100 protein-coding genes, 4 tRNA genes and 2 riboswitches (2 of these 106 cut by a window edge) are annotated in these 111661 nt (G+C 72.3%); of the genes, 40 read left to right on the forward strand and 64 right to left on the reverse strand.

What is annotated here, in order from left to right; translation table 11 throughout:
• The 5 genes from ACIQKA_RS21625 to ACIQKA_RS21645 all read left to right on the forward strand — a co-directional run.
• A protein-coding gene (locus tag ACIQKA_RS21625) for a hypothetical protein (protein ID WP_383428959.1) crosses the window boundary here: on the forward strand, positions 1-243 show its 3' portion. 1347 nt of this gene lie to the left of the window's left edge; only the last 243 of its 1590 coding nucleotides appear in the window; its start codon lies beyond the left edge, outside the window; its stop codon occupies positions 241-243.
• Positions 244-277: 34 nt separating this feature from the next.
• Complete coding sequence (locus tag ACIQKA_RS21630; protein WP_383155224.1) at positions 278-1609, forward strand: AAA domain-containing protein; 1332 nt, start codon at positions 278-280, stop codon at positions 1607-1609.
• 190 nt (positions 1610-1799) lie between these two features.
• Positions 1800-2156, forward strand: coding sequence for a hypothetical protein (locus ACIQKA_RS21635; RefSeq protein ID WP_376231506.1), 357 nt, complete (start codon positions 1800-1802; stop codon positions 2154-2156).
• A gap of 221 nt (positions 2157-2377) precedes the next feature.
• Positions 2378-3034, forward strand: coding sequence for a hypothetical protein (locus ACIQKA_RS21640; protein WP_402541994.1), 657 nt, complete (start codon positions 2378-2380; stop codon positions 3032-3034).
• Positions 3025-3098 (forward strand) — tRNA-Lys (locus ACIQKA_RS21645). The genes ACIQKA_RS21640 and ACIQKA_RS21645 overlap by 10 nt, the downstream gene beginning before the upstream one ends.
• Positions 3099-3178: 80 nt before the next feature.
• On the opposite strand, the gene ACIQKA_RS21650 is transcribed toward ACIQKA_RS21645, so the two are convergent.
• Positions 3179-4462 carry a M6 family metalloprotease domain-containing protein gene (locus ACIQKA_RS21650; protein WP_383155231.1) on the reverse strand — a complete coding sequence of 428 codons (1284 nt, stop codon included), beginning with the start codon at positions 4460-4462 and terminating at the stop codon, positions 3179-3181.
• A gap of 326 nt (positions 4463-4788) precedes the next feature.
• On the opposite strand from ACIQKA_RS21650, the gene ACIQKA_RS21655 reads away from it, so the two are divergent.
• Positions 4789-6663: an EAL domain-containing protein gene (locus ACIQKA_RS21655; RefSeq protein WP_391092639.1), complete on the forward strand. Its 1875-nt coding sequence runs from the start codon at positions 4789-4791 to the stop codon at positions 6661-6663.
• A gap of 190 nt (positions 6664-6853) precedes the next feature.
• Here the strand turns inward: ACIQKA_RS21655 and ACIQKA_RS21660 are convergent, their stop codons facing one another.
• Together ACIQKA_RS21660 and ACIQKA_RS21665 are read right to left on the reverse strand one after the other, a co-directional pair.
• A complete protein-coding gene (locus ACIQKA_RS21660) occupies positions 6854-8551 on the reverse strand; it encodes a glycosyl hydrolase family 18 protein (RefSeq protein ID WP_383428968.1) in 1698 nt (565 codons plus the stop codon).
• Between the two features lie 309 nt (positions 8552-8860).
• The gene (locus ACIQKA_RS21665) at positions 8861-9931 is read right to left on the reverse strand and encodes an LLM class flavin-dependent oxidoreductase (protein WP_383155237.1); all 1071 of its coding nucleotides are present in this window, start codon (positions 9929-9931) and stop codon (positions 8861-8863) included.
• A gap of 586 nt (positions 9932-10517) precedes the next feature.
• On the opposite strand from ACIQKA_RS21665, the gene ACIQKA_RS21670 reads away from it, so the two are divergent.
• Entirely contained in the window at positions 10518-11276 is a 759-nt protein-coding gene (locus ACIQKA_RS21670) for an IclR family transcriptional regulator (protein ID WP_383155240.1), read from the forward strand.
• 86 nt (positions 11277-11362) lie between these two features.
• Positions 11363-11436: transfer RNA gene (locus ACIQKA_RS21675), tRNA-Lys, on the forward strand.
• Positions 11437-11486: 50 nt separating this feature from the next.
• Here ACIQKA_RS21675 and ACIQKA_RS21680 read toward each other — a convergent pair.
• From ACIQKA_RS21680 to ACIQKA_RS21700, 5 genes are all read right to left on the reverse strand, one after another.
• On the reverse strand, positions 11487-12161 hold the full coding sequence (locus tag ACIQKA_RS21680; protein WP_383428970.1) for a response regulator: 675 nt from the start codon (positions 12159-12161) through the stop codon (positions 11487-11489).
• Positions 12080-13390 (reverse strand): sensor domain-containing protein, encoded by a 1311-nt coding sequence (locus tag ACIQKA_RS21685; protein ID WP_391092635.1) that lies wholly within the window; start codon positions 13388-13390, stop codon positions 12080-12082. Before ACIQKA_RS21685 ends, ACIQKA_RS21680 begins: the two co-directional genes overlap by 82 nt.
• A 294-nt stretch (positions 13391-13684) precedes the next feature.
• Positions 13685-14278 carry a lytic polysaccharide monooxygenase gene (locus tag ACIQKA_RS21690; RefSeq protein ID WP_366374977.1) on the reverse strand — a complete coding sequence of 198 codons (594 nt, stop codon included), beginning with the start codon at positions 14276-14278 and terminating at the stop codon, positions 13685-13687.
• Positions 14279-14444: 166 nt separating this feature from the next.
• Complete coding sequence (locus tag ACIQKA_RS21695) at positions 14445-16469, reverse strand: SPFH domain-containing protein (RefSeq protein WP_402541997.1); 2025 nt, start codon at positions 16467-16469, stop codon at positions 14445-14447.
• A gap of 634 nt (positions 16470-17103) precedes the next feature.
• Entirely contained in the window at positions 17104-18519 is a 1416-nt protein-coding gene (locus ACIQKA_RS21700; protein ID WP_402541998.1) for a peptidoglycan-binding protein, read from the reverse strand.
• Positions 18520-18702: 183 nt separating this feature from the next.
• Between ACIQKA_RS21700 and ACIQKA_RS21705 the strand changes: the two genes are divergently transcribed.
• Positions 18703-18776, forward strand: a tRNA-Lys gene (locus tag ACIQKA_RS21705).
• Positions 18777-18844: 68 nt separating this feature from the next.
• Here the strand turns inward: ACIQKA_RS21705 and ACIQKA_RS21710 are convergent.
• The 13 genes from ACIQKA_RS21710 to ACIQKA_RS21770 all read right to left on the reverse strand — a co-directional run bounded on the left by ACIQKA_RS21710 (position 18845) and on the right by ACIQKA_RS21770 (position 32306).
• Entirely contained in the window at positions 18845-19510 is a 666-nt protein-coding gene (locus ACIQKA_RS21710) for a class F sortase (RefSeq protein ID WP_402541999.1), read from the reverse strand.
• Entirely contained in the window at positions 19507-20136 is a 630-nt protein-coding gene (locus tag ACIQKA_RS21715; RefSeq protein ID WP_383434251.1) for a hypothetical protein, read from the reverse strand. Before ACIQKA_RS21715 ends, ACIQKA_RS21710 begins: the two co-directional genes overlap by 4 nt.
• A 95-nt stretch (positions 20137-20231) precedes the next feature.
• On the reverse strand, positions 20232-21011 hold the full coding sequence (locus ACIQKA_RS21720; protein ID WP_053640831.1) for an HAD-IIA family hydrolase: 780 nt from the start codon (positions 21009-21011) through the stop codon (positions 20232-20234).
• 109 nt (positions 21012-21120) lie between these two features.
• Complete coding sequence (locus ACIQKA_RS21725) at positions 21121-22665, reverse strand: alkaline phosphatase family protein (RefSeq protein WP_383155260.1); 1545 nt, start codon at positions 22663-22665, stop codon at positions 21121-21123.
• A gap of 135 nt (positions 22666-22800) precedes the next feature.
• Positions 22801-23859, reverse strand: a complete 1059-nt coding sequence (locus tag ACIQKA_RS21730) for a 2-aminoethylphosphonate ABC transporter substrate-binding protein (RefSeq protein ID WP_402542002.1) — start codon at positions 23857-23859, stop codon at positions 22801-22803.
• Between the two features lie 59 nt (positions 23860-23918).
• Entirely contained in the window at positions 23919-24716 is a 798-nt protein-coding gene (locus ACIQKA_RS21735; RefSeq protein WP_383155263.1) for an ABC transporter permease, read from the reverse strand.
• Positions 24703-25560 carry a 2-aminoethylphosphonate ABC transporter permease subunit gene (locus tag ACIQKA_RS21740; RefSeq protein WP_390105453.1) on the reverse strand — a complete coding sequence of 286 codons (858 nt, stop codon included), beginning with the start codon at positions 25558-25560 and terminating at the stop codon, positions 24703-24705. The genes ACIQKA_RS21735 and ACIQKA_RS21740 overlap by 14 nt, the downstream gene beginning before the upstream one ends.
• The gene (locus tag ACIQKA_RS21745; protein WP_390105451.1) at positions 25553-26626 is read right to left on the reverse strand and encodes an ABC transporter ATP-binding protein; all 1074 of its coding nucleotides are present in this window, start codon (positions 26624-26626) and stop codon (positions 25553-25555) included. The genes ACIQKA_RS21740 and ACIQKA_RS21745 overlap by 8 nt, the downstream gene beginning before the upstream one ends.
• Entirely contained in the window at positions 26623-27306 is a 684-nt protein-coding gene (locus tag ACIQKA_RS21750; RefSeq protein WP_383155271.1) for a phosphonatase-like hydrolase, read from the reverse strand. Before ACIQKA_RS21750 ends, ACIQKA_RS21745 begins: the two co-directional genes overlap by 4 nt.
• A 5-nt stretch (positions 27307-27311) precedes the next feature.
• The gene (locus ACIQKA_RS21755) at positions 27312-28433 is read right to left on the reverse strand and encodes a TIGR03364 family FAD-dependent oxidoreductase (RefSeq protein ID WP_402542004.1); all 1122 of its coding nucleotides are present in this window, start codon (positions 28431-28433) and stop codon (positions 27312-27314) included.
• A 136-nt stretch (positions 28434-28569) separates the two neighbouring features.
• On the reverse strand, positions 28570-29328 hold the full coding sequence (locus ACIQKA_RS21760) for a GntR family transcriptional regulator (RefSeq protein ID WP_386368871.1): 759 nt from the start codon (positions 29326-29328) through the stop codon (positions 28570-28572).
• A 376-nt stretch (positions 29329-29704) separates the two neighbouring features.
• Positions 29705-30847: a hypothetical protein gene (locus ACIQKA_RS21765; protein ID WP_402542005.1), complete on the reverse strand. Its 1143-nt coding sequence runs from the start codon at positions 30845-30847 to the stop codon at positions 29705-29707.
• Positions 30848-31235: 388 nt separating this feature from the next.
• The gene (locus ACIQKA_RS21770) at positions 31236-32306 is read right to left on the reverse strand and encodes an ROK family protein (RefSeq protein WP_383434235.1); all 1071 of its coding nucleotides are present in this window, start codon (positions 32304-32306) and stop codon (positions 31236-31238) included.
• Between the two features lie 56 nt (positions 32307-32362).
• On the opposite strand from ACIQKA_RS21770, the gene ACIQKA_RS21775 reads away from it, so the two are divergent.
• Together ACIQKA_RS21775 and ACIQKA_RS21780 are read left to right on the forward strand one after the other, a co-directional pair.
• Positions 32363-33457 (forward strand): Gfo/Idh/MocA family oxidoreductase, encoded by a 1095-nt coding sequence (locus ACIQKA_RS21775; RefSeq protein ID WP_402542007.1) that lies wholly within the window; start codon positions 32363-32365, stop codon positions 33455-33457.
• The gene (locus tag ACIQKA_RS21780; RefSeq protein WP_402542009.1) at positions 33454-33948 is read left to right on the forward strand and encodes a heme-degrading domain-containing protein; all 495 of its coding nucleotides are present in this window, start codon (positions 33454-33456) and stop codon (positions 33946-33948) included. Before ACIQKA_RS21775 ends, ACIQKA_RS21780 begins: the two co-directional genes overlap by 4 nt.
• Here ACIQKA_RS21780 and ACIQKA_RS21785 read toward each other — a convergent pair.
• The 5 genes from ACIQKA_RS21785 to ACIQKA_RS21805 all read right to left on the reverse strand — a co-directional run bounded on the left by ACIQKA_RS21785 (position 33920) and on the right by ACIQKA_RS21805 (position 38892).
• A complete protein-coding gene (locus tag ACIQKA_RS21785; protein ID WP_402542011.1) occupies positions 33920-35884 on the reverse strand; it encodes a choice-of-anchor A family protein in 1965 nt (654 codons plus the stop codon). The two genes, ACIQKA_RS21780 and ACIQKA_RS21785, sit on opposite strands and share 29 nt — an antisense overlap.
• Positions 35885-36135: 251 nt before the next feature.
• On the reverse strand, positions 36136-36993 hold the full coding sequence (locus ACIQKA_RS21790) for a fumarylacetoacetate hydrolase family protein (protein WP_383152255.1): 858 nt from the start codon (positions 36991-36993) through the stop codon (positions 36136-36138).
• Positions 36994-37129: 136 nt separating this feature from the next.
• The gene (locus ACIQKA_RS21795; RefSeq protein WP_402542013.1) at positions 37130-37870 is read right to left on the reverse strand and encodes a YidC/Oxa1 family membrane protein insertase; all 741 of its coding nucleotides are present in this window, start codon (positions 37868-37870) and stop codon (positions 37130-37132) included.
• A 98-nt stretch (positions 37871-37968) separates the two neighbouring features.
• Complete coding sequence (locus tag ACIQKA_RS21800) at positions 37969-38283, reverse strand: DUF6412 domain-containing protein (RefSeq protein WP_391092622.1); 315 nt, start codon at positions 38281-38283, stop codon at positions 37969-37971.
• 84 nt (positions 38284-38367) lie between these two features.
• Positions 38368-38892 (reverse strand): winged helix-turn-helix transcriptional regulator, encoded by a 525-nt coding sequence (locus ACIQKA_RS21805; protein ID WP_402542014.1) that lies wholly within the window; start codon positions 38890-38892, stop codon positions 38368-38370.
• Positions 38893-38991: 99 nt separating this feature from the next.
• Here ACIQKA_RS21805 and ACIQKA_RS21810 point away from each other — a divergent pair, with 99 nt between their 5' ends.
• The 5 genes from ACIQKA_RS21810 to ACIQKA_RS21830 all read left to right on the forward strand — a co-directional run bounded on the left by ACIQKA_RS21810 (position 38992) and on the right by ACIQKA_RS21830 (position 44466).
• A complete protein-coding gene (locus ACIQKA_RS21810) occupies positions 38992-40491 on the forward strand; it encodes an MFS transporter (RefSeq protein WP_402542016.1) in 1500 nt (499 codons plus the stop codon).
• 264 nt (positions 40492-40755) lie between these two features.
• A complete protein-coding gene (locus tag ACIQKA_RS21815) occupies positions 40756-41754 on the forward strand; it encodes an SEC-C metal-binding domain-containing protein (RefSeq protein ID WP_402542017.1) in 999 nt (332 codons plus the stop codon).
• Between the two features lie 70 nt (positions 41755-41824).
• Positions 41825-42226: a very short patch repair endonuclease gene (locus tag ACIQKA_RS21820; RefSeq protein WP_402542065.1), complete on the forward strand. Its 402-nt coding sequence runs from the start codon at positions 41825-41827 to the stop codon at positions 42224-42226.
• On the forward strand, positions 42223-43194 hold the full coding sequence (locus ACIQKA_RS21825; protein ID WP_402542019.1) for a DNA cytosine methyltransferase: 972 nt from the start codon (positions 42223-42225) through the stop codon (positions 43192-43194). Before ACIQKA_RS21820 ends, ACIQKA_RS21825 begins: the two co-directional genes overlap by 4 nt.
• Positions 43195-43233: 39 nt before the next feature.
• Complete coding sequence (locus ACIQKA_RS21830; RefSeq protein ID WP_402542021.1) at positions 43234-44466, forward strand: DNA cytosine methyltransferase; 1233 nt, start codon at positions 43234-43236, stop codon at positions 44464-44466.
• Between the two features lie 9 nt (positions 44467-44475).
• Here the strand turns inward: ACIQKA_RS21830 and ACIQKA_RS21835 are convergent, their stop codons facing one another.
• From ACIQKA_RS21835 to ACIQKA_RS21845, 3 genes are read right to left on the reverse strand one after another with little or no spacing between them, the layout of a single operon-like run.
• Positions 44476-45348 carry a DUF6339 family protein gene (locus ACIQKA_RS21835; RefSeq protein ID WP_402542022.1) on the reverse strand — a complete coding sequence of 291 codons (873 nt, stop codon included), beginning with the start codon at positions 45346-45348 and terminating at the stop codon, positions 44476-44478.
• Entirely contained in the window at positions 45345-46337 is a 993-nt protein-coding gene (locus ACIQKA_RS21840) for a hypothetical protein (RefSeq protein WP_402542023.1), read from the reverse strand. Before ACIQKA_RS21840 ends, ACIQKA_RS21835 begins: the two co-directional genes overlap by 4 nt.
• Positions 46334-48442, reverse strand: a complete 2109-nt coding sequence (locus ACIQKA_RS21845) for a helix-turn-helix transcriptional regulator (RefSeq protein WP_402542067.1) — start codon at positions 48440-48442, stop codon at positions 46334-46336. The genes ACIQKA_RS21840 and ACIQKA_RS21845 overlap by 4 nt, the downstream gene beginning before the upstream one ends.
• A gap of 551 nt (positions 48443-48993) precedes the next feature.
• Between ACIQKA_RS21845 and ACIQKA_RS21850 the strand changes: the two genes are divergently transcribed.
• From ACIQKA_RS21850 to drmB, 4 genes are read left to right on the forward strand one after another with little or no spacing between them, the layout of a single operon-like run.
• Positions 48994-53754 carry a DEAD/DEAH box helicase gene (locus tag ACIQKA_RS21850; protein ID WP_402542069.1) on the forward strand — a complete coding sequence of 1587 codons (4761 nt, stop codon included), beginning with the start codon at positions 48994-48996 and terminating at the stop codon, positions 53752-53754.
• A complete protein-coding gene (locus ACIQKA_RS21855; RefSeq protein ID WP_402542024.1) occupies positions 53751-55658 on the forward strand; it encodes a UvrD-helicase domain-containing protein in 1908 nt (635 codons plus the stop codon). Before ACIQKA_RS21850 ends, ACIQKA_RS21855 begins: the two co-directional genes overlap by 4 nt.
• Positions 55655-58906 carry a helicase-related protein gene (locus tag ACIQKA_RS21860; RefSeq protein WP_402542025.1) on the forward strand — a complete coding sequence of 1084 codons (3252 nt, stop codon included), beginning with the start codon at positions 55655-55657 and terminating at the stop codon, positions 58904-58906. The genes ACIQKA_RS21855 and ACIQKA_RS21860 overlap by 4 nt, the downstream gene beginning before the upstream one ends.
• Positions 58903-60756, forward strand: coding sequence for a DrmB family protein (drmB, locus tag ACIQKA_RS21865; protein ID WP_402542026.1), 1854 nt, complete (start codon positions 58903-58905; stop codon positions 60754-60756). The genes ACIQKA_RS21860 and drmB overlap by 4 nt, the downstream gene beginning before the upstream one ends.
• Here the strand turns inward: drmB and ACIQKA_RS21870 are convergent.
• Positions 60720-61493: an ATP-binding protein gene (locus tag ACIQKA_RS21870; RefSeq protein WP_402542028.1), complete on the reverse strand. Its 774-nt coding sequence runs from the start codon at positions 61491-61493 to the stop codon at positions 60720-60722. The two genes, drmB and ACIQKA_RS21870, sit on opposite strands and share 37 nt — an antisense overlap.
• 395 nt (positions 61494-61888) lie before the next feature.
• On the opposite strand from ACIQKA_RS21870, the gene ACIQKA_RS21875 reads away from it, so the two are divergent.
• The 4 genes from ACIQKA_RS21875 (at position 61889) to ACIQKA_RS21890 (ending at position 65015) form a co-directional block, all read left to right on the forward strand.
• A complete protein-coding gene (locus tag ACIQKA_RS21875; RefSeq protein ID WP_402542029.1) occupies positions 61889-62944 on the forward strand; it encodes a Tat pathway signal protein in 1056 nt (351 codons plus the stop codon).
• A 29-nt stretch (positions 62945-62973) separates the two neighbouring features.
• Positions 62974-63480: a TrmO family methyltransferase gene (locus tag ACIQKA_RS21880; RefSeq protein ID WP_402542030.1), complete on the forward strand. Its 507-nt coding sequence runs from the start codon at positions 62974-62976 to the stop codon at positions 63478-63480.
• A gap of 85 nt (positions 63481-63565) precedes the next feature.
• Positions 63566-64630 carry a hypothetical protein gene (locus ACIQKA_RS21885; protein WP_402542032.1) on the forward strand — a complete coding sequence of 355 codons (1065 nt, stop codon included), beginning with the start codon at positions 63566-63568 and terminating at the stop codon, positions 64628-64630.
• An 82-nt stretch (positions 64631-64712) separates the two neighbouring features.
• Positions 64713-65015, forward strand: a complete 303-nt coding sequence (locus ACIQKA_RS21890) for a hypothetical protein (protein WP_366375037.1) — start codon at positions 64713-64715, stop codon at positions 65013-65015.
• Positions 65016-65133: 118 nt separating this feature from the next.
• Here ACIQKA_RS21890 and ACIQKA_RS21895 read toward each other — a convergent pair whose 3' ends face one another.
• From ACIQKA_RS21895 to ACIQKA_RS21910, 4 genes are read right to left on the reverse strand one after another with little or no spacing between them, the layout of a single operon-like run.
• Positions 65134-66402, reverse strand: coding sequence for a DUF445 domain-containing protein (locus tag ACIQKA_RS21895; protein WP_383152268.1), 1269 nt, complete (start codon positions 66400-66402; stop codon positions 65134-65136).
• Positions 66403-66413: 11 nt separating this feature from the next.
• Positions 66414-67403 (reverse strand): ATP-binding cassette domain-containing protein, encoded by a 990-nt coding sequence (locus ACIQKA_RS21900; protein ID WP_402542034.1) that lies wholly within the window; start codon positions 67401-67403, stop codon positions 66414-66416.
• 10 nt (positions 67404-67413) lie between these two features.
• Positions 67414-68316, reverse strand: a complete 903-nt coding sequence (locus ACIQKA_RS21905) for an ABC transporter permease (RefSeq protein WP_383152270.1) — start codon at positions 68314-68316, stop codon at positions 67414-67416.
• Entirely contained in the window at positions 68309-69109 is an 801-nt protein-coding gene (locus tag ACIQKA_RS21910) for an ABC transporter permease (protein ID WP_383152336.1), read from the reverse strand. The genes ACIQKA_RS21905 and ACIQKA_RS21910 overlap by 8 nt, the downstream gene beginning before the upstream one ends.
• 158 nt (positions 69110-69267) lie before the next feature.
• Between ACIQKA_RS21910 and ACIQKA_RS21915 the strand changes: the two genes are divergently transcribed.
• Positions 69268-71640 carry a transglycosylase domain-containing protein gene (locus ACIQKA_RS21915; RefSeq protein WP_383434193.1) on the forward strand — a complete coding sequence of 791 codons (2373 nt, stop codon included), beginning with the start codon at positions 69268-69270 and terminating at the stop codon, positions 71638-71640.
• Here ACIQKA_RS21915 and ACIQKA_RS21920 read toward each other — a convergent pair.
• From ACIQKA_RS21920 to ACIQKA_RS21930, 3 genes are all read right to left on the reverse strand, one after another.
• A complete protein-coding gene (locus ACIQKA_RS21920) occupies positions 71634-71954 on the reverse strand; it encodes a multidrug efflux SMR transporter (RefSeq protein WP_366375043.1) in 321 nt (106 codons plus the stop codon). The genes ACIQKA_RS21915 and ACIQKA_RS21920 overlap by 7 nt on opposite strands.
• A gap of 30 nt (positions 71955-71984) precedes the next feature.
• A riboswitch (guanidine-III (ykkC-III) riboswitch) is annotated at positions 71985-72059 on the reverse strand.
• 83 nt (positions 72060-72142) lie between these two features.
• On the reverse strand, positions 72143-72481 hold the full coding sequence (locus ACIQKA_RS21925) for a co-chaperone GroES (protein ID WP_030210124.1): 339 nt from the start codon (positions 72479-72481) through the stop codon (positions 72143-72145).
• Positions 72482-72583: 102 nt separating this feature from the next.
• Entirely contained in the window at positions 72584-72904 is a 321-nt protein-coding gene (locus ACIQKA_RS21930) for a DUF3618 domain-containing protein (protein ID WP_376231390.1), read from the reverse strand.
• A 141-nt stretch (positions 72905-73045) separates the two neighbouring features.
• Here ACIQKA_RS21930 and bcp point away from each other — a divergent pair, with 141 nt between their 5' ends.
• The 3 genes from bcp to ACIQKA_RS21945 all read left to right on the forward strand — a co-directional run bounded on the left by bcp (position 73046) and on the right by ACIQKA_RS21945 (position 75260).
• Positions 73046-73519, forward strand: coding sequence for a thioredoxin-dependent thiol peroxidase (bcp, locus tag ACIQKA_RS21935; protein WP_121829874.1), 474 nt, complete (start codon positions 73046-73048; stop codon positions 73517-73519).
• Positions 73520-73633: 114 nt separating this feature from the next.
• A complete protein-coding gene (gene proP / locus ACIQKA_RS21940; RefSeq protein WP_402542036.1) occupies positions 73634-75130 on the forward strand; it encodes a glycine betaine/L-proline transporter ProP in 1497 nt (498 codons plus the stop codon).
• Positions 75131-75176: 46 nt separating this feature from the next.
• Positions 75177-75260 (forward strand) — tRNA-Leu (locus tag ACIQKA_RS21945).
• 56 nt (positions 75261-75316) lie between these two features.
• On the opposite strand, the gene rdgB is transcribed toward ACIQKA_RS21945, so the two are convergent.
• The 4 genes from rdgB to ACIQKA_RS21965 form a co-directional block, all read right to left on the reverse strand.
• Positions 75317-75919 (reverse strand): RdgB/HAM1 family non-canonical purine NTP pyrophosphatase, encoded by a 603-nt coding sequence (rdgB, locus tag ACIQKA_RS21950; RefSeq protein ID WP_383152273.1) that lies wholly within the window; start codon positions 75917-75919, stop codon positions 75317-75319.
• A 35-nt stretch (positions 75920-75954) separates the two neighbouring features.
• Positions 75955-76335, reverse strand: coding sequence for a hypothetical protein (locus ACIQKA_RS21955; RefSeq protein WP_383152274.1), 381 nt, complete (start codon positions 76333-76335; stop codon positions 75955-75957).
• 122 nt (positions 76336-76457) lie between these two features.
• Positions 76458-77189 (reverse strand): ribonuclease PH, encoded by a 732-nt coding sequence (gene rph / locus ACIQKA_RS21960; protein WP_383152275.1) that lies wholly within the window; start codon positions 77187-77189, stop codon positions 76458-76460.
• 177 nt (positions 77190-77366) lie between these two features.
• Positions 77367-77600, reverse strand: coding sequence for a glucose PTS transporter subunit EIIB (locus ACIQKA_RS21965; RefSeq protein ID WP_383152276.1), 234 nt, complete (start codon positions 77598-77600; stop codon positions 77367-77369).
• Positions 77601-77835: 235 nt separating this feature from the next.
• Here ACIQKA_RS21965 and ACIQKA_RS21970 point away from each other — a divergent pair, with 235 nt between their 5' ends.
• Both ACIQKA_RS21970 and ACIQKA_RS21975 read left to right on the forward strand, forming a co-directional pair.
• Positions 77836-79134, forward strand: coding sequence for a PTS transporter subunit EIIC (locus ACIQKA_RS21970; protein ID WP_383152277.1), 1299 nt, complete (start codon positions 77836-77838; stop codon positions 79132-79134).
• A 313-nt stretch (positions 79135-79447) separates the two neighbouring features.
• Positions 79448-80713 carry a PTS transporter subunit EIIC gene (locus tag ACIQKA_RS21975; RefSeq protein ID WP_383152278.1) on the forward strand — a complete coding sequence of 422 codons (1266 nt, stop codon included), beginning with the start codon at positions 79448-79450 and terminating at the stop codon, positions 80711-80713.
• A gap of 66 nt (positions 80714-80779) precedes the next feature.
• On the opposite strand, the gene ACIQKA_RS21980 is transcribed toward ACIQKA_RS21975, so the two are convergent.
• Entirely contained in the window at positions 80780-81532 is a 753-nt protein-coding gene (locus ACIQKA_RS21980) for an MBL fold metallo-hydrolase (protein ID WP_383152279.1), read from the reverse strand.
• A gap of 200 nt (positions 81533-81732) precedes the next feature.
• On the opposite strand from ACIQKA_RS21980, the gene ACIQKA_RS21985 reads away from it, so the two are divergent.
• Positions 81733-82236 (forward strand): type II toxin-antitoxin system PemK/MazF family toxin, encoded by a 504-nt coding sequence (locus tag ACIQKA_RS21985; protein ID WP_383152280.1) that lies wholly within the window; start codon positions 81733-81735, stop codon positions 82234-82236.
• A 16-nt stretch (positions 82237-82252) separates the two neighbouring features.
• Here ACIQKA_RS21985 and ACIQKA_RS21990 read toward each other — a convergent pair whose 3' ends face one another.
• From ACIQKA_RS21990 to clpS, 10 genes are all read right to left on the reverse strand, one after another.
• Positions 82253-83203: a PLP-dependent cysteine synthase family protein gene (locus ACIQKA_RS21990; protein ID WP_383152281.1), complete on the reverse strand. Its 951-nt coding sequence runs from the start codon at positions 83201-83203 to the stop codon at positions 82253-82255.
• A gap of 5 nt (positions 83204-83208) precedes the next feature.
• On the reverse strand, positions 83209-83487 hold the full coding sequence (locus ACIQKA_RS21995) for a MoaD/ThiS family protein (RefSeq protein WP_383152282.1): 279 nt from the start codon (positions 83485-83487) through the stop codon (positions 83209-83211).
• A gap of 92 nt (positions 83488-83579) precedes the next feature.
• Entirely contained in the window at positions 83580-83717 is a 138-nt protein-coding gene (locus tag ACIQKA_RS22000) for a putative leader peptide (RefSeq protein ID WP_366375066.1), read from the reverse strand.
• Positions 83718-83761: 44 nt separating this feature from the next.
• Complete coding sequence (locus ACIQKA_RS22005; RefSeq protein ID WP_402542040.1) at positions 83762-84547, reverse strand: ABC transporter ATP-binding protein; 786 nt, start codon at positions 84545-84547, stop codon at positions 83762-83764.
• Between the two features lie 46 nt (positions 84548-84593).
• Positions 84594-85688 carry a FecCD family ABC transporter permease gene (locus tag ACIQKA_RS22010; RefSeq protein ID WP_383152284.1) on the reverse strand — a complete coding sequence of 365 codons (1095 nt, stop codon included), beginning with the start codon at positions 85686-85688 and terminating at the stop codon, positions 84594-84596.
• On the reverse strand, positions 85685-86677 hold the full coding sequence (locus tag ACIQKA_RS22015) for an ABC transporter substrate-binding protein (protein ID WP_390105400.1): 993 nt from the start codon (positions 86675-86677) through the stop codon (positions 85685-85687). Before ACIQKA_RS22015 ends, ACIQKA_RS22010 begins: the two co-directional genes overlap by 4 nt.
• 62 nt (positions 86678-86739) lie before the next feature.
• A riboswitch (cobalamin riboswitch) is annotated at positions 86740-86811 on the reverse strand.
• 62 nt (positions 86812-86873) lie between these two features.
• Entirely contained in the window at positions 86874-87299 is a 426-nt protein-coding gene (locus tag ACIQKA_RS22020) for a Mov34/MPN/PAD-1 family protein (RefSeq protein WP_383152286.1), read from the reverse strand.
• An 89-nt stretch (positions 87300-87388) separates the two neighbouring features.
• Positions 87389-88816: an amino acid permease gene (locus ACIQKA_RS22025; protein WP_383152287.1), complete on the reverse strand. Its 1428-nt coding sequence runs from the start codon at positions 88814-88816 to the stop codon at positions 87389-87391.
• Between the two features lie 331 nt (positions 88817-89147).
• On the reverse strand, positions 89148-89735 hold the full coding sequence (locus tag ACIQKA_RS22030; protein WP_383152288.1) for a DUF2017 domain-containing protein: 588 nt from the start codon (positions 89733-89735) through the stop codon (positions 89148-89150).
• Positions 89735-90040: an ATP-dependent Clp protease adapter ClpS gene (clpS, locus tag ACIQKA_RS22035; RefSeq protein WP_079131186.1), complete on the reverse strand. Its 306-nt coding sequence runs from the start codon at positions 90038-90040 to the stop codon at positions 89735-89737. Before clpS ends, ACIQKA_RS22030 begins: the two co-directional genes overlap by 1 nt.
• Before the next feature lie 123 nt (positions 90041-90163).
• Here clpS and ACIQKA_RS22040 point away from each other — a divergent pair, with 123 nt between their 5' ends.
• Positions 90164-91492 carry a nicotinate phosphoribosyltransferase gene (locus ACIQKA_RS22040; protein WP_383152289.1) on the forward strand — a complete coding sequence of 443 codons (1329 nt, stop codon included), beginning with the start codon at positions 90164-90166 and terminating at the stop codon, positions 91490-91492.
• Between the two features lie 168 nt (positions 91493-91660).
• Complete coding sequence (locus ACIQKA_RS22045; RefSeq protein WP_383152290.1) at positions 91661-92257, forward strand: isochorismatase family protein; 597 nt, start codon at positions 91661-91663, stop codon at positions 92255-92257.
• A gap of 37 nt (positions 92258-92294) precedes the next feature.
• On the opposite strand, the gene ACIQKA_RS22050 is transcribed toward ACIQKA_RS22045, so the two are convergent.
• Positions 92295-92648 carry a hypothetical protein gene (locus tag ACIQKA_RS22050; RefSeq protein ID WP_383152291.1) on the reverse strand — a complete coding sequence of 118 codons (354 nt, stop codon included), beginning with the start codon at positions 92646-92648 and terminating at the stop codon, positions 92295-92297.
• A gap of 120 nt (positions 92649-92768) precedes the next feature.
• Entirely contained in the window at positions 92769-95213 is a 2445-nt protein-coding gene (locus tag ACIQKA_RS22055; protein WP_383152292.1) for an immune inhibitor A domain-containing protein, read from the reverse strand.
• 325 nt (positions 95214-95538) lie between these two features.
• On the opposite strand from ACIQKA_RS22055, the gene ACIQKA_RS22060 reads away from it, so the two are divergent.
• Complete coding sequence (locus tag ACIQKA_RS22060; protein ID WP_391092596.1) at positions 95539-95844, forward strand: hypothetical protein; 306 nt, start codon at positions 95539-95541, stop codon at positions 95842-95844.
• 30 nt (positions 95845-95874) lie between these two features.
• Here ACIQKA_RS22060 and ACIQKA_RS22065 read toward each other — a convergent pair whose 3' ends face one another.
• Entirely contained in the window at positions 95875-96630 is a 756-nt protein-coding gene (locus ACIQKA_RS22065) for an RDD family protein (protein ID WP_383434172.1), read from the reverse strand.
• Between the two features lie 82 nt (positions 96631-96712).
• The gene (locus ACIQKA_RS22070) at positions 96713-98200 is read right to left on the reverse strand and encodes an RDD family protein (protein WP_402542041.1); all 1488 of its coding nucleotides are present in this window, start codon (positions 98198-98200) and stop codon (positions 96713-96715) included.
• 343 nt (positions 98201-98543) lie between these two features.
• On the opposite strand from ACIQKA_RS22070, the gene ACIQKA_RS22075 reads away from it, so the two are divergent.
• Complete coding sequence (locus tag ACIQKA_RS22075; RefSeq protein ID WP_383152296.1) at positions 98544-99035, forward strand: SsgA family sporulation/cell division regulator; 492 nt, start codon at positions 98544-98546, stop codon at positions 99033-99035.
• 28 nt (positions 99036-99063) lie between these two features.
• On the opposite strand, the gene ACIQKA_RS22080 is transcribed toward ACIQKA_RS22075, so the two are convergent.
• Complete coding sequence (locus ACIQKA_RS22080; protein WP_383152297.1) at positions 99064-100467, reverse strand: FAD-binding oxidoreductase; 1404 nt, start codon at positions 100465-100467, stop codon at positions 99064-99066.
• A gap of 98 nt (positions 100468-100565) precedes the next feature.
• Here ACIQKA_RS22080 and ACIQKA_RS22085 point away from each other — a divergent pair, with 98 nt between their 5' ends.
• A complete protein-coding gene (locus ACIQKA_RS22085) occupies positions 100566-101984 on the forward strand; it encodes a hypothetical protein (RefSeq protein WP_402542042.1) in 1419 nt (472 codons plus the stop codon).
• Positions 101985-102230: 246 nt separating this feature from the next.
• Here the strand turns inward: ACIQKA_RS22085 and hppD are convergent, their stop codons facing one another.
• On the reverse strand, positions 102231-103376 hold the full coding sequence (hppD, locus tag ACIQKA_RS22090; protein ID WP_383433541.1) for a 4-hydroxyphenylpyruvate dioxygenase: 1146 nt from the start codon (positions 103374-103376) through the stop codon (positions 102231-102233).
• Between the two features lie 121 nt (positions 103377-103497).
• Here hppD and ACIQKA_RS22095 point away from each other — a divergent pair, with 121 nt between their 5' ends.
• The 4 genes from ACIQKA_RS22095 (at position 103498) to ACIQKA_RS22110 (ending at position 106284) form a co-directional block, all read left to right on the forward strand.
• Positions 103498-103977 (forward strand): Lrp/AsnC family transcriptional regulator, encoded by a 480-nt coding sequence (locus ACIQKA_RS22095; RefSeq protein WP_390112482.1) that lies wholly within the window; start codon positions 103498-103500, stop codon positions 103975-103977.
• A 149-nt stretch (positions 103978-104126) separates the two neighbouring features.
• Positions 104127-104732: an ArsR/SmtB family transcription factor gene (locus ACIQKA_RS22100; protein WP_383433535.1), complete on the forward strand. Its 606-nt coding sequence runs from the start codon at positions 104127-104129 to the stop codon at positions 104730-104732.
• A gap of 50 nt (positions 104733-104782) precedes the next feature.
• Complete coding sequence (locus tag ACIQKA_RS22105; protein WP_383152302.1) at positions 104783-104965, forward strand: hypothetical protein; 183 nt, start codon at positions 104783-104785, stop codon at positions 104963-104965.
• On the forward strand, positions 104962-106284 hold the full coding sequence (locus ACIQKA_RS22110) for an MFS transporter (protein WP_402542044.1): 1323 nt from the start codon (positions 104962-104964) through the stop codon (positions 106282-106284). The genes ACIQKA_RS22105 and ACIQKA_RS22110 overlap by 4 nt, the downstream gene beginning before the upstream one ends.
• Here the strand turns inward: ACIQKA_RS22110 and ACIQKA_RS22115 are convergent.
• From ACIQKA_RS22115 to ACIQKA_RS22140, 6 genes are all read right to left on the reverse strand, one after another.
• Entirely contained in the window at positions 106238-107032 is a 795-nt protein-coding gene (locus tag ACIQKA_RS22115; protein WP_383152304.1) for a S16 family serine protease, read from the reverse strand. The genes ACIQKA_RS22110 and ACIQKA_RS22115 overlap by 47 nt on opposite strands.
• A gap of 626 nt (positions 107033-107658) precedes the next feature.
• Positions 107659-108300: an IclR family transcriptional regulator gene (locus ACIQKA_RS22120; protein ID WP_053648453.1), complete on the reverse strand. Its 642-nt coding sequence runs from the start codon at positions 108298-108300 to the stop codon at positions 107659-107661.
• 440 nt (positions 108301-108740) lie between these two features.
• A complete protein-coding gene (locus ACIQKA_RS22125; protein WP_383433526.1) occupies positions 108741-110534 on the reverse strand; it encodes a DEAD/DEAH box helicase in 1794 nt (597 codons plus the stop codon).
• Between the two features lie 122 nt (positions 110535-110656).
• Positions 110657-111028 (reverse strand): type II toxin-antitoxin system death-on-curing family toxin, encoded by a 372-nt coding sequence (locus ACIQKA_RS22130; RefSeq protein ID WP_383152306.1) that lies wholly within the window; start codon positions 111026-111028, stop codon positions 110657-110659.
• A complete protein-coding gene (locus ACIQKA_RS22135) occupies positions 111025-111222 on the reverse strand; it encodes an Arc family DNA-binding protein (protein ID WP_402542046.1) in 198 nt (65 codons plus the stop codon). The genes ACIQKA_RS22130 and ACIQKA_RS22135 overlap by 4 nt, the downstream gene beginning before the upstream one ends.
• Before the next feature lie 32 nt (positions 111223-111254).
• On the reverse strand, positions 111255-111661 hold the 3' portion of the coding sequence (locus ACIQKA_RS22140) for an MFS transporter (protein WP_402542048.1). It continues 1117 nt past the right edge of the window; 407 of the gene's 1524 nt are visible here — the last part of the coding sequence; its start codon lies beyond the right edge, outside the window; its stop codon occupies positions 111255-111257.

Here is a 111661-nt window from a genome sequence, read left to right on the forward strand (position 1 = left end):
CGGTACGAGGAGGACGGCTCGCTGGTGCTCCGGGTCCTGGACCGGATGGGCCGCTCGAAGGAGCCGGCGGAGGGTTCGGTGCCGGAGAAGGGCGAGCGGATCGCCTGGACGCTCTTCGAGCACGAGCAGCGGACCGGGCCGAAGCTGCCGGACCCGGAGGAGACGCCCTGGACGCACGGCGGTCCGCCCCGGGCGGACGCCGTGGAACCGCCCGACCCCGTGACCCCCGAGGACGTGCTGTGACCGTGTTCGACCCCGTGATCCCCGAGGACGTGCCGTGACCGTGTTCGACCCCTCCGCCGAGGCCGGGCGGGCGACGGCCGCCATCCTGGCGGACACCCTGCGCGGCACCGCGCGGGGCGTGGTGGTGGACTCCCCGCCGGGCGCCGGCAAGTCGACGCTCGTGGTGCGGGCCGCCCTCGAACTGGCCGCCGCCGGACGCCCCCTGATGGTGGTCGCGCAGACGAACGCGCAGGTGGACGACCTGGTGCTGCGGCTCGCCGAGAAGGAGCCGGACCTGGAGGTGGGCCGGCTGCACTCCAGCGACTCCGATCCGTACGACAAGGCGCTCGACGACCTGGAGAACGTGCGGAAGTCGGCGAAGGCGGGCGATCTGGCCGGGCTTCCGGTGGTGATCTCGACGGCCGCCAAGTGGGGGCACGTGAAGAACGTCGAGCCGTGGGCGCACGCGATCGTGGACGAGGCGTACCAGATGCGCTCGGACGCGCTGCTCGCGGTGGCGGGGCTCTTCGAGCGGGCGCTGTTCGTGGGCGACCCGGGACAGCTGGACCCGTTCTCGGTGGTGGGCGCGGAGCAGTGGGCGGGGCTGGCGTACGACCCGTCGGCGAGCGCGGTCTCGACCCTGCTCGCGCACAACCCGGAGCTGCCGCAGCACCGGCTTCCGGTGTCGTGGCGGCTGCCCGCGTCGGCGGCGCCGCTGGTGTCGGACGCGTTCTACCCGTACACGCCGTTCCGCAGCGGCACCGGGCACGGGGACCGGAGGCTGTCCTTCGGGGTGCCGTCGGACGGGTCGGGTCCGGACCGGGTCCTGGACGAGGCGGCCGCGTCGGGCTGGGGCCTGCTGGAGCTCCCGGCCCGGCACACCCCGCGCACCGACCCGGAGGCGGTGGGCGCGATCGCCCTGGTGGTGCGGCGGCTCCTGGACCGGGGCGGGGTCGCGGTCTCGGAGCGCGCGGAGGCCCCCGTGCCCCTGACGCCCGACCGGATCGCGGTCGGCACCGCCCACCGCGACCAGGCGGCGGCGGTGCGGGCGGCGCTCGCGGCCCTGGGCGTGTCGGGGGTGACGGTGGACACCGCGAACCGGCTCCAGGGGCGCGAGTACGACGTGACGGTGGTCCTCCACCCGCTGTCCGGCCGCCCGGACGCGACCGCCTTCCACCTGGAGACGGGCCGCCTGTGCGTCCTGGCCTCGCGGCACCGGCACGCGTGCGTGGTGGTGTGCCGGGCGGGCGTGGCGGACCTCCTCGACGAACACCCGTCGACGGAGCCGGTCCAGCTGGGCGTGGCGGTCTCGTTCCCCGACGGCTGGGAGGCGAACCACGCGGTCCTCTCCCACCTGGAGGAGCACCGGGTGACCTGGGCGCCGTGACCCCGGGGCACGACCGGCGGTCCCGGCTCCGGGTCGCCGGGCGGGGCCGGGGGCGTGCGGTTCGGAGTTCGCGCTCTTGCGGGGCGCGGGACAATGGAGGGCGGCCCGGGGTTCCGGGCCGTGTCCGTGTGCGGTCGGGTCCGGGTGCGGGCACGCCCGTGCGAGATCTGTGCGAAGAAGGAGAACGGCGATGGCGGAATCCGCGGAGCGGGGCGGGCAGCGGCGGCTTCGGCCGGCGCCGCTGATCTTCGAGCCTGCCGAGGCGTCCGCCGATCCGGAGCACTTCTTCGACCTGGAGTCGCTGGAGGACCCGCGGGAGCTGCTGTCCCGGGCGACGGAGCTGACGCTCGCGTTCCGGGCGGCGACGGACCGGGCGATCGAGTTCCAGGCGATCGCGGCGGCGCAGCTGGCCGATCCGCGCCGGTTCGACCGGCTGACGGTGGCCGACGTCGCCGAGCGGGCCCAGTGGACCGAGGACTACGCCCGCAAGATGATCGAGTTCGGCCGCGACCTCATCCGGGCGGGCGGGCGGCCGGCGGAGGACTGAGCCGGGGGGCCGGCCTCCCGCACGGCGCGGGGGGCGCGCGATCGTCGTTCTGGAGCGCGGGGGCGCGATACGGGGGCGCGCGTGGCCGGAGCCGTACGGGGTGACTGAAAAACCACCCCTGGCATATGCCGAGGGCGCACGATACTCCTCCGCCGCCCCTCCTGTCCGGGATTCCGAGAACTCTCGGAAACCGTCTCGTCACTCCCGGTACATCTGGACGCATGACGACGTGGCTGCGCGACGAGACCCCGCACGACATCTTCCGGTTCCTCCGGGAGGGCGACGAGGGGCGGCACCAGGCCGCCCGGGTGACCGCCGACGGGGCCTCCTGGCTGGCCTCGGCCGCCGGCGGGCGGGGGACCGCGCTCGCCCGCTGGGAGTCCCGGCCGACCTCGCCCGCCGCGCTGCCCTGCGGGACGGTCTTCGACGTCGTCAACGTGGACCTGGTCTTCGGGCGCCGGATGCTGGACCAGCTGTGGACGCAGGGCCCGGGGTCGGGTCCGGTCGCGGTCCACCGGGGCCGGATGATGCTGTTCGCCGCGCCCGGCACGGCCCAGCGGCTCCCCGCCCTGCTCGACTGGGAGGTGGGGGTCCCCCCCGAACGAAGTTCTCGGAGGAGGGGCGACGAGGTGCCCCGGCCGCTCTGCCACGGCCTCGGGGACGCGGTGACCGTGCCGCCGCTCGCCCCCTCCGACTCCGCCGGGCCCCGCTGGCTGGTGGCCCCCGACACCCGGCACCCGTGGCTGCCCGGCCCCGAGGTCGTCCTCTGGGCCTGTGTGCGGGCCGTCCGGGCGGCTTCCGCCACCGACGTGCGGGTATCGATTTTTCCTCCCGCCGATCCGGGTGCTAATGTCTACGACGTCAGCAGGCGCCGCTAGCTCAGTTGGTTAGAGCAGCTGACTCTTAATCAGCGGGTCCGGGGTTCGAGTCCCTGGCGGCGCACCGACGGAAGAGGCCCCTCGCGGAAGCGGGGGGCCTCTTCGTGTGCCGGGACGGTCGCGTCCCGCGCCGGATCCCGGGCGTCAGTCCCGGCCCGTCGGGGTGATCCTGACCGTCCAGACGTCCGACCCCGACCGGTCCATGACCTCGATCCGGACCCCGGACCCGGGGACGGTGAGGGTCTCGCCCTCCTCCAGCGGGGCGTCCGCGAGCGGCGGGTAGACCGAGCGCTCCCAGCAGGCCTCGGTGCGCGGGTGCGCGTCCACGACCTCGACCGGGCCGTCCCCGGAGGCCGTGGTGCCCCGCACCCGGTAGACGAGCACGCCCTCCGTGCAGGTCTCGGTGTTGTTCCCGGCGTCGCTCCTGGCCTCGATCGCGAGGACGTCGTCGGGCCCGGTGCGGACGACCGCGAGCCGGGTGCCGAGCGCGCCGCCGTCCCCGGCCGGGGCGTCGGTCGGCTCCAGGCCGACCACCCGGGGCTCCGAGCCCTGGACGCAGGTCACCTGCGTCCGGGAGAGCCAGCCGAGCTTCCACTTGTGCCAGCCGAAGAGGTCCGGCGAGAGTCCGAACTGGCTGCCCATGACGTCCCAGTCGCCCACGTGGGTGTCCCAGTCGCCCTTGCCGTCCTCCGGCCGGTGGTAGAGGTCCGGCAGGTCGAAGACGTGGCCGGTCTCGTGGGCCAGGACGTTGCGGTCGGGCGGGTGGCGCTCGAAGACCGTGACGACCCGCCGGATCTCGGTGCCGTCGACCTCCAGCGGGCGGTCCAGGTTGACGACCTTGGTCGCGTCGGAGTCCACGCCCGGCGCGTCCGGGTCCGCGACCAGGTAGACGACGTCGTACCGCGAGAAGTCCACGTCCGCGTCGGCGGCGGCGACCGCGTCGCGGAGGTACTCGGTCCGCTTCCCGGCGTCCCAGTCCCGCCGTATGGCGTACGCGCCCGACTCCTTCGGCATCGGGGTCCACGTCGTGCGGGCGTGCGGGGTCAGGGTGAAGCGGCCGTAGGAGGCGCGCTCGAAGAAGTCGGCGGTGCCGGGGAAGTGGTCGGCGGCGAGCTCGGCCGGGGTGGTGAGCGGCTCGGAGTCCGGGAAGGACAGGAAGACCATGACCGCGTCGAGGTCCCGGTCCGGGCGCGGGTAGGAGCCGTTCCAGGTGTCGAGCCCGAGCGAGTGGTGGGCCTGGGTGCGGGGCAGGGCGCAGGGGTTCGCGGCGGGCACGCCGACGGCGGGGCCCGCGACGAGCCCGGTGGCGGCCAGGGCGGCGAGCGAGGTGAAGGCGGCCGCGCCGGCGCGCAGCCGCGGGCGCCGCTCCCCTCCTCCGGGTGGCTGCTGACCCCTCACGTCGACCTCCGGATCACGAATGCGGGACACCTCACCCACCTTGTGATGATTTGCTTAATTTCGCACGTTTCCACTGCCCCGGTCGGGTGAGTGCGCGTCACCGTGTCGACGCGACACGGACACGATTCAGCTCACGGAAAGTCACATTCGATCGCCCCTCCGACGACCCGTGTCAGAGCCGGGCAGAAACGATCGGGCAGGGTGGTCCGGTGGGGATCCTCACAGCTCCGGACGGCCTCCGGAGGCCCCCCGGAGCTGGAACGGCCGCCCGGCCTGGCCCTATGATCGGCTCACTCTTCCTCGGCCGACCGTCCCGTCCCCGTACGACCGGCCCGACTGCACTACGGGAGCGAGCGGTGAGCGGAACCCCCGAAGGACCGGTGCACCAGGACCCGGCGGAGACACGCACGGCCGAGCCCGCCCTCACGGAGCGTGACGCCGGACGACGGGAGGCCGAACTCCGCGACTACCGCGCCGCCTTCCGGGTCGCCCGGCTCGCCATGGCCCTCGTCGACCGGGACGGCGTGGTCGTCGCGGCCAACGACTCCCTCGGCGCCCTCCTCGGCACCGAGCCCGGAACGCTCCGCGAGCAGGCCGCCGCCGACCTCGTCGACCTCGCCTCCGACGGGCGCACCTGGCACGCGTACCGCGAGGTGCTGCGGGGCCGCCGCTCCCGCTTCCGCTGCACCCGCCGCCTCAAGCACCCCGACGGGCGCTCGATGTGGGCCGAGGTCACCGTCGCCCCCGTGCCCGGCGGCCGGCGGGTCCTGCTGTCGATCGCGGACATCAGCGACCGGCGCGAGCTCCAGGCCCGCCTGCGCCACCTCCAGATGCACGACCCGGTGACCCGGCTGCCCAACCGCGCCCTCTTCTTCGAGCGCCTCTCGGCCGCCCTGGACGCCGACCGGCAGGAGGACGGGGCGCGGCCCGGGTCGTACGCGCCGCACCGGCCCTACGCGTCGTACGAATCGCACGGGTATGGCAGAACAGGGCGGATCGGTCTCTGCTACATCGACCTCGACGGCTTCAAGGCGGTCAACGACACCCTCGGCCACCGGGTCGGCGACCGGCTCCTGGCCGCCGTCGCCGGGCGGCTGACCGAGTGCGCGGACAGCGACGGCTACACCCGCAGCGGCGGCCACCTGGTGGCGCGGCTCGGCGGGGACGAGTTCGCGATCCTGGTCGAGGACTCCACCGGGACGGAACAGGTGGCCGACCTGGCCCGCTCGGTGCTCGACGCGCTCCAGGAACCCTTCGACCTGGCCGGGCAGCGGCTCTCGGTCTCCGCCTCCATCGGCGTGGTCGAGCGCTCCGGCCGGGGGACGACGGCGACCGCCCTGATGCAGGCCGCCGACACCACGCTGTACTGGGCGAAGGCGGACGGCAAGGCCCGCTGGACCCTCTTCGATCCCGAGCGCAACGCCCACCGGATGACCCGGCAGGCGCTCTCCTCCACCCTGCGGCCGGCCGTGGCGGGCGGGGAGTTCGCCCTGGAGTACCAGCCGCTCGTGGACCTGTCCGACGGGGCCGTGCGCGGGGTGGAGGCGCTGGTGCGCTGGCACCACCCGCAGTTCGGGCCGCTCGCGCCGAATCGGTTCATCGGGATCGCCGAGGAGGACGGCTCCATCGTGGAGCTGGGCCGCTGGATCCTGCGCACCGCCTGCCACCAGGCCCGGCAGTGGCAGAAGGACCATCCGCGCGAGCGCCCGCTCTTCGTGAGCGTGAACGTGGCGGTGCGCCAGGTCTGGGACTCCGACCTGGTCGCGGACGTGGCCGGGATCCTCGCGGAGACCGGGCTCGCCCCGCACCTGCTCCAGCTGGAGCTGACCGAGTCCGCGGTGATGGGCTCGGCGGGCCGTCCGCTCCAGGCGCTCCAGGCGCTGAGCGACATGGGGGTGCGGATCGCGATCGACGACTTCGGCACCGGCTACTCGAACCTCGCCTATCTGAGCCGGCTGCCGGTCTCCGTGCTCAAGCTGGACGGCTCCTTCGTGCGCGGCTTCCAGGACGAGGAGCACGCCAACCCGGCCGACGAGCTGATCGTCGAGGCGCTCGTCCAGCTCGCGCACCGGCTCGGGCTCACGGTCACCGCCGAGTGCGTCGAGACCGCCGGGCAGGCCAGCCGGCTGCGGCGGATCGGCTGCGACACGGGGCAGGGCTGGCTGTACTCGCGGGCGGTGGCCCCGGACCGGATCGCGGAGCTGATCGGCGCGGAGCCGCTGCCGGCCTGAGCGGCGCTCCGGCCCCGTACGGCCGCGCCCGGTCCCGTACGGGCCGTGCCCGGGAACCGTACGGCAGCGCCCGGGACCGTACGCGCCCGCGTGCGTGCGCGAAACCGCCCCCGCCCATGGGAACTGCCCCCGGCCGGAGGGACATTCCGGGCGGGGGCAGTGGTCATGAGGGGTTCGGCGGGTCAGGCGTTCAGCAGGCGCCGAGGTCCTGCCAGACGCCCCACTCACCGGTGGTGCCGGGGGCCTCGTTCTGGGTCCACCACTTGGCCTTGTACTTGCGGCCGTTGTGGGAGACCTCGTTGCCGGAGTTGTAGACCGTGCCGGCCACGTAGGCCGGGACCGAGCCGCAGCCGGTGGCCGGCGGGGTGGTCGGCGGCGTGGTGGGCGGGGTGGTCGGCGGCGTCGTGGGAGGCGTCGTCGGCGGGGTGGTCGGCGGCGTGGTGGTGGCGCCGAGCGCGGTGTTGATCTGGGTCAGCAGCGTGGCGTTGTTGTCCAGGCCGAGCAGGGAGTACATCATCGCGCCGGCCAGGCCGCGCTGCTTGCCGTAGTCCACCCGGGCCTGGATGGACTTCTGGTTGAGGCCGGTGAAGAACTCGCCGTCCTTGTAGAAGTACGAGGACTTCGACTGGTCGTCCCAGAAGGTGGTCGACGGGTTGTCGACGATGCCGCCGAGCTCCTTGTAGTGCGCGATGCCGGCCTGCTGGCTGAGCGGGCGGGCGCCGGAGCCGCCGGTGGCGGTCTGCGCGAGGCCGTTGGTGGTCCCGGCCGGGACGCCCTTCCAGCCGCGGTAGTAGAACTCGTAGCCCAGGGTCAGCTTGTTGGCGGGGAAGCCGCCCGCGATGCCGTAGGTCGGGTTGCCGTCGATCCAGGAGTCGATGGCCGCGTCGACGCTGTACTTCTCGGTGCCCGGCGCGATCACGTCGGTCGGGTCGTTCGGGGAGGGGTACAGCGGGGACTGGTGGTACGTCGGCCCGTCGCCGTCCCAGGCGCCGTGCATGTCGTACGTCATGATGTTCGCGTAGTCGAGGTACGCGCCGATCTTGTCCGTCTCGATGTACTTGATCTTGTCCTGGCCGGCCGGGAGGGCGGCGGTCAGGAGGTACTTCTTGCCGCCGTTGGCCGCGCCGTACTCGTCGAGCTGCTTGCGGAACTCGGCGAGCAGGAGGGTGAAGTTCTGCTTGTCCTCGGGGCCGTAGTGGTTGCCGAGGTGGCCGCCGGAGGAGCCGGGGTACTCCCAGTCGACGTCGATGCCGTCGAAGATGCCGGCCGCCGTGCCCGGACCGCCGTAGCCGCCCTCGACCGGCAGGTTGCCCTTGAGGTACTGGTCGATGCAGGAGGAGACGAGCTTCTTGCGGCTCGCGTCCGTCTTCGCCGCGTCGTGGAAGTACTTGGAGTAGGTCCAGCCGCCCAGCGAGATGTTGATCTTCAGGTGGGGGTACTTCGCCTTCAGCTCCTTGAACTGGTTGAAGACGCCCACGATCGGCTGGTCCCACTTGTCGGCGACGCCGTCGACGCTGTCCGCCGCGCTGAAGGACTTCTGGTAGTCGGCGTACGAGTCGCCCGCGCCGTCACCCGCGTTGGGGTTGTTGTCGTCCCCCGCGGCCTTGTTGGCCTGGAAACAGGTGAGGTTGGTGGGGTGGATGTTGCCGAACGAGTAGTTGATGACGTCCAGCTGGCTCGCGATGCCCCGGGTGTCGAGGTGCTTGGGGTAGAACGCGTTGCCGTAGACGCTCCACTGGTCGTAGTACGCGATGCGCACGTTGCCGGCGGAAGCGGTGGTCGAGGTGGGGGCCGCCTGGGCGGAGCCGAGTCCGGCGGTCGCCGCGAGCGCGCCGGCGGCGAGGGCCGAGCTCAGGAGCGCGGCGATCAATGACTTACGGGGGTGCACGTGCGGCCTCCGGATGGGGGTACTGGGTGGTGCCGTACAGGAGCTGGAGCAGTGATAACCGGCGCGTGAACGGTGAGTCAATGGTCTGAACCAGATTGAGGACTAGACCAATTGGCGGGAGAAAGCCCTTGTCAGAGGCGTGCAGCACAAAACGGAACCGCCCGCCACCATCGGTGACGAGCGGTTTAAGGTTCCTTTAGGGAAGGCCCGGGGTTCGTTCGACGCTGAACCAACCGGCCTCGGAAATCCGGGTTCCGCCCGACGGCCTCCGGTCCGGAACGGGAGGGCGGGACGAACGGACGGCCCGGACTACTCGGAGAGTTCGGGCATTTCGTACGCGTCCGCGATGAGCTCGTAGCTCCGCAGCCGCGCCTCCCCGCCGTGCGCGTTGGCCGTGATCATCAGCTCGTCGGCGCCCGTCCGCTTCCGCAGGTCGTCCAGGCCCGTGCGGACCTCGTCCGGGGTGCCGTGCACGACGTTCGCGAGCCAGCCGTCCACGAACTCCCGCTCGGCCGGGCCGAAGGCGTACGCCTCCGCCTCCTCCGGCGTCGGCACCAGACCGGGCCGTCCGGTGCGCAGCCGCAGCATGGCGAGCGCCCCGGAGAGGACCTGCCGGCGGGCCTGCGCCGCCTCGTCGGCGGCCAGCGCCGAGACCCCGATCAGGGCGTACGGGGCGTCGAGCGCCTCCGAGGGGCGGAAGGAGTCCCGGTAGAGGTCGAGCGCCGGGATCGTGTTCCGGGCCGAGAAGTGGTGGGCGAAGGCGAAGGGCAGCCCGAGCACGCCGGCGAGCCGGGCGCTGAAGCCGGAGGAGCCGAGCAGCCAGATCGGCGGGCGCCCCTTCGGCCCCTGCACCGGGCCGGGCACGGCGTGGATGCGGGCGTACGGGTGCCCGTCCGGGAAGTCGTCGTCCAGGAACCGGGTCAGCTCCGCGAGCTGCTCGGGAAAGTCGTCGGCGCCCTCGTTCAGCCGGTCGGTGCGGCGCAGGGCGGCGGCCGTGGCGCCGTCGGTGCCGGGGGCGCGGCCGAGGCCGAGGTCGACCCGGCCCGGGGCGAGGGCCTCCAGGGTGCCGAACTGCTCGGCGACGACGAGCGGGGCGTGGTTGGGCAGCATGACGCCGCCCGAACCGAGCCGGACGCGCCGGGTGTGGGCGGCGAGGTGGGCGAGGATGACCGCCGGGGAGGAGGAGGCGACCCCGGGCATGGAGTGGTGCTCGGCCACCCAGTGCCGGTGGAAGCCGCGCCGCTCGGCCAGCCGGGACAGCTCGACGCTGGTGGCGAGGGCCTGGGACGCGGTCCGCCCGCTGCCGACGGTCACCAGGTCCAGTACGGACAGCGGTACGGGCGCGGTGCCCCGTGCCTCTCCTCGAATGGTGTCGGTCACCGTCGGGACCCTCCTCGGCAGACGTGCGGATGCATGGGAGCGAGAACAGGAGGGGGTCTCCGTTTATTCCGTGGCCCTTCCACGCATTCCGCCACGCATCCTCCGCGCGCCTTTTCACGACGCCTCCGCGCACTCCCGCACGCCCTTTCGCGGCGCCTCCGCGCACTCCGGCGCGCGCCTTCGCGGACGTCTCCGCGCCCTCCCCCGCGCGGCCTCCTGCCCGTCGTCTCGCGCGCCCCTTCGTACGCCCCTCCGCGCGCCCCCGTGCGCGTCCGGGAGGCGTCGACGCGTTCCCGCCACCCCCCTCCCGCACGTTCTCGGCCACCGGGCCGGGCCCTCCGGAGTCCGCTTCCCCGCAAAAAATCTTCCGGCCGGGGGCACCCGAACGCATGCGCGAGCACCGGGGCGCACGCCCCTGACCTCAGGATCTGTGGAAAATGCATGACACTGGCATATGCCAGAGTGGTGCGTCCCAGATGGGGGCCGGGGCCCTCCGCATCATTCTCGCCAACAGCCGCCCCGTAAACGGTGCTTGGCGGTTATCGTGGTACGAAAGCTTGCGGTCACAACCTGGTAGGGGGAAACCGTGGCGCTGAAGCCCGAGCCCACCGCGCCGTTCCACTCGGTGCAGTACGCCCTGCGCGTCCTGGAGACGATCTCACGGCACGGCGGCGGAGTGACGGACGCCCAGATCGCCCGCGAGACCGGTCTCCCCGTCGCCCACCTCTCCTCGCTGCTCCTCATGCTCCGCCGCGAGGGATACGTCGAGCAGGTCGCCGACGGCGCCTACGTCGTCGGCGACTCCCTGGTCCTCCTCGGCTCCGGCATGACCCGCCGCGAGGCCCTGGAGGCCAAGCTCCAGGAGACCCTGACGGAGCTGCGCGACTCCGTCGGCGCGGCCGTCTACATCAGCCGGTACATCGACGGCGAGGTCAAGATCACCCAGTTCGCCGACGGCCCGCGCACGCCCAAGGTCAACGAGTGGGTGGACTTCCGCTCGGCGGCGCACGCCAGCGCGGTCGGCAAGTGCCTGCTCACCCAGCTCGACCAGAACGGGCGGCGCGACCACCTCTCCCGCCACAAGATCGCCCGGCTGACCTCCCGGACGATCACCAGCGAGCGGATCCTCTTCTCCAAGCTCGACAGCCAGCCGGCCACCGTCCCCGTGCTCGACCTCCAGGAGTACGCGGTGGGCACGGTCTGCGCCGCCGTGCCGCTGACGGCGGGCGCGGCCGTGGGCTGCCTGGCGCTCTCCCTGCCGATCGAGCACGCCCACCGGCTGCGCGCGGCGGCCGACACGCTCAACCGCAGGGCCGCCCCGGTGGTCCTCTCGCTGGCCATCTGACACCGCTCCCGGGAGGGGGCGGAGCGACGCCGGAACGGCGGTCACGAGCACCCCGCGGGACCGGGTAGTATTTTCTCTGCCAGCAGGCGCCGCTAGCTCAGTTGGTTAGAGCAGCTGACTCTTAATCAGCGGGTCCGGGGTTCGAGTCCCTGGCGGCGCACCGACGGAGAAGGCCCCCCGCGCGAGCGGGGGGCCTTCTCGCTGTCCCCGTCACGCCCTGAGGTAGGTCAGGACGGCGAGGACGCGCCGGTGGGTGTCCCCGGCCGGGGGCAGGTCCAGCTTGGCCAGGATGTTGCCGATGTGCTTGCCGACGGCCGCCTCGGTCACCACGAGCCGGCGGGCGACCGCGCCGTTCGAGTGCCCCTCCGCGACCAGGCCCAGGACCTCGCGCTCGCGCGGGGTCAGCGCCTCCAGCGGGTCCCGGTGGCGCCGCAGGAGCTGCCGCACGACCTCGGGGTCGACGACCGTGCCGCCGTCCGCGACCCGGGTCAGCGCGTCCAGGAACTCCTCGACCTGCCCGACCCGGTCCTTCAGGAGGTAGCCGACGCCGGTGCCGTCGCCCGTGTCGAGGAGGTCGGCGGCGTAGCTGCGCTGCACGTACTGGCTGAGGACGAGGACCGGCAGGCCGGGCCGCTCGGCGCGGAGCGCGACGGCCGCGCGCAGCCCCTCGTCCCGGAAGCCGGGCGGCATCCGCACGTCGGTCACGACGACGTCGGGGTCGTGGGCGGCGACCGCCTCGCGCAGGGCGTCGGCGTCCCCGACGGCGGCGACGACCTCGTGGCCGAAGCGGGCCAGGAGCCCGATCAGCCCCTCCCGGAGGAGGACGCCGTCCTCGGCGAGGACGACGCGGAGGCGGCGGGGGCGGTCTGCTGCGGCGCGGGACAAGGGATCTCCACTCGGAGGAGGGTCGGCCCGCCCGGCGGGCTCGTGATCGTGAGTGTGCCGTCGAGGACGGCGATGCGGTCGGCGAGCCCGGTGAGGCCGCTCCCCCGGGCCGGGTCCGCTCCACCGCGCCCGTCGTCCTCGACGTCGAGCCGCAGCACGCCGTGCGCGTGCCGGGCGGTGATCCGGGCCCGGCGGGCGCCGCTGTGCCGGCCGACGTTGGCGAGCGCCTCGCGGCCCGCGAAGTAGCCGGCGCTCTCCACGGCCCGGGGCAGCCGGGGCAGCTCGGCGTCGGTGTCCACGGGGACGGCCGAGCGGTCGGCGGCGTCGGCGAGGGCGGGGCCGAGGCCGTAGTCGGCGAGGACCTGCGGATGGATGCCGTGGATCAGCTCGCGCAGCTCGGTCAGGACCTGTCCGGCCTCCGCGTGGGCCTTCGCGAGCTGGTCGGCGAGCGGGCCCGGCGGGGCGTCGAGTCGGGCGAGGCCGAGGGTCATGGTGAGGGCGACCAGGCGCTGCTGGGCGCCGTCGTGGAGGTCGCGCTCGATGCGGCGCCGCTCGGCCTCGAAGGCGTCGACGAGCCGGGCCCGGGAGGCGATGACCTCGCCGATCCCGGCCGCCGCGGCGTCGCGCGGGGTGAGCAGGGCGCGGGCCAGGGCGGCGCGGGCACCGGCCAGGGCGGCGAGCGGATACGCGAGGGCGACGAGGAGCACGGCGCCGAGGAGGGCGGTGGCGAAGGCCCCGGGCCAGGTGGTGACCAGGTACGCCTTGACGATCTTGACCTCGTGGCCGTCGGCGGCGAGCTGGACGGGGGCGCTCAGCAGGGCCAGGGGCAGCCCGGCGCCGACGGCGAGGACGAGCAGGTCGAGCGGCCACAGGACGGTGGCGAGCAGCAGGGCGTACGCGAACTCCCGCCGGGTCGCCGGCTCCCCCGCCCGCAGCCGGAGCCAGGCGGCGAGACCGGGGGCGGCGGGGACGCGGTGCGGGTCGGGGGCCGGGTCCCGGTCCACGAGCCGGAGGCGGAACCGTTCGAGCGCGCCGAGGGCCGGACCGGAGAGCAGGAGCGGCGGCAGCCCGACGAGGACCAGCGAGAAGACTGCGAGCACGAGGAGGACGAGACCGGCGGCGGCCCCGGCGAGCGCGCCGGTGGCCAGGTAGGCGGCGGCCCGCCACGGCCAGGGGCCGAGGAGGAAACGGGGCCGGGCGAGCGCCTGCCAGGGCGTACGGGGTTCCATGGACGCCCACGGTAGGCCCGGCGGCGCGGGCGGGGCCATGGGGCTGGAGGGTGCGGAGGGGGTGGGGCCGGCCCCACCTCCGGGACCGGGACGGGGTCGGGCCCGCCTCCGGGACCGGGGCGGGGCCGAGCCGCCTCCGGGCGGCGCGGGGGCCGAACCCGTCTCCGGGCAGGAGGGGGTCGGGCCCGGGGTGCGGCTCGCGCCCCGGGCCCGGGGTGGCGTCCGGGCGTGCCGGGTCCACGGGGAGCGCGGAGGCCGTGCTCCCCGTGGACCCGGACTACGACCGTCGGAGCGTCAGAACTTCACGTCCGAGCAGGCGTAGAAGGCGTTCGCGGTGTCCGCGACCGTCCACACCGCCAGGATGAGGTGACGGCCCGTCTTGCCCGCCGGGAGGTTCCCGGAGTGCGAGAGGGTCGCCGGCGGCTGCTGGTTGTTGTAGGGGACGGTCAGGAACGGCTGGGGGTCGAGGGCCGCCCGGGTGAGCGGCTGGCTCGGGTTCCACCCGTTCTTGGTGATGTAGTACTTGAAGTCGGTGGTGCGGTGACGGGCCGTGAACTGCCAGCGGAAGCTGTAGTTCTGACCCGCCGTGACGCTCGTCGCCGGCCAGTTGCCGCCGCGCGGGTCGTCGAGCTGGGCGAACGGGCCGTTCCCGCCGGCACAGATCTTCCCGTCGGCGGGCCCGGCGGCCGGGAAGCCCTTGAGCCCCTCGACCGACTGCGGCTCCCACTGGATGTTGCCGCAGTTGGTCACGGTGCCGTTGGCACAGAGCTTCTGGCGGCTGATCGGCGAGTCGGTGTAGCCGTGGCTGCCGGCGCTGCCGGTGCCGAGGAGGGTGACGCCGGCGACGCCGAGCGCCACCACCGTCGCGCCTATCGATTTCTTGCGCATGCTGTCGCTCCAGGAGAACGTGGGGGAGTTCCGTCGGTTCGTGCTGCACGCGTGCAGGTGGTGCGGATGGTGCGGGTGTTTCCCTGTTCTTTGCCGTACGGCGATGACGCATTTTGGTCTGGACCAAGTAACAAGGTATGGACCGAACTTGTCCCTGTCCATCCCCTCAGGCCCCCTCGGCGGAAGACGTCCTTCCCGTGTAGAACGCCACCGTCAGGTCCTTGACCAGCGCCTTGCGCTCGTAGTCGTCCAGCTCGACCAGACCACGACTGGTCAGGCGGTGGACCACGTCGTCCACCGCGTCCACGACCGACGTCAGGACGCTGTCCCGGTGCTTCGCGTCGAGCGCGGCGATCCGGCTGCGCCGCATCGCCGTCGCGACCTCGGGGGCGTACTCGATCCGCGTCGGCTGCGCCGAGAAGACGTCCAGACCGACCGGCGCGCACTCCGCCGACAGCATCCGCGTCAGCGCCTCGCCGACCGCCTCCGCGTCCCGGAGCGTCGGGGCGTCCTCGTGGAACGCGTCCGCCGGGAGCTGCGAGAGCACCCGGGCCATCGCCGCCTCGACCTGCTCGCGCAGGTACTCCTCGTGGCCGTCGACCCCGAGCGACGCGCGGACCGTGTCCCGCACCCGCCAGACCACCAGCACGACCACGTCGAGCGCCGTGCCCCGCGCGTCCACGGCCGGCAGCGGCTCGCTGCGCCAGTGCCGGAGCCGCACGTCCACCCGGCGGCGCAGCAGCAGCGGGCTGACCCAGATCAGACCGGTGCGGCGGACCGTGCCGCGGTAGTCCCCGAACAGCGTCAGGACCCAGGCGTACCCGACCCGGCCCCGGCCGAGGCCGCCGAGCGAGAAGAGGACGGCCACCACGCCGAGCGCGAGCAGGGCCCACTGGCCGAGGTGGACGCCGTGGTACGGGCGGACCGGGAGCCGCAGCATCCGCGCCGCCTCGTCGGGCACCGCGCCCGTCCACCACACCACCGCCGCGCACCAGGCGAGCGCGAGCGCCCCGCCTGCCACCCCGACCCATCCGGGCAGCACCGCCCCCGGCCGCTCGACGAGGGCGGGGTCGGCGGTGGGGGCCGGACGGGCGGAGGGGGGCGGGGCGGCGTGCCGGGCCCGGCCGTTCGCCGTCGCCGTACGGGCCGGGGGTTCGGCCGCCCGGTCGGCACGGCCGGGGGTCAGGAGCCTCACCGTGCCCGGGGCGCCGGGCGTACGGGCCCTGCCCGGGGCGAGGGGCGCGGCCATGGCGACGGTGTCGGGTCCGCCGTCGTCGCCCTTGGCGCCGGGGGCGGCGGTCTCCGGCTCGTCCCGGAAGAGCAGGTGCACGGGGATGGAGCCGGTGGTCTCGGTCCCGATCACGTTCTTCCGCCGCGCCACCCGCACGACCCCGGCGACGGGCAGGGCGACGACGGCGACGCGGGCGCCCTTGATCCGCCCGAAGTCGGGAGCGGTGGCCCCTGCGGGGGGCCGGGGGGCGGGGCGGTCGTCCTTCGGGGACGCCGTCGTGGTCCGGGCCGTGGTCGCGGTCCGGGTCGTCGCGGGCCCGGTCGTCCCGGCGGGGCGGGACGGGGTGGCCGCCCGGGTGGTCGGGGCGGACGCCGCCGGGCCGGCCGGAGCGGCCGGGGCGGGTGCCGTCGGGGACGCGCCGCCCTGCGCGGACGCCTTCGCCGGGGACGATTCGGACGTCCCCGGCGAAGGGGCCCGGGTCGGCCTCTCGGCCCGCGCTCCCGGCGCGGTGGAGGCCGGCGCCTCGGGCGCGGGGGCGGCGGCGGTCTTCTCCGGCGCGGTGGGAGCCGGGGTCCCGGGCACGGGGGCGGCGGTCTTGTCCGGCGCGGTGGGAGCCGGAGCCCCGGGCACGGGGGCGGTCGCCACCTGCGCGGCGGGGGCGGAGGGCTTGTCCGCGGGGCCGGTGGCGGGGGCGGGGCCCGTACCCGGCTTGCCCGGCTCCGTTCCGGAGACGGGGGCCGGGCCGGGCTTCGTACCGGAGACGGGCGCCGGGTCGGGCTTCGCACCGGAGACGGGCGCCGGTTCCGGCTTCGCACCGGAGACGGGCGCCGGTTCCGGCTTCGCACCGGAGACGGGGGCCGGTTCCGGCTTCGTCCCAGCGGCGGGACCGCCCGGGCGTCCCGCCGCCGGGACGGTCGGGGCGGGGGCGGTCGTCGCCGGAGCCGCCGGGGCGACGGCCACCGAGGCAACCGAGGCAACCGAGGCCGACGGGGTCGCCGGAGTCACCGGGGTCACCGGGACCGGCGAGGCGGCCGGGCCCGACGGGGCCACCGGCTCCGGAGCCTTCTCCGTCTTCGGCGCGGCGGACGCCGGGCTCGCCGGAGTACCGACCGTCAAGCCCGACGGGACGGCGGGCGCCGGAGCGGCAGGAGCGTCGGCCACCGGGGCCGCCGGGGCGACGGTCGTCGGGGTCACCGGAGCCAGCGGGGCAACGGGCGTCGGGGTCGCCGGGGTCGCCGGGGCAAGGGACGCCGGAGCCACCGGGGCGACGGGCGTCGGAGCCACCGGAGTCACCGGAGTCACCGGAGTCACCGGGGCAACGAACGCCGGGGTCGCCGGGGCGACGGCCACCGGAGTCGCCGGGGCGTCGGCCGTGAGGGGTGCCGCGGTGCCCGTCGGTGAGGGCTCCGCGACGGCCGCCGGGTGGTCGCCCGTCGGTGTGCGGGGCGGGTTCGCCGGGGGTGGGGACGTGCGGGGGAGGGTGCCGTCCGTCAGGCGTCTCGCCGTGCGGGCCGCGTCACGTGAGGCCGCCGCGCCGGAGTCCGCGGGGTTCGGGGTCGATGCCGTCATTCGGGTCCACCTCATGCTCTCGGGGTCATCGGAACAAGCGCCGCCAGGTCTCCGGGCCCGGGTAGCCGTCGGCCGCTCCGCCGCGCCAGCCCTGTGCCCGCTGGAACGCCTCGACGTTGCGGCGGTCCGCCTCCGTCCAGCGCGGACCGGGTCCCGACAGGTAGTGCTTGCCGAAGCCCCGCTTCACCAGTTGTTCGCCCAGCTTCTCCACATATGCGTTGGATTGGCCCTTACGGAAGTAGCCACGCCCGGGAAAGGGCGTCGCATGGGCGCTCGACCCGCCCGAACCACTCGAACCGCCGATGCTCCGGCCCTTGCCGGTGACGAGCAGTTCCCACGTGTCCGGTCCGGGCAGGCCGTCCGCCTCCCCGCCCCGCCACCCCTGTGCCTCCTGGAACGCCCGGGTCGCCCGCCGGTCCGCCTCGGTCCACTGCGGGCCGGGTCCCACGGCGTAGAACTTCTTGCCGCCGCGCGCGACGAGGAGCTGTCCGAGCCGGGTGACGTGCGCGTTCTTCTTCCCCGGCCCGAACTGCGCCGCGCCGGGGAACGCCGGCACCGTGGACGTCTCCCCGCCCCCGGTGCCGGCGCTCACCACGCCCTTGTAGCGGTAGGCCACGTACCGGTCGGAGTTCTCCCAGTACGCCATCGGCGTCGTCTTCTTCCGCGTGCGCGGCTTGGTCTGCTCGTACGCCGTGTAGGAGGTGTGCGTGTGGTCGGTCCAGCCGCCGAAGATCGTGACGTGCGAGCCCCGGGTCGGGTCGGCCGGGTTGTGGAAGAGCAGGATGTCGCCGGGCTGGAGGTCGGCGCGGTCGATCTTCTCGCCGAAGCGGTCGAGGCTGCCGGTCCACTCGTTGCCGCGCAGGTTCCAGGCCATGGAGATGTACCCGGAGCAGTCCTGGCGGTAGCCGTCCGTCCAGTACTTCTCCATGGAGTACGGGACCTGTGCGGCGACCCACAGCTTGGCGCGGTTGATGATCTCGGCGCGGGTCGTCGGCCGCGGCGTCTCGGTCGCGGCCTGGCCCGCCGCCGGGGTGGCGGCCGGCGCGGGCTCGGGGCCGGGGCCGGGCGCGCCGTGCAGCGGCCCCCGCCCGCCCTGCGGCGTGTCGAGCGGCGCCGCGTCCGCCGGGGCCGGCGAATCCGCCGTCTCCACCGGGACCGCCGGGTCCACCGCGTCCGCCGGTGCCACCGGGGCGGCCTCCCCCGGTGCGTCCACCGGCGCGTCCCGCACGTGGAAGAGGGCGGCCGCCGCGTCGGTGCCGCCGCTGCCCAGGACCACGCCCGCCGCCGTCACCAGGACCAGGGCGCGGCGGGCGCCGTGGGCCGCCGGGTGGCCGCCCGCCCGGACCGGCAGGCCGAGGGCGAGCTCGCGCCGCTGACGGGCGCAGCCCGGGCAGGCGCAGTCGGCCGCCGGTTCGAACTCCTCGAAGACCAGCACGCTCATGCGATCCCCTCCACACTCGTCAAAGATCTTTCGACCGTCGTCTGGGGCGTCAATGTGGCAACTGTCCCGATAAATAGCATTTTGACGGATCGAAGGACTGATACGACCGTCCGACAGGCCGGAGGCGACGGTTATTGGTCAGGAGCACGTCTTCGCGTCAGGTAGAGTTCTCTCTGTCAGCAGGCGCCGCTAGCTCAGTTGGTTAGAGCAGCTGACTCTTAATCAGCGGGTCCGGGGTTCGAGTCCCTGGCGGCGCACGCAGGGTCAAGGCCCCCTCACCGATGGTGAGGGGGCCTTGATCGTCGTCGGACGCGGAAGCGGGGCCTCAGCCCCCCGTGAGGTATCCCGACACCACCACGTTCGCCGTGTAGGCGCCCGTCTCGCGGTCGAAGGTGCCGCCGCAGGTGATCAGGCGGAGCTCGGCGCGGCCGGGCTCGCGGGGACCGTAGACCTTCGCGGCGTCGAAGCCCTCGCGCGGGAAGACCCGGACGTCGTCGACGGTGAACTCGGCGACCGAGCCGTCCGTCCGGGTCACGAGGACCTTCGCGCCGGGGCGGGCCACGCTCAGGCCGTAGAAGACGGCCGGGCGGGTCTCGGTGTCGACGTGGCCGACGAACAGGGCCGCCCCGGCCGCGCCCGGCGCGGTGCCGGGGCCGAACCAGCCCACGGTGCCCGGCGTCGCGAAGGGCGGCGGGTCGACGGCGCCCGTGGCGTCCAGGCCGCGCGCCGTGACGGGCGCGTCGACGCCGAGCGAGGGGACCTCGATCCGCCGGGGCGCGACGGGCGCGAGCGGCGCGCGGGCCGGGGGCAGCTCCGCGCCGGGCGGGCGGCCGACGGCGGCGATGTCGCCGGTGGTCGGCCCCGAGCCGCCCGCGGAGCCCTCGACCGCGCCGCCGCCCCAGAGCCAGAGGCCGAGGAACAGCAGCGCCCAGGCCGTGCCCGTGACGAGTCGCCCGGCGCCCGCCGGACGGGTGCCGGACGGCACCGTCACTCCGTACCCGTACCCGTGCCCGTGCCCGTGCCGGAGGAGCCGTCGGGGCGGCGGCGGGAGCTGCGGAGGGCGACCGCCACGGCGGCGAGGGCGGCCATGCCGAGGCCGAGCACGGTGTACGGGGTGCCGAGGCCGTCCTCGCCGGCGGCCTGGGCGACGCCGGGGGCGGCGGGCGCGGCGAAGACGGCGGCGCCTCCCCCGCCCGCGCGGACCGGGGCGACCGGGGTCGCGTGACGGGTCGGCTCGTGGGCGGGCCGGTGGGTCGGCTCGTGGCGCTCGACCCGTACGGTGCCGGCGTCGCGGTGCTCGCGGCCGTCGCAGAAGACGCTGATCCCGTACGTACCGCCGGCGAGCCCGGACCTGAGGGTGGCGTCGCCGTACATCGGGTGCTTCCCGCCGTCCCGGCCGACGAGCTTCGCGTCGGTGGTGAACGCCCGGGACTTCGCGGCACCGGTGGTGCCCTCGCAGCCCTCGACCCGGACGTCCACGTCGTCGCCGGGCGAGGCCGTGGACGGAGTGACGGTGACCCTCACCCCGTCGTCGGCGTGGGCGCCGCCGGCCGCGGGCGCGAGGACGAGGACCAAGGCCGCCCCTGCGGCACGGAGAGCAGTGGAACCTGAACGCATCGTGACCTCCTGGTGCTGCCAGGGTCACCCGTTCCGGCGCTTCCCGCATCCGGAGGGACCCGACCGGGTGTTCGGACCGGGTCCCTTCTCGCAGGTCAGACGCGGTCGACGAGGTCCGCGATCGAGTCGACGATCCGGGACGGGCGGAACGGGTAGCGGTCCACCTCGGCCCTGGTCGTCAGACCGGTCAGGACGAGGAAGGTCTGCATGCCCGCCTCCAGGCCGGCCAGGATGTCGGTGTCCATCCGGTCGCCGATCATGGCGCTGGACTCGGAGTGGGCGCCGATCGCGTTGAGCCCGGTGCGCATCATCAGCGGGTTCGGCTTGCCCGCGAAGTACGGCTCCTTGCCGGTGGCCTTGGTGATGAGCGCGGCGACCGAGCCGGTGGCGGGGAGCGGGCCCTCGAGGGAGGGGCCGGTCTCGTCGGGGTTGGTGCAGATGAAGCGGGCGCCGGCGTTGATGAGCCGGACGGCCTTGGTCATCGCCTCGAAGGAGTACGTGCGGGTCTCGCCGAGCACCACGTAGTCCGGGTCGTGGTCGGTGAGGACGTAGCCGATGTCGTGCAGCGCGGTGGTGAGGCCGGCCTCGCCGATGACGTACGCGGTGCCGCCGGGGCGCTGGTCGTCGAGGAACTTGGCGGTGGCGAGGGCGGAGGTCCAGATGTTCTCGACGGGGACTTCGAGGCCCATCCGGGCGAGGCGGGCGTGCAGGTCGCGGGCGGTGTAGATCGAGTTGTTGGTGAGGACCAGGAAGGGCTTCCCGGTCTCCCGCAGCTTCTTGATGAACGCGTCGGCGCCGGGGATCGGCACGCCCTCGTGGATGAGGACGCCGTCCATGTCGGTGAGCCAGGATTCGATCGGCTTGCGCTCTGCCATGGGTGCGGGACTCCTGCCGTGCATGTCGTGCGGGTGCTGGGGCGCCGCGACTGCGCTGTGGCGACGCCCCCAGCGTAGGCCCTGCCCGGGCGGGCGGGCAGGGCCTGCGTCAGGATGCGGTGATCTTGACCCCGTCGATCGTCCAGTACCAGTTGTTGGAGCCCGTGTAGCGGAAGCGGAAGCTCACGGTGGAGGCGCCGGAGGGGACCGGGACCGTGAGGGACTGGGGCTGGGAGAGGACGTCGGCGGTGTAGCTCTTGACGACGGTCGGGGTGCCGCCGTTGAAGCTCGCCAGGACCTGGGCGGTCTGGGAGCCCTCCTGCCGGTAGAGGGTGGTGAAGCCGAGGGTCACCGAGGACGCGCCCGAGACGCCGTGCGCGGGCGTGACCAGGGTGGAGTCGTACGTGCCCGAGAAGGTCTTGTCGGCCCACTCGTCGGAGTCGGCGACGGCGAAGACGCCCCGGGCCCGCACGTTCAGCTCGCGGGACTGGTCGCGCTGGGAGCGGGACCAGAACTCGTCGGTGGCGAAGGACCAGCCGCGCCACTCGGTCACGCCTCCGGTGCCCATCGCGTTGTTGATCACGGACCAGCCGCTGGGCGCGGTGCGGGTGAAGCCGAGGACCCCGGCGGGGATGCCGGTCTCGTCGACGCGGCCGGTCAGCGACCCGTACAGGGTGTCGAAGGGGTCGGTGGAGCGCTCCTGGACCGGCTTGCCGTCCAGGCCCCAGGACGGGTCGGGGACGATGCCGAGCTGGTGGAAGACGGTGGCGGCGACGTCGACGAGCCGGGTGTCGATGGGGCGGGCGCCGGCGGCGATGCCGGGGCCCTGGGCGAGGACGAAGGTGCGCCGCTCCTCGACCGTGGAGCCGCCGTGGCCGCCGCCGTCGGTGTGGCCGTGGTCGGTGGTGACGATGACGGTCCAGCGCTCCGAGGCGTACGAGGGACGGGCCCGGATCGCGGCGAGGAGCCGGCCGAGGTAGGCGTCCTGGACGTCGATGGCGTCGAGGTACTTGGCGTGCGCGGCGCCGTGGTTGTGGCCGATCTCGTCGGTCTCGCCGAAGTAGACGAAGAGGACGTCGGGGTTCTGGTGGCGCAGGACGTCCTCGGTGACGTCGGTGATCACCTTGTCGTTGACGGCGTAGTCGTTGTCGTAGACCAGCTTGGCGTCGGCGCCGGGGGTGACGGTGCCGTGGGTGTCCAGCTCGGGCCAGTCGACGGCGGCGAAGAGCGAGAGGTTCGGGCGGACCTGGTTGAGGCGGGCGAGGAAGCCGGGGTAGCGGCCGTAGTTCTTCCCGGCGAAGGTGTTGTCCTTCACCCCGTGCTTGTCGGGCCAGACGCCGGTGGAGATCGTGGACCAGCCGGGGCCGGAGGAGGTGGCGGCCATCGGGTTGGCGTAGAGCAGGGAGCGGCCGTAGGTGCCGTTCGCCATGAGGGACTTGAGGGTCGGGGCCTTGGCGGCGTCGATCCGGTCGTACCGCAGGCCGTCCATGCCGACGACGAGCACCTTGTCCTTGCTGGTGCCGTCGGGGAGCGTCGGGGCGGCGGTCGTGGCCGCCAGGGCGGTGGGGGCGGCGGCGAGTCCGGTGGCGGCGACGGCGGCGGTGGCGCCCGCGGCGGCGAGCACGGTGCGGCGGGAGATGCCGGTGAGCGGCATGTCGGGGTCCTCCGTGGAAGGGGTGGAAGGGGGCCGGACGCAGCCCAACGCCCCTGATTCCTCAGAAGCGTTGGGTCCGTACCCGTTATCATTTCGCGATCCGCGCGGGCGTTCCAGGGGCCGAACGGTGAACTCTCAGCTTCCGGTGGCGGACTTCCACGCGTCGACGTACGCCGTCAGGTTCGCGTCGATGTCGGCCCAGTCCGGCTCGAAGACCTCGACCCCTTCGAGGAGCCCGGCGAGGGCCAGGGCGTTGGCGTCTGTGGGCCTGACGTCCTTGCGGGCCGGGAAGCCGCCGCCGACGGCGCTGACCTCGCGCTGGGCGCCCTCGCTCAGCAGGAAGTCGAGGAGCTTCCTGCCGTTCTCGGCGTGCGGGGCCTTGTTCACCAGGCCGGCGGCGCACGGCAGCGCGAAGGTGGTGGGCTTCCCGTCGCCCTTGGCCGGGAACCAGATGCCGAGGTTCGGCATGGACTTGGACTGGGCGAAGTTCATCTGGACGTCGCCGTTGGCGACGAGGAGTTCGCCCTTGTCCACCTTGGGGGCGAGCTTGGAGGTGGAGGAGGACGGGCCGACGTTGTTGGCCTGGAGCTTCTTCAGGTACTCCATGGCCGGGGCCCGGCCGCCGAAGTCGTGCATCGCCTTGATGAGGACGGCGGTGCCGTCGCCCGCGACGCCGGGGGTGGAGTACTGGATCCGGTTCTCGTACTTCTTGTCGAGCAGCTCCTCCCAGCTCTTCGGGGCCGTCGGCAGCTCCTTCTTGTTGTGGACGAAGCCGAAGTAGTTGTTGACGACGGAGGTCCAGGTGCCGTCGGCCGCCTTGTCGGCGCCGTCCACCCGGTCGGCGCCCTGCGGCACGTACTTCTGGAGCAGCCCCTTGGAGCCGGCCTGCTGGATGAAGGGCGGCAGGGTGACGAGGACGTCGGCCTGGGTGTTGCTCTTCTCGCGGAGGGCGCGCTGCACCATCTCGCCGGAGCCGCCCTCGACGTACTTCACCTTGATGCCGGTCCGCTTCTCGAAGTCCGCGAAGACCTTGTCGTACCAGCCGTCGCCCGCCTCGCCCTTGAGGCCGTCGGCGCTGTAGACGGTGACGACCTTCTCGTCGGAGGCGGCGGAGGAGCCGCCGCAGGCGGTGAGGGAGGCGGCGAGGACGAGGACGCCGGTGACGGCGGCGACCGGCTTGGCGTGCGTGGGCATGGCGTTGTTCTCTCCTGGCGGTACGGGGCTGGGCGGTACGGGACTCGGCGGTACGGGACTCAGCGGTACGAGGCTTTGGTGCGGGCGCGGGAGACGGCGAGCAGGGCGAGCAGCGTCGCGGTCATGAGGACCACGGCGAGCGCCGAGCCGGTGAAGAGGGAGCCCCGGTCGGTGGCGGTGAAGACGAGCACCGGCAGCGGCGTCCAGTCCGGCGGGTAGAGCATCATCGTGGCGCTCAGTTCGCCCATGGAGAGGGCGAAGCAGAGCCCGGCGGCGGCGTTCAGGGACGGCAGCAGGAGCGGGAGCCTCACCCGGAGCAGGACGTACGAGGGGCGGGCGCCGAGACCGGCCGCCGCCTGCTCGTACATCGGGTCCAGGCGCCGGATCGCGGCCGAGACCGACTGGTGGGCGAAGGCGGTGACGAGCACGGTGTGGGCCAGGACCACGATCCAGCGGGTGCCGTTGAGGAGCACCGGCGGCTGCGAGAAGGCCACGAGGACGGCGAGGCCGACCACCACGGACGGCACGGCGACCGGCAGCATGAAGAGCGCGTCCACGATCCGCCGGCCCCGCTTCCCCAGGGCCGCCGAGGCGAGCGCGGCCCAGGTGCCGGCGGTCAGCGCGATCAGGCTGGCGGCGACGGCCGTGACCAGGCTGGTGGTCAGGGCCCGGAGGGACTCGCCGCGCACGGCCGCCGCGTAGTGGGCGGTGGTCGGCCCGGAGGGGAGGGCGCCGGACCAGTGGGTGGAGAAGGAGGCGGCGAGGACGACGAGGAGGGGCAGGGCGAAGAGCGGCACGAAGAGGACGGCGAACAGGACCCAGGCCGTCCACCTGCCCGTACGGCTATGCACCAGCACGGCGGCCCACCCCCCGGTAGAGGGCGTACAGGCCGGTGGAGAGGACGACGTTGACGACGGCGACGACGCAGGCGGCGGCGTAGTCGGATTCGAGGATCGCCTTGCCGTAGACGAGCGTCGGGAGGGTCGTGACGCCCTTGGCGCCGGTGAAGAGGACGATCCCGAACTCGTTGAGGCACAGGACCAGGACCAGGCTGCCGCCGGCGGCGAGCGCGGGCAGCGCCTCGGGCAGGATCACCCGCCGGACGATCCGCAGCGGCCGGGCGCCGAGCGAGGAGGCCACCTCCAGCTGGGCCGTCTCCATCTGCGAGAAGGCGGCGAGCAGCGGGCGCATCACGAACGGGGTGAAGTACGTGATCTCGGCGAGCAGGACGCCCCACGGGGTGGTCAGGAACCGGAAGGGCCCGGTGGCGGCGCCGGTGACGTCGGTCCAGATCCCGTTGGCCATGCCGACCGTGCCGTAGAGGAACAGCAGGGCGAGCGTGATCAGGAAGGACGGGAAGGAGAGGAAGACGTCGATGAACTTCGCCACCGCCCTCGCGCCGGGGAAGGGCACGAACGCGATCACGAGCGCGAGGGCGAAGCCGAGGACCAGGCAGCCGGCGGTGGCCGCGACGGCGATCCACACGGTGGTGACGAGGGCCTCGCGGAAGGACGCGGAGCCGAGGACGTCGGCGTACGCGCCGGGGGCCAGGGACTCGCGGACGACGAGGGCGAGCGGGTAGAGGAAGACGAGGCCGAGGACGGCGACGGGGGGCAGGGCCCAGACCCAGGCGGGGGTGGTGCGGGGAGCTTTCACCGTGTCCGCCGGGGTGGAGGAGGCCGTGGTGACGGCGCTAGCCATCGGTCACCCCCGCCGTGAGCAGCACCGCGTCGTCCGGGGCGAAGTGCAGGGTGACCTCGGTCCCCAGCGGGGGCGTCTCCCGCAGTTCGCGGACGTCCGCCTTCACGCGGTGGCCCGCCACCTCCACGTACAGCCGGTGGGTGGAGCCGCGCCACTGGACCTCGGTGATCCGGCCCCGCAGCGCGTTCGGGCCGTCGCCGAGGCCGACGAGGTGGGGGCGGACGCAGAGGGTGGCCCCGGCGCCCGGCGCCGCTCCCCCGGTCGCCACCTTCAGCTCCGTCCCGCCCAGGGCCACCCCGTCCGCGCCCACCGTCACCGGCAGCAGGTTGGCGTTGCCGACGAAGGAGGCCGTGAACTCGGTGCGGGGCCTGCGGTACAGGTCCTGCGGGGTGCCGCAGTCCCGGAGCCGGGCCCGGTCCATGACGGCGATCCGGTCGGCCAGGGTCAGCGCCTCGACCTGGTCGTGGGTGACGTACAGGATCGACACGTCGGGCAGTTCGCGGTGGAGCCGGGCCAGTTCGGCCAGCATCCCGGAGCGGAGCTGCGCGTCGAGCGCCGACAGCGGCTCGTCGAGGAGGAGGACGTCGGGCCGTACGGCGAGGGCGCGGGCGATGGCGACGCGCTGCTGCTGCCCGCCGGAGAGCTCCCGGGGGTGGCGGCGGGCGTAGTCGGCCATGCCGGTCATCTCCAGGGCCTCGGCGACCCGCCCGGGGATCTCGGCCTTCGGGACCTTGCGGGCCTTGAGGCCGAAGGCGACGTTGGCGTCCACCCTGAGGTGCGGGAAGAGGGCGTACTGCTGGACGACCATGCCGATCCCGCGCCGGTACGGCGGCAGGTCGGTGACGTCCCGGTTCCCGATGAACACCCGCCCGGAGACCGGCCGGACGAACCCGGCGACGGCCCGCAGCGCGGTCGTCTTGCCGGAGCCGGAGGGCCCGAGGAGGGCCATGACCTCGCCGGGCTCCACGGTCAGGTCGAGGGAGTCGAGGACGGTGGTGGAGCCGTAGGCGACGGAGACGGCCTCGAAGCGGATGCCGCTGTTCGCCCCTCGCGCTTCCGCGGTCATGCCTCGTACTCCCTGATCAGCTCCGGGAGTTCGGCGACGGAGGCGAGGACGCGGGTGGCGCCGTGCTCCCTCAGCGCGGCCTCGCCGTGGGCGCCGGTGAGGACCCCGGCCACGATCCCGGCGCCGGCGCGGACGCCGGAGAGCATGTCGTACGAGGTGTCGCCGGCGACCGCGATCCGGCGCACGTCGTCCACGGCGCCGGTGCGCAGGAGCGCGCCGAGGACCATGTCGGGGTACGGGCGGCCCCGGCCGCCGGTGTCGGCCGGGCAGAGGGTGAGGCCGACGAGGTCGCGCCAGCCGAGGGCGTCGAGGATGGCGTCCTGGGTGACCCGGGCGAATCCGGTGGTGAGGACGACGGTCCTGCCCTGCTCCCGGAGGGCGGCGATCGTCTCGGCGGCGCCGGGGACCGGGGCGATCCTGCCGTCGGCGACGAGCTCCCCGTAGGCCTGCTCGAAGGCGAGGTTGGCCTCCTGGGCGCGCCGCTCGTCGCCGCCGAGGAGGTGGCGGAAGACGGAGATCTTCGACTCGCCCATGGTGGCGCGGACGTGCCCGATCATGGCGGCCGGGTCCTCGCCGAGGCGTTCGGCGGCGACGGTGAAGGCCTGCTCGACGAGGCCGTCGTCGGCGACGGTGGTGCCGGCCATGTCGAGGACGACGAGGTTCGTCATGTGGGTGCTCATGCGGTTCACCAGCCCAGTTCGTTCGCGGTCGTCTCGGCGACGGCGGGCGAGCAGGTCATGCCCCGGCCGCCGGGTCCGGTCACCAGCCACACGCCGTCGCGGACCTTCTGGCGGTGCACGACCCGGGTGGTGTCGACGCACTGCGCGTACACCCCGGCCCAGCGGCGCCGGACCTTCGGCAGCGGGCGGCCGAGGAGGGACTCGACGACGCGGGTGAGGTGCTCGTAGGGGTCTTCGAGGGTGTCGAAGGCGAAGGGGTGCTCGTACTCGTGGGTGTCGCCGATGGTCAGTCCGCCGTCGAGCCGCTGGACCATGAGGAGCTGCATCCGGTGGGCGGCGGCGGTGGGGTCCTGCACCTGGCCCGCGTTCAGCGCGTCGAGGGCGCCGGAGGCGTAGGCCGGGTAGTAGCGGAAGGAGTCGGCGTCCGCGACGGAGGTGGTGAGCGGTTCGCCGAGCGGGTCGGTCTGCATCATCTGGAGGCGGACCCGGCGGACCGGGATCTCGCCGGCGACCTCGCGGACGAGGCCGGAGAGCGCGGCGCCGGTGCACAGGACGACGGCGTCGCCGCCGTGCGTCTCGCCCCGGTCGTCGCGGACGGCGTGCTCGCCGACGACGTCGCGGACCTCCCTGTTCGGCAGGAAGGTGTACCTGCCGGTGGCGAGCAGGGCCTCGCGGAGGGCGAGCTGCGCGGTGCGGGGCTCGACGGCGGCGTCCCGCTCGCACCGGAGGGCGGCCTCGAACTCCCCGCGCAGGGCCGGGTTGACGGCGCGGGCCTCGTCGGCCGTGAGCAGCTCGTAGCCCCGGGCGGCGGCGTCGGGGCGGGCCACGGCGGCCTCGGCGACGGCGAGTTCGAGGGCGTTCCGCACGGGGGTGAGGGAGCCGATGGCCCGGAAGCCGAGGCCGGGGACGCGGGCGCCGACGGCCTCCCAGAGTTCGCGGGCGCGCAGGGCGGTGTCGAGCTCCTCCCCGCCGGCGCGACCGCTCACCCAGATCTGGCCGAAGTTGCGGAGGGAGGCCCCGCGCGCCTCGGCCTCGCGCTCGATGTGTACGACCTCGTGGCCGCGTTCCACTGCGTGCCAGGCGTGCATGGTTCCCACCACGCCGGCTCCTACGACGATCACCTTCATGCCGACGACGGTCGCGGGGGCGGGTGGCCCGGACGGGGCCGGTGGACGACGGAACGGTGAACGGGCCGCCAAACTTGGACCAGACCCGTTATCTTTTTGTGATGTCTCGGGCTTTCGGCGGGCGGGCCTTCTCCCGTCAGTCCTGGCGGCCCAGGTGGGTGGTGAAGCTGAAGCGGTCGCCCCGGTAGAGGGTGCGGACCCGTTCCAGGGGCCGGCCGGCGGTGTCCCGGGAGACGCGGTGGAGCAGCAGCATCGGGAGGGCGGGCGGGGTGCCGATCAGCAGGGCCTCGCGCGGGGTCGCGAGGACGGTCTCGATGCGCTCGTCGGCGTCGCCGAACGCGATGCCGAGCCGGTCGTGGAGGTACGCGTAGAAGGAGGAGTCCGGGTCGAAGTCGGCGTCCAGGCGCGGGGCGCGGGCCTCGGAGACGTACGTGCTCTCCAGGCCGACCCGCTCGTCGTCGGCGAGCAGCACCCGCTCCATGTGCCAGACGGGCTCGCCGCGTTCGGCGCCGACCTCGGGGGCGAGCGCCTCCGGGCAGGGGAAGCGGTCGAGCGAGATCAGGGCGCGGCCGGGGCGGCGGCCCTGGCGGCGCACGCCCTCCGTGTAGCTGGCGAGCGAGAGGGGCTGTTCGAGCTTGGGGCCCGCGACGACCGTGCTCCGGCCCCGGCGGCGCAGCCGCCCCTCCAGGAGGAGTTCGCGGATCGCCTGCCGGACGGTCTCGCGGGACACCTCGTACCGGACGGCGAGGTCGCGCTCGGTGGGCAGCGGCCCGCCCTCTCCCAACTCGTCCACCATCAGCGCGAGTTTCGCCTTGACGGCGTAGTACTTGGGGACGCGCCCGTGCTCGGGGACGCCGGAGCGGACGGGGGCGCCGGGAGTGCTCTGGTAGTTCACCGGGGGATGGTCGCAGACGGGGGTGAACGGGGAGGGGTACGGAGGGTGACGCGGGGGGCCTGCGGCGGGGGTGGGGGGCGCCCTCCTCGGGGGTGCCTTCCCCTGGGGTGCCGGACCCGGGGCGCCAGACCCTGGGGGGCCGGGGCCAGGGGGCCGGACCCCCGGGGGGGAAACCCGAGGGGCCAGCCCCGGAGGGCCGGACCCCCGGGGGGCCGGACTCGGGAGGGCGGACCCGGAGGGGGCGGACCCGGGGGGGCGGACCCGTGGGGGCGGACCCGGGGGATGTCGGACCCGGGGGATGTCGGACTCGGTCCCGGACGCGAGGGCGTGGGGCGCGAGGGCCGCTGGGGCCGGGCCGGCTCGGGGGGAGTGCGGTTCAGGCGCGGCGGTGGCGGCGGCCCGCGCGGACGAGGGCGGCGCCGAGCAGGAGGAGGGCGGCGGCGAGGGGCGCGAGGGCGCGGGCCCGGGCGTCCGACGCGCGTCCGGTGTGGGCGAGTTCGGGGGCGGGGGAAGGGGTGGCGGCGGCTTCTCCGGGTGCCGCCCCGGGCGTCTTCCCCGGCGCCTCCCCGGACGGAGAGGGCCGGGTGGGAGTGGCGGGCGCGGGAGGCGGGGTGGAGCCGGTCGGCTCGGCGGGGGGCTTCGATCCGGGCGAGGTCGTGGGTCCGACCGGTTCCGCAGGCCGTGACGACACCGGCGGCTTCGGCGGGCCCGGCGGCTCCGACGGCCCTGAAGACGTCGTGTCCTTCGCGCCCTTCGTGCTCCGGGGCGGTTCGGCGGGCGTGGGCGGCGCGGTGGGACCGGACGGCTCGGTCGGGGCGCCCGGGGCGCGGGGCCCGACGGTGAGGCGGTAGTCGCCGGAGTCCCCGATCCAGTCGCCGTCCGCACCCTGGCGCTGGACGATCGCCGCGTTGACCACGACCTCGCCGGGGGCCGTCCCCGCGCGGAAGGCGAGGCGCACGGGGACGGTGAGGGTCTCGCCGGCGGGGACGGAGAAGCCGCCGAAGTCGGTGAAAACGCCCACGTTCTCGGCCTCCGAGGTCTCCTGGAAGGCCACGGGGTGCCAGCGCGCGGCCCCGGCGTCGTAGAACTCGAAGCGGATCTGTCCCGGCCGGAGGACCCGGTCGCGGTCGGTGAGGACGAGCACCGGATGGATGCCGGAGCAGGGCGACCCGGTGGTGTTCGTGAGGTCGAGCCGCCAGTCCTGGAAGGGGCCGCCCTCCGCGTAGCGGGCCGGGCCGCCGAGGATCCGGGTGTCGAGCGGGAAGGCGTCGTCGTCCGGGGTGCCGCAGCCGGGGGTGGTCGGGTCGGGGGCGGGGACGGCGGGCGCGGCGGGGGGCCGCGGGGCGCCGGGGGGTTCGGGGGCGGCGGGGGCGGGCGCCCCGGGACCCGGGGCCGTCGCCGCCGGGGCGGGGGCCGTCGCCGTCGCCGGGATCGGGGCCGCGAGCGCGAAGGGGGCCGCCACGGCGGTCGCCACGGTCACGGCGCGGACGCTGCGCAGTCGCAGGGGTGCGGATGCCATGGTGCCGGTGCCTTTGCTGATCGCGGGCAGGGGGACGGCCGCGACGCTGCCAGGCGGGAGGGCGCGGGCCGGGGAGCGACACCGGGGGCTCCTCCGGAAGGGCCGGAAATCCGCCCGATCAGCCTACTTTCCGACAATCCGATCGATCGGAGTGAGGGGACGGGGGACGGGGGACGGGGGACGGGGGACGGGGGACGGGGGACGAGTGGCGAAGGGCGAGGGACGGGGGGGCAAAGGACGAGGGCCGTCCGCCGCCGGAGTGAGGGGCGAGGGAGGGGAGACGAGGGGCGTCCCCGGTCGACGTGAGGGACGAAGGAGGAGAGACGAGGGGCGTCCCCGGTCGACGTGAGGGACGAGGGCCGTCCGCCGCCCCCTCCCCCGGACCCCGCTACTCCTTCCCGAACACCGGCGCCAGGATCAGCCACGCCGCGCCCTCCGCCACCGCGTCCCGTTCCGCGACGACGCCCACCGGGGCCGTCAGGCCGAGGCCGGCGAGGACCTCCCGCACCCCGTCCGCGAAGACCTCCGGCGCGGCGAGCACCGCCCGGCCGCCCAGGAGGACCTGGTCGATGTCGAGGAGCCGTACGAGATTGGCGGCGCCCGTCCCCAGGATCCGCGCGGCCCCGGCGGGTTCGCCGCGCGCGACCTCCGCCAGGCACAGGACCTCCAGGCAACCGCGCCCGCCGCAGCCGCACGGCGGCCCGTCGAGCTGGACGGTCTGGTGGCCCAGTTCGCCCGCCCCGGTCCTGTCCCCGCGCAGGGGCGCGCCGCCGAGGACGAGGCCGGCGCCCAGGCCCGTGCCGAGGTGGACGTAGGCGAAGGAGCCGGGGGCGCCGGGCCGCAGGGCGAGGCCGAGGGCGGCGGCGTTGGTGTCCTTGTCGAGGACGACGGGCAGCCCGAGGCGGCGGGCCAGTTCTTCGCGGACCGGCCGGCCGGCCCACTCGGGGAAGCCCGTGACCCGGCCGGGCACTCCGGCCCGGTGGTCCAGGGGGCCGGGCATGGCGATCCCGGCGCCGAGGACGGTCCGCCCCTCCCCGCCCCCGTCGAGGAGCGCCCGCACCTCCTCCGTCACCGCGTCCAGGACCGGTCCGGCCCCCGCGCCCAGGTCCACCGGGCGGCGGCGGAGGGCCACGGGCGCGCCCGCGAGGTCGGCCAGGAGGACCGTCAGCTCGTCGCGGTCGAGGTGGACGCCGACGGCGTGCGCGGCGGCGGGCGCCAGGCGCAGGACGGTACGGGGCTTGCCGCCGGTCGAGGCGCGGTGGCCCGCCTCCGCAGCGAGGCCCTCGGCCCGCAGCCGCGCGGTGATCTTGCTGACGGCCTGCGGGGTGAGCCCGGTCCGCTCGGCCAGCTCCAGACGGCTGATCCCGCCCTCTCCCGCCACGCGCAGCAGATCGAGGACGAGCGCGGCGTTGTGGCTGCGCAGCGCCGGTACGTTCACTCCACCCAGGTCTTTCCTCACGCCCCCATTGTCGCCACCGCTTGCGCTTTGGCAACAGCGTTGCTTAAGTGAGGAGCATGACTGGCACCGACTCCCCCCGCACCCCCCTCCGCGTCGGACTCGTCGGCTACGGCCTCGCGGGCTCCGTCTTCCACGCCCCGCTGATCGCCGCCTCCGAGGACCTCGTCCTCGCCGCCGTCACCACCGGCAACCCCGAGCGGGCCGCCGAGGCCCGCGCCGCCCACCCGGGCGTGCGGGTGGTGGCGAAGCCCGAGGAGCTGTGGGCGCCGGGCGCGGAGGAGCTGGACCTGGCCGTCGTCGCCTCCCCCAACAAGACGCACGTCGAGGTCGCCACGGCCGCCCTGGAGGCGGGCCTCCCGGTCGTCGTGGACAAGCCGCTCGCCGGGACCGCGGCCGAGGCGCGCGGGCTCGCCGCCCTCGCCGAGGAGCGGGGCCTGCTGCTCTCGGTCTTCCAGAACCGCCGCTGGGACAGCGACTTCCGCACCCTGCGCCGCCTCCTGGACGAGGACGCGCTCGGCGAGGTCCAGCGCTTCGAGTCCCGCTTCGAGCGGTGGCGGCCGAAGCCGAAGGGCGGCTGGCGCGAGTCGGGGGCGCCGGAGGAGATCGGCGGGCTCCTGTACGACCTGGGCAGCCACGTCGTCGACCAGGCCCTCGTCCTCTTCGGCCCGGTGGTCTCGGTGTACGCCGAGTCGGACGTGCGCCGGCCGGGCGCCGAGGCCGACGACGACACCTTCCTCGCGCTCACCCACGCGAACGGGGTCCGCTCGCACCTGTACGTGAGCGCCACCACCGCCCAGCTCGGCCCCCGGTTCCGGGTGCTCGGGCAGCGCGCGGGCTTCGTGAAGTACGGACTCGACCCCCAGGAGGCCGCCCTGCGCGACGGGCTGCGGCCCGGAGCCGACGGCGCGGTCTGGGGCGCGGAGCCGGAGGAGCTGTGGGGCCGGCTCGGCGCGGGCGAGTCGCCGCTGACCGGCGGCGGCGACCCGGTCGAGTCGCTGCCCGGCGACTACCCGGCGTTCTACGCGGCCGTCGCCGCCGCCCTGCGCGGCACCGGCCCGAACCCGGTCACCGCGCACGAGGCCGCCGACGCGCTCGCCGTCCTGGAGGCGGCGCGGCGGTCGGCCCGCGAGGGGATCACGGTGACGCCGTGAGCAGCTCCGAGGTCGTCGAAGGGGTCGTCGAACTGGAGGCACAGGAGGCCCGGTTGGTCCTCCCCCGGTTCACGTACGAGGACGCCTGGGCGCTCGGCACGCTCCTCGTCTCCCTGGCCCGGGAGCGGGAGGCGCCCGTCGCGATCGACGTGCGGCGCGGGGCGCAGCAGCTCTTCCACTGCGCGCTTCCGGGGTCCAGCGCGGACAACGACGCGTGGATCGACCGCAAGCGACGGGTCGTCGAGCGGTACGGCGAGAGCTCGTTCCTGGTCGGGGCCCGGTTCCGGGCCAGGGGGACGACGTTCGAGGCGTCCTCGCGCCTCGACCCCGACCGGTACGCCGCCCATGGCGGTTCGTTCCCGATCGGGGTCGAGGGCGCGGGAGTGATCGGCTCGGTCACGGTCTCGGGGCTGCCGCAGGCCGAGGATCACGCCCTGGTCGTCGAGGCGCTGGAGCGACTGCTCAGTTCGTACGGCGCCGGCGCCGGCTGATCATCACGAGGACGCCGCCGCCGAGGGCGAGGACGACCGCCATGGCACCCATGACGATCTTCCCGGTGCCGGCACCGGTCTCGGAGAGTTCGCCGTTCGAACCGTGGGGACGGCCGTGGCCGCCACCGGAGTCACCGTAACCACCGGTGCTGCCGGTGCTGCCGGTGCTGCCGTGACCGCCCGTGCTGCCGTGGCCGCCGGCCCCGTTGGACCCGCCGGAGTTGCCGTGACCGCCGGTGGTCTGGCCTCCGGTGGTGGTGTGACCGCCGGGGCCGCCGGAACCACCCGTGCCTCCGGAGTCACCGTGCCCGCCGGGTCCACCCGTACCGCCGGAGTCGCCGTGGCCGCCGGGCCCACCGGTACCGCCGGAGTCACCGGAGCCGCCGGTGTCGTCGCCGTAACCGCCGGTGTCGTCGCCATAGCCACCGGTGTCGTCACCGTAGCCACCGTCCGTGGGGGTGGGGGTGGGGTCCGTCGGCGTCGGCGTGGGGTCCGTCGGCGTCGGCGTGGGGTCCGTCGGCGTGGGAGTCGGGTCCGTCGGGGTCGGCGTCGGGTCCGTCGGCGTGGGAGTCGGATCCGTCGGCGTCGGTGTGGGATCCGTCGGGGTCGGAGTCGGATCCGTCGGGGTCGGAGTCGGATCCGTCGGGGTCGGAGTCGGATCCGTCGGGGTCGGAGTCGGATCCGTCGGAGTCGGAGTCGGATCCGTCGGAGTCGGAGTCGGATCCGTCGGCGTCGGAGTCGGATCCGTCGGCGTCGGCGTGGGATCCGTCGGCGTGGGAGTCGGGTCCGTCGGAGTCGGAGTCGGATCCGTCGGAGTCGGCGTCGGATCCGTCGGCGTGGGAGTCGGATCCGTCGGCGTCGGCGTCGGATCCGTGCAGGACGGCAGGTCGCCGTTGAACGGGTAGGCGTGGAACTCCTGGCCACCGCCGCCGCTCGCCGCCGAGGTGTGCGTCAGGCTGCCGGTGGTGAAGAACCGGCCGTTCATGCCGGGCACGGTGACGGTCGCGGTGCTGGCCTGGTTGCCGATCAGGACGCTGCCCGCGAACTGGGCCGTGCCCTCGAACGTCACCGCCGTGGCGTCGGGGAAGTTCCACAGGACCCGCTCGCGCAGGCCGTCCGGAAGCTGGTTGATGTACGTGTCGATCGTGCGGCTGGCGCCGTAGACGTTGACGAGGACGGTCGCGTCGTCCGGGATGCCCGCGAAGGTGATGCCCTGCTGGCCCTCGGCCGCCGTCTCCAGGTCGAAGTCGACGTCGAAGACCTGGAGCGACGAGGCCCCGTCGCCCGTGAAGAGGGTCTCGAAGCCGTTGTTGACGGCGGTGCCGGTCGTGGCGCGGTGGGCGCCGCCGACGTAGGCGTAGCACTGGCTCGCGTCGGTGAGCTGGTCGCGGAGGGCGGCGAACGGCGCGGCGGCCGCGTCGTCCTGGACCGCGTCCGGGATCACGGTGCCGGAGAGGGTGCCCCCGTACCGCGTGACGCCGGTGACCGTGCCCTCCTCGGTCACCACGCGCTGGCCCGCGGCGACCGTCAGGTTCTCGCCGACCGTGAAGAAGTCGGTGCCGTTGTCGGGCGGGACGCGGGAGCCGACCGCGACCCCGACGTTGTAGACCCCGGAAGCGCCCGCACGCTTGTTCATGTCGAAGTCGCCGAGGACGACGACCTTGCCCTCGGCCTCGGCCGCGGCCTCGCGGACGCGGAAGTCGCTGCCGACGAAGACGTTGATGTTGTTGTCGCGGTACACGACGGGGCCGTTGCCGGGCTCCGGGTACACGGCGGGGCAGTTGCCCGGCAGACAGGGCCCGAGGCCGCCCGGGAGCGGGTCGGCGTGGCCGGTGACGGCCAGGGTGCCGACGAGGGCGGTGGCCGCGACCGTGGACGCGGCGATGAGGGCGAGGCGGCGCCGATCCCGCCCTCGCGCGTGCGAAATTCGTTCCATGTCGGGCAATATGCAAAATACGCATGAAAATGGCGACGCCCCACGCGGGACGTCGCCGTTTTCACCACGGAAGGGCCCAGAGCGGGACCCTGACGGCAGATCAGGGAGGGAGGGCGGACGGGGCCGGGCCGGGAGGAGCGGGCGGACCGGAGGAGGGCCGGGAGGAGCGGGCGGACCGGAGGAGGGCCGGGAGGAGCGGGCGGACCGGGAGAGGGCCGGGAGCCCGGCCGCCCCTCCCCGCCCCGCCGGCCTCAGGCCCCCTTGAGCTCCTGGCGCTGCCGGCCGAGCCCCTCGACCTCCAGCTCGACCACGTCGCCGGGCCGCAGGTACGGCTTGGGCTCCGGCTGCCCCATGGCGACGCCGGCGGGCGTGCCGGTGTTGATGACGTCGCCCGGGTACAGGGTCATGAACCGGCTGACGTACCGGACGACCTCCGCGACCGGGAAGATCTGGTCGGAGGTGTGGCCGTCCTGCTTCAGCTCGCCGTTGACCCAGAGCCGGAGGGAGAGCGCCTGCGGGTCGGGCACCTCGTCGGCGGTGACGAGCCAGGGGCCGAGCGGGTTGAAGGTCTCGCAGTTCTTGCCCTTGTCCCAGGTGCCGCCGCGCTCGATCTGGAACTCGCGCTCGGAGACGTCGTGGGCGACCGCGTACCCGGCGACGTGGGCGAGGGCCTGCTCGTCGGTCTCCAGGTAGCGGGCGGTGCGGCCGATGACGATCGCGAGCTCCACCTCCCAGTCGGTCTTCACCGAGCCGCGCGGTACGAGCACGGTGTCGTCCGGACCGACGACGGTGTCGGCGGCCTTGAGGAAGACGACCGGCTCGGCCGGGACGGCCTGGCCGGTCTCGGCGGCGTGCCCGTGGTAGTTGAGCCCGATGCACACGACCTTGCCGATCCGGCCGACGGGCGGGCCGACGCGCAGCCCGGTGGCGTCGAGCGGGGGCAGCACCCCGGCGCCGGCCGCGGCGCGGATCCGGTCGAGGGCCGCGGCGTCGGCGAGCAGGCCGCCGTCGACGTCGTCGACGAGGGCGGAGAGGTCGCGGAGGGTTCCGCCCTGGTCGAGGAGGGCGGGACGCTCGGCTCCGGGCGGGCCGACACGCAGCAGCTTCATGGTCTTCTCCCTGTGGTCGAGGTGGGCCCGGGAGGGCCCTGAGGTGCCCCGGCCGATGGAGTGCGGCCATCGGAGGATTGGTCGATCCTCCAAGAGAACGGGCCGCTCTGCAAGACCCCGCCCACGCAGTGGACCCTTACGCGCGAGTAGCAACGGCGTCGCCGGCCGCCTCTTCCTTCGGCGTGCGGAAGAGGAGGGCCCGTTCGACGACGGTCCAGGCCGTGCTGGTGACGACGTAGAGGGCGGCGGCGAGCGGGACGACGGCGACCGTGATCAGGGTGGCGAAGGAGAGCAGCGGCATCACCTTGGTGATCGCGCCGGCGCCGGGGGTGGGCTGCCCGAGGTCGAGGGGCTGGGCGGCGAGCTGCCGCCTGGTGTGGCGGTAGCCGAAGGCGGCGACGGCGGCGACGATCGCGAACAGGACGAGGTAGACCCGCCCGGCCGGGCCGAACGGGCCGCCATGGGAGAGGGCGTCGGCCCAGTGGTCGCCGAGCGGGGCGGCGAGGAGGGTGTGCCCGGCCATCCGGTCGCCGGCGAACAGGTGGTACATCAGGAGGAAGGCGGGGGCCTGGAGCAGGCTGGGCATGATGCCGGCGAAGGGGGAGACCTTCTCCTTCGCGTGCAGGTCGAGCATCGCCTTCTTGAGCCGCTCGGGGTTCTCGGCGTGCTTCTTCCGGAGCGCGGCGAGCTGCGGGGCGATGCGGGTGCGGGCCTTCTGGCCGCGGGCGGCGGCCCGGGAGAGCGGGTGGACGGCGAGCCGTACGAGCGCGGTGAAGAGGACGATCGCGGCGGCGGTGGCGGTGGTGGCGAAGAGCGGCTGGAGCAGCTCGGCGAGCCGCTCGACCAGGGCGGCGAAAAGGGACATGAGGTCGGACATGGGAAGCCCTCCGTGGGGTCTCGTCGTGCCGGGGAGAAGTGCGTTTCTCGGCATGACGGATCCGCGCGAGGGGTTCCGGGGGGGTGTCCGGGAGCTCCCTACGCGGCCGTCGGGAGGAGACGGCCGGGAGCCCGGGGTCTGCGGCGGCCCGCCGCGTCGGGGTCGCGCTGCGGCAGGAAGGCGGTGCGCCGCTCGCGGTCGCGCATGGCGGTGCGGACGGCGGTGGGCGGCACGGCCGGAGCCGTACGGGCGCCGGAGAGGGCGTGGAAGAGGCTGGCCGCGGCGAGGGCGACGGCGGCGGAGACACCGGCTCCGGCGAGGGCGCCGGCCCCGTCGGACAGGAGCAGTCCGGTGAGGGCGAGCAGGAAGAGCAGCGGTGCGACGACCCGTGGGGCCGGGGTCCTGCCCGTCATGCCGTCACCTCCTCCGTACCGCCGGTTCCTCCGGCATGAAGACGCGCGGCGGGCCGGGGGAGTTCCCGCGCGCCGCCTCTTGGTCTAGGCGGTCTCCAGGGGTACGAGGAGGCGGCGGGGCCGCAGGAGGGCGCGGCCGACGGGGTCGGCGGGGTCCGGGTCGAGCCCGGCGCCGGGCCGCATCTCGACGTCGGCGGGCGGCACGGGGAGGCCACAGGCGGGGCACGCGCCGTCGGGGCCGAGTTCGGTGCCGCAGCCGGCGTGGTGGAAGTGGCGCATCGGCAGGGTGCCGGGGAGCTCGGTCCGGGCCCAGAAGCCGAGCGACCACAGGACGGGCCAGAGGGCGAGGCCGTGCCCGGTGAGGACGTACTCGTCGCGCGGGGGCGACTCCCAGTAGCGCCGCCGTTCGAGGACGCCGGCCTCGACGAGGGCCTGGAGGCGGGCGGCGAGGACGGCGCGGGGGGCGCCGAGGTGGGCGAGGAAGTCGCTGTAGCGGCGGACGCCGTAGAAGGCGTCGCGCACGACGAGGAGGGTCCAGCGCTCGCCGACCACTTCGAGGGCGCGGGCGATGGAGCACTGCTGCTGGGCGTAGTCCTTGCCGAGGGCCATGGGATCCATCGTACCGAAGAGGGTTCGCTGAACGAACCGACCTGCTACGTTGAGTTCGTTCACCGAACCGACTGCTCGGCCGACAGGTGGAGGCCCGCCGTGCCCCGACGAACGTCCTTGGTCCACCCGCGCACCTCCGCCCCGCCCCCCGAGGGGCGGCCGGGCGCCGCCACCCTCGCCGTGACGGCGGCTGCGACCACCGTCGCGCTGATGAACTACACGGCGCCGATGCCCACCCTCCCCGCCGTGGCGGCCACCCTCGGGACCTCTCCCTCCGCCCACGCCTGGCTGCTCAACGGCACCCCGCTCGGCCTCGCCGCGTTCCTCCTGGTGGCCGGCGGCCTGGCCGACGCGTACGGGCGGCGCCGGGTCTTCCTCCTCGGCACGCTCGCCCTCGGCCTCACCACCGCGCTCGGCGCCCTCGCGGACTCCACGCCCGCCTTCACGGCGGCCCGGATCGCCCAGGGCGCGGCGAGCGCGGCCGTCCTCGCGGGCAGCCTGGGCCTGCTCGCCCAGGCGTACCCGGCGGGCCGGGACCGGATCAGGGCGACGGGCGCGTGGGGCGCGTCGATGAGCGGCGGCATCGCCCTCGGCCCCCTGCTCGCGGGCGCGCTGGGCCTGGCGGACTGGCGGCTGGCGTACGGAGCGCTCGGGGCGGGGGCACTGGTGACGGCGGCGGCGGGAGCGCGATGGCTGCCGGGGGCGACGACGGCCCGGAACGGAACGGGGATATCACCGGGGCGGGCGACGGTCCGGAGCGGAACGGGAACACCTCCGGGGACGACGACGGCCCCGAACGGAACGGGGACACCCCCGGGGCGGGCGACGGCCCCGAACGGAACCGCGGCGCCCCGCCCGGACGTCGCGGGGGCGCTGGTCCTCGGCCTGGCCCTGGCGGCGCTGCTCACGGCGTTCACCCTGGGCAGGGACGGCTGGCTGCGCCTCCCGGTGGGCCTCCTGCTCCTGGCCTCGGCGGCCCTGACCGCCCTGTTCGCCGTGGTGGAGGCCCGGCGGAAGGACCCCATGATCGACCTAGCGCTGCTGCGGCGGCCGGCGTTCCTGACGTCGACGCTCGGGGCGCTCTTCACGGGCCTGGCGGTGATCGGCCTGTTCAGCGTGGTGCCGACGCTGCTCCAGGCCGGCACCGGGATGTCACCACTGGACACGGCCTGGCTGTTCCTCCTCTGGTCGGGAACGGCGTTCGTGGCGGCCCTCCAGACCCGCCGCCTGGCGGCCCGGCTGTCCGCCGCGCACCAACTGACCCTGGGATTCGCGCTGTCGGCGGCGGGGGTGCTGACGTTCCTGGGGGCGCTGGAGGGCCACGCGGACGCGTGGCGCCTCCTCCCGGGCCTGCTGGTGGCGGGCGCGGGCAGCGGCCTCCTGAACGCGGCGCTCCCCCGGCTCGCGGTCGACTCCGTACCGCCGGAGCGGGCGGCGATGGGCTCGGGCGCCAGCAACACCGCCCGCTACATCGGCTCCTCGGCGGGGGTGGCCCTGACGCTCGCGCTGGCGACGGCGGGCCCAGACGCGGCCCTGGCGGCGTCGGCGGCGCTGGCACTGGCGGGGGCGGCGCTGACGCTCGTACTGGCGGGGCGCTGACGCCCGTACCGGCGGGGCGCTGACGCCCGTACCGGTGCGGCGCTGACGCCCGTACCGACGGGGCGCTGATGTCCGTACCGGCGCGACGCTGACGTCCGTACCGGCGGGGAAAGAGAGATCGCCCACTCCCTCCGGACGAGTACCGGCCGAAGACCCGAAATCCCGCAGGTGAGCCCGGCGCCCCTCGCGCCGCCCCGCCCCCGGAGGCGCGACGGGACCCGCCGCGCCAACTCTCGGGGGCCGCACAGCAGTACGGTGGGACGCATGCGCCCCGACACGCCTGCAGCCCACACCACCGAAGCCGAGCGCCTGCTGCGCACCGCCGCGCAGTACCCGGGTGACCGGGAGCCCCTGTACCTCCGGGCGGCGGCCCACCTGGAGCTGGCGGGCGACCGCCCGGGCGCGACGGCCCTCTACGACGACCTCCTGTCGTCCGAGCCCGCGGACCCGCACCTGATCAGGGCGCTGAAGGCGGCGAACCTGTGGGAGTACGGGCACGAGGCCGAGGCGCGGGCGATCATCGAGGGCCTCCGGCGCACCCAGCCGTCGGACGCGGCGCCGTGGGAGATCGCGGCGGAGACGCTGGAGGCCCACGACGAGCTGGCGGAGGCGGAGTCGACCCTGACGGAGGCGGCGAGACTCCTGCCGGCCCCGCCGGACGACCTCCCCCACGCGACCCGCTCCCTGATCACGACCCGGCACCGGGTCCGCCGCATGCTGGCGCTGCCGCACGACGACTGGGACGCCCTGGCGGACCGGCTGCACGGGGGGACGGTCCCGCTGGACGAGCTGCACGACCCGAAGCGCCTGTGGTCCCTGGGATCGGAGGACCCGGCGGAACTCCGGGCCGAGATCGCCCGCCTCCGCTCGGAACTGGGCACCTACCGCACGGCCCTCTCCCGCCCCTTCCCGGTCGCGGTCCTCCACTGGCCGGAACCGGAACTGGACGAGCTCCTCGCGGCCTACCCGGAGCTGGAGGCCGAGTACCCCACCTACACGGCCCACCTCACCGACATCGAGGCCTCCCTCCGCGAACTCGCCCAGGCGGGCACCCCCAACCTGGGCATCGTCCGCGCCACGGTCCCCTCCTACGAGGCCTTCGCCGCCTCGGAATCCACCCGCCCCTCGAACGCGGACCTCCTCCCCCAGTACGCCACCACCCTGGCGGCCCGGGGCCGCGCGACGGCATGGCCGCCGGCGCGGGGGGCGGAGTGCTGGTGCGGGTCGGGGGAGACGTACGGGAAGTGTCACGGGTCTGAGTGAACGCCGGCCGGTCCGGCAGAATGCAGGTGTGACCGAAGCCGTTCCGTCCTCCCCCGCAGTCTCGGCCCGCATGAGCCGCCAAGCCAGCAAGAACACGGCCGCCGAGCTCGTGGTCCGTCGCCTGCTCCACGCGGCCGGGCTGCGCTACCGCGTCGAGTACCCCGTGCCGGGAATGGCCCGTCGCCGCATCGACGTGGCTTTCACCTCGGTCAAAGTGGCCGTCCTGATCGACGGCTGCTTCTGGCACGGATGCCCCGAGCACGCCACGCATCCGAAGGCGAACGCGGAATGGTGGCGACAGAAGCTGGATCGCAACATGGCACGCGACCGAGAGACGACCGAGCACCTCATGGCGTCCGGCTGGGAGGTGCTCCGCTTCTGGGAACACGAGGTGCCGGAGGACGTGGCCCTGCGCATCGCCTCGGCGGTCGAGCACCGAAAGGCATTGACGCGGGAGAGGAAGGGCCGATGAGTGCGCTGACGTTCGTCGATGTCTGCGCGGGAGCGGGTGGGCTCGCTCTGGGGCTGGAGCGGGCCGGTTTCGAGCCGGCCCTGCTGCTCGACGAGGATACGGACGCCTGCCGGACTCTGCGGGCCAACCGACCTCACTGGAACGTCCTCCAGGCAGATCTCCTGGACTTCGACCCGAGCGAACATCCGGAGAGCCACGACGTGGACCTGCTGTCCGCGGGACTGCCGCGGGTGAAGTCCAACGCCACGACGTCTCGGGCCGGGTCGAGCAAGGAGGAGGAGCTGCTGAGGGCCACCGTCTATCTCGCCCATGCCGTGCGGCCCCGAGCCCTGATCATCGAGAACGTGCCGACATTGATCGATCCGGAAGGGTTCCGGGACTTCCATGGGTTCGCCCGTGCGGAGCTCGATCATCTCGGTTACGAGCTCTGCTGGTTCGTCCTCAATGCCGCCGATTTCGGAGTGCCCCAGGATCGCAAGCAGGGCGTCCTGGTGGCGATCGAGGAGAAGTGGTTCCAGGCATTTCGACCGCCACTCCCGACCATGATCCACCGAGTGTCTCTCGGCGAGGCGCTTGCGCCGTCCATGCGTTCACGAGGCTGGAAGGACGCCGACCGCTGGGCGGCACAGGCGGTCGACGTGGCCCCTACCCTGGTCGGCGGGTCGAAGAACCGCGGTGGAGCAGACCTCGGGCCGACCGGATCGAAGCGCAAGTGGGAGAAAATGGGCGTGAACGCCCACACACTGGGCGATGAGATCCCGGGGGAGGACTTCGCCTGGAATCCAGACCTCGGCAGGGAAGGCCTGGTGAAGATCACCGTGGGTCAGGCGGCGCTGATCCAGGGCTTTCCCGGAACCTGGGAGATCACCGGCAAGAAAACGGCCCGGTATCGGCAGGTCGGCCATGCCTCACCGCCGCCGGTGGGCGAGGCCCTCGGTCGAGCCATAGCCCGAGCACTTCGCTCCTGATCACCGGCGGCGGCTCCGGCCGGCTACACTCCCCCTATCATGACCTCAGCACCTCATACGAGCGAAAACCAGGACACTGCGCCACTTATCGTCGATCTTTTCGCAGGTCCGGGCGGGCTGGACATCGCTGCTGAAATGCTCGACCTACCCACGATCGGGGTGGAGTGGGAGAAATCAACCCGCGAGACCCGGAGGGCGGCCGGTCTCCGCACCACGACGATTCGCGATGTGGCGCAGGTGAACCCGCTCGACCCCGAGGTGGCCTCGGCCCGCGTCCTCACCGGGGGACCGCCCTGCCAGACCTACTCCGTGGCGGGCAGCCGCGAGGGCCATAAGGCTCTCGACGAGGTTCAGGACCTCGCCGAACACGTCGGGCGGAGCGAGACGGTCGGGGAGCTGGAGAAGGCCTGGGCCATGGTCGAGGAGCGAGCGCGCATCCTGGAGTGGACCGACGAACGCACAGGACTCGTGCTGCAGCCGCTCCGATGGATCGTCGAGAAGCGGCTCAAGAGTGAGCCCTACGACGCGGTGGTGCTGGAACAGGTACCGACGGTCCTGCCCGTCTGGCGAAAGTACCGCGACCTTCTTCGCGAGCTCGGATACGACGCGGAGTGCGACATCCTCCACACAGAGGAATACGGCGTTCCGCAGACGCGCCGCAGGGCCGTGCTGATCGCCCGCCGACGCGGCGGTCCGGGGCAGAGCCTCGATCTTCCAGATCCGACTCACCAGCGCTACCGCAAGGGTGCGAAGCGTCTTCCCGTGGAGAATTCCGGTGCTTCGAACCACGAGGTACCACAGAAGCCGCTTTTCGAGGTCGGCAAGCAGAAGAGAACAGAGCAGCCGTGGGGGTGGGTATCCATGCACGACGTGCTCAAGGAGACTCGCCCCACCGCCTTCGTGGTCCGCTCCAACTACGGATCGGGTGGCGACCCCGACAAGCGGGGCCTCCGTAGCTCCGACATGCCGTCCGCCACCGTCACCGGCAAGGTTCGCCGTAACAAGGTGTTCGACCTGAAGCAAAAGCACGAGAACGGTGACATCGAGCTGGGTGCCGAGCAGGAGCGTTTCACCCCGCGTGAAGCCGGCCTGCTGCAGACGTTCCCCGCCGATTACCCCTGGCAGGGCACTGACATCGCACAGCAGATCGGCAACGCGATCCCACCGCTCCTCGCCGTCCATGTCCTGTGCACGGCACTGGAACTGGACGAGTCCCGGAAGCAGCGAGCAATCGAGGCCCTGAAAGCCTGGACTCCTCCCCGCCACCCGTAGGAAGGGCGGTCAGTCGGCCCCCTCGTCCGTTCTTCTGCCGCGCACCGGAGCATCGGCGAACAGCTCCGCGAAGCTGTTCGCCAAGAGCTCCACCGAGTCCTCGGGTGCGGGTTCTTCGGCGGGGCCGGTGGGCAGAGGGCGATGATGGACGGTGAGTCCCGCTTCTCCCTCGTCGATCCACATCCGTACGGCGTCGTCGTCCCGCGGCACGTCCTGCGCGATCACGTCGTACATCAGGGTCGCGGCCGCCGTGTTGACAACCTTGGCCAGAGCGTTCGCGTCCCGCCCCGTCCGTACGACCCCCTTCCGCAGCAGTCGGACCATGGCCTGGGCCGTGGGACGGTGGTCGATGATGTCCAGTCTCAACGCGGTGTTGAGTATGTCCTGGTTGCCGCAGGCGACAACAGCCGGTTCGTAGTCGCGTCCGTTCCGGAAGAGCTCGGCGGACCACCAGAGCCGGGCGAACGCCTGCTTGTAGTGAGCCCCCTTGAAGTACTGTGCGTTGACGGTCCTGGTCGTCTCGGAAAGGTGTCGCCAGACCACGAAGTCGGGGGCCACTCCCAGGGCCAGGTAGTTCCACAGCGCGGGGTCCGCCGCCTCCGCCCGTGTCAGGCGAAGGATCGCGTGCAGGCGCGGAGCGAGCCAAGGGTCCACCTTGGTCGGTTGCTCGTCCCGGTGGATGTACATCGCGTCGTCGATCAGGTCGCGAATCGCGCGGAGGCGCCGGCGCGGGCTCTCGGGCAGGGGGTCGGTCGCCTGGTTGAGAGCGATGGAGGGAACGTTGTCCTTCCCGGACAGCAGGCCGTCCGTGAGGAATCGGGCGGCCTCCTCGTCGGCGAGTCGGGCCAGGTACTCCGGCAGGTGATCGGGCTTCTCCGTCATGCCTCGTCCTCACGATTGAGCTTGTCCAGGCCACGCACGGTCTCCGAGAGCACTCGCGGCACTTCGGCCCTGCGCATCGCCGCATACTGGATCCGCGGCTGCAGTTCGGTCCACCCCGTGGCGCCCACCCGGCGGCGGTGCACCTCGCGCAACGCATCCTCGAGGGTCCGTTCGGGAATCACGTCCGGCAGCATCTCTCGAAGCACCTCGCCCCGCCAGCCGTACGGAAAGAGCGGAGTGCCGTCGTCCTCGATCTCGAGGTCGCCGATGGCCGAGTGGAACACTGCGGTCCACACCTCGGCGGCCATCTGGGAGACCAGCATGGCGTTGACCAGGCCCTCGGGCCTTCCACCCTCGGCTCCGAGAACATCGACCATGCCCTCGAAATCGGTGTTGATGTGCACGGTGGGCACCGCCCCCGAGGCGTTCACGATCCACGGAGCCTCCTTGAAGCTCTGCAGCCACCGCGGTCCCTTGGCGAAACCGATCTCCCTGATGTCGAAGCTCTGCTCCCGAACCGGTACGTCACCACGCACGTCGACGATCCAGTCCTCGGCGGCTTCCCCGACGATACGGCCGGGTACCCCGTCGACCGTCGCCACCACCTGCACCGTCAGCACTGCACGGTCGTGGAAATCGCAGCGCAGCAGTGAGAGCTCGCCGCGCCAGTCCCGGCCGTCCTCCGTCTCCCTGGTGAGCACCGCCGTGACACGGGTGTTGGTCGCACGTTCCGTCAGCACCGCTACCACTGCGGTCTCGGACCATGGTCCTTCCGGATCGGTGGCTTTCACGGGGATCGTCGCGGAGACGGCCAACGAGGCGGTTTCCCAGTCCTCCGTCTCCGCGGCGCCGAGCGCCACGACCTTCTCGATCACGGATCGAGCACGCGAGTCGAGTTGTTCACGTGGCTGAGCCGGTGCTTTCACGCGCACCGAGTCGACGCGCAGGGAGACCGTGCCTCGCAGACGCGGGTAGGGAAAAACCTTCACGACGACTCCCCTTCTCCGGTGCGCAGTTCGACGACGAGGCCACTCAGGCTCGTCCTGACGGCATGTGTGGTGGGATCGGTCACTCCGCGGAACTTCGCCGAGCGAGCACCGTCGGAGAAGTGCAGCACCCCGTCCACCACCTGGCAGTTTTCCACGCCGGTGACCTCGGCCCATCCGATCGTGGGGCGAGGGCCGGACCGCACGTCGAACTTGGCGGCCGGGACCAGTCGCCACTCGTGACCACCGGGAGGAATCCTGATCTCTCCGATCACCTGCCAGGCTCCACCTTCCAGAACCTGTGGGTCGAGTTCCTCCAGGACCGGCATGCTCACCGCGGACAGACGCCGCTTCTTCTTCGCCGAGGTGGGGTTCAGCTTCGGAGCCAGCTGTCCACCTCCTTGCTTGGTCCCCTTCTTGGGGCGAACCACCAGCGCCTTGATCGCCGCGTTGGTCTCCCGGGTGAGCCCGTTGATCCGCCGGTACGCCGACGGCGAGTAGGTGAGTGTCAGTTCCTCGGTCTGCCCCCACTTGTTGTGCTCGGGAGGCTCGGCGGAACGCAGGAATTCCTCCGCCTCGGCAGCGAACGGGGCCTGCGGGCCGGCGGCGGTGCCTGCGAGCAGCACGGCCTGGAAGGGGTTGGCGGGCAGCAGTCCGGAAACCGCCTTGTCGCTCACCACCATGAGGTTGCCACGCATCGTCACGACGCGGTTCTGCTTGTCATCCGCATCCTCGGCGTCCGTCACGAGAAGCACCGCCCGATGCTCCCCGAGGGAGGAACTCCCGCCGCCCCGGATAGGAAGGTTGAGGGGCACGTCGACGGCGGCGACCTGGCCGGTCTCGGTGAGCCGTTCCACGACCGTGCCATCGAGGAAAGCCTTGAGGGCCCGAGTCCGGGAGGGTTGGGCGACCGAGGGATCCACTCGTTCCTCCGGGACGACCTCGACACCGTTGCGCAGGGTGCGCACGGATGCCTCCAGAAGCGGCAGTCGATCCCTTCCGGCCGTCATGGCGGCCCAGAAGTTCTTCCCCAGGGCCCGCACGAGCCTGCGATGCATCCGATGGATGCTGTCGTCGTCATCCGCCTCGTCGGTATCGTCCGTGAGACTCGCCACGTCGTGGGCTCCCACGATCAGGAACGACGTTCCCGGTTCACCGCTCTTGCGCGTCAGGTGAAGGGCTTCGACAGTCTCCTCATCCGCCCACCACGAGCGGGCCACCTTCGCCCCCGGCGAGTCGGGATCCGGGCGACCCAGCCATGCCGGTCCGGCACATACTTCGCCGTTCACCCGACGCCATGGCAGGTCGAGGCGCCCGACGAGACGACGCTCGGTCCTTCCTTCGTGCGGCTCGGACAATGTGGAGTTGATGAGGACGAGTCCGAGCCGGCTGGTCGCCCAGAGAGTCGCCTTCCCCAGGCCATAGGAACCACCGGCCGTGCTGCCGGACTTGTGACTGTCCAGCTGTCGCCTCACGACGGCGGCGAAACGGCCGTCGTCGTAGTCGTCCCCGGTGAGGCCCGCCGCGTTGTAGTCGTCCACCCGCAGCAGGACGAGCCGGTCGCCCTCGTACATGTCGCGCAGGCCCGCATCGACGACCCGTCCGACCTTCTGCTTCTGCTCCCGCACCACCTCGTAGTGCGGATAGAGATCGTCCCATCGGATGGCCTCGCGGAAGTGTGCCAGCTTCTCCCCGGTCAGTTCGTGGAGCGTGTAACGCACCTGCACAGGCTGCCCGTTGGCAGTGAGTCGCTCGTCGAGGCTGTTCTGGCAGGTCTCACGTGCCAGGACCGACACGTCGGCGTCGAAGGCGAACGCCGCAGCGTTGCCCAACTCCCTTCCTCCGTCCGCGTGTCCGGGACGGTGGTACCACCCCACGGGAAGGCCGGCCCGGGTGTCGGTGGTACGGGTGTGCACCGTCGCCAGGTCCGTCTTCAAGGCCCGGGCGATGCGTTCGATCGCATCGGGACGCGGAGTCGCCCTGCCGGTGATCCAGGCCGAGACCGCCGCGCGTGTCACGTCCACCGCCAGGGCCAACTCGGTCTGGGTCATGTCTGCGAGCTTCAACTGCCGTGCCAACCATGGACCGAAGTCCTCGCCTGCTTCCACGGTCACCTGCCCCCGGATCCTGCTCCACCTGCCCTGTTGCAGCGATGACCACCCTACCCAACTCTTTGACAACCCTCCCGCTGTCAAAAGACCTTTGACATGACTCCAAGGGTGGATTCCCTGAATCGGGGGACCACATCTACACCTTTTCGATACTTTGACTCTTTTTGCACCAATCAAGTCTGCCGGGTTATTCGAACAAAGCCCTCACCCCCGCTTGCGCGCCTCCGAAGCGATGGATTATATTCCCCTAGCGGCCCCACCCGCCCCGGAAGAAACGATTTTCCGGCGCCTTGGTAGAAGTGTGTCGCCTCCCCTTTCTTTTCGGTGACAGCACATGCGATGTCGCCCGCGAAGGAGCCCTGCAGCGCATCGGGATTTCGCCCTCCTCGACGATCGCCGCCTCATCCGAAATTCTTCACCCTTTGGCTTCGGAACCGTTCTCGACGGCACGCCGTCCATTCCGTCGACCCCACAGACACGACGCTTTCGCCGCCGCGTTTTTACTATCCACTCTTCCTTTGCGGCCGCCCATCCAGGATCGGAGTCCTATGTCTCTCGAACCGACCCCCGTGCTCGCCACCGTGATCGAGCAGTCTTCTCGCGTGCTCCAGACCTACGCAGTCGATCCCGGCCTCATCCCGGAGCACGCGAACGGGGAAAGGCGCATCACCCAAGGTGGATACGGCGACCGTCAGCTCTTCGAGCTGGTGCAGAACGCGGCGGACGAGATCGCCGCCGCGCCCGGCGGCTCCGCCCATGTCGTTCTCACCGACACCCATCTCTACTGCGCGAACGAAGGCACCCCCGTCACCGCTGAGGGTGCCGAGACGATCCTCCGGATGAGCATGTCGCGCAAGCGCGGCGGTCAGATCGGTCGCTTCGGCGTGGGAGTGAAATCCGTCCTCGTCGTGACCGATGCCCCTCAGTTCTTCAGCAGCACCGGGTCCTTCGGCTTCGACCGCGAGTGGGCCTACGAGCAGATCCGCTCCGTCGACGGAGTCACGGACCGCTTGGGCGAGGAGTTCGAAGCGCCTGTGCTCCGGATGGCTCGTCCGTTGAACGATGCCGCCGAGCGCGCCACGGACCCCGTTCTCGACGAGCTCCTCACCTGGGCGACCACCGTCGTACGCCTGCCGCTGCTCGCCGGAGCCGCCGACCGGCTCGGGCAGGACATGCACGGAGGAGGCTCCTCGGTCAGCGGCCGGGAGGAGTTTCCCGTCGGCTTCCAGCTCTTCTCCCCTCACGTCGCCAAGGTGGTTCTCGAGGACCGCCGTCCGCGCCCGGTCATACGGCGGACCCTCACCGTCGAACGTGACCGGGAGCTGCGCACCGTACGGGAGGAGCGCCCCGGACAGCACCCTTCGGACAACAGGTGGCGGGTGTTCACGCTCACCCACGAGCCCACTGCCGCCGCCCGTTCCAGCGCGGGCGAACTGCACGACCGGGTCGCCCTCGACATCTCGTGGGCCGTGCGCGAGTACGAGAAGGAGGCCAACGGGCTCCTTTCCTCTCCCAAGGGCCGGGGCCGCTTCTGGTCCTTCTTCCCCACCAAGTACGAGATGACGTTGAGCGGCATCCTCAACGGCGCCTGGAAGACGAACGAGGACCGGCAGAACCTGCTGGACTCCTCGCCGTTCAATCAGGAGATGATCCGCGTGGCGGCCCGACTGGTGGTCGAGTCGCTGCCCGAGCTGGCTCCGACCGAGGACCCCGCCGCGTACCTCCCGCTGCTTCCCGGCCGGTCCCGCGAGTCCGAGACCGTCAGCTGGGCGGACCGCCACCTCACCGAGAAGATCTGGGAGGCCACCGCGCACCGCCCCTCTCTGCCGGATCAGGACGGCCGGTTGCAGGTACCACGCGACCTGCGCATCCATCCGTCCCTGGGCAAGGACAACAAGACGGTAGGCGGCTGGCTGGCCCTGTGGAACTCCTACCCCGGCCGGCCCACGAACTGGCTGCACCCGTCGGCGGAGGCCGACACCATCCGCGCCGGCAAGACGGAGCACATCCTCAAGGCGGCCAAGCGTGAGCGTGCCTCGGTACGCGAGTGGTTGGAGGCCCTGGTCTCCGACGGCAGTGCCGAGGCGTCCGCCACCGCCGTCCGCATCGTCGCGAGCATGATCAAGTCTGTTTCACCGTACGCCGAGGAGGCCCGTAACGCTCGGATCGTGCTGACCGAGGAGCACGGCATGGTCGCTCCGATCGTCGGCAAGGTGTTCCGACGCACCGATCAGGACGGACTGCGCGAGTCGCTCGTCTACGTCGATCGCGCTCTGTCCGACGACCTGTCGCTCACAGGCGACCTCACCGCTCTCGGTATCCGTGAGGCCGATGTCCGCGGGCGCTTCGTCAGCGTGCTGGAGCAGGGGTTCGACACGTACGGGCCTCAGGAATGGACCCGCTTCTGGGAATTGTTCCACCAGGCCGGCAGCAGCCACCTGTCGCACGAGGTGATCCAGAGGGTGCCCGACCCGCGCTCCACCCTGCACGTGCGCACCGCGAACGGACGCTTCCGACCGATGCGGGACGGCCTGTTGCCCGGTCCGGTCGTGACCTCGGAGTCGGACCCCGCCGTGGCCGTGGACACCCGTTTCCACTCGGACGACATGACCTTCTTCCGTGAGGTGGGGCTGCGTGACCGCCCCTCGGGGGGGCACCGCCCCGAGACGGAGACGTGGTTCGAGCAGTACCGCGAGTCCTTGCACAAGGCGTACTGCGCCTCGCTGCCCTCGGATCAGACCACCCGACCGACCCTCGCCAGAATCAAGCTGGAGGGCGCGGCGGTCGGAGGCCCCCTGCACCTCCTTCCCGAACTCTCCGACGAGGCCCGCGGCCGCTTCCTGAAGGCACTGCCCGAGGACGCCCTCGTCGACAACTGGACCCTCCAGGTCGGAGCTCAGGTCGGCACCCGACGGGCCGTGGCCTCTCCGATCCGGTGGATGCTCATGCGGCACGGTCTCGTCCCGACCACCCACGGTCTCCGCCGTGTCGCCGAGGCGGTCGGCCCTCAGCTGTCCGGGTACGGCGATGTCCTTCCGGTGGCGGACATCAGCTCCGAGAAGGCTCGCAAGCTGCGGCTTCCGGCCAGTGTCGAGAAGGTGCCCGACACGTTCTGGAACCGACTCCAGGAGAAGCTTCAGGAGAGCGAGGAAGACGCCTTCGTCGGTAACACGTACGTGCTGCTGACCCGTCTGGAGGTGCCTTTCGGTGACACCCTCACCCGGTGCCGCATCGGCGACGAGTGGGGAACGCGCCCCGACGGCGAGATCGCCGTGGCCTCCTCTCAGGAGGAGTACCGGGCACTGCGGGCCGAGCGTCTGCCGGCCCTGCTGACGTCCTCCGCCGGGGACGCCACACTGCTCGTCAAGCAGTGGGGGATGCTGCCGTACGCCGACGTGATCAGTCGCGAGACACGGAGCGAGGACAGTGGCGAACCGATCCCGCTCAAGGAGCTCTACCCCACCCTGCGTCAGATGCGCGGCTCGCAGGTGGATCCGTACAGCCTGCAACGGTGCAAGGTCCTGGAGGAGGTGACCCGCACACCCAACGGCATGCGGCCCCGAACTCTGAACAGCAGCCTGCGGGGATCCACGATCCTTGTGCTCGAGCCCGCCGACGCGTTCGAGGCCCTGATGGCCGTGGATCGCGAACTGCGCTGGCACATGGGCGAGTCCGGCTGTCGGCAGGTGCTGGAGGCTCAGCGGCGCCAGGAGGAGGACCAGAAGGTCAAGGAGACGCTGAAGGCCGTGCGCGAGGCCGGCGACGTGGAGACGAAGCTGCTGCTGCTCCTGGGCACCGAAGCCCTGCGGGACCGTCTCCCCCCGGGCCTCATGGACAGCGAACGGGAGGAGAACGGCGGAACGGAACCCGACGGCCACCGCATCGCGCGCATGGCGTTCAACGCCCACGAGGATGGTGTCCTCCAGGTCCACGTCCGTGACCTGCAGAACCTCTACCCCGGTCATGCCCCGTCGTCCTTCACCGGCGCCTCCACCGCGGTGTCCTTCGTGGCGGACCTCGGATTCCCCGGTTCGTTCGCCGGTTTCCGGACCCCGTCGCTGGACTCGCAGATCAAGGTGGACGGCCCTCAGCACTTCCCGCGCCTGCACGACTACCAGGAGCGACTCGCCGCCAACGTCTTCACCATGCTGGACCGGATTGTCCCGCAGCGCGGGATGTTGTCCCTGCCGACCGGTGCCGGCAAGACCCGGGTCACGGCGGAGGCGGTGATCCGCTGGGTGAAGCAGGCGGGCGAACTGGACGGGCCGATCCTGTGGATCGCCCAGACCGAGGAGTTGTGCGAGCAGGCCGTGCAGAGTTGGAAGTTCGTCTGGGGGAAGGTCGGTGCGGACAAGCCGCTCGTCATCAACAGGTTGTGGGCGTCTCACGAGGCCGGACCGGTCTCCGACCGGCCGCAATTGGTGGTCGCCACGGATGCCAAGCTCCAGCAGCAGAACTGCCTCGAAGCCGACTCCTACACATGGCTGCGCAACGCCGCCCTCGTCATCGTCGACGAGGCGCACACCGCCATCACTCCCCGCTACACCAAGATCCTCTCGCTTCTGGGTCTGACGGCCTCCCGCACCGACCGTCACCTCCTGGGTCTCACGGCGACGCCCTTCCGCAACACCAACCAGGAGGAGACCCGTCGCCTGATCAACCGCTTCGGTGGCCGACGCTTGGACGAGAGCATCTTCACGAACGACGACCCGTACGCCGAGCTGCAGGAACTCGGCGTGCTGGCCCAGGTCGAGCACCAGCTCCTGCAGGGCGGCAGGATCACCCTGGACCGTGACGAGAAGCAGCACGCCGAGCAGATGAGCGTCCTGTCCCGGACGGCCGAACAGCGGCTCGCCGACGATCACGACCGGAACGCCCGCATCCTGGACGAGATCACGGGCATGCCGGACGATTGGCCGGTACTGGTGTTCGCCACCTCGGTCGACCACGCCAAGTACCTGGCGGCCAGGCTCCGCGACAGGGACATCACTGCCTCCTCCGTCGATTCCTCCACCTCGCCCGGCGACCGCCGCCTGCGCATCGACGCCTTCCGTGAGCGCCGCACCCGGGTACTGACCAACTACGGCGTCCTCACTCAGGGTTTCGACGCCCCGGCCACCAGAGCCGTCATCGTCGCCCGGCCGGTGTACAGCCCCAACGTGTACCAGCAGATGATCGGGCGCGGTCTGCGCGGGCCGCTCAACGGCGGCAAGGAGACCTGCCTGATCCTCAATGTCCGCGACACCGTCGACAACTTCGACACCTCTCTCGCCTTCACCCAGTTCGAGCACCTGTGGAGCAGCAAGTGACCGACCTGTACGACGCCAGTCCTCCGCTCACCGTCGAGCAGCAGGCCGTCGTCGACCTCCCCTGGGACACGCGTCTCCTGGTCACCGCGGGCGCCGGCTCGGGCAAGACCCATACGGTCGTACGACGTCTCGACGCCCTGGTCGGCCACGAGGACCCGGACGAGGCCCTTGAGGCCGGGGAGATCCTCGTCCTGAGTTTCTCCCGAGCCGCGGTCCGGGAGTTGCGGGACAGGATTGCCCGACATGGTGACCGGGCCGAGCGGGTCCGTGTCCAGACCTTCGACTCGTGGGCGTACCAGTTGCTCACCAAGGCGTATCCGGATGAGGAGTGGAAGGCCCACAGCTTCGACGAGCGCATCCGCGCCGCCACTGCGGCGATCGAGAAGGGGGCGGTGGAGGCCGGGGAGCTCGGGGCCCCCTCTCACGTGGTGATCGACGAGGCGCAGGACCTGGTGGGCGATCGAAGGGAATTGGTGGAGGCCCTGCTCGACCGCTTTCAGCGTTCGTGCGGCTTCACCGTGGTCGGCGACTCCGCACAAGGCATCTACGGCTTCCAGATCGAGGATCCGAAGAAACGGGCAGAGGAGACCGAACTCTTCTTCACCTGGCTCCGCACCTCGTACGACGACCTCGTCGAACTCCACCTGACCGAGAACTTCCGGGCAGCCACTCCCGAGGCCCGCACGGCGCTCGCTCTCGGGCCTCGTCTGCGGAACCTGGCCGCCTCACCGGACGGTGTGGAGCGCGTGGCCTCCACGCTCCACGCCGAACTTCGTGAGCGTCTTCTCGGCCTGCCGGACCTCGGGAAGCTGGCCGATGACTTCACATTGGACGTGTTGAAGACCTACCCCGGCCGGTGCGCCATCCTGACTCGCGACAATCGTCAGGCTCTCGTCGTGTCGGAGCTGCTGCACACGCACGGAGTCGAGCACGCTCTGAAGCGATCGTTGCAGGATCGCCCTGTGCCGTACTGGGTGGCCGAGCTACTACGTCGCGCGGAGTCCCTGACGCTCACCGAGTCACGCTTCCTGGAGCTGCTCGCGGAGACACCGCTCCCCGCCGGGGTGGAACTCGAACGCTGCTGGCGACTGTCACGGGCCGCGACCCGCCGCACCGGGCGTGGTCAGGTGGATATCGCCGCTCTGGGCCGCCTGGTGGCCGAAGGCCGCTTTCCCGACGACCTGGCGGATCCGGAGACGGCCCGACTGGTCGTCTCGACGGTGCACCGGGCAAAAGGCCTGGAGTACGACCGGGTGCTGTTGCTGTCGCCCTCGTCCTTGGACGAACTGCGCAAGGCCCACGAGAACCTCGACGTACCCGCGGAGGCCAGGGCTCTCTACGTCGCCATGACCAGAGCCCGCGAAGATCTCTACCACGTCACCGGCCCCGACACCTCGCGTACGAGGCGGCATCGCCCCACCGGGCGCTGGTACTTGGGCGGCTGGAAGAAGTACACGCGGTACGGCGTGGAGGCCGTGGCGAGGGACGTGCACCGGGACACACCACCCTGCTCGACCGCCATGGACGCGGCCACGACACAGGCCTACCTGCTGGAGCACGTCCGCACAGGGGACGCGGTGACGTTTCGGATGCGTCACCCTGTGCCCGCAGGACCCGAGCAGAGTCCGCCCTACGACCTGTTCCACCGTGACCGCATCATCGGCGAGGCCTCCGAGCGTTTTCGCCGAGACCTGTACGCCGTGGAGAAGGTCTCGCCGCTCTGGGACATCACCTGGCCGAACGAGATCGCCGACCTACGTGTGGACATTCTGGAGACGGTCTCGGGCAGCACGGCCGCCGGGGCCAATGCGGGGCTCGGTGGGAGCGGAGTGTGGATCGCTCCTCGGATCACCGGAATCGGAAGGTATCGGCGCGGCGACCGCGTCGGGGAGGAGAACGCATGACGCACGGGACCGGCCCGCACACAGAGCACTACAGGGTCCGCGAGGAACTGGTGGCTCGACTGCGTCGAGAACTCCTCGGACCGGACGTCGAGGCCGGGGACGAACCGGACGAGACGCTCACGCAGGACGCCCCGATCACCCGCTATCCCATCGGTGTGTTGTTCCCACAGGCCGCCGGCAGCGAAGCCCGGCAGGAACAGTTGGAGGACATCGCCGAGGAGGAAGGGCTGGACGAGGCACCCTTGCTCGGCACCAACCGTCCCGACGACGCCGACACCTCTGTCGACCCTCCGACGTCGAGCGACCGTCGCCCCTCGACGATGGGGCTCACTTTCGCCGTCGCCCCCAAGATCTCCACCGAGATCGTGATCCGCGCACGCGCCGCCGTCTACGACCCCGTCGACGCGGAGGGACGGCCGGTGTCGGCCCGACGCGCGGAGGCCAGGAGCACGAGCGACCAGCGCGAGCATTGGCGACGCCGGGAACTGGAGCTGCCGGAGAAGACGATCGACATCACACGGCCGAGGTCCGTGACGAAGGACCTCATCCCTGACGAGGTAAAGCTGCATGTCCTCGTGAGGCCGATCGACACCTCCTCCGAGACCCCCACTGTCACTGTCACCGTCACCCTGATCAATGCCCACGTCGTGGGCGAGAAGGAGCTCCAGGACGCCTTCGCCCTCTTCCAACCGAGCCTCCGGGTGCGCGCCGCCAACAGTGCGTCCGCCTTCGTCGAGCGTCCCGCCGCTCTGTCCGCTGTCGACTCGGAGATGGCCACCAGCCGCCTACTCCATCGTCATGCCCCCACCTTCGCCATGGGCCACGGCTGCTCCGCCCGTTGGGAATGGAAGCCGCCGGCAGTCGGCCTCACCGAGGTGCAGCCTGCCGCGATCGACGAGATCCGCTCCGAGTTCGTGCCCACGCACGAGGTTCTGCTGACCGACTCCAACCCGGAGATCGACAGCTCGGCACTCGACATGCTCGGTCTCGCCGAGCGTCCCGACGCCGAGGTGCTCAGCACGTTGCACGGACTGGCCGACGGCTACGAGCAGTGGATCGAGGCCAAGGCCACAGAGGCCGCCGCTCTTGTCAAGACTCCGTACGAGGAAGCCGCCCAGGAGAGGCTCGACGCCTGTCGCGAGGCTCTCGGACGGATCCGGGAAGGAATCAGGCTGCTGGGTGACAAGCCGGACGTCATGGAGGCGTTCCGACTCGCCAACCGGGCCATGGCCGAGCAGCGCGCCCGAAGTGCCTGGGTGAAGGGAGGTCGACAGGGCGAGCCCGACCTGTCGGCGCAGCGCTGGTACCCGTTCCAGATCGCATTCGTGTTGCTGTGCATCCGGGGCATCGACGATCCTAACCACCCCGACCGTCGGATCTCGGACCTCCTGTGGTTCCCCACCGGCGGCGGCAAGACCGAGGCCTACCTCGGTCTGATCGCGTTCACCACGTTCCTGCGCCGCCTGCGTCTCAAGAAGCACGGCGGAGGGGTCACCGTACTGATGCGGTACACCCTGCGCCTGCTCACCCTCCAGCAGTTCGAACGCGCCACGATCCTCATCTGCGCGATGGAGCGGATGCGCGGAGCCGATCCCGGCCGCCTGGGAGACGAGACGATCTCGATCGGCATGTGGGTCGGGAAGTCGGCCACACCGAACGACCTGGACACTGCCGACAAGCAGCTGGAGAAGCTCCGAGGTGGGCAGAGCCTGCAGAAGGAGAACCCGGTGCAGCTCCACGCATGTCCGTGGTGCGGCACCGCGTTGGACGCCCACCACTACTCGGTGGACGTGGACGACGTCCGCATGGACGTACGCTGCCCCGGCCCCGGCTGCGACTTCACTGGCGGACTGCCGGTACACCTGGTGGACAAGACCGTCTACAAGGCCCGCCCCACCCTCGTCATCGCCACAGTCGACAAGTTCGCCTCCATGCCCTGGCGTGAGGAGACGGCTGCGTTGTTCAATCGGGACCGTCCCGACGACAAGACTCCACCCCCCGAGCTGATCGTCCAGGACGAGCTCCACCTCATCTCGGGTCCTCTCGGAACCCTGACAGGCCTGTACGAGACGGCTGTCGACGCCCTCGCCGACGAGCCGAAGGTGATCGCCTCCACAGCGACCATCCGTCGTGCGGCGGACCAGGGACGGAACCTCTTCGATCGGGACGTGCACCAGTTCCCCCCGGCCGGCCTGGATGCTCGAGACTCTTGGTTCGCCGTCGAGACCGACCGCAGGAACAAGGCAAGCCGGCGCTATGTCGGTCTTCTCGCCCCCGGCACCAGCCAGTCGACCCTCCTCATCCGCACCTATGCGGCCCTCCTCCACCAGGCGATGCGCGCGGAGACGAGCGACGAGGTCCGGGACACCTACTGGACGCTGGTGGGCTATTTCAACAGCCTCCGTCTGCTGTCCGCCGCCGAACTCCAGGTCAACGACGACGTCGAGGACTACCTGCGGCTTCTCGCCGAACGCGACGGCAGCCGGACCCGGGTGTCCGACCGCTACTCGGAGCTGACGAGCCGTGTCGACGCGAGCCTGATCCCCGCCCGACTCAAGGAGATCGAGAAACGTTATCCGGACCCCGACGTCCGTGACGTCCTCCTGGCGACCAACATGATCGCCGTCGGCGTCGACGTCAACCGCCTCGGGCTGATGGCGGTGATGGGCCAGCCCCAGACCACGGCCGAGTACATCCAGGCGACCAGTCGCGTGGGGCGAGCCCACCCCGGTCTGGTCACCGTGATGCTCAACTCGACTCGTTCCCGAGATCGTTCGCACTACGAGAACTTCCTTCACTTCCATTCGGCGCTCTACCGCGAGGTCGAGTCGACATCGGTCACACCGTTCTCCGTCCGATCGCGCGACCGCGGTCTGCACGCCGTGGTCGTGGCCTTGGCCCGCATCCTGATCCCCGAGGCCCGTGGGAACACCGATGCCGGTCGGATCGACATGTATGTGGACCGCCTGCGCTCCGAGATCAAGCCGCTGCTGATGAGCCGCGTTTTCAAGATCGCTCCCGATGAACTGCAGGACACCTCGGAGGCATTCGACGAGTTCATCGAGTGGTGGCAGTGGAAGGCGTCGGGACATGGCGGGCTGTTGTACGAACCCCGCCGCGGCAATTCCTCCCCTGCCCTGCTCCGACCGTTCGACGACGAATCGGAAAACGCCGGCGCCTGGTCCACCCTGTGGAGCCTGCGTGACGTCGATGCCGAGTCCGCTCTCTTCCTGGAGGCTTCCCGATGACCCCACCCCGCGAACGCCGCCGCCGCGGCATCGACGGCGGTCCGGCCGCACCTCGCCTGGACCTGCCACGCCATGGGTCGGTCCGCCGCGCCCAGATGATCACCACATACGGTGTCGGATCGCTGATCGCCGTCGACAACGAGTCCTTCATCGTCTCCGGAATCGACCAGGCCCATCACAGCTGGCGTCTCGACGAGGCTCCGATCATCCACGAGCACCGGCTCGCCCGAGCCCTGGACGTACGCCACTTCCGGCTGCCACCGGCCTCCGACGACGGAAGCAAGGACGGGGTGCGCGTCAGACGTTTCCCTCTGTGGCACTCGTGCCCTCAGTGCAAGTCTCTGCAACACGTCCGGGGCTTCAATCCCCCTCCGGGCAAGAACGTCTGCACGAAATGCGACGAAGAACCCCTCGTGCCGTCCCGTTTTGTCGTGGCGTGCGAGGACGGGCACCTGGACGACTTCCCCTACTGGAAGTGGCTGCACCGCGACAATCGCGAAGAGGGCGCCACCGGGCTCTGCGGCGGAAAGATGAGTCTGCATTTCTCCGGCAGAAGCGCCTCTCTGCGCTCCGTCGTCGTCTCATGCACCTGCGGTGTGCCCGAAGTCTCCATGGAAGGCGCCTTCCGCCGCTCCGCCCTGAAAGATCTCAAGGTCCGTTGTGAAGGCAAGCGTCCTTGGCTGGAAGGCTCTCCCACCGATTTCTGCTCGAAGTCACCCCGTACTCTGCAGCGTGGATCATCAGCGGTCTGGCAGCCGGTGTTGAGGTCTGCTCTCTCCATCCCTCCGTGGAGCGACGGCCTTGCCGACAAGCTCGCGAAGCACTGGGAAAAACTGCGCACCTATTCCTCGCGTGAAAAGATCGAGGCCTACCTGGAAGGAGCCTTCCCCGAAGACGACTCGGTCTCGGTGGACGCCGTCATGGACTTGCTGGCGGCCGAGCAGGAGGAGGATCCAATCCCGGAGAGCGTCGCCACCGACAACCACCAGAAGCTGCGCCGCCAGGAATACGAACAGCTGTCAGTCGGCAACGCCCTGCGCGACAAGGGACGCAAGGAGCAGTTCATCTGCGAGCCACCCTTGTCGGACACAACGCTCCTCCACCCTTTTGGTATCGAACGAACAATGCTCGTAAAGCGTCTGCGCGAGGTACGGGCGCTCAAGGCGTTCACTCGCATCGCGGATCCGGAGACGGGTTCCGATGACCACGAGGCGGCCCTGTCGCTGACACCGACCGACTGGCTTCCTGCCATGGAGGTGCACGGTGAAGGTGTTTTCGTACGCCTCGACCAGCACCGGCTGGACGGCTGGGCCGAATCGGTCTCGGTCGCCGCCCGGGTAGAGCGTATGCGTGGCAACCACGACCGTCTATTGAGAGAACGGGCCACCGACCCTGCAAAAGTGCCTTCCTCGCCTGCGACACCCCGGCTGGTATTGCTGCACACGCTGGCACACGTACTGCTCAACGAATGGAGTCTGGAGGCCGGCTATCCGGCTGGGGCGCTGCGCGAACGCCTGTACACGGACGACACCATGGCCGGCTTCCTCATCTACACAGCGACCAGCGACTCAGCCGGCAGCCTCGGCGGCGTGATCGCCCAGGGCGAGCCCGCCCGGCTCACGGAGGCTCTCCACTCGGCATTGAGACGTGCCACCTGGTGCTCCGCCGATCCTCTCTGCATCGAGACACGCTCGTCGGGAGCGGGTGGCACGAACCTGGCGGCATGCCACGCCTGCGCGATGCTGCCCGAGACGAGCTGCGAATACAACAACATCCTGCTCGATCGTGCCCTGCTGATCGGCACCCCTGACGATCAGCAGCTGGGGTTCTTCACGCACGTGCTGAACTGATCGACAGCCGACGAGGAGGTGTTGCCATGAGGCGGCACCTCCTCACTCATTCCACCTCCTCTCTCCAGCTCGGCCCAGACCTGCTTCCCCCAGCGGTACAGCTCCGTGCCCCAGCGTTCCGCGAGCACGTCGACGAGGAACAGGCCCCGGCCTCGGGTCTGCTCCTCGTCCGCGTGCGTCCTCAGGTTCGGGACGGTCTTGGAGCGGTCGACCACGCCCAGGCGGACGCCGTTCGCAGAGGATCGGGAGACGATCACGCGGATCGACGGGAGGCGGCCGTGGTCGACCGCGTTGGCGACCAGTTCGGTGATGACGAGGGTGGCGTCCTCGATCAGGGACTCCAAGCCCCAGACGGTCAGGGCCGTGCGGACCAGTCGGCGGGCGACGGCCGCGCTCCTCGGTTCGCGCGGGAGGGTCTGGGAGTAGGCGGGGCGACCCGTGGGGTGAGAAGCGGCGGGCCCGGGCGTCGAGTCCTCGCCAGGCGGCACTACTCTCTCGCTCGCACGCGCACCTCCGGCAACCGGCCTTCCGGCGGCGATCACTTGAGAACCCGGAGAGCGCGAAGCGTGGCATTCCGTTCGCGGCTCCCACACCTCCGGTACCGCCGGGGACAGAGCTGACGCGCCCCACCCGTCGTCGTCACCCACGTGGCTGAAAGACACCGATTGCCCTCCCGTCATCTCTGATCGGTGGTTTCTTGTTCTCTCAGCGAACCGTGTTTCGCGGCGGGCGGACATCCCCGCCCGGGCTTCGACGCCGTCAAACCCGTCAAAGATTGTCCTCTTGTGAACAGGGGCGCAGCATGGCGCGCAGGAACGATGAACTGGCTGCGGTGATCGCGGAGACGGGCTGGTCACAACCGGCGTTGGCCGCCGCTGTGGTGCGCGTCGCGGCGGAGGTCGGAGTCGACGAACTCCTCACCGTCACGCGCTCGCACATCGCCATGTGGATCGCCGGTACCCGACCCCGGGGGCGCGCGGGCGACATCCTGCGTGAAACTCTGTCGCGACGGCTGAGGCGTCCTGTGACACTCGCGGAGATCGGCCTCACGGGGAACTCCCAGGACGCGGGCACCGGATCCGAGTGGAACACGGACACTCTGACGACTCTGGTCGATCTGGGGAGAGACAGCATGGACCGCGAACGCCGCCGGCTCCTCGCCGGTGCCGCCTATTCCGTCGGAGGGCTCGCCCTTCCCGGGGAACCGTGGTGGGACGAGGCCCCGGAGCGGGCGCGGTCCCGCGCGGCGGGCTCGAACCGCAAGGTCGGCGAGACCGAGGTGCGGGCCGTGCGCGAGATGACGGAGTTCTTCTCCCGGCGCGACCAGCGGCACGGAGGAGTCGACGGCCGGACCGCGCTCCACCAGTACATCGTCGACGACGTCGCCAGGTACGTCGGTGGGGTCTTCAGCAGTGAGGGAGCACGTCGTTCGCTGTACTCGGCCGCCGCCGAAGCGGTGTACGTGGCCGGGTGGATGGGTTTCGACGCCTCTCGGCACGAGGCCGCCCGGCGCCACTTCACCCTCGCGCTCAAACTGGCCGCCGAGGCCGACGACGCCCCCCTCGCCGGACACGTCCTGCGGGCGATGGCCCATCAGGCCATGGATCTGGGACACCCCAGGGCCGCGCTGGACCTCGCCACCGCCTCCGTCGAGCGCGAGAGGTACGCCCGCGCCACCCCGCGCGAAAGGGCTCTGATCGGCATCGTACGAGCGCGGGCCCTGGCCCTGGACGGCCGACGGAACAGCGCCGTCGCCGCGATCCGCCAGGCCGAGGCCGACCTCGACCGGGCCTCGACCGGCGACGACGAACCCAAGCGGGTCTGGTTCTTCCGAGAAGCGTCCCTCGCGCACGAGACGGCCCGCACCCTGTGGGCCCTGGGCGACCTCGACGGCGCCCTGCATCACTTCCGTGACAGCGTGCGCCGACGCGAGGCCGGATCCTTCAGCAGGACCCACGCCGTCACCCTCGGGTACATGGGCACGGTCCAGGCCGGGCAGGGCAACGTCGATGCCGCTTGCCGGACTTGGTCCCGCGCACTGGACGCCATGGACGGTGTCCAGTCCGGCAGGGCACGGGAGGCGGCCGTCACCATGCGCACGGTCCTGTCCCCGTTCCGCCACCGCGGCATCCCTTCCGCCTCCGAAGTGGACGCACGGGCCCGGGCCGTACTCCAGCGAGTAATCTGACGTCGCCGACCGAGGAAGAAGGACCAGCCATGGCAACAGAGTTCATCGAGGTCCCGGTCATCGCCGACGTCATCGGAGGCCACGCCGGAAAGCTCGACGACTTCAAGGGTGGCGTGGAGTCGATCATCCGCCTGCGCCCGGAGTTCCCCGTCGAGACGCTGCGGGGCATCGAGGAGTTCTCCCACCTCCAGGTCACCTGGTTCTTCAACCTCGGCTCCCCGGACGACGTCGCCCTGCACGCGCGCAGCCCCCGCGACAACCCCGCCTGGCCGGCGACCGGGACCTTCGTGCACCACAACCACCGGCGCCCGGCCCGGCTCGCGACCTCTTTCCCGAGGCTGCTCAAGGTCGACGGGCTCGACCTGCACGTCACGGACCTCGACGCCGACGAGGGGACCCAAATCGTCGATCTGGTGGCCGTGTTCCGGGAGATGCTGCCCCGGGGGCCCGTCAGTCAGCCGTCGTGGCCGGGGGACATGCTGGCGGACTACTGGCGGGACGCGTCCGAGCGTCGAGGAGACGTGCGGGCGCCCTGAAGATCACCCACACAGGTGATCTTCACACCGTGTGTCCGGCTTGACACTTTGCGTGCTGTACGGTCGCGTAAAACGGCCCCCATCGATGGCGGCAACCATCGGCGAGGGCCTGAACCACCAGTGGACAGGACCCACAGTGATCTACCGCAACGTTATCGCGCCCACGCGCGCCTTCGGCCAGTACTCGCACGACATCATCCGCCACCCCCGCCTCAACTCCGACGCCGTGCGCCTCCTCACCTGGCAGCTCTCGCTTCCCCGGGGCGCCCGCGAATCACTCTCCCGCACCGCCGAGCGCGCGCGGATCGGCGCCTGCGCCTTCACGCGCGCCAAGCGGCAGCTCAAGGACGAGGGGTTCGTCCACGAGCGGCGGGTCCAGGGCGCCGGCGGCCACTGGATCACCCAACAGCTCGTCTCCAGCGCCCCCCTGACCACCGACGAGGCCGCCAAGATCCTCGCCCGGACCCCCCTCCCCACCTGCGGGGAAGCGGTGTCCCCGCAGGTCGCGCCGAGTCCCCGGAACCGAGCCGCCGGTGTCCCGGCCGTTGGAGCTCCGGAGGCCCCGTCGACCGGCGGTCATCCAGAGAAAGAACCCGTAGAGGACACCTCCAACCTTCCGTCGGTGGCTGACGAACCGGCTGACGAACCGGCCGATAGGCCCGGCGACGAGCCCGCACCCGTCACCAGCCCCCGGCAGGAAGAGGCCCGCGCCCTCGTCGGCGCGCTGCCGCTCCTCTCCCCCGCCCTCCGGCACATCCCGCCCGGCATGCGCGACGAACTCACCCGGCTCGCCGCGCGCTGGCTCGACGCCGGGCACACCTCCGCCGACGTCCACGAACACGTGCTGCGCGGCCTGCCCGGTGCGGGGACGCCCGTGCACCGGCCCGGCGGGCTGGTCCGGTACCTGCTCCGCGACGTACCGCCCCGCGCCCTGCCCCAGCCCAACGATTTCTCGGCGTCCGGGCCCCGGCTGTCCTCGCGGCTCGAAGGCGCGCGCGAGTGCTCCGGCGACCACGTCCAGCCGATGCTGTTCCGGCCCGTCGGGGACGAGACGCTCTGCGCCCGGTGCGCCGCCCGTACCCCTGACAGGCCTTCGGCGTCATCCGACCGGGAGGCCCATGGCGCCGCCCACGCCCCCGCCGAACCCTGACCCCCCGCGAGCCCCCCGCCCCCACCTCGTACGCTCGGAGGACGGACCGAGGACGAACCGTCGACCCGAAAGAGGCCCCGCCATGCCCCGCATCCCCTCCCCCCTCACCGCCGCCGCCGGACTCGTCGGCGGGTACGCCGTCGCCCGGTGGACCAAGAAGCGGCCGCTCGGTGGGGCCGTGCTCGCCGTGGCCGGCGGGGTGGCCGCGCGGGAGTGGCAGCGGGCGGGCGGGGCGAAGGCCTCCGTGGGGCTGACGTCCGCCTACGTCGCCGCGTTCGCCGGGTCGCACCCGCTCGCGAAGAAGATCGGCGCCTGGCCCGCCGTCTTCTCCGTCGCCGGGGCCGTCGCCGCCGCCTCCTGGGCCGTCACCCGCGACAAGGGCTGAGCCCGAGAGAACGGGGCCCGAGAGAACGGGGCCCGAGGGGACAGGGCACAGGGAAACGGGACCCGGGGCCCCGGGCCACCGGGGCCCGCGCCCCGAACCGGCGGGCCCCCGCGGGGGCTCAGCCCCCCAACCCGTGGCTCACCGTGTAGATCAACAACCCTGCAAGCGCTCCCACCACCGTTCCGTTGATCCGGATGAACTGCAGGTCGCGGCCGATGTTCGCCTCGATCTTCCGCGAGGTCTGGGTGGCGTCCCAGCTCGCGACCGTGTCCGTGATCAGGGACGTGATCTCGTCGCGGTAGGTGGTGACGAGGTACGCCGCCGCGTCCTCCGCCCAGCCGTCGACCTTCGCCTGGAGGCGGGCGTCCGAGGAGAGGCGCCGGCCCAGGGAGATCAGGGAGGCGCGGGCGCGCAGGCGGAGCTGGCTGTGGTCGTCCTCCGCCGCCGCGATGATCAGGGAGCGGACCGACGACCAGGCCGAGGCGATGATGTCCTGGACCTCCGGGCGGGCCAGGAGGTCCGACTTCAGGCGCTCGACGCGGACCCGGGTGTCCGTGTCCGACTGGAGCTCGACCGCGAAGTCCGCCAGGAAGCGGTCGATCGCCCCGCGCGCCGGGTGCCCCGGCATGTCCCGCATCTCCGTGACGAAGCGGAGCAGTTCCTTGTAGACGCGCTCGCCGATCCGCTTGTCCACGAAGCGCGGCGTCCAGCCCGGCGCCCCGCCCTGGACCGCGTCCATCACCGAGTCCCCGTGGGTGACCAGCCAGTCGTGGGCCCGGGTGCAGATCAGGTCCACCGCCCGGCGGTGCGCCCCGTCGTCGACCACCTTCTCCAGCGTCTTGCCCAGGGGCGGCGCGATCTCCACCGCCTCCGCCCGCCGGGTGATCGCCTCCCCCACCACCGCCTGCACGTCCGCGTCCCGCAGGACCGTCAGCGCGCCCCGCAGGGCCGTGGACAGCTCCGCGACCACCCGGTCGGCGTGCGCCGGTTCCGCCAGCCAGGCGCCCAGGCGGCGGCCGATGCCCAGGGCGGTCAGCCTGCCCCGCACGACGTCGGCGGAGAGGAAGTTCTCGCCCACGAAGGTGCCGAGGGACGTGCCGAGCTGGTCCTTCTTCCTCGGGATGATCGCCGTGTGCGGGATCGGCAGCCCCAGCGGGTGCCGGAAGAGGGCCGTCACCGCGAACCAGTCCGCGAGCGCGCCCACCATCCCCGCCTCCGCCGCCGCCGCGACGTACCCCGCCCAGGCTCCCGCCCCGGAGTTCCGCGCCCACGTCGCCAGCGCATAGACCACCGCCACGAGGAGCAGCAGGGACGTCGCCAGCGCCTTCATGCGCCGGACTCCCCTGCTCTTCTCCTCGTCCGCGGCCGTGTACGAGAAACTCACCATGCGTCGACCTCCTACCTCAGGGACTCCCGGCGCTCCTCCCGAGTTCCCCCGTACATCTTCGCGATCACCGCCTCGATGTCCGGTTCCCGCACCGACAGGTCGACGAGCGGATGCGCGGCGGCCACCGCGGCGACCAGTGGGGCGGCCGACTCCGCCGCCGGGAAGGCGAGCCACTGCCGGGGGCCCTCCGCGCGTACGAAGCGGGCCCCGGGCACCTCGATCGGGGGCAGCTCCCGCTCCAGGTCCACCACCAGGAGCCGTTCGCTCTCCCCCACCTCGTGCAGCCCGGACAGCTCGCCGTCGTACATCAGGCGCCCGTGGCCGATGACCATCACCCGGGAGCAGAGCTGCTCGATGTCGGTCAGGTCGTGGGTGGTCAGGAGGACCGTCGTGCCCCGCTCCCGGTTCAGGTCCCGCAGGAACTCCCGCACCTTCGCCTTCGACACCACGTCCAGGCCGATCGTCGGCTCGTCCAGGTACAGCACCTCCGGGTCGTGCAGCAGCGCCGCCGCGATGTCGCCGCGCATCCGCTGCCCGAGCGAGAGCTGCCGCACCGGCACGTCGAGGAGCTCCCCCAGGTCCAGGAGGTCCACGCAGCGGTCCAGGTTCTCGCGGTAGCGGGCGTCCGGGATGCGGTACATGCGGTGCATCAGCGTGTACGAGTCCCTCAGCGGCAGGTCCCACCAGAGCGTGGTCCGCTGTCCGAAGACCACCCCTATCCGCCGGGCCAGGCGGGTGCGCTCGCGGGAGGGGTCGATGCCCGCGACCCGCAGCCGGCCGCCGCTGGGGGTGAGGATGCCGGTCAGCATCTTGATGGTGGTGGACTTCCCGGCCCCGTTGGGGCCGATGTAGCCGACCATCTCGCCGCGCTCCACGCCGAACGAGATCCCGTCGACCGCCCGGACCTCCCGCTTCTCGCGGCGGAGCAGTCCCGCCCTGCGGCGGACCGTGAAGACCTTCTCCAGCCCGTCCAGGTGGATGAAGGGTTCGGTGGACGACATCCCGGAGTCCTCAGCTTCCCGTCGATCGGTACGAGCGGATCCCCGCCCGCCAGGCGAGGCCCGCGACCCCGCAGCAGACCAGCGCCACCGGGGGCGACGCGAACGCCGCCCAGTCCGGCACCCCCGCCGGGGCCGGCCGGCCGAGCACGTACAGGGCGGGCAGCCAGCTCGCGAACGCCAGCGGCACCACGTACACCACGCCCCGGACCAGCTCCTGCGCGAAGACCGACGGCGGGTACTGGAGGAGGGTGTTCCCGCCGTACGTGAAGGCGTTCGTGACCTCGGCCGCGTCCTGGAGCCAGAAGAGCGCGGACGCGCCGATCACCATCAGCGCGCCGAAGATCACCGCTCCGCAGACCACCGTCACCGGCAGCAGCACGGCCTTCACCGGCGTCCAGTCCACGTCGAGCAGGAGCAGGCTCCAGACCAGGACGAGCAGCGCCTGCGCGATCCGGCCGAAGCGGCGCAGCGCGAACTTGTCGGCCGCGACCTGCGCGAGCAGCGGCGCCGGGCGCATCAGGAAGGTGTCGAGCGAACCGTCCCTGACCCGCCTGCCCATCCGCTGGAGCGACCCCATCGTCAGGTCCGCGATCCCGAAGGCGGTGCCGGCCGTCCCGTACAGGAAGGCGACCTCCGCGAAGGAGAAGCCGCCGAGCCCCTCCACCTGGCCGAACATCAGGAGGATGACGACGAAGTCGAAGAAGGTGACGCAGAAGCTGTTGAAGAGGGTCAGGGCGAAGGAGAGGCGGTACGCCATGGTGGAGCGGATCCACATGGCCGCCACCAGCCGGTAGGTGCGGAGGGCGTCGCCGAGGCCGTCGTGGGTGCGGGACGGGTCGTCCGGTTCGCCGTGCGCACGGGGCGGGTCGTCCCCCGTGCCCGTGACGGAGGTCGCGGTCGTCGTCTCAGCCACCCTGCACCACCACCTTCCGCGTCGCCATCGCCTGCACCGCCCGGCCCGCGCCGAGCAGCACCAGGGCCCAGCAGCCCTGGAAGGCGTACGCCCCCGCCAGCTCCCGGCCCTCGTACCTCCCCAGGTAGACGTCGGCCGGGACCTGGAGGAGGGAGGCCCAGGGCAGCATCCGGGCGATCTCGCCCAGGGCGCCGGGGAAGACGTTCAGCGGGAGCAGCATCCCGGAGAAGAACAGGCCGCCCAGCCAGGCCACCTGCATCACGCCCTGGCCGTCGAGCAGCCAGAACGCGCTCATCGCCACCAGGTACCAGAGGGCGAAGCCGACCACCGAGCCCAGGGCCACCGCGAGCAGGAACGCCGCCCAGCCGCCGGGCCCGGACGGCAGGGTGAAGCCGAAGACGAGCGCGCCGAGCGCCATCGGGGCGACGCCCCGGCCGAGGAGCTGGAAGGCGGCCCGGCCCGCGTTGGCCGAGAACCACCAGGCCTGGAGGTCGGCGGGCCGGTAGAGGTCGACGGCGATGTCCCCGGTCCTGATCCGCTCGATCAGCTCCTCCTCGAAGCCGCCGCCCATCAGGCCGCAGACGGTGAGCAGGGCCTGCCCGATCCACACGTAGGCGAGGGCGTCGTCCATGGAGTAGCCGCCGAGGTGGGGCCGTTCGTCCCAGAGGGCGATGTACGTGTAGGAGAGGACGAGGCCGAAGACGCTGTTGGTGAAGACGCCCGCCGCCGTGGCCACCCGGTAGGTGGCGTAGCGCCGGAACCCTCCCGCGGCCACCGTCGCGTACAGCCGCAGCATGGGGGGCCCTTTCCGAGGGGGTGGACGGAGGCGAAGCGCACGACCTTAGTGGGAGCGCCGTGTCCGGCGCGACGCGTTTTCCCGTCACATTCGGGGCGCTTCACCTTCGAGTCGCTTTCATGACTTTTGGTGCGCTAAGGGCAATATGGGATGCCATGTCCCCTTCCTCGTCCCCTTCTTCCGGCCCGCACCCGGGCGCGGGCCCCGGCAAGAGCCCCGGCACGGGGCCCGGCCCCGCCACGGGCTCCGGTACGAGCGACCCGAGCGGCACCCCCCGGACGTCCCGCCCGGGCTGGGAGCCGAGGGATCCCACCCTGCGCCCGCCCGGGCGGGCGGCCTCCCCCGCACCCGCCCCCCGCCGCCGGCGCCGCCGCGGCCCCTTCCGGCGCTTCCTCCGCCGCCTCCTCGGCGCGCTGGTCCTCGGCACCCTGCTCCTCGCCGGCGCCCTCGCCGCCGGATACCTCCTGGTGGAGATCCCGCCCGCCAACGCCGCCGCCGTCGCCCAGTCCAACGTCTACCTCTACCGGGACGGCACCCCGCTCGCCCGCGACGGCGAGGTCAACCGCGAGAGCGTCCGGCTCGACCGGATCCCGCTCGCCCTCCAGCGGGCCGTCCTCGCCGCCGAGGAGCGCGACTTCGCCACCTCCCGGGCCGTCGACCCCAAGGCCATGGTCCGCGCCGCCTGGAACACCGTCACCGGCAAGGGCCGCCAGTCCGGCTCCACCATCACCCAGCAGTACGTCAAGAACTACTACCTGGGCCAGGAGCAGACCCTCAGCCGCAAGGCCAAGGAGTTCTTCATCGCGATCAGGCTCGGCCGCGAGAAGAGCAAGCAGGACATCCTCCAGGGCTACCTGAACACCAGCTACTTCGGACGCAACGCGTACGGCGTGCAGGCCGCCGCCCGCGCCTACTACGGCAAGGACGTCGAGCAGCTCGACACCGCCGAGGGCGCGTACCTCGCCTCCCTCCTCAAGGCACCCAGCGCCTACGACGTCACCACCCACCCCGAGAACCGCGCCAAGGCCGTCGCCCGCTGGCACTACGTCCTCGACGGCATGGTCACCGAGGGCTGGCTCGACCGGACCGGCCGCGCCGCCCTCCGCTTCCCCGACCCGCAGACCGCACGCGCCGTCAGCGCCCTGTCCGGGCAGCGCGGTTACGTCGTCCAGGCCGTCGAGGAGTACCTGACGAGCCGCGGGATCGTCGACGAGAAGACCCTCGCCGGCGGCGGCTTCCGGATCACCACCACCCTGGAGCCCGCCAAGCAGGAGGCCCTCGCCGAGGCCGTCGAGGACCGGGTCGTCTCCCGGCTCGACCCGGACCGCGACCCCGCCGACCGCTTCGTGCGCGTCGGGGCGGCGGCCGTCGACCCGGCGAACGGCCGGGTCCTCGCGATGTACGGCGGGATCGACTACACCCGCCAGTACGTCAACAACGCCACCCGCCGCGACTACCAGGTCGGCTCCACCTTCAAGCCCTTCGTCTTCACCGCCGCCGTCCAGAGCGGCGCGCAGACCCAGCAGGGCCGGCCGATCACCCCGGCCACGCTGTACGACGGGACCAACCGGCGCCCGGTGGAGGGCTGGAACGGCGGCCCGTACGACCCGGCCAACGAGGACGACGCGAGCTACGGCGTGATCCCCGTCGGCACCGCCACCGACCTGTCGGTGAACGCCGTGTACGCCCAGATGGCCGTCGACGTCGGCCCCGCGCACGTGCGCCGGACCGCGATCTCCCTCGGCCTGCCCCGCTCCACCCCCGACCTCACCGCCTCCCCCTCCATCGCGCTCGGCGCGGCCACCGCCAGCGTCCTCGACATGGCCACGGCGTACGCGACGCTCGCCGCCCACGGCAGGCTCGGCGCGCACACCCTGGTGGAGGACGTCACCCGGGGCGGCGAACGGCTGGCGCTGCCGGCGCCCCGGACCCGGCAGGCGGTGACCCGCGAGGCCGCCGACACCACCACGTCGATCCTCCGGAGCGTCGTCGAGACGGGCACGGGCACGGCCGCGCAGACCGCCGGGCGCCCGGCGGCGGGCAAGACGGGCACGGCGGAGGACGACAAGGCCGCCTGGTTCGCGGGCTACACCCCGGAACTCGCGACGGTGGTCGCGCTGATGGGCCAGGACCCCGAGACGGGCCACCAGGAACCGCTCTACGGCGCGCTCGGCGCGGACCGGGTCGCCGGGGGTGGGGCGCCCGCCGAGATCTGGGGCCGCTTCACCCGCGCGGCCCTGTCCGGAACGCCCCCCCGGGACTTCGAACTCCGGCTGATGCCGGGCGTGGAGGCCGGAGGACCGGCGTCCGCGTCACCGGTGCCGACGACCGCGACCGGGAACGGCCCGGAGGAGTACGTGACCGGGGAGGCGGGCCCGGAGGCGGCACCCGCACCGGCCCGCGGCCCCGGCCCGGACGGCCGGAACGCCGACCCGGGCGCGCGGACCGCCGGACAGGGCCCCGGCGGCCCCGCCCTCCCCCGTACCGCCGAACGGGGTACGCCCGGCGACCGGCGGGACGGTCAGTGACCCGAGGTCGCCTTCAGACCCACCACGGCCACGAGCAGCAGACAGACGAAGAAGATGCGGGCGGCGGTCGCCGGCTCCCCCAGGACCACCATGCCGAACACCGCCGCGCCGGCCGCGCCGATGCCGACCCACACGCCGTACGCCGTACCGATCGGCAGGGTCTTGGCGGCCTGCGACAGCAGCACCATGGAGGCGACGATCCCGACGCCGGTGAACACGCTGGGCCACAGCCGGGTGAAGCCCTCGGTGTACTTCATCCCGATGGACCACGCGACTTCCAGCAGACCCGCGACGACGAGCAGGATCCAGGCCATGACGACACCTCCGTGAGACGGAACAACAGGGGTGCGTCGTCTTGTCGTGTGCCCGGTACGGCGCGTCTCGTCGGGGTCCTTCCAGGCTAGCAAAGAAAGGGCGGAGGCCCCGGTGACCATGGTCACCGGGGCCTCCGCCCGTGCCGTCCCACAGATGGGGCCGGGTCCCGCGCGGAGAGGCCCCGGTCCTACAGATAGAGCCCGGTCGAGTCGGACGTCCCCTGGAACCGGTCCGCCGCGACCGCGTGCAGGTCGCGCTCCCGCATCAGGACGTACGCGACGCCCCGCACCTCCACCTCGGCGCGGTCCTCGGGGTCGTACAGGACCCGGTCGCCGGTCTCGACCGTACGGACGTTCTGGCCGATCGCGACCACCTCGGCCCAGGCGAGGCGACGGCCGACGGCGGCGGTCGCCGGGATCAGGATGCCGCCGCCCGAGCGCCGCTCTCCCTCCGGGGAGTCGGTACGGACCAGAACCCGGTCGTGGAGCATCCGGATGGGCAGCTTGTCGTGGGTGTTCTCGCTCACGGGGTGAACCTACCCGCCGGGGCGTGTCGCCCGTGCACGGGAGCCGTGATCACCGGCCGCACCGCCGGGTACCGCCGGCGTCGGGGCCCGGCGCCGGGACCGTCACCCCTTGCCCTTGCGGCCGGCCACGGCGATCAGCCCGACGACGGCGACGACCGCGAGCGCCGCCGGGACCACGCGGTCCAGACGGGGCGCGCCGTCCGCGTGGGTCAGGTGGGCCTTCACGTCCGAGACGACCCGGTTGACGGCGACGAAGGCGCGGCCGGCGGTCTGGTCGACCGTCGAGGCCACCTTCGCCCTGGCGTCCCCGATGATCGTCTTCGGGTGCACCCGAATGCCGATCTCGTCGAGAGTGACGGCGAGCTGCTCGCGTCGGCGGACGATGTCCGCCTCGATCTGCGCAGGGGTCCTGGCGTCCGACACCGCACTGCCTCCGTAGTCGTGATCGCCGTGATCGTCGTGATCCGGTCGTTGATGGACAGTCTGTCAGTTCCGCCGCCGAAGGGTCGCCCCAGACCCCCATTAGGCTCTGGACGCGTACGCGAACGTTTCCCGAGGAGAGCCATGAGCGAGCGACTGCAGCCCGGCGACACCGCCCCCGCCTTCACCCTGCCCGACGCGGACGGCAACGAGGTCTCCCTCGCGGACCACCGGGGCCGCAAGGTCATCGTCTACTTCTACCCCGCCGCCCTCACCCCCGGCTGCACCAAGCAGGCCTGCGACTTCACCGACAACCTGGAGCTGCTCGCGGGCGCGGGGTACGACGTCATCGGCGTGTCCCCGGACAAGCCGGAGAAGCTGGCGAAGTTCCGCGAGAAGGAGGACCTGAAGGTCACCCTGGTCGGCGACCCGGAGAAGAAGGTCCTGGAGGCGTACGGCGCCTTCGGCGAGAAGAAGCTGTACGGCAAGACGGTGACGGGCGTGATCCGCTCCACCGTGGTCGTCGACGAGGAGGGGAAGGTCGAGCGCGCCCTCTACAACGTGAAGGCCACCGGCCACGTCGCCAAGATCATCCGGGACCTGGGCGTCGAGGCCTGACGTCCCCCCGAGGTGTGACGGGGATCGCACTTGTGGCCGATCCCCGTTTGCGAACGCCACCGGCCGCGCAGAAGAGCCTCTTGTGTGTGTTTCCCGCAGAGAGGACTGACGGTCATGCCGGCCACCGACAACGGCCCCGCGGCCGACCCCGAGGCCCTGAGACGCCACCCCCGGCTCTTCAGGGCCGTCAGCCGGCGCAAGCAGCCCAGACTGCGGCGGACCGACATCACGGTGACGGACGAGGCGGCGGTCAGGCGGGCCGTGAAGGCGGCCGCGCTCGGCAACGCCATGGAGTGGTTCGACTTCGGCATCTACGCCTACCTCGCCGTCACCCTCGGACACGTCTTCTTCCCGTCCGGGAACGACACCGTCCAGCTCATGTCGTCGTTCGCGACCTTCGCGGTCGCCTTCCTGGTCCGCCCGCTCGGCGGCATGTTCTTCGGACCGATGGGCGACCGGCTCGGCCGCAAGAAGGTCCTCGCGCTGACCATGATCCTGATGGCGGTCGGCACCTTCGCGATCGGCCTGATCCCGTCGTACGCCTCCATCGGCTTCTGGGCGCCGGTGCTCCTGATCGCCTTCCGGATGCTCCAGGGCTTCTCGACGGGCGGCGAGTACGGCGGGGCCTCGACCTTCATCGCCGAGTACGCGCCCGACCGGCGCCGGGGCTACTTCGGCAGCTTCCTGGAGTTCGGCACCCTGGCGGGGTACGTCGGCGCGGCCGGCCTGGTGACGGCGCTCACCGCGTGGCTCGGCTCCGACACGATGGAGGCGTGGGGCTGGCGCGTGCCGTTCCTGGTGGCGGGGCCGCTGGGCCTGGTCGGCCTCTACCTGCGGATGCGGCTCGACGAGACGCCGGCCTTCCAGCGCCTGGAGTCCGACACGGCGCACCCGTCGGAGGCGGCGGACGCGGTGGAGACCACGACCAAGGGCGACCTGGCGAAGATCTTCCGCCAGCAGTGGCCGATGCTGCTGCTGTGCGTGGCGCTGGTGGGCGCGTACAACATCACCGACTACATGGTCCTGTCGTACATGCCGACGTACCTCTCGGACGAGCTCGGCTACAGCGAGACGCACGGCCTGCTGATCCTGCTCCTGGTGATGGTGCTCCTGATGCTGGTCATCACCCGGGTGGGCAAGCTGAACGACCGCTTCGGCCGCAAGCCGGTCCTGATGGCGGGCATGCTGGGCTTCCTCTTCCTCTCCCTCCCGGCGTTCCTGCTGATCGGCCAGGGCGGGATCCCGGCGATCACGGCGGGCATGCTGATGCTCGGCCTGTCGCTCGTCTGCATGCTCGGCACGATGTCGGCGGCGCTCCCGGCCCTCTTCCCGACGGACGTCCGCTACGGCTCCCTCTCGGTGGGCTACAACCTCTCCACGTCCCTCTTCGGCGGCACCACCCCCCTCGTGATCACCGCCCTGATCGGCGCGACCGGCAGCAACCTGATGCCGGCGTACTACGCGATGGGCGCGGCCCTCGTCGGCGTCATCGCCGTGGCCTGCATGAAGGAGACGGCCCGACAGCCCCTGGAGGGCTCGCCCCCGTCCGTGGAGACCCACGAGGAGGCGGCGGAAATGGTGATGGCCAGGGCGCCGGAGCCGAAGTTCTGACGCCGCTGCCCCCGGTGGCCCGGCGGCCACTACGATGGTCGCGCGAGCGGCCGTGGTGGAATTGGCAGTCACGCTGGGTTTAGGTCCCAGTGGGGTAACACCCGTGAGGGTTCGAGTCCCTCCGGCCGCACGGTTCCGAAAAGGACCGCCCTTCGGGGCGGTCCTTTTCCGTGCCTACGGGCTGTCTCAGCCCAGCAGCTCCCGCACCACCGGTGCCAGCGCCCGGAACGCCTTGCCCCGGTGGCTGATCGCGTTCTTCTCCGCCGGGGTCAGTTCCGCGCAGGTGATGTCGTACCCCTCGGGCTGGAGGATCGGGTCGTAGCCGAAGCCGTTGGTGCCGGCGGGGGCGTGGCGGAGGGTGCCCGGCATGGTGCCTTCGACGACGCGTTCCGTGCCGTCCGGGAGGGCGAGGGCGGCGGCGCAGGCGAAGTGGGCGCCGCGGTGTTCGTCGGCGATGTCGGAGAGCTGGGCCAGGAGCAGGTCCAGGTTGGCGCGGTCGTTTCCGTGGGTGCCGGACCAGCGGGCGGAGAAGATGCCGGGGGCGCCGTTGAGGACGTCGACGCAGAGGCCCGAGTCGTCGGCGACGGCGGGGAGGCCGGTGGCCCGCGCGAGGGCGTGGGCCTTGAGGAGCGCGTTCTCGGCGAAGGTGACGCCGGTCTCCTTGACGTCGGGCACCTCCGGGTACGCGTCCGCGCCGACGAGTTCGAGGTCGAGGCCCGCGTCGGCGAGGATCGCGTGGAGTTCGGTGATCTTGCCCGCGTTGCGGGTGGCGAGGATCAGACGGGTCATGCCGTCGATTATCCCGGGGCCGCCGGCCCGGTCGGTCAGCCCGGGGTGCAGACCTTCGTGACCTCGCCCGCCGCGTTCGTGATCGGCGTGATGTCGGGGGTGGTGTCGCCGTTCCTCACCGCCGTGCGGACGGAGTCGACGCCCTTGGTGAGGTCGTCGACGGCCTTGGAGAGGTCCGCGTTGTCGGTGGTGTCTTTGAGGTTGCCCAGCTCGGTGGAGATCGAGGTCAGGGCCTCCTCGATCTGCGTCGGGTCGTTCGAGGCGCTGGAGACGGCCTGCTGGAGGTTGCTCACCGAGGTGGCTATCGCGTCGGCGGTCCTGACGCAGTCCGCGGCGGTGTCGAGGGCCGCGCAGCCGCTCAGGACGGTGGTGAGCGTGGCTGCCGTGGCCACGGCGAGTGCGATGCGGCGCTTCAAGGTGGGTCCTCCCCCTGGGCTGGACGGATGGGCGGGCGCACGGATCGTATCCGCGCGCCCGTTGTCCGTCAGGACGCCGTGGCGTCCGGGAGGGTTCCTCGGGGGATTCCCCGGCGGGTTCCTCAGAGGGTTCCGTCGAGGGCCTTGCGCTGGAGCTCGGCCAGGTCGGCGCAGCCGCCGGAGGCCAGGTCGAGGAGGGCGTTGAGCTCCTTGCGGTCGAAGGGCTCGGCCTCGGCGGTGCCCTGGACCTCGACGAAGCGGCCGTCGCCGGTGCAGACGACGTTCATGTCGGTGTCGGCGCGGACGTCCTCCTCGTAGCAGAGGTCGAGGAGCGGGACGCCGTCGACGATGCCGACGGAGACGGCGGCGACGGTGCCGGTGAGGGGCTTGCGGCCGGCCTTCACCAGCTTCTTGGACTGGGCCCAGGCGACGGCGTCGGCGAGGGCGACGTACGCGCCGGTGATGGCGGCGGTGCGGGTGCCGCCGTCGGCCTGGAGGACGTCGCAGTCGAGGACGATCGTGTTCTCGCCGAGCGCCTTGTAGTCGATGACGGCGCGCAGGGAGCGGCCGATGAGGCGGGAGATCTCGTGGGTGCGGCCGCCGATCTTGCCGCGGACGGACTCGCGGTCGCCGCGGGTGTTGGTGGAGCGGGGCAGCATGGAGTACTCCCCGGTGACCCAGCCCTCGCCGCTGCCCTTGCGCCAGCGCGGGACGCCCTCGGTGACGGAGGCGGTGCAGAAGACCTTGGTGTCGCCGAAGGAGATGAGGACGGAGCCCTCGGCGTGCTTGCTCCATCCGCGTTCGATGGTGACGGGGCGGAGCTGTTCGGGGGTACGGCCGTCGATGCGAGACATGGGTCGAGCCTAGCGGGGCGCGGGGAGGGATCCGTTCCACTCCCGGGCGGCCGGACGTCCGGGTGGCCGGATGCGGCGGGGGCGCGTCCGGCCGTGAACCGCCGGACACGCCCAGGGGCCCGTTCCCCTGTCGGAACGGGCCCCTGCCGGTGCGAGCCGGCCGCTCGCGTCAGGTCCTCACATCAGGTCTTCGATCTCCGCGGCGATCGGGTCCGCGTCGGTGCCGATGACGACCTGGATGGCGGTGCCCATCTTCACGACGCCGTGGGCGCCGGCGGCCTTCAGGGCGGCCTCGTCGACGAGGGCGGGGTCGACGACCTCGGTGCGCAGGCGGGTGATGCAGCCTTCGACCTCTTCGATGTTCTCGATGCCGCCGAGCCCGGCGACGATCTTCTCAGCCTTGCTGGCCATGTGTCTCTCCCTGTCCGTTCCGTTCGCGAGGACGCGAATCTCGGCGCACCTGCGGTCCGCTTTGACACGGTAACCCACGGTTGGCCCAACTTCGCGAGCGAGTGCAGCCGTTCTGCCGAATGATGACGATCACCGGCGGCCTGTCCTCGGCGGGCTTCCGGAGCCTATCGCAACTGGTCTACACCAGTGTGCAACGAGACGCGCACCCGGCTTGTTCCGGGCAGGGAGGACGCCCATGAGTAGCGACAGCGCAGCGGCCGCGCAGAAGAAGTCCTGGGGCAGCGGTCTCTTCCAGGGCCTCCAGAAGATGGGGCGCAGCCTCCAGCTCCCCATCGCCGTCCTGCCGGCCGCGGGCATCATCAACCGGCTCGGGCAGCCGGACGTCTTCGGCGCCGACGGCCTCGGCTGGGACAACGTCGCCAAGGTGATGGCGGGCGCGGGCGGCGCGCTGCTCGACGGCAGCCTCGGCCTCCCCCTGCTGTTCTGCATCGGCGTCGCGATCGGCATGGCGAAGAAGGCGGACGGCTCGACGGCGCTCGCGGCCGTGGTCGGCTTCCTCGTCTACTACACGGTGCTGCGCCAGTTCCCGAAGGACTGCCCCGGGGGGACGCGGGACATCGTGGGCGGCTGCCTGGGCGCGGACGACTCCTTCGCGGGGTACACGTACCAGAACCCCGGCGTCTTCGGCGGCATCGTCATGGGCCTGCTCACCGCGTACCTGTGGCAGCGCTACCACCGGACGAAGCTGGTGGACTGGCTGGGCTTCTTCAACGGCCGCCGCCTCGTCCCGATCATCATGACCTTCGTGGGGATCGTGTTCGCCGCGCTCTGCCTGTGGGTCTGGCCGCCGATCGGCGACGCCCTGGAGAGCTTCAGCGACTGGCTGGTCGGGCTCGGCGCGTGGGGCTCGGGCATCTTCGGCGTGGCGAACCGGGCACTGCTCGTCATCGGTCTCCACCAGTTCCTCAACGTGCCGATCTGGTTCCAGTTCGGGACGTACACGAAGCCGGACGGCACGGTGGTGCACGGCGACATCCCCATGTTCCTGGCGGGCGACCCGAACGCGGGCCAGTTCCTGACGGGCTTCTTCCCGATCATGATGTTCGCGCTGCCGGCCGCCGCGCTCGCGATCACCCACTGCGCCAAGCCGCACCGGCGCAAGGAGGTCGGCGGTCTGATGCTGTCGGTGGCGCTGACCTCGTTCGTCACCGGCATCACGGAGCCGCTGGAGTACTCGTTCCTCTTCATCGCCCCGGTCCTGTACGCGATCCACGCGGTGCTGACCGGCGTCTCGATGGCGGTGACCTGGGCGCTCGGCGTGAAGGACGGGTTCAGCTTCTCGGCCGGCCTGATCGACTACGTGATCAACTGGAACCTCGCGACGAAGCCGTGGCTGATCATCCCGATCGGCCTGGCCTTCGCGGTCGTGTACTACGTGATCTTCCGGTTCGCGATCACCAGGTTCAACCTCCCGACGCCCGGCCGCGAGCCGGAGGAGGTCGAGGCGGAGATGGAGCGGGACAACGTGAAGTGAGCCCGCGGCAGTCCCGCCGCACCTCCCGCGGCGACCCCGCCGCACACCGCGCGGCAGCCCGCCGCACCTCCCGCGGCGGGCCCCGATCCAGGCCCCCGGACCCCACGGTCCGGGGGCCTTTCCGCGCCCGCTACGGAGCGTGTTCGAGCGGGTGAGAATTCACAGGTTCCTTATCTAAGTCGCGCGTGCTAAAACTGGTCTACACCACTCATTGGTGTAGACCACGCGGTCCAGACCACCGCGTTCCACGAGACGCCGCCGACACCCCCTTTCACTGTCCTCCGGCGGCGCCTTGCCTTACTGGAGGAAGTTGATGAGTACGGCCACCGCCCAGGCCGCCGCTCCCGCGAAGAAGCGCGGATCCGGCCTGTTCCAGGGCCTGCAGAAGGTCGGTCGCAGCCTGCAGCTGCCGATCGCCGTACTGCCGGCCGCGGGTATCTTGCTCCGTCTCGGCCAGCCCGACGTGTTCGGCAAGGACGGACTGGGCTGGGACAAGGTCGCCTCCGTGTTCGCCACGGCCGGTGACGCTGTCTTCTCGAACCTGCCCCTGCTGTTCTGCATCGGCGTCGCCATCGGCTTCGCCAAGAAGGCCGACGGCTCGACCGCCCTCGCCGCCCTCGTCGGCTTCCTGGTCTACAGCAACGTCCTCAAGGCGTTCCCGGTCACCGACGCCGTCGTCAACACCACCGCCAACAAGGGTGTCGACGTCGCCGCGACCTACAACAACCCGGGTGTCCTCGGCGGCATCATCATGGGTCTGATCGCCGCCGTCCTGTGGCAGAAGTTCCACCGCACCAAGCTGGTCGACTGGCTCGGCTTCTTCAACGGCCGCCGCCTCGTCCCGATCATCATGGCCTTCGTCGGCACCCTCGTCGGCGTGGTCTTCGGCCTGATCTGGGAGCCCATCGGCAACGGCATCTCCAGCTTCGGCGAGTGGATGACCGGTCTCGGCTCGGTCGGCGCCGGCCTCTTCGGCCTCATCAACCGCGCGCTGATCCCGGTCGGCATGCACCAGTTCGTGAACACCGTCTCCTGGTTCCAGATCGGCGACTTCACCAACGCGGCCGGCGAGGTCGTCCACGGTGACCTGAACCGCTTCTTCGCCGGTGACCCGAGCGCCGGAATCTTCATGTCGGGCTTCTTCCCGATCATGATGTTCGGCCTCCCGGCCGCCGCCCTCGCCATCGCGCACTCCGCCCGCCCGGAGCGCCGCAAGGCCGTCATGGGCATGATGCTCTCGCTCGCGCTGACCTCCTTCGTCACCGGCATCACGGAGCCGATCGAGTTCACCTTCATGTTCATCGCGCCGCTCCTGTACGCGATCCACGCGGTCCTCACCGCCATATCCATGGCCGTGACCTGGGCGCTCGGCGTCCACGCGGGCTTCACCTTCTCCGCGGGCTTCATCGACTACGCGCTGAACTGGAACCTCGCGACCAAGCCGTGGCTGATCATCCCGATCGGTCTCGTCTTCGCGGCGATCTACTACGTGGTCTTCCGCTTCGCGATCACCAAGTTCAACCTCACCACCCCGGGCCGCGAGCCCGAGGAGGAGATCGAGGACCTCACCAAGGCGTGAGTCCCGCCCCGTCACGCCGAAGGCCCCGGAACCGTCCAGGTTCCGGGGCCTTCCCCGTGTCCGTGCTCAGACCTCGTACACCGCGCCCGATCTCGCCAGCTCCGACGGCCCCGCGTACACCTCGCGCGCGTCCGCCAGGTTCCGCTCGCCGTCCGTCCACGGCGGGATGTGGGTGAGGACGAGGCGGCCCACCCCGGCGCGGGCCGCCTGGGCCCCGGCCTCGCGGCCGTTGAGGTGGAGGTCCGGGATGTCCTCCTTGCCGTGGGTGAAGGAGGCCTCGCAGAGGAAGAGGTCGACGCCCTCGGCCAGCTCGTCCAGCGCCTCGCAGGTGCCGGTGTCCCCGGAGTACGCGAGCGAGCGGCCGCCGTGCTCGACCCGGATGCCGTACGCCTCGACCGGATGGCACACCTTCTCCGTGCGGACGGAGAACGGGCCGAGCTCGAAGCTGCCCGACTTCAGCGTGTGGAAGTCGAAGACCTCGCCCATCGCGGTGGGCGACGGCGTGTCCGCGTACGCCGTGGTCAGCCGCTGCTCGGCGCCCTCCGGCGCGAAGACGGGGATCGCGCCGCAGCGCCCGCCCTCGTGCCGGTAGTACCGGGCGACGAAGTACCCGCACATGTCGATGCAGTGGTCGGCGTGCAGATGGCTGAGGAAGATCGCGTCGAGGTCGTACAGACCGATGTGGCGCTGCAACTCGCCCAGGGCGCCGTTGCCCATGTCGAGGAGCAGCCGGAAGCCGTCGGCCTCGACGAGGTAGCTCGAACAGGCCGAGTCCGCGGACGGGAACGACCCGGAGCAACCGACGACGGTGAGCTTCATGGAGCGTGAACCTCCGTGGACGGGTGCGGGAATGCGCAGGGGAGGGGAGGCTGTGCGGTCTGTCGAGCGTAAGGCGCACCGGGGCCCGTCGCTCCTTCGCGGTGGCCGGTTGTGGGCGAACTCACGGGCTCTGTCACCGGTTCGGATGGATGCCGCCCCGCCACGGCGGAGGGAGCCGCGCGCCGGTACCGTCGTGCGGTATGGACACGTCGTGGTGGCCCGCACTGGTCGGGGTCGTGGTGCTCGCGCTCGTGGTGGCGCTCGTCGACGGGCGGAAGCGGTCGCCGCGCCGCCCCTCCTCCCGCCGTCCCCCGGGGCGGACCCGGCCGCCGGGGCGGACCCGCCCCCCGGCCCGGCCGTCCGCCCGGCCGTCGGCACCGCAGAAGGCGGGCCGGGGGCCGAAGGCCGGTGAGATCTGGTGGGCGGACGTGCCCTTCGAGGACGGGCCCGGGTCGAAGGACCGGCCCTGTCTGGTGCTCTCGGTGCGCGGGAGCGGCGCGCTCGTCGCCAAGATCACCAGCAGGCACCACGAGGAGCGGCCCGGGGTGATCGCGCTGCCGCCGGGGACGGTGGGCGACGCGCGGGGGCGGCCGAGCTTCCTGGAGACGGACGAGCTGCGGAACGTGCCGGTGGCCGATTTCCGGCGGAGGGTGGGAGAGGTGGACCCGGCCCTGTGGGACCGGGTCCGTCATCTCGCGCGCTGAGGACCGCGGGAGCGGCTCAGGCCCAGAGCTGGCCCTGGACCGTCTCGATGGCCTCTTCGGTCGTCGCGGCCGTGTAGAGGCCGGTCGACAGGTACTTCCAGCCGCCGTCGGCGACGACGAAGGCGATGTCGGCGCTCTCCCCCGCCTTGACGGCCTTGTTGCCGACGCCGATGGCCGCGTGCAGGGCCGCGCCGGTGGAGACGCCCGCGAAGATGCCCTCCTCCTTGAGGAGTTCGCGGGTGCGGGTGACCGCGTCGGCGGAGCCGACGGAGAAGCGGGTGGTGAGGACGGAGGCGTCGTACAGCTCCGGCACGAAGCCCTCGTCGAGGTTGCGCAGGCCGTAGACGAGGTCGTCGTAGCGCGGCTCGGCGGCCACGATCTTCACGTCGGGCTTGTGCTCGCGCAGGTAGCGGCCGACGCCCATCAGGGTGCCGGTGGTGCCGAGCCCGGCCACGAAGTGGGTGATCGAGGGCAGGTCGGCGAGGATCTCGGGGCCCGTACCGGCGTAGTGCGCACCGGCGTTGTCGGGGTTCCCGTACTGGTAGAGCATCACCCAGGACGGGTTCTCGGCGGCGATCTCCTTGGCGACGCGCACCGCCGTGTTGGATCCGCCCGCCGCCGGGGAGGAGACGATCTCCGCTCCCCACATGGCGAGCAGCTGGCGCCGCTCCTCGCTGGTGTTCTCGGGCATGACGCAGACGATGCGGTAGCCCTTGAGCTTGGCGGCCATGGCGAGGGAGATGCCGGTGTTGCCGCTGGTCGGCTCCAGGATGGTGCAGCCGGGGGTGAGCCGGCCGTCCTTCTCCGCCTGTTCGATCATGTGGAGCGCGGGGCGGTCCTTGACCGAGCCGGTGGGGTTGCGGTCCTCCAGCTTCGCCCAGATCCGGACGTCGTCCGAGGGCGAGAGCCGGGGGAGGCGGACCAGGGGCGTGTTGCCGACCGCCGCCAGCGGGGAGTCGTAACGCATGTGGATCAGACCGCGCCGCCGGCGACGGCCGGCAGGATCGTGACGCTGTCGCCGTCGGAGAGCTTGGTCTCGATGCCGTCGAGGAAGCGCACGTCCTCGTCGTTCAGGTAGACGTTGACGAAGCGGCGGAGCTTGTCGCCGTCGACGATGCGGGCCTCGATCCCGGCGTGGCGGGTCTCCAGGTCGGCGAAGAGCTCGGCGAGGGTCCCACCGCTGGCCTCGACGGCCTTGGCGCCGTCGGTGTAGGTGCGGAGGATGGTCGGGATGCGGACCTCGATGGCCATGGCGTGGGCTCCTGTCGGAAGTGGCGTGATGGGCGCGCTGCTGGGGCCCCGCGCGGAGGGGGTCGTACGGTGAGGGGCGCTCGGCCGGCCGCTCAGAGAGCGGCGCGGACCGGGCGGACCGCTGTTCCGCTCGTACAGATCGCGCTGGCGAGGCGGCCCAGGTCGACGTGCAGGCGTGCCACGAGCAGGGGCGTGCTCGGCGTCTCTTCGCTCACGTCGTGGGAAACCATGGGCTCATCGTATCGATTCCCGGTCCGGGTCCCGGAATGTGATCTCACATGGTGGATGCTTCCTGACCGCCTGCCGGACCGTGCAGGTAGACGACGGTCGGCGTGCCGGTCCTGGGGTGCGGGACGACCTCCGCGTCCACGCCGTAGACGGCGTCGAGGAGGGCCGGGGTGAGGACCTCGGCGGGGGTGCCGCCGGTGACGACCCGGCCCCGTTCCAGGACGTAGATCCGGTCGCAGTACGCCGCCGCCAGGTTGAGGTCGTGCAGGGCGAGCAGGTTGGTGGTGCCCAGGGTGCGGACGAGGGCGAGGACGTCGAGCTGGTGGCGGATGTCCAGGTGGTTGGTGGGCTCGTCGAGGACGAGCAGGGCCGGTTCCTGGACGAGGGCGCGGGCGACCAGGGCGCGCTGGCGCTCGCCGCCGGAGAGGGTCGGGTAGGGGCGGTCGGCGAAGCCGGTGAGGCCGACGCGGGCGAGGGCGGCGTCGGCGTGCGCGCGGTCGGGGGCGGTGTCGCCCTCCCAGAAGCGCTTGTGCGGGGAGCGGCCGAGGGCGACCAGTTCGCGGACGGTGAGCTCGAAGTCGGCGCCGGTGTCCTGGGGGACGGTGGCGACGCGGCGGGCGCGGCCCTTGGGGCCGAGGGCGCGCAGGTCGTCGCCGTCGAGGAGGGCGCGTCCGGCGGTGGGGGCGAGGGTGCCGTAGACGCAGCGCAGGAGGGTGGTCTTGCCGCTGCCGTTGGGGCCGATGAGGCCGACGGTCTCGCCGGGGCGGACGGTGAGGTCGACGGAGCGGAGGCGGTCCTCGTACGCGAGGCCTTCCAGGCGCAGTTCGGTCACGAGGGGTCCTCCGGGCGGGGCGGGAGCCCTTCCGGGCGCGGTTCGGTCACAGGAGCGCTCCTTCGGGGCGGCGGCGCATCAGCCAGAGGAAGAAGGGGCCGCCGACCAGGGCGGTGAGGACGCCGACGGGGAGGTCCTGGGGTGCGATGAGGGTCCGGGCGCCGAGGTCGGCGAGGACCAGGGCGAGGGCGCCGCCGAGCGCGGCGACCGGCAGGAGGCGGCGGTGCGGGGCGCCGACGGCGAGCCGGGCGGCGTGCGGGGCCATGAGGCCGACGAAGCCGACGGCGCCGCTCGCGGAGACCATGACGGCGGTGACGAGGGAGACGAGGACGAAGACGGCGGCGCGGAAGCGGGCGGTGTCGAGGCCGAGGACGGTGGCGTCCTCCTCGCCGACGAGGAGCAGGTCGAGCGGGCGGGCGAGGGTGAGCAGGACGCCGAGGCCGAGGGCCAGGACGGCGGCGGGCAGGACGAGGACGTCCCAGCGGGCGCTGCCGAGGCCGCCGAGGGACCAGTACAGCGCCTCGCGGAAGTGCTCGGGGCGGCCGGCGGCGGCCAGGATCAGGGTGGTGAGGGCGGAGAGGACGTACGAGACGGCGACGCCGGCGAGGACGAGCCGGGGGCCGGTCATGGTTCCGCCGCGCCGGGCGAGTCCGTAGACGAGGACGAGGGAGAACAGGGCGCCGGCGAAGGCCCCGGCGGGCAGGGCGAGGGTGGTGGTGATCCCGCCGCCGATGCCGAGGACGAGGACGAGGACGGCTCCGGCGGAGGCGCCGGAGGAGATGCCGAGGAGGAAGGGGTCGGCGAGCCGGTTGCGGACGAGGGCCTGGAGGACGGTGCCGACGACGGCGAGTCCGGCGCCGACGACGACGCCGAGCAGGAGCCGGGGCAGCCGCACGTCGAGGACGATCGTCCGGTACGGGGAGGGCCCGGCCCGGCCGGTCAGGGCGTCGAGCACCTGACCGGGCGGGACGCGGACGGAGCCGAGGGCGAGGGAGGCGAGGCAGGCGGCGGCCAGGGCGAGCAGGAGCCCGGCGACGACGGCCGGGGTGCGCAGCCGGCCGGCCGGGGGCCGGGGGCGCGGGACCCGCGCCGGAACGGTCTGCTTCTCCTTGGTGCCGGGGGCGCGGGTTCCGGTGCTCATCGGGCGGTGGCCGGGTGGAGCTGGGCGGCCAGCTTGTCGACGGCGTCGGGGACGCGGACGCCGAGGACCGCGTCGGAGAGCGGCATCACGGCGAAGCGGCGGTTCTTGATCGCGGGGACGTCCTTGAGGGCGGGGTCGTCGAGGAGCCGCTTCTTCTTCTGCTCGACGGTGGTGGAGCCGTAGTCGTAGATGACGACGACCTCGGGCCTGCGGGCGACGACCTCCTCCCAGGCGGCGTCGCCGAAGGCCTTGTCGAGGTCGGAGAAGACGTTGCGGCCGCCGGAGCGGGTGATCAGCTCGTTGCCGATGCCCTTGCCGCCGACGGTGAAGGCGGTCTTGTCGCCGCTGTCGTAGACGAAGACGGGGACGGGCGGGACGTCCTTGAGGCGCTTCTCGTTGGCGGCGACGGTGGCGCGGGCCTGCGCGATCCACTTCTCGGCGCGGTCGGGGACGCCGAAGGTGCGGCCGACCTCGGTCACCTCCTGGTAGAGGTCGTCCACGGAGGTCTTGCCGGAGGGGCAGTACTCGCTGTTGAGGCGGGTGGACATGCCCGCCTTCTTCAGGTCGTCGCGGCTGCGGCCGTCCTTGGCGTCGAAGGCGGAGGAGTAGCCGCCGTAGACGAAGTCGGGGTTCGCGGCGAGCAGGGCCTCCTTGGAGGGGTACTCCTTCGCGAGGACGGGGACGGAGTCGTAGGCCTTCTTGTAGGCGGGCAGGACCGCGTCGTCGAGGTAGGCGGTGCCGACGAGGGACTTCTCCAGGCCGAGGGCGATCATGATCTCGGTGACGTGCTGGTTCATGGTGACCACGCGCTTCGGCGGGGCCTGGAAGGTGCTCTTCACGCCGCAGTTGGTGACGGTGTACGGGAATCCGGGGGCGGCCTTCGCGGGCTCGTCGGCGGCGGGGCCGGAGTCGGCCGAGCAGGCGGCGAGGAGCGGGACCAGGACGGCCGCGGAGAGGGCGGCGGGCAGCGGGGGGCGGCGCCAGGACATGACGGGACGTTCCTCCTCCGGGGATTTCCACGTCCCCGATCGGCGGTGGGCGGACGGCAGGTCAGTTCCTGGCTTCCGCCCCGGAGGGGGCGGTCACAGTGGCGGGACCGTGCCGGATTCGCACCGGCTTCCTGGGTCCTGCCGTCCGTTGGTTTCGCGTCAGTGTCTCATCGGCGCGAAACGGGTCGTCCGGGTGTCAGGAGTAGGCCTCGACGACCTGCACGTCCTCCTCGGTCACCACGCCCTCGACGATGGCGAAGGAGCGGAACTGGAAGGGTCCGGCGCCGTCGGTGTCGGCGGTGGAGACGAGGACGTAGTGGGCGTGCGGCTCGTTGGCGTACGTGATGTCCGTGCGGGACGGGTAGGCCTCGGTCGCGGTGTGCGAGTGGTAGACGATCACGGGCTCCTCGTCCCGGTCGTCCATCTCGCGGTAGAGCTTGAGCAGGTCCGCGGAGTCGAACTCGTAGAAGGTGGGCGAGCGGGCCGCGTTGAGCATCGGGACGAAGCGCTCGGGGCGGCCGGTGCCGGCCGGTCCCGCGACCACGCCGCAGGCCTCGTCCGGGTGGTCCGCGCGGGCGTGTTCCACGATCTGGTCGTACAGGGCCCGGGTGATGGTCAGCATGGCGACAGGATAAGCAGAGGGGCCCCGCCGTACCGAGGAGTGGTACGGCGGGGCCCGCATGCTGGGACGGGTGCGGTTTCCGTCCGGGCTCAGGAGCGCTTGGCGAAGGCCGCGTTCTCGGGGTTGCGGGACTTCAGGACCAGGTAGGAGACGCCCAGGATCAGGCCCCAGACCGGCGCGCAGTAGAGCGAGACGCGGGCGCCCTCGTCGATGCCCATCATCACGATGACCATGCCGATGAAGAGGAGCGCGAACCAGCTGGTGTACGGGGCTCCCGGGGCCTTGAAGGCGGACTCGGGCAGCTCGCCGCGGTTCGCCTTGGCGCGGTAGCGGATCTGGCAGACCAGGATCATGATCCAGGCCCACATGCCGGAGATGGTGGCGAAGGAGACGACGTACTCGAAGGCCTTGCCGGGGGCGACGTAGTTGATCCAGACGCCGACGAGCATCAGCGAGGCCGAGAAGGTCAGGCCGAGCAGCGGGGTGCCGCTCTTGGTGAGCTTCGTGAAGACCTTCGGGCCCTGGCCGTTGAGCGCGAGGTCGCGCAGCATGCGGCCGGTGGAGTACATGCCCGAGTTGCAGGAGGACAGGGCCGCGGTCAGCACCACGAAGTTGACGATGGCGGCGCCGACGCCGAGGCCCATCTTCTCGAAGGCGGCGACGAACGGGGAGACGCCCGGCTGGAACTCGGTCCACGGCACGACCGACAGGATCATGATCAGGGCGCCGACGTAGAAGACGGCGATGCGCCACGGCACGGTGTTGATGGCCTTGGGCAGGACGGTCTTCGGGTCCTTGGACTCGCCCGCCGTGACGCCGACGAGCTCGACGGCGAGGAAGGCGAACATCACGATCTGGAGCGTCATCAGCGTGCTGCCGACGCCGTTCGGGAAGAAGCCGCCCTGGTTCCACAGGTGGGCGACGGTCGCGGTGTCGCCGGCGTCGGAGAAGCCGACGGTGAGGATGCCGGCGCAGATCAGGATCATGCCGATGATCGCGGTGACCTTGACCATGGAGAACCAGAACTCCAGCTCGCCGAAGAGCTTCACGGAGATCAGGTTGGCGCCGTAGAGGACGACGGTGAAGACGAGGGCGGAGATCCACTGCGGGATGTTCCACCAGTAGGTCATGTAGGTGGCCGCGGCGGTGACCTCGGTGATGCCGGTGACGACCCAGAAGAGCCAGTACGTCCAGCCGGTCACGAAGCCCCAGAACGGGCCGATGAACTCGCGCGCGTACTCCGCGAAGGAGCCGGACACGGGGCGGTACATGAGCAGTTCGCCCAGGGCCCGCATGATGAAGAAGATGACCAGGCCCGCGATCGCGTAGGCCAGGACGAGGCTGGGTCCGGCCTTGTGGATGGCCTTGCCCGCGCCGAGGAAGAGCCCGGTGCCGATGGCACCGCCGATCGCGATCATCTGGATCTGCCGGGCGCCGAGGCCACGCTGGTAGCCCTCGCCGCCGCCCACGGCCCCGTCGGTGCCGTCGTGCTGCTTGTCGACCTGCACAGAGGTCATGGTGGTGCGCCTTTCTCCATGCTGATCCGCGCGACTGCGAGTGCGTCTGCCGCGGACCAGATCCTGATCCCCCCGGATGTGGATGGAGTGCCGCCGGCGGTCAGCCGGCCCGAGCGCCCTCGGGGACAGGGGTGGCGTCCCCGAGCGGTCGTGAAGATTTATCACGGGGTGGGCGGCGATCGAGGGAGTTGCGCGTGGCGCGGGTCACATGAAAATACGGACGCACCGGATTCAAGAGGGCCAAGCGGACGCTCGCATAACGCATTCGTTATCCGGATTTGAGCGTCCGCTGAGCGAACGGCCCGTGCCGTCGCGGTTCCGGCGGGTCCCCTCAGGAGGAGAGCAGGGTCTCCACGAGGGACTCCTGGAGGGCCCCCAGCCAGAGGTAGGCCATCACCATCGGCTTGCGCGGGTCGGAGTCCGGCAGCCGGTAGAGCCGCTCGCTCTCCTCGTCGTCGGAGACCTCCAGGCGGGTCCCGATGGTCAGCCGGAGGTCGTTGAACGTGCCGAGCCAGGCCCGGGACTCGTCCGGGGTGAGCTTGAGGACCGCGCCGCCCTCCCCGGCCGCCTCGGCGGCGAGGGAGTCCAGGGCGCGCACCATCACGAGGGCGTCCTCGCGCTTGCGGGCCCGCAGGTCGTTCTCGGTGTAGCGGCGGAAGTCGGAGGCGGCGGCCCGCAGCTCCTCGGTGTCGTCCCCGTACGCGTCGGGGAAGAGGCGCCGCAGGGCGGGGTCGGACGGGGGCTCGCTGGGACCCTCGGCGAAGAGCGCGGCCAGCGGGTCCGCGTCGGCGGCGGGCTCGTCGCCCGGCCCGATCAGCTCCAGGAGCTGCACGGACAGGGAGCGCAGGATGGAGATCTCGACGTCGTCGAGGGCGACGGCCGCGCCGCCGCCGGCCAGGGCCTCGAAGCGGCCGGCCATCAGCCGCGGTCCTGGGTGAGGGTCGCCCAGAGGCCGTAGCCGTGCATCGCCTGCACGTCCCGTTCCATCTCCTCGCGGGTGCCGCTGGAGACCACCGCGCGGCCCTTGTGGTGCACGTCGAGCATCAGCTTGTGCGCCTTGTCCTTGGAGTAACCGAAGTACGACTGGAAGACGTAGGTCACATAGCTCATCAGGTTCACCGGGTCGTTGTGCACGAGGGTCACCCAGGGCACGTCCGGTTCGACGACCGCGGAGACCTCCTCGGCCGGTTCCGTACGTTCGATCTCGATAGGCGCGACGCTCACTCACCCCATGCTGCCACCCCGGGGGGCCCATCGCACAAACGGGCCGGTGCTCCGACACGCCCCCGGAGAGCCCGCCGCCCCAGAAATCGTCAGAGTGACGATTTCTGGGTTAGCATCACCGGCATGAACGCTGCGGACCTTGGGCTGCCGGTGGACGTGCCGTCGACCGCGCTCTTCACCGACCAGTACGAACTGACCATGCTCCGGGCGGCCCTCGCGGCCGGCACCGCCGACCGGCGCTCCGTCTTCGAGGTCTTCACCCGGAGGCTGCCCGAGGGGCGGCGCTACGGCGTCCTCGCGGGCGTCGGGCGGGTCCTGGACGCCGTCGAGAACTTCCGCTTCGACCCGGCCGTCCTGGAGTTCCTGCGCGAGCGCTCCATCGTGGACGAACCGACCCTGGAGTGGCTCTCCCGCTACCGCTTCTCCGGTGACGTCTGGGGCTACCCCGAGGGCGAGGTGTACTTCCCCGGCTCCCCCGTCCTGCGGGTCGAGGGCTCCTTCGCGGAGTGCGTGCTCCTGGAGACCGTGATCCTCTCGATCCTCAACCACGACTCGGCCATCGCGGCCGCCGCCTCCCGCATGTCGGCCGTGGCCGGCGGGCGGGGCCTGATCGAGATGGGCGCCCGGCGCACCCACGAGCTGGCGGCCGTCGCCGCCTCCCGCGCCGCCTACGTCGGCGGCTTCGACTCCACGTCGGACCTGGCGGCCGGCTTCCGCTACGGCATCCCGACCGTCGGCACCTCCGCCCACGCCTTCACCCTGCTCCACGACAGCGAGAAGGACGCCTTCCGGGCCCAGGTCGAGACCCTGGGACGCGGCACGACCCTGCTGGTCGACACCTACGACGTGGCCGAGGCCGTCCGGACCGCCGTCGAGGTGGCCGGGCCGGAGCTCGGGGCCGTCCGGATCGACTCCGGCGACCTGCTGCTCGTCGCCCACCGGGTGCGGGCGCAGCTCGACGAGCTGGGCGCCCGGGACACCCGGATCGTGGTCACCTCGGACCTGGACGAGTACGCCATCGCCTCGCTGGCGGCGGCCCCGGTCGACGCGTACGGGGTGGGCACGCAGCTGGTCACCGGCAGCGGCCACCCGACCTGCTCCATGGTCTACAAGCTGGTCGCGCGCGCCGCCTCGGCCGACCCGAAGGCGCCGCTCGTGCCGGTGGCCAAGAGGTCCCTGGGCGGCAAGGCCTCGGTCGGCGGGCGCAAGTGGGCGGCCCGCAGGACCGACGCGGCCGGCGTCGCCGAGGCGGAGGTCGTGGGCACCGGGCCCGTCCCGGCGGACCTCGCCGACCGGCAGCTCCTGGTTCGACTGGTCGAGAACGGGCAGGTGGTCGGTCGCGAGCCGCTGGAGGCCGCCAGGGACCGGCACATCGCGGCCCGCGCCGGGCTGCCGATGTCGGCGGTCCAGCTCTCGCGCGGCGAGCCGGTGCTGCCGACCGAGTACGCCTGAGGCGTGCGCCGGCCGGTCCGTACGGCCGACCCGCGGTACGCCCGCGCGGACGGCACGCCTGCGCAGGACGGCGTAGCCGCCGCAGTGGCCCGGGGCTCCCCCTCCCGAAGGGGAGGGGAAGTCTCTAGGCTCGATCCCACCCCCTCCGACGCCCTAAGGACACCCGCCATGCACCGCGCATTGATCGTTGTGGACGTTCAGAACGACTTCTGCGAGGGCGGCAGCCTCGCGGTGAGGGGCGGGGCGGACGTCGCCGCCGCCATCACCGACCTGGTCGGCCAGACGGCGGGCACCTCCTACCGGCACGTCGTCGCCACCCGCGACCACCACGTGGACCCGGGGGCGCACTTCGCCGCGCCCGGCGAGGACCCGGACTACGTCACCTCCTGGCCCGTGCACTGCGTGGCGGGCACGGAGGGCGTCGGCTTCCACCCCAACTTCGCGCCCGCCGTCGCCAGCGGGGCGATCGACGCCGTCTTCGACAAGGGCGCGTACGACGCCGCGTACAGCGGGTTCGAGGGGCGGGACGAGAACGGCCGGACGCTCGCGGAGTGGCTGCGCGAGCGGGACGTCGCCGAGGTCGACGTGGTGGGCATCGCCACCGACCACTGCGTCCGGGCGACCGCCCTGGACGCGGCCCGGGAGGGCTTCCGGACCCATGTGCTGCTCGACCTGACGGCGGGCGTGGCGGAGGCGACGACGGAGCGGGCCCTGGAGGAGCTGCGGGCGGCGGGCGTGGAGCTGACCGGCAAGCCGGTGGTCTGAGGCGCCCGCCGGGCGGCGCGGCCCCGGAAGGGGCCTGCTACGCGGCACGGCCCCGGGGCAGGACCGCCGCGGGCGCCTCCCGCACCGCCGGCTCCCTGGGCAGGGAGCGCGCCGGGTGCCAGAGCTCCTGGGCGGCGCCCGGGGTGGACCTCCACAGCAGGCCGTCGGGGTGGTGCAGGACGGCGGTGACCTCGTCCGGAGTGGGCGGCTCGGTGTTCCCCCGGAGGTAGACCGCGCGCAGCCCCAGGTTCCGCAGCCGGGTCAGGGCGCGGGCCCGGTTCGCCGCGTGGACCAAGAAGCGGACCGTGGCGCCGTCGCCGGCCGGGCTGGGCAGCCCTATGGCCACGACCACGCTGCCTCCCGGCAGCTTGCAGAACCCTCCGTTGGGCATGCGGAACCACTCCCCCGTGGTCGGTGTCAATAAGAAAAGCGTCAGACGCACCTAAACACGATCGGCCGCCGCCCGCTAGAGGGCGACGGCCGATCACGCTTTGACCTGTGGTTTTACCGATTACTTCGTGGACGGACCCACGCGGACCGTGATCGTCTCGCCGTTCTTCGGCTCCTTGACGACCTCGATCTTGGTGTTGGTGTCAGTTACCTGGACACCGGCGCGCTCGGTCGCCTTGTACCAGTAGGTGCCCTTCCGGTCGTCGAAGACCGGGTTGCCCTTGAGCGACGGCACGAAGGTCGCGACGTCCGCCTTGTGGAGCTGGAGGGCGTCGGTCCGGTAGGTGCCGAAGGTGGAGTCGTACGCCTGGACGCGGTTGCGCATCAGGGTGCCGTCCTTCCACTTCAGCGGGGCCGGGTGGGCGTCGACCGGAAGGATCAGACCCTGGCCCGGGTGGACCGCGGTGTTGTTGTCCTTCTGGGAGAGGTCCCACTTCCAGATGAGCAGGCCGTTCTGGTACGGGTAGTGCTCGACCCAGGTCGACTTCTCGCCGGTGAACCCGAAGTTGTACGGGCCGACCTTCAGGGTCTCGTCGTACGAGACGTACTGGCGGTTCTCGGCGATGTAGTACTGCTCGTACGCCTTGGTGAAGCCCTTGCCGACGCGGGAGAAGCCCTTGGCGGCCCAGCCGTTGTCACCGTTCTCGACGTTGTCGGAGAAGACGGCGGCACCGTCGGCGGTCACGGTGATGGCGTCGGCGGTGAAGCCCTTGCCGCCCGCGCCGCCGTCCGTCTGGTAGCGGAAGCGGAGGTCGAACTTCTTGCCCGCGTAGGCGGACAGGTCGTAGACCAGCTTCTTGTGGGTGCCGGAGACGTCGGTCAGCGCCGGGGCGCCGCTGGCGTCGCGCGGGATCTGCTTGCCGTCGGCGGTGCCGTCCAGGGCGGTCCAGTTGGAACCGTCGGTCGAGACCTCGGCGTACAGGTAGTCGTAGTCGAGCTCGATGTCGTACCAGCCCTGGAGCTCCAGGGAGGCGGACTTCTTGCCGGTGAGGTCGACCGAGCGGGTCAGGGTGTTCTTGAGGTCGTCACCCATACCGCTCCACCACTGCGTGGCGCCCTCGGCGGGCGCGACAATCTCAGTGGTGACCTGCTTCTTCGGCAGCTCGACGACGAGCGCCTGCGGGTTCTTGGTGTTGTACTCGGCGACGCCCAGCTTGTGGGTGGAGTTCCACTTGCGGGCCTCGTTGGCGACCTTGGTGTAGTTCAGCCAGCCGAGCTGCAGCTTGTCCCAGGCGTTCATGTCGCCGGGCAGGTCGCCGATGGCGTCCTTGCCGCGGCCGAGCCAGGAGCCGGAGGACATGAGCGACCAGAAGCCGGTCGAGTTCTCGGCGCCGGGCAGGCCGGAGGTGTCGTACAGGTCCGGCAGGCCGAGGTCGTGGCCGTACTCGTGCGCGAAGACGCCGAGGCCGCCGTTCTCCGGCTGCATCGTGTAGTCGCCGACCCAGATGCCGGAGTCGCCGATCTGCGTGCCGCCGGCCTTGTTGTTCGCCGGGCCGGTCTTGCCCGCGTTGGTGCCGTAGGCGTACCAGCGGTGGGCCCACAGGGCGTCGCCGCCCTGGGCGCCGCCGCCCGCCGACTCGTCCTCGCCCGCGTGGACGATCTGGAAGTGGTCGATGTAGCCGTCGGCCTCGTTGAAGTTGCCGTCGCCGTCGAAGTCGTACCGGTCCCACTGGTCGTACTGCGCCAGGTCGGCCTTGATCTGGGCGTCGGTGCGGCCCTTGGCCTTCTGGTCGGCGGTCCACGCGGTGACACCGTCGCGGACGGCGTCCCAGACGTTGGCGCAGTTGCTGTTGCCGCAGTAGTTCGAGCCGTAACGGGCCTCGTTGTACTCGACCTTGACCCAGTCGGAGACGCCGCCCTCGACCGAGTAACGGCCGGACGAGGTCTTCTCGTAGTAGGTCTTCAGCGACTGCTTGGGCTGTCCCTTGGCGTCCTTGCCGGTGCCGAAGTACAGGTCCTGGAAGTGCGCCTGGTTGTAGTCCTTCTGCCAGGCCGTGGAGTTGTCGTTCTTGCGGTTCGGCTTGGCTATCTGGTTGTGCAGGGGGCCGGGCGTGCCGCCGAACTTCGGCTTCGGCTCGGTCGTGTCGTCGTCGGCGCGGTCGACGAGGGTGGTGTTGTCCACCTTGTCGCCGAACTCGACGAGGATCGTGAAGATCTTGTCGGTCTTCTCACGGCCCAGCTCGACGTACTTCTTGCTGTCGAGCTTGACGACCTGGGAACCACCGCGGCGCTCGATCTTCTTCTTGCCGCTCAGCACCTGCTCCAGGGCGGCCTTGCGCTGCTTCTGCTGCTGCTCGCTGAAGGGGCCTTCGAGGTCGTGGTCGACCGCCGTCTTGTCGATGCCCGCGCCGGGCGCGCCGGGCGCCGGGTCGTGGCGGACGTCGGCCGGCGTGACGTTGCCGTCGCTGTGGGCCCACGCGGTGGTGAACGTCGAGGCGGTGGCGGCGGTGGCCGCGAGCGCCACGACGACTGCGGACGTTCTGATCGCCCGTCGTCTGTTGGTCACTTGATGTAGTCCTCCCCGGCGCCCGCACTCACGGACCGGAGGTGGGGTGTCCGCCCGGCGGGTCGCGCGTCACAAGTGACGACATTCGACCGGAGTGAGGCGAGAAAAGACAGATCTTGACTTGCACATACCAACTGCACTATGTGGGAGCCGGTTTCCGATAATCGAACACCCGGCGGGCGCACCGTGAAGGATTCTTGACGATCCCATGACCCTGTGCGCCCCCCGTGCACCGACATCGGGCGGGGGCGCGCTTACCCCTCGTTCCCTCCGGGCATCCACCGACGTAGGGTCGCACCGATGTCTTGAGGGGCGGGTACTCGTCATGCAGCGTCCGAACGCCGCACAGCTCACCTGTGGTTCGGCCACCGTCGTGCTCGCGACCGTCGCCCTGCTGCTGCTCTCCGGCGCGACGACGGTCCCCGGCATCGCCGCGGCCTGTGCCGCCGGCCTGCTGCTCGGCGTCCTCGTGGCGGTGACGATGCCGGGGCGGGCGGGGTCCGTCAAGACCTCCGCACCGGTTCGGTCCGCATCCGCGGCCGGGGGAACTCCCGGGGCCCCCGGAAACGAAGAGATCCGGGTGCCGGCCGCGCGCATGGGCGGAAGGACCGGGACCCGGATCGGTTCGTGACGTCCGTGACGTCCGTGACGCGGGGGTTCGTCACCGCGGGACGGAGACCACCACCGTCTTCGCCGCCTTGTCGTGCAGACCCTGCTTGTACGGCTTGTCCACCAGGATCAGGATCAGCAGGAGCAGCGGCCACAGGCAGGCGCAGCAGATCAGCGCGGGCAGCCACAGCACGACGGCGCGCAGCAGCGACTGGCTCGTCGGGGGCGTCGAGCCGTCGTTGAGCATCGCGACCCGCAGCTTCATCAGCTTCTTGCCGAGGGTCTGGCCGTTCCTGGCCGTCAGGACCGTGTCGTAGGCGACGTACGCGACGATCGTGATGAGCTGGAAGACGAGCTGGCCCCCGCCGTTGAAGCTGCTGACCGCGTCGCCGAAGTCGTCGTCGGACGACACCCGGTCGTAGACCTTGAACGGGATGCCGATGATCGCGAGCGGCACCGCGACGATGACCCAGTCGATGAGCCGGGCGAGGATGCGGCGTCCGGAGTCGGCGAGCGGCGGCATCCCGGAGAGCGGATCGGTCCCGCCGTAACCACCGCCGTAGCCGCTTCCGTACGGGGGCGGGGGCGCGTTGTCGTACGGGGAGCCGCCCGCGCCGCCGTACGGGGAGCCGTACGGGTTCCCGGGCTGCGGACCGCCCGGGGGCGGACCACCGGGAGGCGGGCCCTCCGGGGGCGGACCACCGGGAGGCGGCGGCTGGCCGCCGGCGGACGGCGGGGGCTCCTGGGGCCTCTTGCTGAACGGGTCCTCGTCGGGCGGCGGACCGGGCGGCGGCTGGTCGGTGCTCATGGGGGCAGTGCATCCCGGGCGGGACGCCCCCGCAAGGAATCGCCGCCCGTTCGGGGGACCCGGCGCCGCCCGGCCCGCCGGGTCAGCGCGCCACGAAGGTGCGGGCGGCCTTGTCGTGCCAGCACTGGCGCCAGGGGCGGTCGAAGACGCACCACAGGACGTTGAGGACGCCGACGGCCAGGAGGCCCAGGACGGTGTGGACGAGCCAGCGCTTCAGGGCCCCGCCGAACGTCGGCGGCTCGTGCGCCTCGATGTCCCGCACCTGGATCCCGCAGAGCTTCTTGCCGAGGGTGCGGCCCCACCTGGCGGTCGGCAGCACCTCGTAGAGGAGCCCGACGACGACGAGCGCGGCGAGGGCGGCGCCGAACTGGACGGAGGTCGTCGAGTCCACCAGCCAGACCTGGACGGTGGTCCCGGACTGCCGGGCCGCCTCGATCTTGCCCTCGATGTGGTCGAGCGCGGCGGCCAGGAAGGGGAGGGCGGCCGCGCCCGCGAGAGCGCCCATGACGACGGAGTCGACCAGCCGGGCGACCAGGCGCCGGCCGAGCCCGGCGGGGCGCGCGGAGGCCTGCGCGCGGGCCGCCCGGAGGAACGGGTCCTCGACCGGCGGCTTCCAGGGCGCGACCGGCTGCTGCTGCTCCGGGGGCGGTGACGCCTGGGGCTGCGGCTGGGGCTGGGGCTGCGGCTGGGCCCAGGAGGGGGCGGGGGCCGGGGCCGCGGGCTCCGGGGCCGGCCGGGGCGCGGGGGCCGGGGTGGGGACCGGGGTGACCGGCATGCCCCCGAGGCGCGCGGCTCCTCCGGTCGGGCGGGGGTCGGCCGGCCGCGCGGGGGCGGGGGCCTGGGCCTGCGGTTGGGGTTGAGGTTGGGGTTGGGCCGGGGGGTGTACCGGGGCCGGGGCCGGGGTCTGCGCCTCCGCCTGTTCGCCCGCGACCGGCCACTCCGCCGGGGTGCGCGGGTCGGGGGTGCGGGGCGCGCCCCAGGAGACCTTCCGGTCGCGGTCGCCGCCGAAACCGGTCTGCCGGGAGGTGTCCGCCTGCCAGGCCGAGGCGGGCTCCGCCGGAGCCGGCTCCTCGTCGAGGAAGACCGGCCCGGTCTCCTCCACGGTCGGCACGGGGGCGGGCTTCCTGGCGGGGGCGGGCGCCGGGGACGCGGCCCGGGGCCGCGCGGCCACGGGCTCCGGGACGGGCGCCTGGGCCTGGGCGGGAACCTGCGCGGCGGCCTGGGCGCGGGGCTGCTCCTGGGCCGGGGGCTGCTCCCGGTCCGGGGACGACGGGGCCGGCGACTGCGGGGCCGACGGCTGCGGCTGTGCCTGGGCCGGTACGGACGCGGCGGGGCGCTCGGGCGCGGCGGGCGGAGCAGCGGCGGGGGCGGGAGCGGAGGCGGGGACCGGGCCCGCCGGGGCCGCCGCGGCGGGCGGGCGGGGCGGGGCGTCGTCGTCCGAGGGGGCGGGCCGGCTCGTGCCGGGGACCCACGCTCCCCCGTTCCAGTACCGGATGTACCCGGGAATGGACGGGTCCGGGTAGTACCCCGCCTGCGGTACCTCTCCGCCGCCTCCAGGAGGAGTAGCCACTGCCCCGACTCCGTTCAGTCACAACGCCCTTGATCCGCACGGCAGCGCGCCGGGCGTGCCGCGCCCAGGGATGACAGTAACGAAGAACGTCGCTCGGGGAAGAAAGAGCCGACGAGAAAGGCCGCCTTCGGGCGACACGCCCCGGAATCGATCACTCCGCGTGATGTTCGGGCCGATGCATTCGGTTCGCTCGTCCCGAGGAGCATGCCCGGGACTCCCGCGGGCACACGGGCGGGAAAAAACTTCCCGAAAAAACTTCCCGAAGTCGCGTAATGAGTCGCGGGCACCCCGCTCTCTCCTGGTGAAGGCCCGCCCGGGGCCTTCCGCGAGAAGGAGTACGACCATGCAGAACACGGACGACACCACCGTCGAGCGCGAGCTGGAACTGAAGCTGGTGCTCTCCCCCGAGCGCGCCGTGCCGGTGCCCGCCCGGCTCGCCTACCGGACCGACGACCCGTACGCCGTCCACATCACCTTCCACATCGGCACGGACCACCCGGTCCACTGGACCTTCGCGCGCGAACTGCTCGTCGAGGGCGTCTTCCGGGCCTGCGGCCACGGGGACGTCCGCATCTGGCCCACCAAGGTCGACGACCGCAGCGTCGTCCTGATGGCGCTCTCCTCCCCGGACGGCGACGCCCTCCTCGAAGCCCCGTCCGCGCAGGTGTCCGCCTGGCTGGAGCGGACCCTGCGCGCCGTGCCGCCGGGCACCGAGTCGGAGCGGCTCGGCATCGACGACGGGCTCGCCGAACTGCTCGCGACCACCGTGGCCGCCGACGACCTGTGGCTGCGCGACCCGTGGCCGTCGGACGAGTCGCAGGACGGCGAGCGCTGATCCCGTGGGCGGTCCCCTCCGGGAAGGCTCAGAAGAGCTTTCCGGGGTTGAGGAGCCCGAGGGGGTCGAAGGTCGCCTTGATCCCGCGCTGGAGCTCCAGGCCGACCGGCCCCAACTCGCGCGCCAGCCACTCCTTCTTGAGGACGCCGACGCCGTGCTCGCCGGTGATCGTGCCGCCGAGGGCGAGCCCGAGCGCCATGATCTCGTCGAAGGACTCGCGCGCCCGCCGCGACTCGTCCTCGTCGGTGTGGTCGAAGCAGACGACGGGGTGGGTGTTGCCGTCGCCCGCGTGCGCGCAGACGCCGATGGTCAGGCCGTACTTCTCCGCGACGGCCGCCGTGCCGTCGAGCATCTCGGCGAGCCGGGTGCGGGGCACGCACACGTCGTCGATCATCGTGGCCGACTTGATGGTCTCCAGGGCGGTGAGGGAGAGCCGGCGGGCCTGGAGGAGGAGTTCGGACTCGGCGGCGTCGGCGGCCGGGACGACCTCGGTGGCGCCCGCCGCCGCGCACAGCTCGCCGACGGCGGCCAGGTCGGCGGCCGGGTCGGGGGTGTCGAAGGCGCACAGCAGGAGCGCCTCGGTGGTGTCGGGCAGCCCCATGCGCGCCAGCTCGTTGACGGCCCGGACCGTCGTGCGGTCCATCAGTTCGAGGAGCGAGGGGGTGTGGCCGCGCTCCATGATCGCGCAGACGGCGGCGCAGGCAGCGGCGGCGGAGGGGAACTCGGCGGCGAGCGCGAGCTGCGCCGGGGGCCGCGGCTTGAGGGCGAGGACGGCCTTCACGACGACGCCGAGGCTGCCCTCGGAGCCGACGAAGAGGCGGGTCAGGTCGTATCCGGCGACGCCCTTGGCGGTGCGGCGGCCGGTGGTCAGGAGCCGCCCGTCGGCGAGGACGACGTCGAGGCCGAGGACGTACTCGGCGGTGACCCCGTACTTGACGCAGCACAGGCCGCCGGAGGCGGTGCCGATGTTGCCGCCGATGGTGCACGTCTCCCAGCTGGAGGGGTCCGGCGGGTAGTACAGGCCCCGCTCGGCGACGGCCCGGGACAGGACAGCGTTGACCACGCCCGGTTCGACGACGGCGATCCGGTCGACGGGGTCGATCTCCAGGATGCGGTCCATCTTGACCAGGGAGAGCACGATGCAGTCGTCGGAGGCGTTGGCGCCGCCGGACAGGCCGGTGCGGGCGCCCTGCGGGACGACGGGGACGCGGAGCTCGGTCGCGGTGCGCATGACGTGTCGCACCTGTTCCACGGTGCGCGGGAGCACGACGGCCGCGGGGGTGCCGGCCGTGCAGAAGCTCGCCATGTCGTGGGCGTAGGAGGCCGTCACGTCGGGATCGGTGAGCAGGGCCTCGGCGGGCAGTCCGGCGAGCAGGCGCTCGTGGAGCCGTGACCGGAGGTCGTCCTTCTGCGGCGTCTGGAGATCGTCCATGCGTCCAGCGTGGCACCCGGGGCCATCGGTGTGAACCCGCCGGGGCGGGCGCTTCGTGTGCTCTTCGTACGGGCGGGCGCGGGAGCACAGTGAGTGCCGTGAAGAGCCAGAACGTGTCGAGGACGGTCCTCGCCGCCGGCGCGGGCGCGGTGCTCGCGGCGACGGCGCTGCTGTACGCCCCGGAGTTCCTCGGCCGGGGGACGCCGCCCCCGCCGGGACCGGCGGAGCGGGCGGTGATCGCGGCCCGCGCGGGCGCGCAGGCGGCGCTGCCGGACCTGGCCGCGCTGATCGCGGACCGGGAGAAGTGGCTGTGGGCGCACCCGGACGACGCGGCGTCCTGGGCGGAGCTCGGCGCGGCGTACACGGAGCGCGGGACGCGGCTCGGGGACGCACGGGACTATCCGCGGGCCGAGGAGGCGCTGCGGCGCTCCCTGGCCGAACGGCCCGCCGCGCGCGGCAACACGGCCGCGCAGCTCGGTCTGGGGGCCCTCGCGGGGGCGCGGGGCGACTGGCGGGCCGCCCGGGAGTGGGGCGAGCGGGTGCGGAAGGCGGAGCCGGGGCGCTGGCCGGTGTACCCGGTCCTGATCGACGCGTACAACGGCCTCGGGGACTACGGGGCGGCGCGCGGGGCGGTGGAGAGGTTGGAGGAGCTGCACGCGGGCGCCGTGGTGCGCGCGCGGGCCTCCCAGTCGTACCGCGACCGGGGCTGGCGCGAGGACGCGGACGCGGCGGCCCTGGACGCGGCGGCGCTCGCGGAGGCGGACGCGGAGAAGGCGGCGGCCCTGGGGCGGCTCGGGGACCTGGCGTGGGAGCGGGGCGAGCCGGAGGAGGCCCTGGAGCGGCACGGGGCGGCGCTGCGGCTCGTGCGGGACCACGGGCCCTCGCTCGCGGGCCGGGCGCGGGCGCTCGCGGCCCTGGGGCGCGCGGAGGAGGCCGTACGGGACTGGCGGGCGGCCCTGGCCCGACTGCCGCTGCCGGAGTACGTCCTGGAGGCGGGCGAGCTGTACGAGTCGCTGGGCCTGGACGCGGACGCGCGGGCGCAGTACGAGCGGCTGCGGACGGGCACGTGGGCGCGGGCGGAGGTGCCCCTGGGGCTGCTGGACGCGGACCACGGCGATCCGGCGGCGGCGGTGGTCCGGCTGCGGGCGGAGTGGGCGCGCGGGCACCGCTCGGTGGGGGCGGCGGACGCGCTGGGCTGGGCGCTGTTCCGGTCGGGGCGGGCGGCGGAGGCGCTGGAGTACGCGAAGCGGGCCACGGAGGAAGGGCTGCGGAGCGCGCTCTTCGCGTACCACCGGGGCGAGATCGAGCGGGCGTTGGAGCTCCGGGGCCCGGCCCGTCGCCATCTGGCGGAGGCCCTGCGGATCAATCCGGACTTCTCGCCCCTGCACGCCCCGAGGGCGGCGGCGGCGCTCGCGGCGGTCGGGGAGCCGCCGGACGAACTGCCGGAGGGAGTCGGGCCGGAGGGGCCTTCGCGCACGGAGAAGGCGACGGCCGCGGGGACCGGCACGCGCGCGTAGGCACCGCGCGGCTCGGGCCGGTGCGCGGGAGGCACGCGGAGCCGGACACGCGCGCGTGCGGTCAGGTGCGCGCGCGTGCCCGGCCGTCCTCGAAGGGCGGCGTCCCGGGCGGGCCCCGTGTCCCGCCGGAACGCCGGGGCCGTGCGCCGGGTCCGGTGGGTGGCCGGGCCCGGGCCGGCCCGGTCGGTGGCGCGGCGAAGGGGTCCGGGGTGCTGCCCCGGACCCCCTCGCGCGCGTGGGCGGCTCCTAGAGGTTGCCGCGCTTCTCCTGCTCGCGCTCGATCGCCTCGAAGAGGGCCTTGAAGTTGCCCTTGCCGAAGCCCATCGAGCCGTGGCGCTCGATCATCTCGAAGAAGACGGTCGGGCGGTCCTGGACCGGCTTGGTGAAGATCTGGAGCAGGTAGCCGTCCTCGTCGCGGTCGACGAGGATCTTCAGCTCGCGCAGGGTCTCGACCGGCACCCGGGTCTCGCCGGCCCACTCGCCGAGGGTGTCGTAGTACGAGTCGGGGGTGTCGAGGAAGGAGACGCCCGCGGCCCGCATCGCGCGCACGGTGGCGACGATGTCGTTGGTGGCGAGCGCGATGTGCTGGACGCCGGCGCCGCCGTAGAACTCCAGGTACTCGTCGATCTGCGACTTCTTCTTCGCGATCGCGGGCTCGTTGATCGGGAACTTCACCTTGAGGGTGCCGTCCGCGACGACCTTCGACATGAGCGCCGAGTACTCGGTCGCGATGTCGTCGCCCACGAACTCCTTCATGTTCGTGAAGCCCATGACCTTGTTGTAGAAGCCGACCCAGTCGTTCATCTTCCCGAGCTCGACGTTGCCGACGCAGTGGTCGATGGCCTGGAAGGTGCGCTTGGCCGGGGGCTCGACGATCGGGTTCGCGGGGACGAAGCCCGGGAGGTACGGGCCGCTGTAGCCGGAGCGCTCGACCAGGGTGTGGCGGGTCTTGCCGTAGGTGGCGATGGCGGCGAGGACGACGGTGCCGTGCTCGTCCTCCACCTCGTGCGGCTCGGTGAGGCCGGTGGCGCCGTGCTCGACGGCGTACGCGTAGGCGGCGCGGGCGTCCGGGACCTCGATCGCCAGGTCGACGACGCCGTCGCCGTGCTCGGCCACGTGCTCGGCGAGGAAGCGGCCCCGGTCGGTGGAGGCCTTGATGACGGAGGTGAACACGAAGCGCGCGGCGCCGTTGGTGAGGACGTAGCTCGCCGTCTCGCGGCTGCCGTTCTCCGGTCCGGAGTAGGCGACCAGCTTCATGCCGAAGGCGGTGGAGTAGTAGTGGGCGGCCTGCTTGGCGTTGCCGACGGCGAAGACGACCGCGTCCATTCCCTTCACGGGGAAGGGATCGGCCTGCCGCGCCGTGGAGGAGGTGTGCTCGATGGTCTCAGTCATGGAAGCAGAGTCCCGTCGTTCTGCAAGGTGCGCAAGAGTTTGCTTCTTCCCTGGTCAATCTGTACAGCGACACGCCAGGATGGTCGGGCGACTTGTACATCCTGACTACGAGGAGGCCGCCGTGGCGATCGATCATCTGGACGGGCGGCTGATCGCGCTGCTCGCGCGCGAGCCGCGCATAGGGGTCCTGGAGGCCTCCCGGCGCCTCGGGGTGGCGCGGGGGACGGTGCAGGCGCGGCTCGACCGGCTCCAGGGGGCGGGGGTGATCAGGGGGTTCGGACCGGAGGTGGACCCGGCGGCGCTCGGCTATCCGGTGACGGCCTTCGCGACGCTGGAGATCAAGCAGGGGCAGGGCGCGGACGTGCGGGGGCACCTGGCGACGGTGCCGGAGGTCCTGGAGCTGCACACGACCACGGGCCACGGGGACATGCTCTGCCGGCTGGTGGCCCGCTCGAACGCGGACCTCCAGCGGGTGATCGACAAGGTGGTGGGGTTCGAGGGGATCGTGCGGGCGTCGACGGCGATCGTGATGGAGAACCCGGTGCCGCTGCGGATCATCCCGCTGGTGGAGCAGGCGGCGGGCGGGGAGCCGCCGGCGTAGCGGGCCGCGGCCGCGGCCGCGGAGGAACGACCACGGAGGAGCGGCCGCGGAGGAACGGCCGCGGAGGAACGGCCGCGGAGAAGCTCCTGCAAAGAAGTACTTGCAAAGAAAACCTTGCAAGTACTTCTTTGCATGTCTACGCTCAGGGCATGCCCGAGCCCGAGAAGCGCCCCGGGGGGACCCCCGGGGAACACGTCGTCCGTCCCCTCGACCCCCGCACCCTGCGCGGCCTCGCGCACCCCCTCCGGATCCAGCTCCTGCGCGCCCTGCGCCGCCAGGGCTCCGCCACCGCCTCCCAGCTGGCCGAGCGGCTCGGGGAGTCCAGCGGGGCGACCAGCTACCACCTGCGCCAGCTCGCCGCCCACGGCTTCGTCGAGGACGACCCGGAGCGCGGCAAGGGCCGGGAGCGGTGGTGGAAGGCGGTCCCGGGCGGCACGGTCTTCGACGAGTCGCTCTACCGGAACGAGGACCCGGAGGTCCGGGGCGCCGTCGACGTCTACATGCACGAGATCGCGAACATCCACACCCAGGAGCTCAACACCTACCTCGGCACCCGGGGGGACTGGGACCAGAAGTGGCTCGGCTCCGCCGACATGAGCGACTTCACGCTGCGGCTGCCGCCCGCGAAGCTGCGCGAGCTCAGCGAGAAGGTGCACGCCCTGGTGGAGGAGTACCGGACCGCCCCCGAGCAGGACGCGCCGGACGCCGAGCGCATACGGGTCCACCTCCACGCGTTCCCGCAGCGCGAGGACTGAGCACCGCGCCCGCCGAGCATCCCGAACCCAGCAAGGAAGGACCGCGCGCCATGCATGCCGACATCCACCTCCAGCTGCACGCCCTGACCGCCGCCGAGGCCCACCGCGCCGCCGGACGTCCGCACCTCGAAGGGGAATCCCCCGCCCTCCGCGTCCAGATCGGCTGGCGCCTGGTCGAGCTGGGCCTGCGGCTCGCGGTGCCCGCCGGCCGCCCGGTCACCCTGGCCGCGTGACCGCGCCGGGGGGAGGCGGGGAGAAGAGGGACGCACGGCCGCTGGCCACCGTCCTGGCCGCCAACGCCGTCTCGATCACCGGCAGTTCGCTCACCCTCATCGGCGTCCCGTGGTTCGCCCTGGAGACCACGGGAAGCCCCGGCAGGGCCGGGTTCGTCGCCTTCTGCGCGGCCCTGCCCGTCCTCGTCTCGGCCCTCGCGGGCGGCCCGGTCATCGACCGGCTGGGCCGCCGCCGGATCAGCGTCGCCTCCGACCTGGTCTGCGGCCTGGCGCTCGCCGCGATCCCGCTCCTGCACCACGCCGGAGCCCTGCGGTTCTGGATGCTGTGCGCCCTGATGGCGGTCAACGGCCTGTGCCACGCGCCCGGCGAGACGGCCCGGCGCGTCCTGGTCCCCGAACTCGCCGGGCGGGCCGGGACCTCGCTCACCCGGGCCGCCAGCCTGTACGACGCCGTGTCGCGCGGGGCCTGGATGGCGGGCGCCGGCGTCGCCGGGCTGCTCGTCGCGCTCCTGGGCGCCGACACGGTCCTGCTCCTCGACTCGGCGACCTTCGCCCTCTCCGCGCTGCTCGTCCTGGCCGGGCTGCGCGGGGTGCCCGAGGCGGAGCCGGTGCGCGGCGGCCCGCCGCTCTCCCCCGCCCGCTACCGGGCCGATCTGCGCGAGGGGTACGCCTTCCTGTTCCGCGCCAAGCTGCTGCTCGCCATCACCGCCATGGTGATGGTGACCAACGGCCTGAGCCAGAGCTGGAGTTCGGTCCTGCTGCCGGTGCACGCCCGGGAGAACCTGGACGGGCCCGCCACCCAGGGCCTGCTCGTCGCGGTCTTCGGCGGCTGCGCCCTCGCCGGGGCGCTGCTCTACGGGGCGGTCGGGGAACGCTTCCCGCGCCGGGCCGTGTTCACGGCCGGGTTCCTGGTCGGCGGCGCCCCGCCGTACGTCGTGGCCGCGCTCACCGACACCACCGCCCCGCTCCTGGTGACGCTCGCGGCGGCCGGGTTCGGCGTCGGGGTGCTCAACCCGATCCTGTCCACGGTGACGTACGAACGGGTCCCCGAGGAGCTGCGCAGCCGGGTCATGGGCGCGAGCACGGCGGGGGTGCTGCTCACGACCCCGCTGGGCGGCCTCACGGCCGGCCTCCTGGTCGAGCGGGCCGGCCTGGCGGCGACGCTGCTCGGGATCGGGGCGGCCTACTTCCTGGCGACGCTCTCGCCGCTGGTGTTCCCGGCGTGGCGGGAGATGGACGCGAAGCCCGCGCCCGCCGGTCCCGCCGGGGAGGTCAGCAGGACGGAACCTTCGCGTCCTGCCCCTGCCCCAGGGCCCTGAGGGACTCCACCGCGTCGCCGAGGGCGGTGACGGGCACGAGCCGCATCCCCTTCGGCAGCTCGGCCTCCGCGTCCGAGCACTCCGCCTTCGGCACCAGGAAGACGGTGGCGCCGTCCCGGGCGGCGGCCTGCGTCTTGAGGGAGACCCCGCCGACGGCGCCGACCTTCCCGTCGGGCGCGATCGTGCCCGTGCCGGCGACGGTCCGGCCGCCGGTGAGGTCGCCGCCGTCCCCGTTCCCGTCGAGCTTGTCGACGATGCCGAGGGAGAAGAGGAGCCCGGCGCTGGGCCCGCCGATGTCGGCGAGGTGCAGGGTCACCTTCACCTTCCCGGGGTCCTTCTTCAGATAGCCGAGGGCGGCGAGGGCGGCCGCGTCCTGCGACTGCCGCATCTGGCCCAGGTTGTGCTTCTCGACCTCCGCGTCCGACTTCCCCGAGGGGTAGACGGAGCCCTTCGGCAGGACGGCCCGGTCGGTGCGGAACCAGGCGTCGGCCACGTCCCCGAAGCGGATGTCCGCCGACGGCCCGGTCGCGAGGATCGTCGTCATCCGCAGCTGCCCCTCGGTCTTCCGGACCGGGGCGCCGGTGACCGTGATGACCTGCTTCCCCTTGTCCTCGCCCAGCACGTCGGCGGTCGTGCCGGGCTGCGCGATCGCGTACGGCAGCGGCGCGAGCCCGACGACGGCGAAGAGCGCGACGACGGGCAGCGCGCAGAGCGCGAGGGCACGGGGACGGGAGAGGCTGGAGAGCACGCGTCCAATCTACTGGGACGCGCGGGGGTACGGGGCGGGGGGCACGGGGCGCGGCCGGAGGCGGGGCAGGAGAAGCGGCCGGAGACGAGGCAGGAGGCGGGGCGGGATCAAGGCCGGGACAGGGCCGCGGCCGGGGCACGGCCCGGGGCGGCACGGGGCGCATCCGGAGACGGAGCGCGGCCGGGGCGCGGCCGGAAGCGAGGCAGGAGAAGCGACCGGAGACGAGGCAGGATCAAGGCCGGGACAGGGCCGCGGCCGGGGGACGGCCCGGGGCGCGTCCGGAGACGGAGCGCGGCCGGGGCGCGGCCGGAGACGGGGCAGGATCAAGGCTGGTGCAGGGCCGCGGCCGGGGCACGGTCCGGGGCAGGGGCGCGGCCGGAGACGGAGCGCGGGACGCGGGACGCGGTCGGCGCACGGTCCGGGGCGGGGCCAAGGCCGGTGCGGGGCCGGGAGCGGGGCGGGGCGCGGTCGAGGGCGGGGCGGCCCCGAAGGTCCGGGTCCGCCCCGTACACCCGTACTCGTCCTCGTACCGGCCGTCGCGCGGCGCGTACTCGTACCGGCCGTCGCGCGGCGCGTGCCCGTACCGGCGGTCGCGCGGCGCGTGCCGTCCCGGGCCGCCGCGTGCCCTAGCGCAGCGCGTCCGCGACCTCGCGGGCCGCGTCGACCACCCTCGGGCCGACCCGCTCGGGGACGGCGTCGGCGAGCATGACGACGCCGACGCTGCCCTCGACGCCGGTGACGCCGACCAGGGGGGCGGCGGCGCCGCTCGCGCCGGCCTCCAGCTCGCCGTGGGTGAGGGTGTAGCCCGGTTCGGTCAGTCCGCCCTGGCGGGCGGCGAGTATCGCGCGGCCGGCCGCGCCCCGGTCCAGCGGGTGGCGGAAACCGGCCCGGTAGGCGACGTGGTAGTCGGTCCAGGTCGGTTCGACGACCGCGACCGCGAGCGCCTCCGCCCCGTCGACCAGGGTGAGATGGGCCGTGGCCCCGATGTCCTCGGCGAGCGAGCGCAGCGCGGGCAGCGCCGCCTCGCGCACCAGGGGGTGGACCTGGCGCCCGAGCCGCAGCACGCCGAGGCCGACGCGGGCGCGTCCGCCCAGGTCCCGGCGGACCAGGGCGTGCTGTTCGAGCGTGGCCAGGAGCCGGTACACCACGGTCCGGTTCACGCCGAGTTTGTTGGACAACTCGGTGACGGTCAGGCCGTGGTCGGTGTCGGCGAGCAGTTTGAGGACTCTGAGTCCCCGGTCGAGCGTCTGGGAGGTCTCCGCGGTCACGACGCCCTCTCCTTCGGAGTGAGATGGAGGCGGGACTCTCACGGGGTTGCCTCGCCGGTCCCGCGGCGACGCACGTCAGAGGCCGCCGGCAGGAAGGGGTACACCGGCTGCGCTCCGCGGCGGCGCTGCCACGGGGCGAATGCTTTTGAGCCGGGACAGTAGCGACCCGCTCCGCTCAGCGGAAGACCTCGTCCAGAATCCGGGCGCCGGCGACCGTATGGAGACGGTTCGGGTCGTTCGTCGGCCGGAGGAAGGACTTCGGCGGACAAGAACGGCTATGTCGTGCGGGGGCTCGGAGGGGAAGGAACCACCGGTCCGGCCCCGCGTCACGACGCCCCGGCACCGCGTCACGACGTCCCCGGCCCCGCGTCGCGGCGGGAACGGCGGAGGCCCGTGCGCACGGGTGCGTACGGGCCTCCGGTCCACCGTCCGGCGGGTCCTCAGCGCATGCGGGTGGCCCACTCCTGGACCTTCTTGATCCGCTCCCGGATCTGCCCGGCGGTGGCCTCCGCGCTCGGCGGGCCGCCGCAGACCCGGCGCAGCTCGGTGTGGACGACGCCGTGCGGCTTGCCGCTCTGGTGCACGTACGCGCCGACCATCGTGTTGAGCTGCTTGCGCAGTTCGAGCATCTCCTTGTGGGAGACGACGGGCCGCCGCTCGGCGGGCAGCTCCAGGAGGTCCGCCTCGGTGTCCGGCTTCTTGCGGCTGTGCGCGATCTGCCGGGCCTGGCGCTTCTGGAGGAGGAGCTGCACCTGGTCGGGTTCGAGGAGGCCGGGGATGCCGAGGTAGTCCTGCTCCTCCTCGCTGCCGGGGTGGGCCTGCATGCCGAACTCGGCGCTGTTGTAGAGGACGCGGTCGAAGACGGCGTCGGACTCCAGGGCCTCGAAGGGCAGCATGTCCTGCTCCCCGGTGTCCTCGTCCTGCTGCTTCTCGGCCTCCGCCATCTCCTTCTCGGACTCGGCGTACGGGTCCTCGTCCTCGCCCGCCTTCTTCGGCCGGTCGAGCGTGTGGTCGCGCTCGACCTCCATCTCGTTGGCGAAGCCGAGGAGGCTGGGGATCGTGGGCAGGAACACGGACGCGGTCTCGCCGCGCCTGCGGGAGCGCACGAAGCGGCCGACGGCCTGGGCGAAGAAGAGCGGGGTCGAGATCGTCGTCGCGTACACGCCAACCGCGAGGCGCGGGACGTCGACGCCCTCGGACACCATGCGGACGGCGACCATCCAGCGGTCGCCGCTCTCGCTGAACTCGTCGATGCGGTTCGAGGCGCCCGTGTCGTCGGAGAGGACGAGGGTGGGCCGGGTGCCGGTGATCTCGCGGATCAGCTTGGCGTACGCGCGGGCCGACTCCTGGTCGGAGGCGATGACGAGGCCGCCCGCGTCCGGGATCGACTTGCGGACCTCGGTGAGCCGCTGGTCGGCGGCGCGCAGCACGTTCGGCATCCAGTCGCCGCGCGGGTCGAGGGCGGTGCGCCAGGCCTGCGAGATCGCGTCCTTGGTCATCGGTTCGCCGAGGCGGGCGGCGATCTCGTCGCCGGCCTTGGTGCGCCAGCGCATGTTGCCGCTGTAGGAGAGGAAGATGACCGGCCGGACGACCCCGTCGCCGAGGGCGTTGCCGTAGCCGTACGTGTAGTCCGCGGACGACCGGCGGATGCCGTCGTTGCCCTCCTCGTAGGTGACGAAGGGGATCGGGTTGGTGTCGGAGCGGAACGGGGTGCCGGTGAGCGCGAGGCGGCGCGTGGCCGGCTCGAAGGCCTCCAGGCAGGCCTCGCCCCAGGACTTGGAGTCTCCGGCGTGGTGGATCTCGTCCAGGATGACGAGGGTCTTGCGCTGTTCGCAGCGGTTGCGGTGGAGCATGGGCCGGACGCCGACGCCCGCGTAGGTGAGGGCGACGCCGTCGTACTCCTTGCTGAGCGGCCCGGCGCTGTACTCCGGGTCCAGCTTGATCCCTATGCGCGCGGCGGCCGCGGCCCACTGCTTCTTCAGGTGCTCGGTGGGCGCGATCACGGTGACCTGCTGCACGACGTGGTGGTGCAGCAGCCACGAGGCGAGGGTCAGCGCGAAGGTGGTCTTGCCGGCTCCGGGGGTGGCGACCGCGAGGAAGTCGCGGGGCTGCTCCTGGATGTACTTCTCCATCGCGCCCTGCTGCCAGGCTCGCAGCTTGTTGGCGGTGCCCCAGGGGGCGCGGCCGGGGAAGGCGGGAGAGAGGTGGTGTGAGGAGGGGGCGGTGGTAGTCACGATCTCCGGTTCGACGCTCGTCCAGATATGACAACCGGGCCACCTTACCGGCGGCCCGGCCCGGACCTCGTACCCGGCGGGGGGTCTCCCACCCGGGTGCGATTCAGCTCACGTCGGGGCGGTCAGCGCGCGAAGCGGGGCAGCTGTGCGGCGATCCTGGGGACGTCGAGGGCGCCCTGGCAGACGTCCAGGACGAACGCCTCCGCTTCGTCGACGTCGAAGGCCGAGTCCAGCGGATGCCCGTTCACGTGGAGGAAGACCCAGGTCGCGTACCAGGCGATGCGCTTGTTCCCGTCCACGAGCGAGTGGTTGCGGGCGAGCGACTCCATGAGCGCCGCGGCCTTCTGCCAGACGTCCGGGTAGGCGTCCTGGCCGAACACGCTCGACTGCGGACGCGCCAGGGCGGAGTCGAGGAGGCCGTAGTCCCGCACTTCGTCCGCGCCGAGCCGCTGCGCGAGGTTCAGGGCCTCGGGGAGCGTGAGGCAGTACGTCACGCGAGCCTCCGGTTCAGCTCCTCACTGACCTTCAGCACGTGCTCGGCCGCCTCGTCGAAGAGGCGGGAGTGCTCGTTCACGGCCCGGATCACGGCGTCGTGCGCGAAGGACTGCATACTGCGCCCTTCCGCCTCGGCCCGCTCGCGCAGGGCGTTCAGCTCTTCTTCGGTGAACCTGACGTTGAGACCGGCCATGACGCCATGGTACCGCGCGGTACCACATGGTGTCAGGGGGCTTTCGGGTCCCCGGACCGCACCGGCTCCCCGTGCAGCCGCGTCGCCACCCACGCCCCCGCCGCCGCCACCCCCGCCATCGGCAGGAAGACCGCCGCGAAGGCGGCCGGGTGGGAGCCGGTGGCGGCCGCGTGGGAGGCGACCGCGTGGCCCACCGCGCCGCCGCCGAGGGCGGCGAAGGCCGCGCCGCCGGAGGCGAGGAGGAGGACGTTGGAGAGGCCGTCGGAGATCTGGAGGGCGGCGGAGTTCGCGCCCGCCTCCTCGGGGGCGGAGAGCTTCAGGAGGAGCACGCTCGTGGAGGAGATCACCGCGCCCATGCCGAGGCAGCCGAAGGCCCAGGCCACCGCGACGGTCCACACGGGGACGGCGGTGATCAGGACGCTCGGCGCCGCCGCGATCG

The organism is Streptomyces sp. NPDC092045 (assembly GCF_044756005.1).
In the GTDB taxonomy this organism is placed as follows: Bacteria; Actinomycetota; Actinomycetes; order Streptomycetales; family Streptomycetaceae; genus Streptomyces.

What these genes read in the sequence shown, in the direction of transcription:
- ACIQKA_RS21635 (WP_376231506.1), top strand. Translation starts at nt 1,800, where the DNA reads ATGGCGGAATCCGCGGAGCGGGGCGGGCAGCGGCGGCTTCGGCCGGCG.
- ACIQKA_RS21640 (WP_402541994.1), top strand. Translation starts at nt 2,378, where the DNA reads ATGACGACGTGGCTGCGCGACGAGACCCCGCACGACATCTTCCGGTTC.
- ACIQKA_RS21685 (WP_391092635.1), bottom strand. Translation starts at nt 13,390, where the DNA reads ATGGAACCCCGTACGCCCTGGCAGGCGCTCGCCCGGCCCCGTTTCCTC.
- ACIQKA_RS21690 (WP_366374977.1), bottom strand. Translation starts at nt 14,278, where the DNA reads ATGCGCAAGAAATCGATAGGCGCGACGGTGGTGGCGCTCGGCGTCGCC.
- ACIQKA_RS21700 (WP_402541998.1), bottom strand. Translation starts at nt 18,519, where the DNA reads ATGAGCGTGCTGGTCTTCGAGGAGTTCGAACCGGCGGCCGACTGCGCC.
- ACIQKA_RS21715 (WP_383434251.1), bottom strand. Translation starts at nt 20,136, where the DNA reads ATGCGTTCAGGTTCCACTGCTCTCCGTGCCGCAGGGGCGGCCTTGGTC.
- ACIQKA_RS21720 (WP_053640831.1), bottom strand. Translation starts at nt 21,011, where the DNA reads ATGGCAGAGCGCAAGCCGATCGAATCCTGGCTCACCGACATGGACGGC.
- ACIQKA_RS21725 (WP_383155260.1), bottom strand. Translation starts at nt 22,665, where the DNA reads ATGCCGCTCACCGGCATCTCCCGCCGCACCGTGCTCGCCGCCGCGGGC.
- ACIQKA_RS21730 (WP_402542002.1), bottom strand. Translation starts at nt 23,859, where the DNA reads ATGCCCACGCACGCCAAGCCGGTCGCCGCCGTCACCGGCGTCCTCGTC.
- ACIQKA_RS21740 (WP_390105453.1), bottom strand. Translation starts at nt 25,560, where the DNA reads ATGGCTAGCGCCGTCACCACGGCCTCCTCCACCCCGGCGGACACGGTG.
- ACIQKA_RS21745 (WP_390105451.1), bottom strand. Translation starts at nt 26,626, where the DNA reads ATGACCGCGGAAGCGCGAGGGGCGAACAGCGGCATCCGCTTCGAGGCC.
- ACIQKA_RS21750 (WP_383155271.1), bottom strand. Translation starts at nt 27,306, where the DNA reads ATGAGCACCCACATGACGAACCTCGTCGTCCTCGACATGGCCGGCACC.
- ACIQKA_RS21755 (WP_402542004.1), bottom strand. Translation starts at nt 28,433, where the DNA reads ATGAAGGTGATCGTCGTAGGAGCCGGCGTGGTGGGAACCATGCACGCC.
- ACIQKA_RS21765 (WP_402542005.1), bottom strand. Translation starts at nt 30,847, where the DNA reads ATGGCATCCGCACCCCTGCGACTGCGCAGCGTCCGCGCCGTGACCGTG.
- ACIQKA_RS21775 (WP_402542007.1), top strand. Translation starts at nt 32,363, where the DNA reads ATGACTGGCACCGACTCCCCCCGCACCCCCCTCCGCGTCGGACTCGTC.
- ACIQKA_RS21785 (WP_402542011.1), bottom strand. Translation starts at nt 35,884, where the DNA reads ATGGAACGAATTTCGCACGCGCGAGGGCGGGATCGGCGCCGCCTCGCC.
- ACIQKA_RS21790 (WP_383152255.1), bottom strand. Translation starts at nt 36,993, where the DNA reads ATGAAGCTGCTGCGTGTCGGCCCGCCCGGAGCCGAGCGTCCCGCCCTC.
- ACIQKA_RS21795 (WP_402542013.1), bottom strand. Translation starts at nt 37,870, where the DNA reads ATGTCCGACCTCATGTCCCTTTTCGCCGCCCTGGTCGAGCGGCTCGCC.
- ACIQKA_RS21800 (WP_391092622.1), bottom strand. Translation starts at nt 38,283, where the DNA reads ATGACGGGCAGGACCCCGGCCCCACGGGTCGTCGCACCGCTGCTCTTC.
- ACIQKA_RS21805 (WP_402542014.1), bottom strand. Translation starts at nt 38,892, where the DNA reads ATGGCCCTCGGCAAGGACTACGCCCAGCAGCAGTGCTCCATCGCCCGC.
- ACIQKA_RS21815 (WP_402542017.1), top strand. Translation starts at nt 40,756, where the DNA reads ATGCGCCCCGACACGCCTGCAGCCCACACCACCGAAGCCGAGCGCCTG.
- ACIQKA_RS21820 (WP_402542065.1), top strand. Translation starts at nt 41,825, where the DNA reads ATGAGCCGCCAAGCCAGCAAGAACACGGCCGCCGAGCTCGTGGTCCGT.
- ACIQKA_RS21825 (WP_402542019.1), top strand. Translation starts at nt 42,223, where the DNA reads ATGAGTGCGCTGACGTTCGTCGATGTCTGCGCGGGAGCGGGTGGGCTC.
- ACIQKA_RS21830 (WP_402542021.1), top strand. Translation starts at nt 43,234, where the DNA reads ATGACCTCAGCACCTCATACGAGCGAAAACCAGGACACTGCGCCACTT.
- ACIQKA_RS21835 (WP_402542022.1), bottom strand. Translation starts at nt 45,348, where the DNA reads ATGACGGAGAAGCCCGATCACCTGCCGGAGTACCTGGCCCGACTCGCC.
- ACIQKA_RS21850 (WP_402542069.1), top strand. Translation starts at nt 48,994, where the DNA reads ATGTCTCTCGAACCGACCCCCGTGCTCGCCACCGTGATCGAGCAGTCT.
- ACIQKA_RS21860 (WP_402542025.1), top strand. Translation starts at nt 55,655, where the DNA reads ATGACGCACGGGACCGGCCCGCACACAGAGCACTACAGGGTCCGCGAG.
- drmB (WP_402542026.1), top strand. Translation starts at nt 58,903, where the DNA reads ATGACCCCACCCCGCGAACGCCGCCGCCGCGGCATCGACGGCGGTCCG.
- ACIQKA_RS21870 (WP_402542028.1), bottom strand. Translation starts at nt 61,493, where the DNA reads ATGTCCGCCCGCCGCGAAACACGGTTCGCTGAGAGAACAAGAAACCAC.
- ACIQKA_RS21875 (WP_402542029.1), top strand. Translation starts at nt 61,889, where the DNA reads ATGGACCGCGAACGCCGCCGGCTCCTCGCCGGTGCCGCCTATTCCGTC.
- ACIQKA_RS21880 (WP_402542030.1), top strand. Translation starts at nt 62,974, where the DNA reads ATGGCAACAGAGTTCATCGAGGTCCCGGTCATCGCCGACGTCATCGGA.
- ACIQKA_RS21885 (WP_402542032.1), top strand. Translation starts at nt 63,566, where the DNA reads ATGGCGGCAACCATCGGCGAGGGCCTGAACCACCAGTGGACAGGACCC.
- ACIQKA_RS21890 (WP_366375037.1), top strand. Translation starts at nt 64,713, where the DNA reads ATGCCCCGCATCCCCTCCCCCCTCACCGCCGCCGCCGGACTCGTCGGC.
- ACIQKA_RS21895 (WP_383152268.1), bottom strand. Translation starts at nt 66,402, where the DNA reads ATGGTGAGTTTCTCGTACACGGCCGCGGACGAGGAGAAGAGCAGGGGA.
- ACIQKA_RS21900 (WP_402542034.1), bottom strand. Translation starts at nt 67,403, where the DNA reads ATGTCGTCCACCGAACCCTTCATCCACCTGGACGGGCTGGAGAAGGTC.
- ACIQKA_RS21915 (WP_383434193.1), top strand. Translation starts at nt 69,268, where the DNA reads ATGTCCCCTTCCTCGTCCCCTTCTTCCGGCCCGCACCCGGGCGCGGGC.
- ACIQKA_RS21920 (WP_366375043.1), bottom strand. Translation starts at nt 71,954, where the DNA reads ATGGCCTGGATCCTGCTCGTCGTCGCGGGTCTGCTGGAAGTCGCGTGG.
- bcp (WP_121829874.1), top strand. Translation starts at nt 73,046, where the DNA reads ATGAGCGAGCGACTGCAGCCCGGCGACACCGCCCCCGCCTTCACCCTG.
- proP (WP_402542036.1), top strand. Translation starts at nt 73,634, where the DNA reads ATGCCGGCCACCGACAACGGCCCCGCGGCCGACCCCGAGGCCCTGAGA.
- rdgB (WP_383152273.1), bottom strand. Translation starts at nt 75,919, where the DNA reads ATGACCCGTCTGATCCTCGCCACCCGCAACGCGGGCAAGATCACCGAA.
- rph (WP_383152275.1), bottom strand. Translation starts at nt 77,189, where the DNA reads ATGTCTCGCATCGACGGCCGTACCCCCGAACAGCTCCGCCCCGTCACC.
- ACIQKA_RS21965 (WP_383152276.1), bottom strand. Translation starts at nt 77,600, where the DNA reads ATGGCCAGCAAGGCTGAGAAGATCGTCGCCGGGCTCGGCGGCATCGAG.
- ACIQKA_RS21970 (WP_383152277.1), top strand. Translation starts at nt 77,836, where the DNA reads ATGAGTAGCGACAGCGCAGCGGCCGCGCAGAAGAAGTCCTGGGGCAGC.
- ACIQKA_RS21975 (WP_383152278.1), top strand. Translation starts at nt 79,448, where the DNA reads ATGAGTACGGCCACCGCCCAGGCCGCCGCTCCCGCGAAGAAGCGCGGA.
- ACIQKA_RS21980 (WP_383152279.1), bottom strand. Translation starts at nt 81,532, where the DNA reads ATGAAGCTCACCGTCGTCGGTTGCTCCGGGTCGTTCCCGTCCGCGGAC.
- ACIQKA_RS21985 (WP_383152280.1), top strand. Translation starts at nt 81,733, where the DNA reads ATGGACACGTCGTGGTGGCCCGCACTGGTCGGGGTCGTGGTGCTCGCG.
- ACIQKA_RS21990 (WP_383152281.1), bottom strand. Translation starts at nt 83,203, where the DNA reads ATGCGTTACGACTCCCCGCTGGCGGCGGTCGGCAACACGCCCCTGGTC.
- ACIQKA_RS21995 (WP_383152282.1), bottom strand. Translation starts at nt 83,487, where the DNA reads ATGGCCATCGAGGTCCGCATCCCGACCATCCTCCGCACCTACACCGAC.
- ACIQKA_RS22000 (WP_366375066.1), bottom strand. Translation starts at nt 83,717, where the DNA reads ATGGTTTCCCACGACGTGAGCGAAGAGACGCCGAGCACGCCCCTGCTC.
- ACIQKA_RS22010 (WP_383152284.1), bottom strand. Translation starts at nt 85,688, where the DNA reads ATGAGCACCGGAACCCGCGCCCCCGGCACCAAGGAGAAGCAGACCGTT.
- ACIQKA_RS22015 (WP_390105400.1), bottom strand. Translation starts at nt 86,677, where the DNA reads ATGTCCTGGCGCCGCCCCCCGCTGCCCGCCGCCCTCTCCGCGGCCGTC.
- ACIQKA_RS22020 (WP_383152286.1), bottom strand. Translation starts at nt 87,299, where the DNA reads ATGCTGACCATCACCCGGGCCCTGTACGACCAGATCGTGGAACACGCC.
- ACIQKA_RS22025 (WP_383152287.1), bottom strand. Translation starts at nt 88,816, where the DNA reads ATGACCTCTGTGCAGGTCGACAAGCAGCACGACGGCACCGACGGGGCC.
- ACIQKA_RS22030 (WP_383152288.1), bottom strand. Translation starts at nt 89,735, where the DNA reads ATGGCCGGCCGCTTCGAGGCCCTGGCCGGCGGCGGCGCGGCCGTCGCC.
- ACIQKA_RS22040 (WP_383152289.1), top strand. Translation starts at nt 90,164, where the DNA reads ATGAACGCTGCGGACCTTGGGCTGCCGGTGGACGTGCCGTCGACCGCG.
- ACIQKA_RS22045 (WP_383152290.1), top strand. Translation starts at nt 91,661, where the DNA reads ATGCACCGCGCATTGATCGTTGTGGACGTTCAGAACGACTTCTGCGAG.
- ACIQKA_RS22050 (WP_383152291.1), bottom strand. Translation starts at nt 92,648, where the DNA reads ATGCCCAACGGAGGGTTCTGCAAGCTGCCGGGAGGCAGCGTGGTCGTG.
- ACIQKA_RS22060 (WP_391092596.1), top strand. Translation starts at nt 95,539, where the DNA reads ATGCAGCGTCCGAACGCCGCACAGCTCACCTGTGGTTCGGCCACCGTC.
- ACIQKA_RS22065 (WP_383434172.1), bottom strand. Translation starts at nt 96,630, where the DNA reads ATGAGCACCGACCAGCCGCCGCCCGGTCCGCCGCCCGACGAGGACCCG.
- ACIQKA_RS22075 (WP_383152296.1), top strand. Translation starts at nt 98,544, where the DNA reads ATGCAGAACACGGACGACACCACCGTCGAGCGCGAGCTGGAACTGAAG.
- ACIQKA_RS22080 (WP_383152297.1), bottom strand. Translation starts at nt 100,467, where the DNA reads ATGGACGATCTCCAGACGCCGCAGAAGGACGACCTCCGGTCACGGCTC.
- hppD (WP_383433541.1), bottom strand. Translation starts at nt 103,376, where the DNA reads ATGACTGAGACCATCGAGCACACCTCCTCCACGGCGCGGCAGGCCGAT.
- ACIQKA_RS22100 (WP_383433535.1), top strand. Translation starts at nt 104,127, where the DNA reads ATGCCCGAGCCCGAGAAGCGCCCCGGGGGGACCCCCGGGGAACACGTC.
- ACIQKA_RS22105 (WP_383152302.1), top strand. Translation starts at nt 104,783, where the DNA reads ATGCATGCCGACATCCACCTCCAGCTGCACGCCCTGACCGCCGCCGAG.
- ACIQKA_RS22135 (WP_402542046.1), bottom strand. Translation starts at nt 111,222, where the DNA reads ATGGCCGGTCTCAACGTCAGGTTCACCGAAGAAGAGCTGAACGCCCTG.